Source organism: Pseudomonas sp. ACN5 (genome assembly GCF_002303975.1).
Taxonomy (GTDB): Bacteria; Pseudomonadota; Gammaproteobacteria; order Pseudomonadales; family Pseudomonadaceae; genus Aquipseudomonas; species Aquipseudomonas laurylsulfatiphila.
The window spans coordinates 55267-144547 of sequence record NZ_MRCP01000016.1 but is presented as its reverse complement, the minus strand read 5'-3'; the positions used below and the strand labels follow the sequence as shown (position 1 = coordinate 144547).

General features: G+C 59.4%; 81 protein-coding genes (1 of these 81 cut by a window edge). 62 read left to right on the top strand and 19 right to left on the bottom strand.

Features of this window, described 5'->3' with window-relative positions; all coding sequences use genetic code 11:
• Positions 1-381 precede the first annotated feature (381 nt).
• Entirely contained in the window at positions 382-2034 is a 1653-nt protein-coding gene (locus BSF40_RS25725; RefSeq protein ID WP_095967366.1) for a methyl-accepting chemotaxis protein, read from the top strand.
• A gap of 15 nt (positions 2035-2049) precedes the next feature.
• Here BSF40_RS25725 and BSF40_RS25720 read toward each other — a convergent pair whose 3' ends face one another.
• From BSF40_RS25720 to BSF40_RS25710, 3 genes are all read right to left on the bottom strand, one after another.
• A complete protein-coding gene (locus BSF40_RS25720; RefSeq protein ID WP_095967365.1) occupies positions 2050-3576 on the bottom strand; it encodes a DHA2 family efflux MFS transporter permease subunit in 1527 nt (508 codons plus the stop codon).
• Positions 3569-4528, bottom strand: a complete 960-nt coding sequence (locus tag BSF40_RS25715; RefSeq protein WP_256589600.1) for an HlyD family secretion protein — start codon at positions 4526-4528, stop codon at positions 3569-3571. Before BSF40_RS25715 ends, BSF40_RS25720 begins: the two co-directional genes overlap by 8 nt.
• A gap of 211 nt (positions 4529-4739) precedes the next feature.
• Entirely contained in the window at positions 4740-5216 is a 477-nt protein-coding gene (locus BSF40_RS25710; protein ID WP_095967363.1) for a MarR family winged helix-turn-helix transcriptional regulator, read from the bottom strand.
• Positions 5217-5541: 325 nt separating this feature from the next.
• Between BSF40_RS25710 and BSF40_RS25705 the strand changes: the two genes are divergently transcribed.
• From BSF40_RS25705 to BSF40_RS25695, 3 genes are read left to right on the top strand one after another with little or no spacing between them, the layout of a single operon-like run.
• Positions 5542-6483: a Rieske 2Fe-2S domain-containing protein gene (locus tag BSF40_RS25705; RefSeq protein ID WP_095967362.1), complete on the top strand. Its 942-nt coding sequence runs from the start codon at positions 5542-5544 to the stop codon at positions 6481-6483.
• Positions 6484-6500: 17 nt separating this feature from the next.
• Positions 6501-7529 (top strand): aromatic ring-hydroxylating dioxygenase subunit alpha, encoded by a 1029-nt coding sequence (locus BSF40_RS25700; protein ID WP_095967361.1) that lies wholly within the window; start codon positions 6501-6503, stop codon positions 7527-7529.
• A 23-nt stretch (positions 7530-7552) separates the two neighbouring features.
• Positions 7553-8332 (top strand): SDR family oxidoreductase, encoded by a 780-nt coding sequence (locus BSF40_RS25695; RefSeq protein WP_095967360.1) that lies wholly within the window; start codon positions 7553-7555, stop codon positions 8330-8332.
• Here the strand turns inward: BSF40_RS25695 and BSF40_RS25690 are convergent.
• Positions 8314-8736, bottom strand: coding sequence for a VOC family protein (locus BSF40_RS25690; protein WP_095967359.1), 423 nt, complete (start codon positions 8734-8736; stop codon positions 8314-8316). The genes BSF40_RS25695 and BSF40_RS25690 overlap by 19 nt on opposite strands.
• Positions 8737-8933: 197 nt before the next feature.
• Between BSF40_RS25690 and BSF40_RS33390 the strand changes: the two genes are divergently transcribed.
• Genes BSF40_RS33390 through BSF40_RS25665 form a run of 5 tightly spaced genes read left to right on the top strand, consistent with a single transcriptional unit; the run spans position 8934 to position 15111 of the window.
• A complete protein-coding gene (locus BSF40_RS33390; RefSeq protein WP_095967358.1) occupies positions 8934-11171 on the top strand; it encodes a CoA transferase in 2238 nt (745 codons plus the stop codon).
• 51 nt (positions 11172-11222) lie between these two features.
• Entirely contained in the window at positions 11223-11960 is a 738-nt protein-coding gene (locus tag BSF40_RS25680) for an SDR family NAD(P)-dependent oxidoreductase (RefSeq protein ID WP_095967357.1), read from the top strand.
• A 24-nt stretch (positions 11961-11984) separates the two neighbouring features.
• A complete protein-coding gene (locus BSF40_RS25675) occupies positions 11985-13280 on the top strand; it encodes an acyl-CoA dehydrogenase family protein (protein ID WP_095967356.1) in 1296 nt (431 codons plus the stop codon).
• A complete protein-coding gene (locus BSF40_RS25670; RefSeq protein WP_095967355.1) occupies positions 13277-14329 on the top strand; it encodes a phosphotransferase family protein in 1053 nt (350 codons plus the stop codon). The genes BSF40_RS25675 and BSF40_RS25670 overlap by 4 nt, the downstream gene beginning before the upstream one ends.
• A gap of 26 nt (positions 14330-14355) precedes the next feature.
• The gene (locus BSF40_RS25665) at positions 14356-15111 is read left to right on the top strand and encodes an SDR family NAD(P)-dependent oxidoreductase (RefSeq protein WP_095967354.1); all 756 of its coding nucleotides are present in this window, start codon (positions 14356-14358) and stop codon (positions 15109-15111) included.
• A 39-nt stretch (positions 15112-15150) separates the two neighbouring features.
• Here BSF40_RS25665 and folE read toward each other — a convergent pair whose 3' ends face one another.
• Both folE and BSF40_RS25655 read right to left on the bottom strand, forming a co-directional pair.
• Positions 15151-15708 (bottom strand): GTP cyclohydrolase I FolE, encoded by a 558-nt coding sequence (gene folE / locus BSF40_RS25660; RefSeq protein ID WP_095967353.1) that lies wholly within the window; start codon positions 15706-15708, stop codon positions 15151-15153.
• 61 nt (positions 15709-15769) lie between these two features.
• Positions 15770-19333 (bottom strand): indolepyruvate ferredoxin oxidoreductase family protein, encoded by a 3564-nt coding sequence (locus BSF40_RS25655; protein WP_095967352.1) that lies wholly within the window; start codon positions 19331-19333, stop codon positions 15770-15772.
• 385 nt (positions 19334-19718) lie between these two features.
• Between BSF40_RS25655 and BSF40_RS25650 the strand changes: the two genes are divergently transcribed.
• The 8 genes from BSF40_RS25650 to BSF40_RS25615 all read left to right on the top strand — a co-directional run bounded on the left by BSF40_RS25650 (position 19719) and on the right by BSF40_RS25615 (position 28734).
• Positions 19719-21389: a DUF1302 domain-containing protein gene (locus tag BSF40_RS25650; RefSeq protein WP_095967351.1), complete on the top strand. Its 1671-nt coding sequence runs from the start codon at positions 19719-19721 to the stop codon at positions 21387-21389.
• A gap of 66 nt (positions 21390-21455) precedes the next feature.
• Positions 21456-22808 carry a DUF1329 domain-containing protein gene (locus tag BSF40_RS25645; RefSeq protein ID WP_095967350.1) on the top strand — a complete coding sequence of 451 codons (1353 nt, stop codon included), beginning with the start codon at positions 21456-21458 and terminating at the stop codon, positions 22806-22808.
• Positions 22809-22874: 66 nt separating this feature from the next.
• A complete protein-coding gene (locus BSF40_RS25640; protein ID WP_095967349.1) occupies positions 22875-23693 on the top strand; it encodes an SDR family NAD(P)-dependent oxidoreductase in 819 nt (272 codons plus the stop codon).
• A gap of 33 nt (positions 23694-23726) precedes the next feature.
• On the top strand, positions 23727-24176 hold the full coding sequence (locus tag BSF40_RS25635; RefSeq protein WP_095967348.1) for a nuclear transport factor 2 family protein: 450 nt from the start codon (positions 23727-23729) through the stop codon (positions 24174-24176).
• Positions 24177-24213: 37 nt separating this feature from the next.
• Positions 24214-25575 carry a phosphotransferase family protein gene (locus BSF40_RS25630; RefSeq protein WP_095967347.1) on the top strand — a complete coding sequence of 454 codons (1362 nt, stop codon included), beginning with the start codon at positions 24214-24216 and terminating at the stop codon, positions 25573-25575.
• 56 nt (positions 25576-25631) lie between these two features.
• Positions 25632-26453 (top strand): SDR family oxidoreductase, encoded by an 822-nt coding sequence (locus BSF40_RS25625; protein ID WP_095967346.1) that lies wholly within the window; start codon positions 25632-25634, stop codon positions 26451-26453.
• Between the two features lie 11 nt (positions 26454-26464).
• Entirely contained in the window at positions 26465-27712 is a 1248-nt protein-coding gene (locus BSF40_RS25620) for an MFS transporter (RefSeq protein ID WP_095967345.1), read from the top strand.
• Positions 27713-27807: 95 nt separating this feature from the next.
• Positions 27808-28734 (top strand): zinc-binding dehydrogenase, encoded by a 927-nt coding sequence (locus tag BSF40_RS25615; protein ID WP_095967344.1) that lies wholly within the window; start codon positions 27808-27810, stop codon positions 28732-28734.
• 37 nt (positions 28735-28771) lie between these two features.
• On the opposite strand, the gene BSF40_RS25610 is transcribed toward BSF40_RS25615, so the two are convergent.
• The gene (locus BSF40_RS25610; RefSeq protein WP_095967343.1) at positions 28772-29677 is read right to left on the bottom strand and encodes an AraC family transcriptional regulator; all 906 of its coding nucleotides are present in this window, start codon (positions 29675-29677) and stop codon (positions 28772-28774) included.
• A 141-nt stretch (positions 29678-29818) separates the two neighbouring features.
• Here BSF40_RS25610 and BSF40_RS25605 point away from each other — a divergent pair, with 141 nt between their 5' ends.
• Positions 29819-30730 (top strand): LysR family transcriptional regulator, encoded by a 912-nt coding sequence (locus BSF40_RS25605; RefSeq protein ID WP_095967342.1) that lies wholly within the window; start codon positions 29819-29821, stop codon positions 30728-30730.
• Positions 30731-30901: 171 nt separating this feature from the next.
• Here BSF40_RS25605 and BSF40_RS25600 read toward each other — a convergent pair whose 3' ends face one another.
• Positions 30902-31351: a hypothetical protein gene (locus BSF40_RS25600; protein WP_095967375.1), complete on the bottom strand. Its 450-nt coding sequence runs from the start codon at positions 31349-31351 to the stop codon at positions 30902-30904.
• A 402-nt stretch (positions 31352-31753) separates the two neighbouring features.
• On the opposite strand from BSF40_RS25600, the gene BSF40_RS25595 reads away from it, so the two are divergent.
• Genes BSF40_RS25595 through BSF40_RS25585 form a run of 3 tightly spaced genes read left to right on the top strand, consistent with a single transcriptional unit; the run spans position 31754 to position 34775 of the window.
• A complete protein-coding gene (locus tag BSF40_RS25595) occupies positions 31754-32791 on the top strand; it encodes an amidohydrolase family protein (protein WP_095967341.1) in 1038 nt (345 codons plus the stop codon).
• Positions 32788-33987, top strand: coding sequence for a phosphotransferase (locus tag BSF40_RS25590; protein WP_095967340.1), 1200 nt, complete (start codon positions 32788-32790; stop codon positions 33985-33987). The genes BSF40_RS25595 and BSF40_RS25590 overlap by 4 nt, the downstream gene beginning before the upstream one ends.
• Positions 33988-33989: 2 nt before the next feature.
• Positions 33990-34775 (top strand): tyrosine-protein phosphatase, encoded by a 786-nt coding sequence (locus tag BSF40_RS25585; protein WP_095967339.1) that lies wholly within the window; start codon positions 33990-33992, stop codon positions 34773-34775.
• Here BSF40_RS25585 and BSF40_RS25580 read toward each other — a convergent pair.
• Both BSF40_RS25580 and BSF40_RS25575 read right to left on the bottom strand, forming a co-directional pair.
• Positions 34742-35656, bottom strand: a complete 915-nt coding sequence (locus BSF40_RS25580; protein WP_095967338.1) for a DMT family transporter — start codon at positions 35654-35656, stop codon at positions 34742-34744. The genes BSF40_RS25585 and BSF40_RS25580 overlap by 34 nt on opposite strands.
• A 92-nt stretch (positions 35657-35748) precedes the next feature.
• Positions 35749-36594 carry an SDR family oxidoreductase gene (locus tag BSF40_RS25575; RefSeq protein ID WP_095967337.1) on the bottom strand — a complete coding sequence of 282 codons (846 nt, stop codon included), beginning with the start codon at positions 36592-36594 and terminating at the stop codon, positions 35749-35751.
• Positions 36595-37015: 421 nt separating this feature from the next.
• On the opposite strand from BSF40_RS25575, the gene BSF40_RS25570 reads away from it, so the two are divergent.
• The 8 genes from BSF40_RS25570 (at position 37016) to BSF40_RS25535 (ending at position 48243) form a co-directional block, all read left to right on the top strand.
• Positions 37016-38677, top strand: a complete 1662-nt coding sequence (locus tag BSF40_RS25570) for a DUF1302 domain-containing protein (protein ID WP_095967336.1) — start codon at positions 37016-37018, stop codon at positions 38675-38677.
• Between the two features lie 30 nt (positions 38678-38707).
• Complete coding sequence (locus BSF40_RS25565; protein WP_095967335.1) at positions 38708-40066, top strand: DUF1329 domain-containing protein; 1359 nt, start codon at positions 38708-38710, stop codon at positions 40064-40066.
• A gap of 95 nt (positions 40067-40161) precedes the next feature.
• Complete coding sequence (locus tag BSF40_RS25560; protein WP_095967334.1) at positions 40162-41295, top strand: YCF48-related protein; 1134 nt, start codon at positions 40162-40164, stop codon at positions 41293-41295.
• A gap of 35 nt (positions 41296-41330) precedes the next feature.
• Complete coding sequence (locus BSF40_RS25555) at positions 41331-43862, top strand: RND family transporter (protein WP_095967333.1); 2532 nt, start codon at positions 41331-41333, stop codon at positions 43860-43862.
• Between the two features lie 51 nt (positions 43863-43913).
• Entirely contained in the window at positions 43914-44885 is a 972-nt protein-coding gene (locus BSF40_RS25550; RefSeq protein ID WP_095967332.1) for a lactoylglutathione lyase, read from the top strand.
• Positions 44882-45700: an enoyl-CoA hydratase/isomerase family protein gene (locus tag BSF40_RS25545; protein ID WP_095967331.1), complete on the top strand. Its 819-nt coding sequence runs from the start codon at positions 44882-44884 to the stop codon at positions 45698-45700. Before BSF40_RS25550 ends, BSF40_RS25545 begins: the two co-directional genes overlap by 4 nt.
• Positions 45701-45731: 31 nt before the next feature.
• Positions 45732-46553: an SDR family NAD(P)-dependent oxidoreductase gene (locus tag BSF40_RS25540; RefSeq protein ID WP_095967330.1), complete on the top strand. Its 822-nt coding sequence runs from the start codon at positions 45732-45734 to the stop codon at positions 46551-46553.
• Between the two features lie 85 nt (positions 46554-46638).
• Positions 46639-48243: an NAD(P)/FAD-dependent oxidoreductase gene (locus BSF40_RS25535; RefSeq protein WP_095967329.1), complete on the top strand. Its 1605-nt coding sequence runs from the start codon at positions 46639-46641 to the stop codon at positions 48241-48243.
• Between the two features lie 135 nt (positions 48244-48378).
• On the opposite strand, the gene BSF40_RS25530 is transcribed toward BSF40_RS25535, so the two are convergent.
• Positions 48379-49212, bottom strand: coding sequence for a TetR/AcrR family transcriptional regulator (locus BSF40_RS25530; protein ID WP_256589597.1), 834 nt, complete (start codon positions 49210-49212; stop codon positions 48379-48381).
• Positions 49213-49226: 14 nt separating this feature from the next.
• Here BSF40_RS25530 and BSF40_RS25525 point away from each other — a divergent pair, with 14 nt between their 5' ends.
• The 5 genes from BSF40_RS25525 to BSF40_RS25505 all read left to right on the top strand — a co-directional run bounded on the left by BSF40_RS25525 (position 49227) and on the right by BSF40_RS25505 (position 54258).
• The gene (locus BSF40_RS25525) at positions 49227-50504 is read left to right on the top strand and encodes a cytochrome P450 (protein ID WP_172435752.1); all 1278 of its coding nucleotides are present in this window, start codon (positions 49227-49229) and stop codon (positions 50502-50504) included.
• A gap of 51 nt (positions 50505-50555) precedes the next feature.
• On the top strand, positions 50556-51587 hold the full coding sequence (locus tag BSF40_RS25520) for a hypothetical protein (RefSeq protein ID WP_095967328.1): 1032 nt from the start codon (positions 50556-50558) through the stop codon (positions 51585-51587).
• 163 nt (positions 51588-51750) lie between these two features.
• Positions 51751-52539 (top strand): SDR family NAD(P)-dependent oxidoreductase, encoded by a 789-nt coding sequence (locus BSF40_RS25515; protein ID WP_095967327.1) that lies wholly within the window; start codon positions 51751-51753, stop codon positions 52537-52539.
• A gap of 44 nt (positions 52540-52583) precedes the next feature.
• Positions 52584-53885: an MFS transporter gene (locus BSF40_RS25510; protein ID WP_095967326.1), complete on the top strand. Its 1302-nt coding sequence runs from the start codon at positions 52584-52586 to the stop codon at positions 53883-53885.
• A gap of 22 nt (positions 53886-53907) precedes the next feature.
• The gene (locus BSF40_RS25505; RefSeq protein ID WP_093224106.1) at positions 53908-54258 is read left to right on the top strand and encodes a nuclear transport factor 2 family protein; all 351 of its coding nucleotides are present in this window, start codon (positions 53908-53910) and stop codon (positions 54256-54258) included.
• Positions 54259-54316: 58 nt separating this feature from the next.
• On the opposite strand, the gene BSF40_RS25500 is transcribed toward BSF40_RS25505, so the two are convergent.
• The 4 genes from BSF40_RS25500 to BSF40_RS25485 form a co-directional block, all read right to left on the bottom strand.
• A complete protein-coding gene (locus BSF40_RS25500; protein WP_095967325.1) occupies positions 54317-55150 on the bottom strand; it encodes an oxidoreductase in 834 nt (277 codons plus the stop codon).
• Between the two features lie 74 nt (positions 55151-55224).
• The gene (locus BSF40_RS25495) at positions 55225-56460 is read right to left on the bottom strand and encodes an NAD(P)/FAD-dependent oxidoreductase (protein WP_095967324.1); all 1236 of its coding nucleotides are present in this window, start codon (positions 56458-56460) and stop codon (positions 55225-55227) included.
• A gap of 20 nt (positions 56461-56480) precedes the next feature.
• Positions 56481-56801 carry a 2Fe-2S iron-sulfur cluster-binding protein gene (locus BSF40_RS25490; RefSeq protein ID WP_095967323.1) on the bottom strand — a complete coding sequence of 107 codons (321 nt, stop codon included), beginning with the start codon at positions 56799-56801 and terminating at the stop codon, positions 56481-56483.
• 27 nt (positions 56802-56828) lie between these two features.
• Complete coding sequence (locus BSF40_RS25485) at positions 56829-58091, bottom strand: MFS transporter (protein WP_095967322.1); 1263 nt, start codon at positions 58089-58091, stop codon at positions 56829-56831.
• Between the two features lie 337 nt (positions 58092-58428).
• Here BSF40_RS25485 and BSF40_RS25480 point away from each other — a divergent pair, with 337 nt between their 5' ends.
• From BSF40_RS25480 to BSF40_RS25455, 6 genes are all read left to right on the top strand, one after another.
• Positions 58429-58665 (top strand): ferredoxin, encoded by a 237-nt coding sequence (locus tag BSF40_RS25480; RefSeq protein WP_007942510.1) that lies wholly within the window; start codon positions 58429-58431, stop codon positions 58663-58665.
• A 50-nt stretch (positions 58666-58715) separates the two neighbouring features.
• Positions 58716-59474 carry an SDR family NAD(P)-dependent oxidoreductase gene (locus BSF40_RS25475; protein WP_095967321.1) on the top strand — a complete coding sequence of 253 codons (759 nt, stop codon included), beginning with the start codon at positions 58716-58718 and terminating at the stop codon, positions 59472-59474.
• A gap of 67 nt (positions 59475-59541) precedes the next feature.
• Complete coding sequence (locus BSF40_RS25470) at positions 59542-60492, top strand: VOC family protein (RefSeq protein WP_095967320.1); 951 nt, start codon at positions 59542-59544, stop codon at positions 60490-60492.
• 1 nt (position 60493) lies between these two features.
• Positions 60494-61378, top strand: coding sequence for a fumarylacetoacetate hydrolase family protein (locus BSF40_RS25465; RefSeq protein WP_095967319.1), 885 nt, complete (start codon positions 60494-60496; stop codon positions 61376-61378).
• 38 nt (positions 61379-61416) lie between these two features.
• Positions 61417-63003, top strand: a complete 1587-nt coding sequence (locus tag BSF40_RS25460) for an MFS transporter (protein ID WP_095967318.1) — start codon at positions 61417-61419, stop codon at positions 63001-63003.
• A gap of 88 nt (positions 63004-63091) precedes the next feature.
• Positions 63092-63877, top strand: a complete 786-nt coding sequence (locus BSF40_RS25455; protein ID WP_095967317.1) for an IclR family transcriptional regulator — start codon at positions 63092-63094, stop codon at positions 63875-63877.
• 9 nt (positions 63878-63886) lie between these two features.
• Here BSF40_RS25455 and BSF40_RS25450 read toward each other — a convergent pair whose 3' ends face one another.
• Positions 63887-65077, bottom strand: a complete 1191-nt coding sequence (locus BSF40_RS25450) for a thiolase family protein (RefSeq protein ID WP_095967316.1) — start codon at positions 65075-65077, stop codon at positions 63887-63889.
• Positions 65077-65475 (bottom strand): Zn-ribbon domain-containing OB-fold protein, encoded by a 399-nt coding sequence (locus BSF40_RS25445; protein WP_095967372.1) that lies wholly within the window; start codon positions 65473-65475, stop codon positions 65077-65079. The genes BSF40_RS25450 and BSF40_RS25445 overlap by 1 nt, the downstream gene beginning before the upstream one ends.
• A gap of 139 nt (positions 65476-65614) precedes the next feature.
• On the opposite strand from BSF40_RS25445, the gene BSF40_RS25440 reads away from it, so the two are divergent.
• The 4 genes from BSF40_RS25440 to BSF40_RS25425 all read left to right on the top strand — a co-directional run bounded on the left by BSF40_RS25440 (position 65615) and on the right by BSF40_RS25425 (position 69491).
• Entirely contained in the window at positions 65615-66316 is a 702-nt protein-coding gene (locus BSF40_RS25440) for an SDR family NAD(P)-dependent oxidoreductase (protein WP_095967371.1), read from the top strand.
• The gene (locus BSF40_RS25435; RefSeq protein ID WP_095967315.1) at positions 66313-67311 is read left to right on the top strand and encodes a fumarylacetoacetate hydrolase family protein; all 999 of its coding nucleotides are present in this window, start codon (positions 66313-66315) and stop codon (positions 67309-67311) included. The genes BSF40_RS25440 and BSF40_RS25435 overlap by 4 nt, the downstream gene beginning before the upstream one ends.
• 121 nt (positions 67312-67432) lie before the next feature.
• Positions 67433-68833 carry a Rieske 2Fe-2S domain-containing protein gene (locus BSF40_RS25430; protein ID WP_095967314.1) on the top strand — a complete coding sequence of 467 codons (1401 nt, stop codon included), beginning with the start codon at positions 67433-67435 and terminating at the stop codon, positions 68831-68833.
• A gap of 82 nt (positions 68834-68915) precedes the next feature.
• A complete protein-coding gene (locus BSF40_RS25425) occupies positions 68916-69491 on the top strand; it encodes an aromatic-ring-hydroxylating dioxygenase subunit beta (protein ID WP_095967313.1) in 576 nt (191 codons plus the stop codon).
• Positions 69492-69574: 83 nt separating this feature from the next.
• Here BSF40_RS25425 and BSF40_RS25420 read toward each other — a convergent pair whose 3' ends face one another.
• Positions 69575-70315 (bottom strand): DUF2889 domain-containing protein, encoded by a 741-nt coding sequence (locus BSF40_RS25420; protein ID WP_095967312.1) that lies wholly within the window; start codon positions 70313-70315, stop codon positions 69575-69577.
• Between the two features lie 102 nt (positions 70316-70417).
• Between BSF40_RS25420 and BSF40_RS25415 the strand changes: the two genes are divergently transcribed.
• The gene (locus BSF40_RS25415; RefSeq protein ID WP_095967311.1) at positions 70418-71218 is read left to right on the top strand and encodes an SDR family NAD(P)-dependent oxidoreductase; all 801 of its coding nucleotides are present in this window, start codon (positions 70418-70420) and stop codon (positions 71216-71218) included.
• 186 nt (positions 71219-71404) lie between these two features.
• Here BSF40_RS25415 and BSF40_RS25410 read toward each other — a convergent pair whose 3' ends face one another.
• Positions 71405-73036, bottom strand: a complete 1632-nt coding sequence (locus BSF40_RS25410) for an ATP-dependent acyl-CoA ligase (RefSeq protein WP_095967310.1) — start codon at positions 73034-73036, stop codon at positions 71405-71407.
• Positions 73037-73219: 183 nt separating this feature from the next.
• On the opposite strand from BSF40_RS25410, the gene BSF40_RS25405 reads away from it, so the two are divergent.
• The 17 genes from BSF40_RS25405 to BSF40_RS25325 form a co-directional block, all read left to right on the top strand.
• A complete protein-coding gene (locus BSF40_RS25405; RefSeq protein ID WP_095967309.1) occupies positions 73220-73951 on the top strand; it encodes a TetR/AcrR family transcriptional regulator in 732 nt (243 codons plus the stop codon).
• A gap of 348 nt (positions 73952-74299) precedes the next feature.
• On the top strand, positions 74300-75364 hold the full coding sequence (locus tag BSF40_RS25400; protein WP_095967308.1) for an amidohydrolase family protein: 1065 nt from the start codon (positions 74300-74302) through the stop codon (positions 75362-75364).
• On the top strand, positions 75364-76215 hold the full coding sequence (locus BSF40_RS25395) for a fumarylacetoacetate hydrolase family protein (protein ID WP_095967307.1): 852 nt from the start codon (positions 75364-75366) through the stop codon (positions 76213-76215). The genes BSF40_RS25400 and BSF40_RS25395 overlap by 1 nt, the downstream gene beginning before the upstream one ends.
• 13 nt (positions 76216-76228) lie before the next feature.
• Positions 76229-77131: a 3-hydroxyacyl-CoA dehydrogenase gene (locus BSF40_RS25390; protein ID WP_095967306.1), complete on the top strand. Its 903-nt coding sequence runs from the start codon at positions 76229-76231 to the stop codon at positions 77129-77131.
• A complete protein-coding gene (locus BSF40_RS25385) occupies positions 77128-78315 on the top strand; it encodes a thiolase family protein (protein ID WP_095967305.1) in 1188 nt (395 codons plus the stop codon). The genes BSF40_RS25390 and BSF40_RS25385 overlap by 4 nt, the downstream gene beginning before the upstream one ends.
• Position 78316: 1 nt before the next feature.
• On the top strand, positions 78317-78820 hold the full coding sequence (locus BSF40_RS25380) for a carboxymuconolactone decarboxylase family protein (protein ID WP_172435751.1): 504 nt from the start codon (positions 78317-78319) through the stop codon (positions 78818-78820).
• A 140-nt stretch (positions 78821-78960) separates the two neighbouring features.
• Positions 78961-80238 carry a cytochrome P450 gene (locus BSF40_RS25375; RefSeq protein ID WP_095967304.1) on the top strand — a complete coding sequence of 426 codons (1278 nt, stop codon included), beginning with the start codon at positions 78961-78963 and terminating at the stop codon, positions 80236-80238.
• 199 nt (positions 80239-80437) lie between these two features.
• Entirely contained in the window at positions 80438-81745 is a 1308-nt protein-coding gene (locus BSF40_RS25370) for an amidohydrolase family protein (protein ID WP_095967303.1), read from the top strand.
• A 113-nt stretch (positions 81746-81858) separates the two neighbouring features.
• Positions 81859-83007: an acyl-CoA dehydrogenase family protein gene (locus BSF40_RS25365; RefSeq protein ID WP_095967302.1), complete on the top strand. Its 1149-nt coding sequence runs from the start codon at positions 81859-81861 to the stop codon at positions 83005-83007.
• The gene (locus BSF40_RS25360) at positions 83007-84080 is read left to right on the top strand and encodes an acyl-CoA dehydrogenase family protein (RefSeq protein ID WP_095967301.1); all 1074 of its coding nucleotides are present in this window, start codon (positions 83007-83009) and stop codon (positions 84078-84080) included. Before BSF40_RS25365 ends, BSF40_RS25360 begins: the two co-directional genes overlap by 1 nt.
• Positions 84077-84877 carry a crotonase/enoyl-CoA hydratase family protein gene (locus BSF40_RS25355; protein WP_095967300.1) on the top strand — a complete coding sequence of 267 codons (801 nt, stop codon included), beginning with the start codon at positions 84077-84079 and terminating at the stop codon, positions 84875-84877. The genes BSF40_RS25360 and BSF40_RS25355 overlap by 4 nt, the downstream gene beginning before the upstream one ends.
• A 42-nt stretch (positions 84878-84919) precedes the next feature.
• Positions 84920-86044, top strand: a complete 1125-nt coding sequence (locus BSF40_RS25350) for an acyl-CoA dehydrogenase family protein (protein WP_033040994.1) — start codon at positions 84920-84922, stop codon at positions 86042-86044.
• A gap of 24 nt (positions 86045-86068) precedes the next feature.
• Positions 86069-86620: a glutathione peroxidase gene (locus tag BSF40_RS25345; RefSeq protein ID WP_095967299.1), complete on the top strand. Its 552-nt coding sequence runs from the start codon at positions 86069-86071 to the stop codon at positions 86618-86620.
• 3 nt (positions 86621-86623) lie between these two features.
• Positions 86624-87484, top strand: coding sequence for a pantoate--beta-alanine ligase (gene panC, locus BSF40_RS25340; RefSeq protein WP_095967298.1), 861 nt, complete (start codon positions 86624-86626; stop codon positions 87482-87484).
• A gap of 87 nt (positions 87485-87571) precedes the next feature.
• Positions 87572-88429 carry a cache domain-containing protein gene (locus BSF40_RS25335; protein WP_095967297.1) on the top strand — a complete coding sequence of 286 codons (858 nt, stop codon included), beginning with the start codon at positions 87572-87574 and terminating at the stop codon, positions 88427-88429.
• 32 nt (positions 88430-88461) lie between these two features.
• Positions 88462-89202, top strand: a complete 741-nt coding sequence (locus BSF40_RS25330) for an alpha/beta fold hydrolase (RefSeq protein ID WP_095967296.1) — start codon at positions 88462-88464, stop codon at positions 89200-89202.
• Positions 89202-89281: the 5' portion of an MFS transporter gene (locus BSF40_RS25325; protein WP_095967295.1), read on the top strand. Its footprint extends 1126 nt past the window's final position; 80 of the gene's 1206 nt are visible here — the first part of the coding sequence; it begins with the start codon at positions 89202-89204; the stop codon falls past the right edge of the window. Before BSF40_RS25330 ends, BSF40_RS25325 begins: the two co-directional genes overlap by 1 nt.

The window sequence follows — 89281 nt, the reverse complement described above, 5'->3', positions numbered from 1 at the left end:
CCCCCCCCCCCCCGGAGAACCTTTACACCAGATCCTGTTTTTTCTCTCGAAATGGACTGCGTTCGACTCGAAATTAATTGTCCCTTCCAAGCTCCCCAATGCGATTTGCCGTTGGGAGGTGGCAGGGAGTGGGCGCGGCACGCATCAGCAAGCCACGAATTGGCAGGTCCATGACTTCCACCGTTCAAATTTCGAGACCCTAAATGTGGCTGCTCTCGACATTAGGTTTTTCGGAAGCTAATCGAGCACCTCCTCAATAAGTAGTGGACTAATTTTTATAGTTGTAATTCTCAACAGAGAATCACATGCTGTATAAAGAATACCTAAAGCGAATCGGCTGCTAAGTCGCGCCCTATAAATACAACAAAATCGGTAACCGCCATGTCATTCCTGAAAGGCTTCTCAATCGGAGCCAAGCTCCTCGTGCTGCCTGCTTTATTTGTGCTTTCTCTGCTCGTGGTCTCGGGCCTGGCCTATCAGGGGCTGGCCAAGCAGCAAGCGGTGATCGAAGAGATTGACCAGCTGCGGTTCCAGCAGTATCGCCAGGTACTCGAAACCTCAGCGGCCTCGCAGGCCGCAATGGTCGGTGCCTATGCCATCGGCTCGCGCATTCTCGAATCTAATGGGCAGGCGACCGCTGAGGAGCTGGAATCCTATCTGGAGGATATGCAAGCCAGTGTCGATGACATGAGGGCCGGGTTGGATAAAGTGGCCCGCGAGACGCGCTTGGGGGAGGAGGAGAAGGAGCTTTACCGTGCCGTGCAAGACCAGGCCGTAGTGGTCGGTGAGGGGCTGGCCGAGTTCAAGCGCACAGCCTTGAGCGACCAGATCCAGGCTGCTTCGTTGCTTGGGCGAGTGCGTGCCGATAACAATGGTTTGCAAGGTCAATTCAATCGACTGCTGGGGCTTCAGGCAGAGCTTACCTCCGGCGCCTTTGCAGAAGCCGGCGCAACACAACGACAGGTGTCAAAGATGCTGGTCGTGGTGCTGCTGACCGCAACGGTACTGGCGGTGTTGGTCAGCCTGCTGTTGCGCGCACAGATCATCCGACCGATCCGGGAAATCGAGCAGGCGTCTATCGAGTTGCGCGACGGTGACCTGACCCGGCGCGTACGGGTGATGGGGCGAGATGAAGTTGCCCGCACCGCTCAAGCGTTCAACGAACTGATTGATAGCTTCCAACAGGCAATGCGCCAAGTGGCCGGCGTTGCGGCCTCGGTCGGTGTCTCGGCCGAAGAACTGGTGGCGACCTCGGCACGTGTTGCCGAGAGTTCCACCGCACAATCCGGCGCGGTGGGCGCTGTTTCAATGACCATCGAGCAGATGAGCAACGGGATGACCGCGATTTCCAACCATGCGCAAACCCTTCGCAGTTGTGCCGAAGCCAGTTTGCGCGGTACGGAGGACGGACATTTGGCGCTGTCTCGACTGCTCGAGAAAATCAAAAGCGTGCGCCATGCCTTTACTGCTATTCGCGGTTCGGTGGGCGACTTCGTCGAAAGCACGACCGCCATCACGGCCAGTATCGGTCAGGTCAAGGACCTTTCCGCGCAGACCAGTATGCTGGCGCTCAATGCCGCGATTGAGGCGGCGCGTGCCGGGGAGAGCGGGCGCGGTTTCAGCGTGGTGGCTGACGAGGTGCGTAATTTGGCGCAACGCTCAGCGACGGCAGCCAATTCGATCAACCAATTGACCTTGAAACTGGAGAGCCAGTCCGAAACTGTCGATGACGCGTTGAACGCAGGTACAGTGGCACTGGACGACAGTGGCCGGCTGTTGAGCGAGTTGGAAAACACTTTGCAACAGGCGAGCGAACTGGTGGGTGACTCAACGCGCGGGGTGGATCGGATTGCCGATGCCGTGAGTGTGCAGAGCGAAGGCGGGCGGGGCATCGTCGCCAATGTCGAGCGCATCGCGCGCATGGCCGGGGAAGGCGATGCGATTACCCATCAGGTGTCCGGAGCCGTGGTGTCTTTGCGCGAGCTGTCCCACGAACTCAATCTGGCGGTGGGACGTTTCCGCTTCGAGGTTTGACCTGATCGTCGGTGATCAGGTCGTTGTGCCCGTCTGTTTTTTCGCTGTCTTGAAGATCAGCAGCAACGGCACGACGCCAATGGATAACCACATCAACAGCTTGAAGTCATTCAAATAGGCCACCCAACTGGCTTGCACGGTGATCATGCCGTCCAGCGCTGCACGCCCGGCGGCGGTGAGTGGATTGAGCTGGTGGCTGACAGGCCAGGCATCGAACAGGCGGTTGAACGGCGTCACGTAGGCGCCGATTTCGGCATGATTGATCTGAGTGTTTTGCGCCAACAGCACGGTCACGATCGAAATGCCGACACTGGAGCCGACGTTACGCGACAGGTTGTACAGGCCAGTCGCATCGCCACGCAGATGTGGAGGCAGCGTGGTGAAGGCTATGGTGGTCAACGGCACGAACAGCAAGCCCAGGCTGGCGCCCTGGACGAAGCCGACGTAGACAATCGTGTCGATGGAAACTGCCGGCGTCCAGCCCGTCATCATGTACATCGACCAGGCCGACAGCATCAAGCCGCAGAACAGTATCCAGCGGATATCGACTTTGCCGATGATCTTCCCGGCAACGAACATGCTGAGCATCGTACCCAGGCCACGCGGCCCCATGACCATGCCGGCGGTGAGCACCGGATAGCCCATGAGGGTTTGCAGGTAGGGGGTCATCAGCGCCAGCGAGGCCAGGTACGTGATACCGATGATGAAGATAAACACGACGGCTACCGAGTAGTTGCGGTCCTTGAACAGCTTCAGGCTGATAAAGGGTTTGTCGTGGGTGAAGGTGTGCACAAGGAAAATGTAGGTGGCCACGGTCGCGACCAGCGCTTCAAGGATGATTTCCCCGGAGTCGAACCAGCCCAGTTGTTCGCCGCGGTCGAGAAACAGTTGAATTGCCATGATCGCCACGCTGAGCGAGCCAAACCCCAGCCAGTCCAGGCGTGCCGTTCTGTCGGCCGGTGTTTCCCGAACGAAGCGCGTCATGCCGATAAAGGCCAGCAGGCCGATGGGCAAATTGATAAAGAATACCCAGCGCCAGCTGAGGTGTTCCGTCAGCCAGCCGCCGAGCATCGGCCCCAGCACAGGGCCGACCATGACCGAAACCCCAAACAGCGCCACGGCCGAGCCCCTGTCTTTCAGCGGGTAGATATCCAGCAAGATGCCTTGCGACAACGGCACCAATGCCGCCCCAGCCAGCCCCTGCAGCAGGCGGAACAGGATGATTTCTTCCAGGGAGCGAGCGATGCCGCAGAGCACGGATGCCAGCACAAAACCGAAGATCGACCACAGCAAGACACGCTTGCGACCGAAGCGTCGGGCAAGGAATGCCGAAGGCGGCGTCATTATGGCTGTTGCCACGATGTAGGACGTCAGGACCCAGTTGATCTGGTCGGCACTGGCCGACACGCTGCCTTGCATGTAGGGCAGGGCGACGTTGGCAATGGTGGTGTCCAGCGCTTGCATGACCACGGCCAGCACCACGCAGAACGTAATCAATACCCGCAGTGGCGAAGGCGGCAGTGGTCCGGTCACTTCATTCATGATGGAGGGCGAACAGGGCGGCCAGCGGTTTCGGCAGGCCACGGGCTTTGCCGGTATCGATGTCGACCACGGCGCTCATGCCATGGCGCAATGCTGGTTTGCCGGCGGTGTCGTCGATCCGGATGTGTACAGGAATGCGCTGCACGACCTTCACCCAATTGCCCGTCGTGTTCTGCGCCGGCAGCAACGAGAAACTGGCGCTGGAAGCCGGGCTGATACTGTCGACGGTGCCATGCCAGGTCACACCGGGGTAAGTGTCCACCTCGATGGTGACCCCTTGGCCGACCCGGGCGTTGGTCAGTTCTGTCTCTTTTGGCGAGGCGGCCACCCACAAGTGTTCGCTGGAGATCAGGCTGAAAGCTGATTGAGGTGGTTGCAGGAAGGCGCCCACTTGCAATGCGTCAACGTTGGTCACGATGCCGTCGAAGGGCGCAGTCACTACTGAGTTGCGCAGATTGCGCTTGGCCTCATTCAGCGCCGCCAGCGCTTGCAGGTACGACGGGTGTTGTTCGAGAGGGCGGTCCAGCCGGCCGCCCAATTGGGCCAACGCTGCGGCGGCCTGGGCTTTGGCGACGGCAATCTGCTGGCGGATATTGTCGAGGTCACGATGAGCGTCGTCGTAGAGGGTCTTTGACACCGCGGCAACGCTGACCAGTTTTTCCAGCCGTTGGAAATTAGTCTGGAAGTACGGTAGCCGGGCTTCCGCCTGGGTGATCTCGGCCAACGATTGGTTGTAGCTGGCCTTGAGATAAAGGATCTGGTTGCGCGCGTTTTCCAGTTGCGCCTGGGCGCTGGCCACGGCGATTTCAAAGGGTTCGGGCTTCAGGCGGAATAAAACCTGGCCCTTGCTCACGGTTTGGTTATCAGTCACTTCAATCGCCGCGATGATCCCGGACACATCGGTGGAAACCCCCACCCGGTCAGCCTGGATATAAGCATTGTCTGTGCTCACCGTCTGACCGCCAAACACATACCAGGCGGCACACGCCACAACGGCAATCGGGCCCAACGCAAACAGGCCGATACGCCAGCGTTGCCGTGTCGGCTCGATTGGTTCTTGTGCATGTCCATCAGGAGCTGGGGATTCGGGTGTCTGCGGCGGCTTTTCCAAGGGGGCGAGCGGGCGGGCCTCGGCGTGAACGGTTGGGAGCTGGAGTGTGGGCTCAGCCATGTTTCACCTCGCCTGCACAACGTGGAGTTTCGTCCACCGGCTGGCCACAGGCCATCAGCAGGTGTTCACGCATGCGTTCGAGGTAGTGCAGCAATTGGTCGTGCTCCTGAGGGGAGAAATCCGCCATGGTTTCCCGTCGGGTCTGCTCGCCGATGATGCGCATGAATTGCAACAGCGGATGCGCCGCGGGGGTGAGAAACAACAGGGAACAACGACGATCGGTGGGGTGGTTGCGGCGCTCGACCAGGCCGCGCTCTTGCATTTTGTCCAGCAAGCGCACCAAGGTGACCGACTCGATTTCCAGCAGGTCGGCCAGGCCTTTCTGATGAATGCCTTCATGGATGGAAAGCTTCGCCAGGACTTGCCATTGCGAACGCGTGAGGTCGGCTGCGCGTGCCCATTGTTCAAAGCGTTTGCGCATCAAGCGGGCGACGTCATGGAGGACAAAGCCAAGGGTGGATTGGGACATTGTTCAGCGCACCTTGAAGTCAATGAGCAAGCTCATGGTAATCAGGCTTATGGATTGTCCGCTAGCGGTTTTTCATAAAAATATGATCAGTAATAAAAAAACAGTTCATATAAATCCTATTAAATGGTCTTTTTTTCCAATATTTAGGGCTTTTACTTCGGGTTTATGAGTTGGTGCATGCTTTTTATTGGGCTGAATACAAGTGAACAAAAAGTAGATAAATGTCTATTTTTGTTTGATCTATCACCCTCGGGGCGCTACCGTTAGCGCTGACTGCGTTCAACGCATTTGCCCAAAAACACAACAACAACAATGAGGCAGTTCGATGATGACTCCAGGCTGGTGGGCCATGGCGCTTTCCGAAGCTGTGAACGATCAAGCGCCCCTGGCCGTGGCCTTCGCTGGCGAAGAACTGGTCCTGTTCCGGAATGCCGCGGGCCAGGCCTTTGCTTTGGAAGACCGTTGCCCGCACAGGCGCGTACCGCTGGCCCTGGGGCGGGTGGTGGCGTCCGGCTTGCAATGCGGCTACCACGGCTGGACCTTCGACGGCGCCACGGGCAGCTGTACGCAGATTCCTAACCTGCACGCCGGTGAGCGCGTCCCGGCTCGTTATGGGGCGCGAGCCTTTGCAGTCAGCGAGGCGAATGGTTTTGTCCATGTGTGGTTGGGCGAGGGCACGCCGCACGGTGAATTGCCCAGCAGCGACTACAAGCCAAGCGGGCGCGAATTCACTGGCGCCACGATCGTCAACATGAACCATGACCAATACCTGGCGGCGATGCTCGACGGTCCGCAGTGCTTGCTGGGTTTTTCCCATGTGCGCATGACTGACTTCTTCCTTGGCGATCTGCGCAGTGAGCAGGGGCGCATGGTGTTGGAGCGAGGCGCGGTATGGAGCACGCAATTTCTGCCGTCGCAATTTGTGGTGGATTACCCCTTGATTGTGCGCACTGGTGTGGCATTGCAGGGCGGCATGATTCGGGTGGATCTGCTCAGTGAAGATGAGTTGCCACTGATTACGTTGATGATCTCGACGGGCGCCAATCGGCGCGGCACCACCAGCCTGTGTTGGCGTGGGTACATGCATCAACAGGTACCGGCCAAAGCACCCTTGCGCTGGCGGCTGGCACGCCTGCGCAAAAAGCCACCGTTGAGCCTCAACAGCCTGATTGACGGTGCGGCCATCGCAGCCTTGCTTGAAGCGCCGTCCCGCGAACTACGCACCCTGCGCCAGCCGCGCCTAATTCCCGTCAGCGCTGTCGTCTGAGTCCAGGAGAACCGACCATGCATGCCGTGCCTTCTTCCAATGACACCCAGCCAGCCAAAGTGCGGGGCGACTGGACGCCGATCAACTACGACCTGCGTGACACCTGGTTCCCGGTGGCCCATAGCCGTGACCTGAGCGCGCGGCCGATCCGGCGGATTATCCACGCACAGCCCTACTACCTGTGGCGGGACAACGGGCAGCCGGTGGCGGCTGAATTCCACCCCCATCGGCCTGAGAAGGCGCCGCAATTGACGGCGTTTACCGGAGGGCGGGGGTTTTACCCATTGGTCGAGCGTTATGGCTACATCTGGGTCTGGTACGGCAACCCGGACGCGGCCGATGTGTTGTTGCTGCCGCACATTCCGTTTCTGCCGCTCGATGGCAGTCTTCCCGGCTATACGCAGCGTACCGTGCGCTTTGACGCGACGTCGGCGCTGTCCGTGGAAAACCTGATTGACCTGACCCATGCCGATTTCCTGCACGCCAATACCATTGGCGACGGCATCAGTGAGTCGGATGTGGTGGAGGTGCAATGGACCTCCGAAACGGTGACCCGTACGCGTATCGTCGCGCAAAAATCAGTCGCGCCGATCATGCGCTGGGTGGGCGGTGTGCGCGCCAAATACCAGGACTTTCGCGCCGTGCTGCACATTCATTTGCGCAGCAACGTGTGCATCTCCTATCCGCGCTTTCGACCTGGCTATGACGTGCCCAACTTGCAACCATTCCTGCCGGTGGGCAAGCATCGTTCGCGCTGTGACGTCACCTTCAATACCACCGCTGCACCCGCACCGTTCCGCTATGTGATGCCACGCATCAACTACATCATCCAGCCCCAGGACAACTCGGTGGTGCGTCCGCAGAACCAGCGTTACTTCGAGGCCGGCGAGCGTCGTGACCTGCATTCGCGTTTCGATACGCCAGGTACGCGTTATCGCTTCCAGATGGAGCAACTGGCCGAGCGCCAACGCGCGGGTCAGTTCGCCTACGGCAGCGATGCCGAACCGGGTCGCAATATCAGTGCCTTGCTGGGCATGGATGACTGACGCACAAACACGAGGAATAACGAATGGATCTGGGTATAACCGGGCGCACGGCAGTGGTGTGTGCATCTTCCCGAGGGCTGGGCAAAGCGTGTGCGCTGGCCTTGGCGCAGGAGGGTTGTGACGTGCTGATCAATGGTCGCGATGCAGCGACCCTGGCGCAAGCCGCCCAGGACATCCTGCGCAGCACCGGTCGCCTGCCGCGCACGGTGGTGGCCGATCTGTCGACGGCTGAGGGGCGGGCGGCGCTGCTGGCTGCGTGCCCGCAAGTCGATATTCTGGTGACCAACAACGGCGGGCCCGAGCCTGGGCGTTTTGAAGACTGGGATCATGCAGCCTGGCAGGCCGCCATCGAGGCCAACATGCTCTCGGGCATTTTGCTGATCCAGGCGGTGGTGGGCGGTATGCGTGCGCGAGGTTTTGGCCGCATCGTCAACATCACCTCGGCCATGGTCAAGTCGCCACGTTTGCCCTTGGGGTTGTCCACTGCAGCGCGAGCCGGGTTGACGGCCTTTAGCAAAGCCCTGTCGGTGGAGGTGGTGCGCGACAACGTGACCCTCAACAACCTGCTACCCGAGCGCATCGAAACCGACCGCCTGCGCTACATGACCGAGCAGGTGGCCAAGCACCGCCAACTCAGCATGGAGCAGGCGAAGGCAGAAATGTTGAGGCCTATAGCGGCCCGACGATTCGGGCAACCGAGCGAGTTGGCCGCCGCTTGCGCTTTTCTCTGTTCGGCGCAGGCCGGCTATATCACCGGGCAAAATTTGCAGGTCGACGGCGGCAGTTACGCCGGTTTGATGTAACCGCCTGCACGGGCCTTCCAATCGGCGGGCGGCACTTCGCTGGCGTCGAAATCCAGCTCGACTTCAACCCCGTTGGGGTCCTGCATGAACAACTGCCAAGTGCGCTGGTCGCCGGGTGCCCGAATCACCTTGAAGTGCACGCCATGTTGTTCGAGGTGTTCCCACATCGTCAGCAAGCCTTCTGTATGGAACGCCATGTGGTCGAGCACACCCCGTCGCGGCTCTGGCATCTGTGTGACGCCCACCACGTGCAGTACAGGTTGATTGCCCGCGTATAGCCAGAAACCGGGGACAGGAAACGGCGGCCGTGGCCCCTCGACCAAGCCCAGCATGTGAACATAGAAATCACGTGTGGCGTCCAGTCGGTCGGTGACGATGGTGAAGTGGTCCATGCGCAGGATCATCTCGAGGTCCTCGGTGGGTGGTGATGCGCATATATGAACATATTATTAGTAAGTGTTTAATTTAACTTATGGTTCTATATTCGGAATACTAATCTAACTATGGAATTTATCCGTCATGGCTTAGGGTGAACCCATGGATGCGTTCTGCAGCTCTGCTGCAGAACGCGATGGGCAGAACAGACACTCGAAGGTGCTGCATGAGCCAGGCAATCCTTGAAGGTATCCGCGTCATCAGCCTGTGTTCCGGCATTGCCGGTTCTGCTGCCGGGCTACAGCTGAGTGAAGCTGGCGCTGAAGTGGTGATGGTCGAGCCACTGAACAACCCTGCCAGGGATCACCAGGCATTGTTTGCGGTGCTCAACCGCGGCAAGCGCAGCGTTACGCTCAATCTGGAAAACGTTGCTGACCGCCAACGGTTGCAGAATCTGCTGGCCAGCGCCGATGTGCTGCTGCACGACTTCACGCCTGCGCAGGCGCAAGTCCATGGATTGGCGGACGAGCAGCTCGCGGCGGACTTTCCTCGCCTGGTCATTTCCGCCATCGGTGGCTGGCCGCAACGTCATGCGCTGGCCAATTCGATTCCCCACGAGACATTGATCCTGGCGCGCCTGGGTCTGCTGGACGAGCAACCGGCGCATCGTTCCGGTCCGGCCTTCGTACGCATGCCGTTTGCCAATTGGCTGGCCTGCTGGCTGTGTGTGATCGGGGTGATGGCGCGATTGCTGGCGCGTCAGCGTGATGGCCGGGGTGGCATTGCCCATACGAGCCTGGCCCAGGCCGCTCTGGTGCCCATGACCATGCATTGGAACCGCGCCCAAACGCCGACACCAGCCTTCGCCAAGGGCCTGGATAAACACATTCCGATTCCGTTGCACCAATGCGCCGATGGGCGCTGGTTGCATGTGCACTACTCGCCGGACAAATCACCCTGGATGGCCGCAGCGCTGAGTGAACTCGGAGAAACCGAAGTCGCCCGCCTGAACGCGTTATGGCCCCCCAGCCATGTGGCGCCCAACTTCGGCGCCAATAAGGCAATCATTGCCACTCGGCCTGCGCAGGAGTGGGTCGAGCATTTCTGGCAGCACGATGTTGCCGCACAGATAGCGGCGCCGTTTGGCGAGATCTACTTTGACGAACAAGCCCGCGTGAATAGCTATGTGGTCGAAGTCGACGACGTGCAGATGGGCAAGACCCTTCAGCCAGGGGCGGCCTGGAAGGTCCAGCCACCTGCGCGAACCGGCGCCAGTGCGCCGCTGATGGGAGAAGGGAACGCCGAACTGTTCGATGCAGTTGTTGAGCATCAGGCGCCGCAGTCGGGGGCGAGTCCCGCCCCCTTGCCACCCTTGCATGGCCTCAAGGTGCTGGACCTCGGCGCGTACCTGGCCGGCCCGTTTGCTTGCATGTTGCTGGCAGACCTGGGGGCTGAAGTGATCAAGGTCGAGGCGCCCAAAGGTGATGCGATGCGACGCCTGGAACGGATTTTCAGCGGCACCCAGCGCGGCAAGCTGGGCGTGGCGTTGCAGTTGGGTGATCGGCAAACCGAGCCCGCTGTGGAAGCGTTGGTGCGTTGGGCCGATGTAGTGCACCACAACATGCGTCTGCCGGCTGCGCGAAAACTCAAGGTCGATTACGACAGCCTCAAAGCGCTTAACCCGCAACTGCTTTATTGCCATGTCAGTGCTTATGGGCCGACCGGCCCGCGTGCCGATTGGCCCGGCTTTGACCAACTGATGCAAGCCGCCTGCGGGTGGGAAGTGGAGCAGGGTGGTGAGGGCCAGGCGCCGATGTGGCTGCGCTTTGGTGTGGGTGATTTTTTTGCCGGCCTATCCTCGCTCTATGCCTTGCTGCTGGGCTTGTACGAGCGCAACCACAGTGGCGTCGGGCAAATGGTCAGCTCGTCATTATTGGGCGCCACGCTGCTGTCGATGAGCGAGGCCGTGGTGCTGGAGGACGGCAGCCTCACGCCGGTCGCCCACATGGATGCCCGTCAGACCGGGTTGAGTGACACCCACCGCCTGTACCGATGCAGCGATGCCTGGCTGGTGGTGGTCGCGCTGCAACTGGACGAAGTGCAGCGTTTCCGGGCGCTGACGAGTGGCCAGCCTCAAGCCTACTTTGCAGGCCTCACCCGGGAGGCGGCGCTCGCAGCGTTAGCCACCGAGAGGGTCCTGGCGCAGCCGGTGCTTGAAGCGCAAATGGATGCCTTTCTCGACAGCCCGGAAAATGCCGCCGCCGGCCTGCATGCCCATTACAACCACGCCGTCTACGGCGACTTGCAGCAGATCGGCGTGTTCTGGGATTTCGGCAATTTGCCGTTGTCGCTGCGTCGTCCACCGCCCGCCCTCGGCCAACATACAAGGCAAGTGTTGGAAAGCCTCGGCTTTGCCGGCAGCGAGCTTGAGCGCCTGGCCGCGGCAGGATTGGTGGCGCTGTAGCCGCCGATTTTTTTGATGGGCAGCCTTCATTGATACGCACAAGGAACACCTATGAACGAGTTGGATTTCAGCGGCAAGACCGTACTGGTCATCGGCGGTTCCAGCGGTATCGGCAACGGCATCGCACAGAGCTTCCGCCAACGCGGCGCCGAGGTTTACGTGTGGGGCACGCGTGCCACTGCAGCGGCGTACGAGGACTCGGCCGACTCTGACCTTGAGGGGTTACATTACGCTCAGGTCGATGTCGCAGACGCGGCGCAGATCGAGGCTGTCAGCGTGCCTTTCACGCGACTGGATGTGTTGGTGCAGGCGCAGGGCACGGTGCTCTACGACCGGCAGGAATTTCTCACCGAAGGCTTCAAGCGCGTGCTCGACGTTAACCTCACCAGCCTGATGGTGTGTGCGCAGAAGTTTCATCCGCTGCTGATGCAGGCGAAGGGTTCGATGATCACGGTCAGCTCGGCAGCCGCGTTCCACTCGACGCGTGGCAACCCCGCCTATAACGCTTCAAAAACCGGTGCGTTCGGGCTGACTCGCACCCTGGCCGAAGCCTGGGCCCGGGACGGTATCCGGGTGAACGGCATTGCCCCGGGACTGGTGGAAACCAAGCTCACACGGGTGACCACCAGCAACCCCAAGCGCCTGGAGGGGGCGCTGCGCGCCATCCCGCAAGGGCGTCTGGGAACGCCCCGGGACATGGCAAACGTTGCCTTGTTTCTCGCCTCGCCGCTGGCCAGCTATGTGCTCGGCCAAACCCTGTTGGTCGACGGCGGCATGCTGCTGGCCTGATCGCTATTTGTTAGGAGTACCACCATGGCCTGGGACTTTCAGACCGACCCTGAATTTCAAGTGGAGCTGGACTGGATCGATCGGTTCGTCCGCACCGAAGTCGAACCCCTCGATCATGTGCTGGGCAGCCCGTGGAACATCCATGATCCGCTGTTCAAGCAGTTGGTCAAACCGCTGCAGGCGCAGGTCAAGGCGCGCAAATTGTGGGCGTGTCATTTGGGGCCGGAACTTGGGGGCGCCGGTTATGGCCAGGTGCGCCTGGCCTTGATCAATGAGATTCTCGGGCGCTCGCTGTTCGGTCCGATTGTATTTGGCTGCCAGGCGCCGGACTCGGGTAACGGCGAAATCCTTGCGCACTACGGCACCCCGGCGCAGAAGCAGCGTTACCTGCAACCCTTGCTCGACGGTGACATCGTGTCCTGCTTCGCCATGACCGAACCCCAGGGAGGTGCGGACCCGGCCGTTTTTACCACTCAAGCGGTGCGCGATGGGGATGACTGGGTGCTCAGCGGCGAAAAATGGTTTGCCTCCAATGCCCGCTATGCCGCGTTTTTCATCGTGATGGCGGTCACGGATAAGTCGGTCTCGGTCTACGAAGGCATGTCGATGTTTATCGTTCCCGCCGACGCCCCCGGGGTTCACATTATCCGCAACGTGGGTATCGCCGATGATCCGGCGGCAACCCACGCCTACCTGTCATTCGATAACGTGCGAGTACCTGCAACCGACATGCTCGGTGCGCCGGGACAGGCGTTTGTTGTGGCCCAGGTACGTCTGGGCGGCGGTCGCGTGCACCATGCCATGCGGGTGATCGGGCAGGCACAGAAAGCCCTGGATGCGCTGTGCGAGCGGTCCCTGTCGCGCAGTACCCAGGGCAGCCGCTTGGCGGACAAGCAAATGGTCCAGGAAAAAATTGCCGACTCATGGATCGAGCTGGAGCAGTTTCGCTTGTTGGTGATGCGTACAGCCTGGCGTATCGACCACTATCAGGATTACAAGCGGGTGCGCAAAGACATCGCTGCGGTGAAGTCCATCATGCCCAAGGTGCTGCATGACATCGCCGCCCGCGCCCTGCACGTGCACGGCTCGTTGGGGGTCAGTGAAGAAATGCCGTTTACCGGGTACATCGTCCGCTCCTTCCAGATGGGCCTGGCCGACGGACCGACCGAGGTGCACAAAGTCACGGTGGCGAAGCAGCTGCTTCGCGACTATCTGCCCTGCGACGAACTCTTCCCCGATTATCACCGACCCACTGCTGCGGCCCGTGCCCGGGAAAAGTACGCCGAGGTGTTGGCCAGCCTGAGTGATCTGGAGCCATGAGCGACTGGCAGCCACTGGTAGACCTTGAGCGTCTGGCGCAGTGGATGGACACGATGGGCCTGGAAAGCGGACCCATCGAGGCGCCCCGGCGCTTGACAGGAGGCACGCAAAATTTGCTGCTGCGCTTTCGCCGGGGGGAGCGTGACTTTGTGCTGCGTCGGCCTTCTGCGGAACTGCGCGAAGTCGGCAGCAAAACCATTGCCCGCGAAGCACGTTTGCTCAAGGCGTTGGCCGGTTCCCGAGTGCCCCATGCCGGACTGATTGGCGATTGTTCCGACCAGAGCGTTTTGGGGGCAAGTTTCTACCTGATGGAGCCGGTGCAGGGCTTCAATCCCAATGATGCCGCTGGTTTGCCAGCGCCCCATGCCGAACAACCCGCACTGCGCCGGCGTATGGGCCTGGCCATGGTGGATGCGCTGTTACGACTGGGTGAGATTGATTACGAGGCGGTGGGGCTGGCGGACTTCGGGCGACCGGAGGGTTTTCATCAGCGCCAGGTTTCACGTTGGCTGGCTCAGCTGGACAGCGTCAAAGACTACCCGGGTTGGCCTGGTGCGGGTGGTCTGCCGGGCCTCGAACGCTTGGCCAACTGGTTGAACGAGCATTGCCCGCAACAGTTTCAGGCCGGCATCCAGCACGGTGACTTTCACCTCTCGAACGTGATGTTCCAATCCGGCAGTGGGGAGCTGGCGGCAATCGTCGATTGGGAACTGGCGACCATCGGCGACCCTTTGCTCGACCTGGCCTGGCTGGTGGTCACCTGGCCCGGTGCCGATGGTCGAGGCGCCGGCACAATCGAAGTGCACCCGTGGGACGGCTTTTGCAGCAGCGAAGAACTGATCGCCCACTATCGCGCCGGTAGTTCGCGTTCGTTGGCTGACTTCAACTGGTACCTGGTATTGGCCGGCTTCAAGCTCGGCATCTTCCTTGAAGTCAGCTATGCCCGTGCCTGTGCGGGCAAAGCCCCGAAGATCACCGGTGAAAAGCATCATGCCTCGGCGCTACTCCTTTTCGAGGCAGCGTTGCAGCGCATTGATCAAACAGCCTGACAAAACCCAAACAAAAGGAACAGCACATGCAACTGACCGGTAAGCGGATCATCGTCACGGGGGGCGCCCGCGGTATTGGCGCGGCAGTGGTCAAGGCCTTTGTGGAGGAGGGTGCCTATGTTGTCAGTCTCGACTTGGGCGAGACAGCCTCGATAACGGGTGACGGTGGTGGCTGGGCGCACACGCGAGTCTGCGACATCGCTGACAGCCAATCGGTGGACGCTGCCTTTGCCTGGGCCAACGAACAGCTCAACGGACTGGATGTGCTGGTGCATGCCGCGGGCATCGCACCCAATGCCAGCGCCGACAGCATCACGCTGGACGAGTGGGAAAAGGTCTTTGCGGTCAATACCCGTGGCACCTTCCTGACCAACCGAGCGGCCTATGAACTGCTCAAGGGCAGCGGCGGACGGATCATCAATTTCGCCTCTGCCGCAGGCGTACTTGGACAGCCGGGCAAAGCCCATTACGCCGCCAGCAAGGGCGCGGTGCTGGCCTGGACGCGTACGGTGGCGCGGGAATGGGGCCCATTGGGCATTACCGTCAACGCGATCGCTCCGGCGATGTGGACGCCAATGTACGACGCCACCCGCGCGAGTATGAGCGCCGAGCAATTGCAGCAACACGATGCGTACATGGCCGGCCAAGTGCCAATCGGCGGAAAGCTGGGTGAACCGGCCCGGGACCTGGCGCCCGTGCTGGTGTTTCTTGCCGGCGATGGTTCGCGGTTTGTCACCGGTCAGACGTTGGTGATTGACGGCGGGATGATGATGCTCAGTTGAATGACAAGCGGTGTGCCTGGGTGAACCCGGCACACTTGCCTAGCGACCGCGGATCAGCTGCAAAAACTCCTGGCGGGTGTTGTACGATTCGCGGAACGCCCCGAGCATCACCGAGGTGCTCATCACCGAATTCTGCTTTTCCACACCGCGCATCATCATGCACATGTGTTTTGCCTCGATCACCACCGCCACCCCGGCGGCATCGGTCACCTGGGCAATGGCGTCGGCAATCTGGCGTGTCAGGTTTTCCTGAATCTGCAAACGGCGGGCGAACATATCGACAATCCGCGCGATTTTCGATAGCCCCAGGACTTTGCCCGTCGGTATATAGGCGACATGGGCCTTGCCAATAAACGGCAGCAAATGGTGTTCGCACAGGGAGTAAAGTTCGATGTCCCGGACGATGACCATCTCATCGTTGTCCGATTCAAACAGTGCGCCATTGACGATCTGTTCGAGGCTTTGCTGGTAGCCATGACACAGGTACTGCATGGCTTTTGCCGCACGCTTTGGTGTGTCCAGCAAACCTTCACGTTCTGGATTTTCACCTACGCCGTGGAGAATCTCACGGTAATTTCTGGCCAGTTCTTCGTTCATGGTTTGACCTTGTTGAATTAACCAACATCCCGGGCTGCACAATGTGCAGCCCGGGCAAGGCTTACAGTTGAGTGACGGCGATTTTGCTGTTGCTCTGGCTGGCATCATGGAACTGAGCGGTGTTGCCATTACGCCACTGCACCAGCAACTGCGCCTGACGCTGTTGCGCGTGGTCGAGGAACCGCTCTTTCACCGGACCATACCCGCGAACGCTTTCAGGCAGCTCTACCAATTCTTGAGCCAGGGCCTGCTTTTCGACACTCAAACCCGTCAGCACTAAGTCGAGGATGCATTCGTAGTTCGCCAACCAGTTGCGTTCCACCTTGCGCTCATGGGTATGGCCGAACGGATCGAGCCAGGTGTTGCGCAGGAACTTGAGCTTGGCCAGCAGCTTGAAGCCTTGCAGCATCCACGGACCGAAACTGCGTTTTTTCGGTTCGCGGCCGGAGCCGTTATCGTTCAGCAGCGGTGGCGCCAGATGGAAGCGCAGGCGGTAATCGCCCTCGAAGCTGGCCTGGATTTTTTCCAGAAACTGTCCGTCGGTAAACAGACGGGCTACTTCATATTCATCCTTGATGGCCAGCACTTTGAAGTAGTAACGGGCAACACTCGCCGACAGCTTGCCGGGTTGTCCGAACAGTGCGGTTTCCGCCTTGATGAATTGCTCGACACGATACCGGTAGCGTTGGGCATAGGCGTAGTTCTGGTACGCAGTGAGAAACTCCATGCGCCGTTCCAGCGTTTCTTCCAGGCTTTGTGACAGTAAGCGGTCCGGGCTTTGCACCTTGCCGGCTTCCAGATTGCGTAATACCCGCGGCAGGTCATGGGCGCTGCACCGGCCCCAGTCAAAGGCAGAGAGGTTGAAGGGCACTGCCGTGCCGTTCAGTTCTATGGCCTGTAGCAGCGCTGCTTTACCCACCGGTAACCAACCTTTCTGGTAGGCATAGCCAAGCATGAAGGTGTTGGTGGCAATCGAGTCGCCCATCAACGCAGTGGCAATTTTGCTTGCGTCGATAAAGTTCGCCTGGTCCGAGCCCACCGCTTCGGCAATTTGTGCCGACATGCTTTGGGTCTGGAATTTCGGATCTGGGTGCTTCAGCAAATCACCGCTTTCCGCTTGCTGAGCGAAGGTGCGCACAAAGGCGCTGGTGATGCTTTCCTCGCTGTTGATCAATGCATGGGTAACACCGTGACGCAGCTTGGACAGGGTTTCGGTGTTGGCGCTGACCACCAGGTCGCAGCCCAGTAGCAAGGCCGCTTCACCTTCGGCAATCCGGGGTGCAAACAACTGTTCCTGGTGCGCGGCAATGCGAATGTGCGACCACACCGCACCGCCTTTTTGTGCCATGCCGGCCATGTCCAGATTGAGCGTGCCTTTGCCTTCGATGAACGCCGCCATCCCCAGCAGTGCGCCGATGGTCACCACGCCCGTACCACCCACGCCAGTGACCAAGATGCTGTAAGGCTCATCCAGCGCTACGGTCGCGGGCGTCGGCAAATCCCACGCGTCATCCTTCGCGGCCGCCAGGGCTTTGGGTTTGCGCAAGGAGCCACCTTCGACCGTGACAAAACTCGGGCAAAAACCGTTGAGGCAGGTGAAGTCTTTGTTGCAAGAGGACTGGTCAATTTCACGCTTGCGGCCGTACTCGGTTTCCACCGCCACGACCGACATGCAGTTGGACTTGCTGCTGCAATCGCCACAGCCTTCACACACTGCCTCGTTGATCACCACCCGGCGTGCCGGGTCCGGGAATTTGCCGCGTTTACGACGCCGACGTTTTTCCGCAGCACAGGTCTGGTCATAGATGATTGCCGACACGCCCTTGAACTGGCGCAACTGTTCCTGCACTTCGTCCATCTTGTCGCGACGCAGCACCGGCACGCCGTCTGCCAGATCACGGATGTGCTGGTATTTCTCGACATCGTCACTGACCACCACCAGACGCTGCACGCCTTCGGCCGCAAGCTGTCGACTGATTTGCGCCACGCTGAGGCTGCCGTCCACCGGTTGTCCACCGGTCATGGCCACGGCATCGTTGTAGAGAATCTTGTAGGTGATTTGCACCTTGGCCGCGATGGCGGCCCGGATCGCGAGAATGCCGGAATGGAAATAGGTGCCATCGCCGAGGTTGGCAAAAACATGCTCGGTCTTGGTAAACGGCGCCTGTCCGATCCACGCCACGCCTTCGCCGCCCATTTGGCTGAACGTCTGGGTCTCTGGATAGATCCATGCCGCCATGTAGTGGCAGCCAATACCGGCCAACGCACGGCTGCCCGCCGGGACTTTGGTCGAGGTGTTGTGTGGGCAACCGGAGCAGTAGTGGGGCACGCGCTCCATCAGGTTACTGAACTGGCCTTTACTGGCCAGTTGTGCGTCCAGCACCGCCAGGCTCACTTGCAGCGGACCGTTCTGATGCAGGCGCAAAATACGCTTGGCCAAAGCACGGGCGATCATTGCCGGCGTCAGGTCGTTTACCGCTGGCAGCAGCCAACCGGTGTGCGGCAGGCTCCACTCGCCCTTGTCGTCAAACTTGCCGACGATGCGCGGACGCACGTCTTCACGCCAGTTGTAGAGTTCTTCCTTCAGCTGGTACTCGATCATGTGGCGTTTTTCTTCCACCACCACAATCTCTTCCAGGCCTTCGGCGAACTGCCGAACGCCTTCAGCCTCCAGCGGCCAGACCATACCGACCTTGTACACGCGCAGGCCGATTTGCTGTGCCAGGGCTTCGTCGATGCCCAAGATTTTCAGCGCCTGACACACGTCGAGGTAGGATTTTCCGGATGTGATAATGCCGATTCGCGCTTTCGGTGAATCCATCACGATGCGGTCGATGCGGTTGGCTCGGGCGTAGGCGAGGGCGGCGTACAGCTTGTGCTCCAGCAGCCTCTGTTCCTGCGCGAGGGGCGGATCCGGCCAACGAATATTCAGGCCGCCTTCCGGCAATGGGATGTCCGGGATAATGGGCTGAACGCGATGGATGTCGATATCGACAACGGCCGCGCTTTCCACAGTATCCGCCACGGCCTTGAGTGCGACCCAGCAGCCTGAGTAACGCGACATGGCCCAGCCGTGCATGCCGTAGTCGAGGTATTCCTGAACGCCGGACGGTGCCAGTACCGGCATCATCACCGCTTTGAAAATATGCTCGGTCTGGTGCGGCAGCGAGGAGGAACGAGCGCCGTGGTCATCACCGGCAATCGCCAATACACCGCCGAATTGCGACGTACCGGCAGCGTTGGCGTGACGGAACACATCGCCGCAACGGTCGACGCCAGGACCTTTGCCGTACCACATGCCGAACACGCCGTCATAGGTGGCGCCTTCAAAGATGTTGACCTGCTGTGTGCCCCAGATCGACGTGGCGGCAAGGTCTTCGTTCATGCCTGGATGGAACACCGTGTGGTGCTCCTTGAGATAGTCCCGGGCCTTCCACAATGCCTGGTCGAAACCACCCAACGGCGAGCCGCGGTAGCCGGAAATGAACCCGGCGGTGTTCAAGCCATTGGCCAAATCGCGTTGGCGCTGCATCAGGGGCAGACGCACCAGCGCCTGAATCCCGGTGAGTAAAACTTTTCCGCTGTGCTGGATGTATTTGTCATCCAGGGACGGGGACGCACTCATGCTCATCCTCCAGGCTTTATTGTCGTGGCGGCGCCGGGAGAGTGGCGTTGCCTAGTTATTGAGCCGAGTCTAGGGAGCGGTTTTGTCATCGTAAAATCACAAAAACTGCGTTTCGGTATTGGTTATTCAAATAGCGTTTCAATCGCCGATCAGCCCCTGATGGTGCCCCGTTTTTTTGCTTAGCATTTTCTGTTCCTCACGGCTTCCGAGCATTTCGCCAATAGCGAAATGCATTTCAGCAATGTTCTCAGGCGTTGTGTCCAAACCACCCCGTCCCGTCTACTTCAGTCCATACCGAAAGCCCTCCAGCCAGTGCTCATAGACGCAGTTAACACGGCCCGGCGCTTCGGCAGCCAATAACAACAAGAAAGGAATGGGAGTGTTGATGATCGACGCAAAACTAAAGCCGTTAAGCCTGGCTGTCTGGCTCAGCGTGACTGGATGTGCTTTGTCTGTTGGCAACAGTCAGGCTGCCGAGTTTGATACTGGCAATCCGGACCTGACCGCGCGCTGGGACAACACCGTTCGCTACAACCTCGGCGTGCGAGCTGAGGGGCGTGACAATGCCTTGGCCAACAACGCCACCTACGACGAATCTGATTCCAAGTTTGATAAAGGCGATGTGGTGACCAATCGCGTCGACCTGATGAGCGAAATGGAGGTGGCCTATAAGAAGTACAACGGCTTTCGCATCAGTGGCGCTGCCTGGTACGACCAGGCGTACGAAGACACCGATGTCGAAACCAGCGATGGCAATGTCTTCTACCCCGGCGCATTTCCGGGTAAGAGTACGCCGAGCTATACCAACGGCCATTACTCCAACTTTACCAAGCGCTACCACCGCGGACCCAGCGGCGAGTTGCTGGACGCCTTTGCGTTTACCCGCTTTGATCTCGGGGAAATCCCGGTTAGCGTGCGTGCCGGTCGGCATACGGTGTATTGGGGCAATGGCCTGTTGATTGCCGGGCATGCCATTTCCTACTCACAAGCGCCGCTGGACGGGCGTAAGGCCGTGAGTAACCCCGGCACCGAGACGCGCGAAATCTTCCTGCCGTTGACGCAGATTTCCACCCAGGCGCAAGTCACCGACAAGTTGTCGCTGGCGGCGCAATATTTCTTCGAATGGGACACCACTCGCGCGCCTGAAGGCGGCACGTATCTGGCCTCCGCCGACATTGCCCTGCAAGGGCCGGACCGCTTGCCGTTGTTCAGCGGTGTCACACGGCCATTGATCGATCCGCTCAAGCCCAAGGACGAGGGCAACTGGGGCGTGATGGGTACCTACAGCTTCGACTATCTGCACTCGGAAGTCAGCCTGTACTACCGCGAGTTCGATGACTACAACCCGTGGGGCCTGCAAGTGGCGCCGACTTTCGCCCGCTACGTTTACGCCAACAACGTCAAGCTTTATGGCCTGGGTTACTCCGCAGGACCGGTACTGGGTGGCGGCTCCGTGGGGGTAGACCTGTCGTATCGCCAAAACACTTCCCTGATCTCCAGCAACATCAGCACCCTCGACAACGAGGGCGCCCGAGGTGATACCTGGCACCTAGTGGTCAACAGCCTTTGGTTGCTGCCGCGTACCAATTACTTCGACACCGGCAGCCTGATCACCGAAATGGCTTTCAGTCATGTGGAGCGGGTGACCAAACATGAAGAGCTGTTCAAGGGCGAAGGCTACGGTGGCTGCCCGACGGGGCAGGACAAGCACTTCGGCTGTGCCACCGACAATTATGTCGGCCTTGCCGTCAGCTTTGCGCCGCAGTGGCTAGGGGTGTTCCCCGGCTGGAACATTTCCACCCCCATGAGCGTGGATTACGGCGTCAGCGGCAATGCCGCCACAGGAGGAGGCAACGAAGGCAAATACACCTGGAAGGCCGGTGTGAAGGGCACCTACGACGAGCGCATGGACGTGACTCTGTCTTATATCGGCTACGGCAGCGAACGCCATTACGCAGATGTCAACGGCGTCGGCAAAACCGTCGTCGGCGGTTCCGGTGACGTGGGCCTGACCGATCGTAACTGGGTCTCCCTGACCGTCAGCACAGCGTTCTAAACCGCCCCTGAAATGCAATGCAGTGATCACCGGGCTCGGTGATCACCCATCTGAATGGAGAAGGTCATGAAGATTAATTCTTATGCGATAGGCCTGGTGGCCATCGCTTTGGCGGGGTCGGCGGTGGCCGATGAGAGCTTTACCGCAGCGGACCTGGGCAGCAAGCTCACGGAGTTTGGTTCGATTGTCGCCGGCAACGCGGCAGGCACTATTCCGGCGTACGACGGTGGTCTGAAAGTCCCTGCCGGTATGGTGCCTGGCGACGGGATATGGCCGAACCCGTTTGCCAATGAAAAACCACGCTTGCGCATTACTGCAAGCAATGCAGATCAGTACGCTGACCAGATGACGGCAGGGCAGTTGAAGCTGCTCAAAAAATATCCCGACACTTATTACCTTGAGGTGTACCCCACCCACCGGACAGCTGCCTTTCCAGCAAATTTCCTGGCAGCCACCCAACGCAACGCCACCCGTAAAGACTGCAAAACCGAGAATGATGGTCTGTCGATCAGCGAAGCGTGCCGTGGCGGTCTGCCGTTCCCGCTGCCGCGCGATGGCCGCGAGGTGATGTGGAACTACATCCTCAATTACCAAGGCGTGAATGGCTGGGACTGGAACCACAGTGCCTATGTGGTCAATGAGGGTCATGTGACGTTGACCAACACAAACCGTTCCACCGGCGAAAAACCTTTCTATCAACTGGATGTACCGGGGCGCGATCCGAAAATTGCGCAGCGTATCTGGTCGCACGTTGTCGCACCGGCCCGAACCGCCGGGCAGGCATCCGGGTATTGGGATTACCTCGACCCGGTCACCGACTCCCGCTACGCCTGGAGCTACAGCACCGGCCAGCGGCGTGTGCGCAAGGCTCCGGAGTTCAACTACGACACCCCTAACTCGGCGTTCGGCGGGGTAGCGTTCTACGACGAAATCTTCCTGTTCTCCGGGAAGATGGACCGCTTTGACTGGAAGTTGGTGGGTAAGAAAGAAATGCTGATTCCCTACAGCAACTACACGCTGAAATGGGGTTGCGACATGGAGAAAAAACTCATGCCCAACCACATCAACCCCGCCTGTGAGCGCTGGGAGCTGCACCGTGTTTGGGTAGTGGAAGCGACCCGCAAGGACGGCGTGCGCCATGCGCAGAAAAAGCGTCGCTACTACATCGACGAAGACACCTTTGGTGCTGCTGTCTACGACGCCTGGGACGACAGCGGTGCGCTGTTCCGTACCGGCTCGCAGTACAACATCGAGGCTTACGGTATTCCAAACAATCCGCAACAGGATTCCTACTCGTTGTACGACTTCACCCGTGATCAGTACGGCATGTTCGGCAACGGCCCTACACGCTACCGCCAGGAGCCGGTCGCTGAGCGTGAAGCCAACCCACAGACCATCGCTGGTGGTCAAACCCGCTGACATCGTGCGCCCTTTTCGGCGTTCGCCTCGAACGCCGATTTTTTTCTTCGTTCCCGAGACATCTTTATGAGCGAGATTCTGAAACGCCTGGACGGCAAAGTCTGCGTGATCACTGGCGCGGGCAGCGGCATTGGTCGCGCTTCGGCACTGCGCTTTGGTATGGAAGGCGCCACCGTGGTGGTCACCGATCTTTTCGCCGAATCGGCGCAGGCCGTGGCGGCTGAGATCGGCGTCAATGCCCTGGCATTGCAAGTGGATGTCGGCCAGGAAGACGCCCTGCGGGAGATGGTTGAACAGACCGTCCAGACCTTCGGCCGTATCGACGTGCTGTTCAATAATGCGGTGTACCGAAACCCGGCCACCACCCGCGATATCGACTTCATCAACTTCAACACCGAACTGTTCCACAACTGCATGCGTGTCAACGTGCTGGGCGGTGTCTTGGCCTGCAAATACGCCTTGCCGCACATGCTCGCTCAAGGCAACGGTTCGATTCTGTTCACGTCGTCCACTAGCTCGATTGCCGGGGAAATCTCCCAGTTCAGCTACGGCGCCTCCAAGGCTGCGCTCAATTGGTACGTGCAAACCATTGCCGCCACCTTTGGTAAACGCGGCATTCGTTGCAACGGCATTTTGCCGGGGGTCATTCGAACACCGGCCATGGAAAGCTGGGCCAACGAGGCCATGAAGGCCGCTTTTCTCGACCTGCAAAACGTACCGCAACTGGGCGAGCCAGAAGACATCGCCGCCATGGCCGCATTCCTCGCCAGCGACGATGCCGCCTACGTGAACGGTACGCTGATGCGCGTCGATGGCGGCATGAGTTGCGGCACGCCGATGGTGCCGGTGGTGCGTAACTTCCTGCTACCCCAGGCCTCGGCCTGATTCCGCCCCTTTCACTGCTGTGGAGCCCTTTTTATGGCACTCGAACAGGAACGTTTCATTCTTGACATGCTAGCTGCCTGGGGCGATGGCAGCGACGGCAGCCGCCCGGATATCGAACGCATCATGGCCACGTTCGCCGATGACGCCGTCTGGCAACTGTGGGTGCCCGGAGGACCGCTGATCCGCGGGCGCGAGGCGTTGCGCAAAGAGATAGAACGGCAGATGAGTTATGTCACCCATAACCGATGCACCACGCGGCACATCGTCTCTTCGGAGCGGGTGGTGATGACTGAGCGCGACGATTATTGCGTAAACAACGGTGTTCCCATGCCGCACTCGATGGTGGCGGTGTATGAGCTGGACGAGCACGGGCTTATCTGTGCCTGGCGCGAGTACCTGGACACTGCCGACCTGGCGAAGAAAAAGGGCGTGTCGCTAGAACATGTGGGCGGGCCGAACGCTGGTGTTATCAGTAGCCATTGATAGCGGCGCTGGACAGCAGCGCCTGGAGGAGAGACCTATGCCAACTACAAATACGACCTGTGATCCGGTAGAAGAAAAATTGCGTACCTTCGTCGAAGGGCTGTTGGGCGGGAAGGTCATGGCCATGCATCGCCTGCTGCGCTGGCGTCCTGCCTGGAACCTTGAGCTGCAACGCGATGGCGAAACCCTTCAGTTGCATATTCGTGGCGAGCGCGGTGGGGATGTCAGCCCATTCCCGGATTTGCGCCGGGAGGCGGATATTCTCTCTTTGCTCGGTCAGCAAGGCGTGCCCGTACCGCATATCTACGGCTTTTGCGAAGACCCGCAAGCGATCTTGATGCAGTTGGTGCCGGGTAGCCGTGACGTCCGCACAGCGAAGAATGATGTTGAACGTCATGGGGTTGCACGCCAGTGGGTCGACGCCATGGCGCGAATGCACCAACTGCCATTGCAACCCTTTATTGATCAGGGTATTAGCCTGCCGAAAAGTGCCGAGGACATCACTTTGGCTGGGCTGGAAGCCTATTACCCGCTGTATGCGCGCAATAAAACTAGGCCTCAGCCTCTGGCCGAATTCGCTCTCGGTTGGCTACGGCGCAATGTGCCACAACACCGTACCCGACCTTCTTTCGTTCAGTACGATTCGGGGCAGTTTCTGTTCGAGAACGGCCAGGTGCATGGCCTCTACGATTTTGAGTTCGCCATGATCGGCGATCCTCTGGCCGACCTGGCTTCGGCGCGCATGCGCGACAATTACGAACCGCTCGGGGACAGTTTTGCGGCCCTGTATAGCTACTATCAGCAAGTGACTGGCGAACCGGCGGAGCCTGATGTGGTGCGTTACCACACCGCGCTCTTCGCCACGGTCAGCACTATGCAGTTCTCGGCATCGGTGGCGACGCCACAGCCGGGTGACCCCCATGACACCTACACCGAATTTGATATCGCGCTGCGCCGGGTGGTGGTGCATGCGCTGGCCGAAGCCATGGGTATTGCCCTGGAAGTGCCGACGCTGGACATCGTCACCAACGGCCCGAATGCACAGCTGTTGACCATGCTGAGCGACGCCCTGGCGCAGGTGGAGGTCGGCAACGAATTTCAGCAAACCAAACTGCGTGCAGTGAGCAAACTGGTGGAATACCTGGGGCGCGGCGATGCCATGGAGTTGCACCTGCGCGCGCTGGAGCAACAAGAGGCGCAAGCCCTGCTGGATCGCACGTTCAGTGACTACGACGAGATCGAAGCGGCACTGGAAGCCTTTGTCAAAAGTGCCGGGCCGGAATACGACGAGCCTTTGCTGCGCCTGTTCATGGTGCAAATCGAGCGGCGCGTCCTGGTCTATGGCAGCACCGCCATTGGCGCCTCTGCCAGCCACATCGACCTGCCACCGGTCGATTGACGCGGTGCCATTTTCGCCCGGTGGCTGGCTACCGGGCCTTTGTATCCGGAGTGTTTATGTCAGTTCCTGATAGTGCCTTCCAGCATCGATATGGCCCGTGGGCAGTGATTGCCGGTGCCTCCCATGGCGTCGGTGCGGCCTTTGCCCACGCACTGGCCGAACGTGGCCTCAACTGCGTGCTGGTGGCACGCCGTGGCGACGTCCTGATGCGATTGAAAAGTGAGTTGGAGCAACGCTACGCCGTTGAAGTGCAGGTGGTGATCCAGGACCTGTCCCATCCCGATGCCTGCGAGCAATTGCTGGCGGCGGTCGGTGAGCGGCAAGTCGGCCTGTTTATCTACAACGCCGGTGGCGACCCTTTCATCACACGCTTTCTGGATACCTCGGCCGAGGGCTGGGGCGCCTTGTTGCGACTCAATAGCTTGACCGTCATGCAGTGCAGCCACGCGTTTGGTGCGGCCATGCTGGAGCGCGGTCGGGGTGGCTTGCTGTTGGTGGGTTCCCAGGCCGCCCTGGGCGGAATTCGCAAACTGGCGATGTACACCGCCACCAAGGGGTTCGCGCTCAACCTGGGTGAGTCGCTGTGGGCGGAATGGAAGGACCGGGGCGTGGATGTGCTCAATTTGCTCATCGGCACCGTCGATACACCGACCATGCGCGATGCCATGGTCAAGCTGAACATCCCCGATGCCTTGACCATGACCTTGCCCAAGGCTGATGACCTGGCACTGCTGGCGCTGTCGCAATTGGCCAACGGTCCGACGCTGATCCACCCGGAAGACACGCTCGTCCAGGACGCGATTGCACCGGGCGCGGCACGTCGCGTCCATGTGCTGAGCAAAAGTGCGGAAGCGGCTGTGTTTATCGGCAACGACTGAGGGCACCCACCATGAAAGGCTTTGACAACACAGAGTTTAAACGCGGCTGGCGGGTGCTGATCCTGGCGCTGGTCGGCGTTGCAACCAGTTCCAGTTCGTTGCTGCTGTACAGCTTCAGCTCCATGGTCATTCCCCTGGAACATGCCATGGGCTGGGGCAGGGCGGAGCTGCAAGCGGCGATCACCGCGCTGTCGTTGGGCACCATTGTCGCCTCGCAGTTGGCGGGCTGGCTCAACTTGCGGTATGGCTTGCGCCGGGTCACGTTGCTGTCTTTGTTGGCGTTGTCCCTGAGCGTCTTCACCCTGAGCTGCATCAGCGGCTCGATCTGGACCCTCTACCTGGGCTTTTTCCTGGTGCCACTGGCCGGATTGGGTACATTGCAGGTGACTTGGTCGCACCTGATCAACCTGTGGTTCGAGGAAAACCGCGGCCTCGCATTGGCGATCATTCTCAGCGGCTCCGGGCTGGCGGCGATTATCCTGCCGCTGATCACCGCTTGGGCGATCGGACGCTGGCAGTGGCAGGCGGGTTTTATGGCATTGGCCGTATTGCCGGTCCTGTTGGCATTGCCCTTGGCCTTACGCTGGTTAATGCCGAGCGCCGGGTTCAGCCAGCACACGGCACAACAGCCGGCCGCCAGCGAAGACACCGGTGGGTTGATGCTGCGGGACGCGCTACGGTCGTGGCGGTTCTGGGTGTGCAACCTGTCGATGACCTTGGTGGTGTCTTGCGTGGTCGGCATGGTCACCAACATTGTTCCGTTATTGCAGGACCGGGGTCTGAGCGCCTTGCAGGCCAGCCAGATTTTCAGCAGCTTCGGCGTGTCGCTGATTCTCGGTCGATTGCTGGTGGGCTACCTGATCGACCGGTTATGGGCCCCGGGTGTCGCCTCGCTGGCGCTGCTGATGCCGGCATTCGCCTGCGGCATTTTTGCCTACGGCGAATCCAGCATCACCCTGTACACCCTCGCCACGTTGTTGGTGGGGGTTGGTGCGGGGGCTGAGTTCGACATCGCAGCCTTCCTGATCGCTCGCTACTTCGGCATGCGTGACTACGGTCGCTTGTTTGGCGCACATCTGGGCTTGATAACCGCTGGCGCCGCGATCTCGCCGTTGCTGTTTGCGGGGTTGTTCAAACTCACCGGTGGCTACTCGGCCATGCTGCTGTTCAGCTTCATCTGCTTTGTCGTCGGTCCCCTGCTGCTCCTGACATTGGGTGGGTATCCGCGTTATCAGGCGCACTCTCTGGCGACGCGCTAGGCGCCTGCACTTGTAAATATATGGACAAATAATCAAAATATGTTCAACTAACACTCAAAGTGCAGCCTTAAAATAAAACAGACAAGGAGAATGCCATGCGTGCCGCAATCATTTCCGAGCGCAATGCGCCGCCGGTAGTTGGCGAGTTTCGTGAGCCGCAGCCGCAAGACGGCGCGGTACTGATCGATGTTGATACCGCTGGCCTGGGGGGATGGGATGTCCTTGGCGCCTACCGTCTCGGTGTTGAATACCCCTGTGTCATTCGCGGCGAAGGCGTGGGCCGTGCGCCGGATGGTCGACGGGTGTATTTCGGTGAACGCTCTGTCTTGCCGTTTGGTGCCTTCGCAGAACGAACCCTGGTGCCGCAAGCTGAAGTCTGGAATGTACCGGACGACGTAGACGATAAAACCGCAATCAGCATGGGCATCGCCGCGACCGGCGCCATCGTTCCCTTGGAAAAAGCAGCGATTCAGAAGGGTGAAAAGGTCCTGATTCTGGGCGCCACCGGCACGCTCGGCCAGATCGCCCTGCAACTGGCCCGCGGCATGGGGGCGGGCAAGGTGGTGGGTGCGGCGCGGTCGGCTGACGCGCTCGGGCGACTGAAGTCACGGGGCCTGGCCGACGCTGTAGTGACGCTGGGCGGCAGCGATGATGTCGCCGCGCTCAAGGACGCCGCCGATGGTGGATTTGATGTGGTGCTGGACCTGGTGTGCGGTCAGCCCATGTTGACTTCCCTGAAGGCAACCAACTGGGGCGCGCGCATCATGACCATTGGCACCGGGGCCGGTCGCCAGCTCAACTTGGACATTGCCGATCTTCTGTTTCGCAACTTGTCGTGCATCGGAACAGGCCAGCGTCCGCCTGCCGATCGTGAGCAGATCTGGCTGCGTTTGCTGAAGATAGCCAAGGAGCAGCAGATCCAGGTGGATTACCTCGATTTCACCCTCGACCAGGCGGCTGAAGCCTGGGCCGCTCAGGTCAATGGGCCCCACGCAAAAATTACCGCCACGATTCGTCGTTAAGGACTGAAACGCTGAAAGTTCCCTCGTCGGGGCGCTTTCAGCGCTGGCGCTGGTGACGAAACTCCTCCGGGGTAATGCCCATTTCCTTGCGGAATGCAGCACTGAAAGCGGCGGCATTGGTGAAGCCGGCCTCATAGGCAACCTGTTTGATCATCAACCGAGGGTCGGCCAGCAGGGCCATGGCTTTTTGCAGGCGATGTTGCGCTGCGTACTGGCGCAGGGTCATGCCCGTAGTGTTTTTGCAGCGGCTGGACAATGTCCGCAACGGCAAATCGCAGGCCAGTGCCAGGTCACGCAGTGAGCGGCCTTCGTCGCTCGTGGTATCGAGCAGCTCACGCAGAATGTTGAATTGCCGTGGGCTGAGTTTTTCAGCGTTGATCGGGGGACTGACGGACGTTTCGGGCGCGTCGATAAATTCGCGGCGCAGGTCCAGGGCAATGCTGGTGAGCAGGCATTCAGTCTGCAGTTCGCTGGCGAAGCCGGGGTTGGTCACCTCTTCGGCCAGGCGTTGCAAGTAAGTCTGCAGGTAGCCGCTTTGCAGGTTGAGCATGGCTTCGCTGACATTGTCCTGCCAGTTCCAGCGATAACTGCCTAGGACACCGAGCGAATTGGGATCGAACAAGCACACCAGTGCCTTTTGATCGCAAGCATCGTGACGCAGGTGAAAGGCGGTGCCATGGGGGATGAACAGCAACTTGCCCAAGGGCTGGAAGTGACGGGTGTCGTGGCTGGAAAAGCTGCCGCAATTGGGTTTGCTCTGAACCCCGGCTGGAAGCATCAGCCGCAGCAGGCAACTGTTGCCGGTTTCAATCAAGGCCGTGCCGGAGCCGGACCATTGCGCCTTTTCCACACGGATCTCGAACCCTTGCCTGGCCAGTGAAGCTTCAGTCAGGAAATTGCCTGACGCTTCACAGTCGTACTCGCTGTAGTGGATTGCGCTCATTTTTCAACCTTCAGCCATTTTTATTGTTGGTGCTGAAATTCGAAGGGTAACGATAGGTAGAACAGCTCCCTGGTCTTGAGTGTACCCAGCACGCGGACTGAGCTGTTTCATATATTCAGACGCCAGGTATCAGAAAATCAGATGACAAAAGGCAAAGATATTTCAATGCGCCAGCTGCGTTATTTTGTGGCCGCCGCCGATGCCGGGCAGTTTTCCCAGGCGGCATTGAAGGCGCATGTATCGCAGTCGGCAATCACCGCGGCGGTGCTGCATCTGGAACACTCCATGGGTGTCAGCCTGTTCGATCGCCTGCCCCACGGCGTGACCCTGACCGCTGAAGGCAACAAGTTTTCCCAGCATGCGCGGCACATCCTCGACACCCTGCAGGACGCGCTCAGCGAGCCGCTGTTTCTTGGCCATGCCATGCAGGGAACCGTGCGCGTGGGTGCCTCCTACACCGTACTCGGTTATTTTCTGCCGGCACTGCTGGCCCGTTTCAAACGCAGTTACCCGCAGGTCGAGATCGACCTCGTCGACATGGACCGCCAGAGCATTGAAGAAGCCTTGGGCAATGGCGACCTTGACCTGGGCCTGACGATTGTCTCCAACACACCGAACCTGGAGGGGCTGGCCCATCAGGTCCTGATTCGCTCCCGCCGCCAGCTCTGGCTGGCCAGTCAGCACCCGCTGATGTCGGCGCCTTCGATCAATCTCGAAGACGTCGCCGAGCATGCCTATATCCTCGCCACGGTAGATGAGGGGGAAATTTCAACGTCGCGCTATTGGGAGTCCCGTGGCCTGGCACCCAAAGTGGCCTTTCGCACCTCTTCCATGGAGGCATTGCGCGGCCTGGTGGGCCATGGTTTTGGGGTGACCATTCTCTCGGACATGCTTTACCGGGCCTGGTCCCTGGAAGGCAAGAAAATTGAAATCCGCCCGCTGGTAGACGTGATCCCGCCCATGGAACTCGGACTGATCTGGTTGCCCGATACCCGCTTGTCAGCACCGGCCCAGGCATTTCGGCAGTTCATGATCATGGCTTGCGCTTCGTAGTCTTGACCGTCGGCCAGGCGCACGGCGTTGCCTGGTTATTGACCGGAATCGAGGGAGGAGGGGATCGTTAAATCAAGCGAACTTCACGGTGGTATTGGATATTCAGATACTGGAAGACATGTTGGTTTTTGCGACTTTGCAGAGGGGCTGTTTACGCGTGGTAGATCAATTTCAATTCGCCGCTTGCTTGATATCTCCGCAGAAAATATCGACGTTGCCATCGGCCGGCGTAGTGGTGACGACCACCGAGTACCCAGCGGAAAACAGCTCTGACAAAGCCACAGGCGCACTTCGCGAATAGGTCCATCCACGAGTATCGGAAATGCGGCTGGTATTGATCCGTTCATTCATCGTGTAGGCCACGGGTCCGGACTGTTTGCAGCTGCCTTTATGGATCGACGTGTAGAGATTCAAGGGACTGAGGGTGCCGCTTGGAACCCCACTGATGATGAAGGTAAAGGCGGTCTCATGGCCTTGGCTGGCCAACGTCACATTGGCAATCTCGCCAGTGTTGCGTGGCGTAGCAAGCAGAGGAATGGTCACTGTCTGGCTTGATGAATGTGTACAGCCAAACATCATCACAGTGACCATCAGCGCCGCCGACCGGTTTCTCATGTTCATGATCAACCTCCTGCTCAATAAATGTAGTACGGGGGGATTTTGGTATAGCGCATCGAGCGCTATTGGGGGGGAGATGCTGACGGGAGGGTGATGCCGTTTTTGCGGTTGTTGCTTGAACTGCCGGATCACCGTTCGAGCGTTCCGGCCGTTCCGATCATGGCTCGCGACCCTTTCCAGGGCCAGGCGATACATGTGGTCCAACAGAAGTTCATGCGTGCGCTGGGGGGGAGTAGGGCACGGCGTTGACTGGATCATTTGAAATCGTGGATTCGCTCCTTAAATAACTGAACAGTAATTAAAAATATGTTTATATTTGCACTGAGGCATTCCTACCTCAATTCAAGCCAATCACCCGCCAATCGGTGATTCGGCGCGCTGGCTAATGACAATAAGGAGAACGCCATGCTGATTGATGTCCACGCTCATTTGCTGACCGAAGGCATGCTGAACCGTCACGAGTTCTGGGGACCTTTCATGAAGGTGCAGGGGCTGACCGTGGGGCACTTTTCCCTCGGCACCAAGCAACCGGCCAAGGCCGCGACAGATGCCGAAGCGCAGGCCAACATCCTGGCGCGCATGAGCCACGCCAGCCGTCGCAAGCTGATGGCCGAACGGGGCGTCGATAAATTGGTGATGTCCACACCATCCCACTGCTTTATGTATTGGGCGGGCGATTTCGCCAATGAATATGCACGCATCTGCAACGACGAGTTGTCGGCATTCTGCCGGGCCGATCCCGACCACTTCGACTTCTGGTGCCACGCCAACCTGGCGGATCCGCTGAACGCCGCCAAGGAAATCGAACGTGCCGTGACCCAACTGGGCGCCAAGGGTGTGTGCGTGGGTGGGGCCAATTTTAATGGTCTGGAAGCGCATGATGAGCGTTTGTTCCCCGTCTGGGAAAAGCTCACTCAACTCGACGTACCGATCATGGTGCACGGCTTCAACCAGTCGATTTACTGGGGTGAAAAACACACCGACGACAAGTTCGAAACCACCTCGATCGTGGGGGATTGCGTCGATGAAACGTTGTTCTTCTGGTACCTGATCTGCGGCGGTGCGCTGGATGTTTTCCCGACCCTGAAAACCTACATCACCCATGCCGGCGGCATGGCGGTGTTCCAGTTGGGACGCTTGAGCGAACTCAACCGAGCCATGGCACCGGACTCGCGTAACAAACGGCCACTGATGGAATACATGCAGAACTTCTACTTCGACCTCGACGTGCATGCGCCTGGCTTGCGTCGTGGCGTGGCGGAGGTGGTGGGGGCAGATCGCTTGTTGTACGGCACCAACTTCGGTGGTGCCTATGACCATGGCGATCTGACAGAAGGATTGGGCCTATCCACCCATGACCGCGAGCGGATTCGCAGCGGTAACGCCATCGAACTACTCAAATTGAAAGTGCCGGCCAACGCCAATGCGGTGTTGACGCCGTGACGGGCAGCCTGCTGACTGTGCCCACCGGGCGGCCCTATCCGCAGCGTGACGGCCGCCTGCCGCGGCACCTCAGCGAGGTCACCGCGTCGTGGCTAACGCAGCTATTGCAGCCACGCTACCCCGGCATCGAAGTGCTGGCGTTGACAGCGGTGGAGGTGCGAAACGGGCACACCACCAAGTATCGCGTCAGACTGGAACTGAACGAGATCGGAAAGCGCACGGGTATACCCGCGCATGTTTGCCTGAAGTCGAACTGGTCCGAGGGCTTCGAAAGTGGCGATATCTGTGAGCTCGAATCACGCTTCTATCATTTGGCGAACGGCTGGTCCGGCGCGCCATTGCCAAACACCTGGTTCACTGACTGGGATGCCGATGGCGGTGGCCGGGGTGTGGTGATGATGGAAGACCTGGGGCTTGCCGCCGGGCAGTTCGGCCATAGCACCGATCACATCGGTGTGGACGGGGTGGCCCGGGGGCTGGAGTCATTGGCCCTGCTGCATGCGGCGACCTGGGGCCTGCGTGGTTTGCAGGCTCAGGGCTGGTTGCCGGTGTCGATGGCCAACCCGGTGGACAGCGACGGCCTGCTGCGCATGTACAACTACATCAAGGTCAATCTGCGCAAACCGGATTACCAGCGACTTCTGCCGAAATGGATGTACGAGACGCCGGAATTGTTCAGTCATGCCTTCGATGAACTGGCAGCCTTCGAACGGGAACAGATGTCGCCCGGTTGTGTGATTCATGGCGACTCGCATCAGGGCAACAGCTTCCTGCGCAGCGATGGCCAGCGTATCTGGCTGGACTGGCAACTGGCCCGGCGCGGCCGGCCATGGCGTGATGTCGCGTATTTCATGATCGGCGCACTGACCGTTGCGCAGCGCCAGGCCGACGCCCAGCACCTGCTTCGGGTGTACCGGGAGAAGTTGATCAGCCTGGGTGCCGAAGGCGTACTCGATCAAGACGCTGCGTGGGCGCAACTGCGCCGTTGGCCGGTGTGGGGCATGCAGACGTGGATGTCGAACATGGATGACTGGGGGCAAGCAGGGTTGCCGATGGTGGAGCGTTTTTTTGCCGCCGCCGAAGATTTTGATACGGTGCGTTTGCTCACTCACGGTCGCAAGCCGCGTCGAACGCCGATACTGGGGCAGGGGGCACGGCCGTTGACGCAAGCCTATCAACATCTATTGGAGGATTGAGCGTGGTCCATCAGCAAACATTGCGGCTGCAGGGTGCCGACAACTTTCGCAGCCTCAAAGGCACGGTTGCCCGCTGTGGCCGTCGAATTGGCGGCGACGCGCTATTACGGGCAGACCAGTTGCACAGTTTGACGGCTGAAGACTGGCAGGCGCTGCAACGTCTGGGGTTGCGCACGGTCTGCGATTTGCGCAGCGTCGGCGAGCGCGACCGGTATCCAAATCTCGTGCCCGACCCTACCATCGAGCAACTTCACCTTGAGGTGCTTGGCGATGTGCGCGCCGACCCGCGTGTCGCGGCCATGCTGGCAGACGATCCGCAGGCGGAGGACGCACAGGGCATGATGCTGGAGGTCTACCGACAGTTGCCGGGCTTGCTGGCGCCGCTGTTGCCGACGTTGTTCACACTGTTCACCCAAGGCAACGGCTCGGTGCTGATTCACTGCACGGCCGGCAAGGACCGCACGGGTGTGGCGGTCATGCTGCTGTTGCAGGCCCTGGGTGTCTCTGCTGAACACATCATGGATGACTATTTGCGTTCGGCCCGACGTTTCAGTGAGCTGAACGCCGGGCGCCAGGAAGCGATCAGTCACGCGGTGAGCCGGATGGCTGGCCGCTCGGTCAGCGAAGCCGCATTGGACGCGGTATTGGATGCCCGACCTGAGTATCTGAATGCCGCCTATGCGGTCATCGAGTCCGAGTACGGCGGGCTGGATCGATATCTGCAACGCTTCAGCGGTTTGAATACAGCGGGCCTTCAAACGTTGCGCGATACCTTGCTGGTGGCCTGAGTCACTGCGCGGGCCTTGGCCCGCGTGGGTTTCCACTGCGCCAAGGCAATCCCCAGCAAAATCAACCCGCCACCCACCGCGTGATACAGGTGCAGTGTTTCCCCCAGCAGGCCGATGGCCAGGATGGCGGTAAACAGTGGCACCAGGTTCATCAACACCGCGGTTTTTTCTGCTCCGAGGTTTTGCAGGCCGCGCATCCACAGGCCAGGTGCCAGTGCCGAAGCGAACAGGCCGGCGAACAGGACCAGCGGGATGTTCCTGGTCGTCAGGGCAATCGATGGCGCCAGCAGGAAGGGCGGAACCAGCAACAGCGTGCCGCAGAGAATCTGCACATACAGGCTTTCCCAGGTCGGCAGGGGAATCTGCCAGCGTTTCACCAGCACGCAGTACAGCGCATACGACAGCGACGCCAGCAACATCATCAGCTCACCTTGGCCCACGCCCTGCTGCCAGAGCGACGGCAGGTCGCCGGCTGCCAGTAACCAGGCCAGCCCGGCAAACGAGATCAGGGCGCCGATCAGCAACATCGGCGTCGGGCGCGCGTTGAGGACCGGAAAGGCCAACAGCACGGTGAGCAGCGGCATGGTTGCCAGAATCAAGCCCATGGAGGTGGCGGTGACGGTGTGCGCGGCAAAATACGCCAGTGACTGGTACAGCGACATGCCAAGCAGACCCAGCAGTAACAGCTTGGGCAGATGAGGACGAATCTGGCGCCGTAAACGCCAAACCTTGGGTAATAACACCGGTGACAGGACCAGCAGGGCGGTCAGCCAGCGGTAGAAGGAAATCGCCGCGGGGTCGATAACTCCCACCGACAAGCGATTGACCACCGTGCTGGCGGCCCAGATCAGTGTGGCAAGAATAGGTAGCAGCAGGTTCATCGCAAGGCGCCGACGTGAAGGGTGCGCCGGGCGCACCGGGACCGGCAGCCGCTCACGCGGCCGTCGGGTGAATACCGCGAAGGGTGCGCAGGTTATTTGTCAGCCGCGTTGCGCGCCGCTATGGCTGCCGCAAAGTCACGCTTGAGCGTTGGGAAATAAGCAATCTGCCCGCCCATGCCACCGGCGATGTCGATCGAGGCGGCGCTGATGAAACTGGCGTATTCGCTGGCGAGGAACAGCGCCATGCCGGCGACGTCTTCCGGTTTGCCGTAACGCCCCAAAGGCACGACTTTCATCACCATTGCGTCAAATTCTTCTCGACTGACACCCGGTCCCATTTCCTTGTAGTGACGGTCCCACTGACCCGTATCGATCCAGCCCATATTCAGGCTGTTGACCAGGATATTGTCCTTGGGCAATGACATGCCCAACGAGCGGGAGAGGGCGATACACGAGGCGCGGTTGATCACCGAGGGGATGCCGTCAGGCGTCGGAATCGCCCCGGCCAGCGCGTTGATTTCGATGATTCGCCCCCAGCGTTGTTCACGCATGTGCGGCACCACGGCCTGGACGAAGCGGAAATGCCCCATCTGCAGAATGTTGGCATGTTCGAGAATCGCTTCCGGGGTCAGGGTATCGATGTTACCGCTGCGGCCCTGGCCTGCGTTGTTCACCAGAACATCAACGCCACCCCAAGTGGCCGCCACTTCCGCCACGAACGCCTTGACGCCTTCGCTGTCGGTCACGTCCACAGCCCGGGCAATGACTGCCTGGGCGTGTTCGGCAAGCAGTTCACCCGCTTCGCGGACGGCTGTCTCGCTGCGGGCGCAGATCGCGACCCGTGCCCCTTCAGCGGCGAATGCCCGAGCAATGGCCAGGCCGATGCCCCGCGAAGCGCCCGTGACGATGATGCGTTTGGCGCTCAAATCAATGTTCATGGTGGCTCCTCTTGTTTTTTTTCTAAGGATTTTTAGCGCGTTTTTCCTGCTGAACACCGCGTATTGCGTGGGTGTATGAGGGGCATTGAAAGCCTAAAGGTGAAAATCGTCAAAGTTTATTTGAACAATTATGAGTTATGTGTGCAGTATTAGGCCTGCCGTAACCCCTGATAGGACCTGAAGGGTACAGTTTTAAGGTTTTAATTCTGAATAGAGAATGAAAATCTTTATGTGGAATTTTGATCGATGATCCGCTAGGGTAGCTTTCAGCTGAAGAGGAAGGGGGTCCTGAGAGGGTGTCAGTCCTCGTGAGCGGAGTGTTTGGGCGGGTTTGCAACGATCCTGTGGGATTTCGCAGATCGCTGGAATGGATGTTTGTGTGCACTTAGCGACTGAAAATAAAAATAAAAGGGTAGTGTGTATGAAAAAGAAGACCAAACAGGGCCAGCGGGTACTGACTCAAGGTGCGCTCACACTGTTGATGGTTGGCAGTGCGCAAGGCTTGATGGCAGCCTCGTTCGACATGTCAAACCCAGACTACCGCGTGCGTTGGGACAATACGGTCCGTTACAACCTGGGTATGCGGACCGACAAGCAAGACAACAACATCATGAGAACGACGAACTTCGACGAGTCCGACGGGAAGTTCAACAGAAACGATATTGTGACAAATCGACTCGATGTGTTGAGTGAGTTCGATTTTTCTTACCTGAACGACTGGGGTGCACGCCTCAGTGCTGCTGGCTGGTTTGACCAGGCTTATGCTGACGACGACGTCCGCAGTAATGTCCCAGGCTTCGCGACCAGCTACCACAACAACAAGTACAGCGATGAAGTGGATCGCTACATGCACGGCCCATCGGGTGAAATCCTCGATGCGTTTCTCTGGCGCAACTTCAATATCGGTGACATACCGGTCAACGTGAAGGCCGGCCGACACACCAACTATTGGGGCGAGAGCTTGCTCTTTGGTGCGCATGCCGTGTCTTACTCCCAGGCTCCCAGTGATGGCGTAAAGGCCTCCACCAGCCCGGGTATCGAAACCAAGGAAGTGTTCCTGCCGGTCGGACAAATTTCGGCCAAGGCGCAGGTCACCGATAGCCTTTCGCTTGCTGCTCAATACTTCTATGAATGGGAGCCCACTCGAATTCCTTACGGGGGCACCTATTTCGGTGCGGCGGATCCGTTGTTCGAAGGCCCGGATCAATTGCCACTGGCCGCCAACGGGGCAACTTTGCAGCGTCAGGACTCCAAATTCGGCCGTGATGGCAAGAACTGGGGGGTAATGGGCAAGCTCAACGTCGAGGCAATCGAATCGACTTTCGGTGTTTACTACCGTCAGTTCGACGACTACCAGCCCTGGTTGGCTCCGGAGGTCAAAGCGGCGCTGGGCTCTTATCGGGTCGTCTACCCACGTGGTGTGAAGCTGGCGGGCCTGAGCTTTGCCCGGGTATTCAATACCGTGGCAGTCGGTTCCGAGTTGTCCTATCGCATGAACGGCGCGTTGAACGCCACTGGTGTCAGTGCTCTGGATGATGAAGGTCCTCGTGGCGACACGATCCACTTTATCGCCAACGCTGTGTACGGTGTGCCGCGTAACTTCATTTCGAACAACGCCACACTGGTTGGTGAATTCGCGTATAGCCATCTGGACCGAGTAACCGAGCACGAAGAGTTGTACAAAGGCGTGGGCGAGGCCGGTTGCGTCAATGGCAACACACCACGCATCGCCGGTTCCGGCAATGAGTCCGACGGTTGCTCGACGAGAAATTACTCCGCTGTCGCTGTCAACTACACCCCGCAGTACATTTCAATCTTCCCATCCTGGGATATGGACGTTCCCCTGACAGTTAACTACGGTCTGGACGGTAATGCGGCGACGGCCGGTGGCGGCAGCGAGGGCGCATTGTCGTACTCTGTCGGCGTCAAACTCACCTACGCCCAGCTGTATGAGTTCGGCCTGCGTTATGCCGATACCGATGCGCAAACCAAAACCCTGAATAATGGCACCGTTTCCGGCAACGGCAACGTCGGTGGCACTGACCGTGGCTGGCTGACATTTACCTTCAAGACCTCCTTCTGACAAATCCAATAAGAATCGGAGAACGTGTTCATGAAACGACAACTTGCCTTATCCATTGCCCTGATGAGCATGGCGACCTACACCCTGGCGGCAGGCGGTGATGTCTCTGACCTTGGTAAAACCCTCACCCCGTTCGGGGCAACCAAGGCGGGTAACGCCGACGGCAGCATTCCTGCCTATGAAGGTGGTCTGACCAAGGCGCCGGCCGGCTTCGTACCCGATAGCGGATTTTGGGTCGACCCGTTCAAGGAAGAAAAACCGCTGTTTCGTATCGATGCCAAGAACGTTGATCAATACGCGGACAAGCTCAGTGAAGGGCAGAAAACCCTGATCAAGAAATACCCGACCTATTACATTGACATTTACCCAAGCCACCGTACGGCCGCGTACCCACAGGCCGTACTCGACGCCACCGTGCGCAATGCCAGCAGTTGCCAGATTCAGAAGGACGGCCTGGCGGTCGATCCATCCTGCCGTGGCGGCTTGCCGTTCCCGATTCCAAAGACCGGCAACGAAGTCATGTGGAACCAGCAGGTGCGCTACAAGATCGGCACCGGCTACTCGACCACCTCGTCTTCCAACAGCTGGGTGGTCGATGCCAACGGCTCGATCACCAAGACTGCAGAGCAGGCGACGTTCGAAGAGACGCCGTACTACCAGGTGACCCAGCCGGATCGTGATTCGCTGATGTACGCCCGGGTGTTTTCGCGCAACGACTACCCGGCGCGTCGCTCCGGCGAGGTGGTGGTGCTGACCGACTTCCTCGACCCACTGGCCAAGGCGCGTCGCTCCTTCAGCTACTCCCCGGGTCAGCGTCGGGTCAAGTTAGCGCCGGAATTCGCCTTCGATACCCCGGTGGCCAGCCAGGGTGGCGTCACCCTGTTCGACGAACTGCAAATGTTCTCCGGCAGCCAGGACCGCTTCGACTACAAGCTGGTCGGCAAAAAAGAGATGTACATCCCGTACAACGCCTACAAGTTCTACTTCGGGACCAAGCAAGAAGACCAGTTCATGCCGCACCACGCCAACCCGGCGAACGAGCGTTGGGAACTGCACCGCGTGTGGGTCGTGGAAGCAACGTTGAAGCCGGGCATGCGCCACGTCTACAGCAAGCGCACCTACTACCTGGATGAGGACACCTTCGGCGTTGGCCTGTATGACGCCTGGGACAAGAGCGGCGCCCTGTACCGCTCGATCTTCCTCAGTGGTGTGCAGCTCTACGACAAGAACATTCCCTACAACGTGAAGAACGTCGTCTACGACTTCAACAAGGGCATGTATGCGTTGCTCAACGATGCGCTCAAGGGTGGTTACAAGTTCAACGACAAGCCGCTCAGCGAGCGCGATATGAACCCCGAAGCCATCGTAGCCCGGGTCACCCAGCGCTGACGTTTGCCGCCTGTCCTGCCCGCCGGTTTGCGCATCAAGCCAGGCGGGCCGGGCAGGGCGGTTTTATGCCGCGGGACGGATAAGGAATAAAAAAAATGACTAGCCCTTGCCCTGATTCTGTTTTTTTCTCTGCTTCGCGTCTGATGCTGGCGATCGCCTTGAGCGTTGGTGTGAGTGCATTGGTCACCACGACACCAGCCTTGAGTGCAATCAGCACGCCTGCTGATTCACTGGACGTGGCGGCACCACGGGTTGACGAGCACTTGCCCGCGCCCTTGTTGTCGGTCGCCAGGGCCGGTGAGGCACTGGTCAGTGTCGGGTTGCACGGCTTGATCCAGCGCTCCACCGATGCGGGTAAAACCTGGCAACAGGTCAACAGCCCGGTCTCCAGTGATCTGGTTCAGGTGCGTTTTCGCGATGAGCGCAATGGCTGGATCGTCGGTCACGACGCGATGATTCTGCACACCACCGACGGTGGTCTGAGCTGGCAAGTGCAACTCGATGGGCGCCGTCTGTTGACACTGCTCAACGCCTACTACGGAGCACACGCTGAAAAAGGCGATGAGTCTGCGGTAGCGTTACTCAAGGAAGTCGCCACGGCCGTCAGCACCTCGGCGACCCCTGGCGTGATGGCAGCCCCCTTTCTCGATGTGATGTTCGATGCCCAAGGCAACGGCTATGCCGTGGGTGCCTTTGGCTTGCTGATGCACAGCACCGACGACGGCCAGCACTGGGAACCGTGGATCGAGCGCAGTGACAACGATCGGCGCATGCACCTGTACGGTCTGGCCGAGCGCGCGGGCACTTTTTATATCAGCGGTGAACAGGGCCTATTGCTGCGCCTCGATGCCCAGCAGCAACGCTTCGTGAAAATCGACACGCCCTATACCGGCACCTACTTCGGTGTTCGAGCCTTCGATCACCTGCTGCTGGCCTACGGGCTGCGCGGCAACCTGTTTGCCAGCCGTGATGACGGTCAGCAATGGCAACCGGTGGAAACCCACCTCAATAGCAGCCTGGTCAGCATTGTCGAGCTGGGCAAGGCGTTGGTCATCGTGAGCCAGGGAGGGCAGTTGGCCAGTTTGGATCGACAGGGTTTACAGGTCACCCCGCTGGCCGATGCGCGAGTGGGTGAGATCTACGCGGCCAGTGCCACCGAACAGGCTGGGAGCCTGGTTGTCACGCGCTTTACCGGCGCCAAGGTCATCGATATTGCCCTGGCCAAATAACGCCGTCGGTACGACTCCTCTACGAGAAAGAAAAAATGGTCGAGCAAAAATTCAACAGCGGGATGCCAGTGATTGCCAACCTTGAGGACTTCGACAAGAACTCCGGGGGCTGGTTTGAACGGGTGATTTTCCGGCATCGCATGTTGGTCGTCATTGCCTGCCTGCTCGCGACCGTGGTGTTGGGCTGTTTTGCGACAAGGCTGCAGGTCAACGCCAGTTTCGAAAAAATGATCCCCAGCTCCAGCCCTTACATCAAGAACTACCTGGCCTACAAAGACCAGCTACCGGGCCTGGGCAACAGCATTCGCGTTGTGGTGGAAAACAAGACCGGCGATATCTACGACGCCGACTACCTGCTGGCGTTGCAGAAGGTCAATGACACGCTGTACCTGATTCCGGGTGTCGACCGTTCCTGGATGAAGTCGCTGTGGATGCCCATCGTCCGCTGGAAAGAGGTGACGGAGGAGGGCATTGATGGCGGTGCGGTGATGCCTTCGGATTACGACGGCAGCGAGAAGTCGATCTCGGCCCTGCGTCGCAATATTATGCGCGCTGGCATTGTCGGCAACCTGGTGGCCAACGACAACAAGTCGAGCATGATTGTCGCGCCACTGCTCGATACCAATCCGCAAACCGGCAAGCCGCTGGACTACGGTGATTTCTCCCGGCAGCTGGAGAACCAGATCCGTTCGCTGGAAAGCGACAAGGTCGGCATTCATATCGTCGGCTTCAGCAAGCTGGTCGGTGACCTGATCGACGGCCTGTATTCGGTGATGCTGTTCTTCGGCGCCTCGGTGGTGATTGCCGGTCTGTTTGTCTACTTCTATACCCGATGCCTGCGCAGCACATTGCTGCTGGTGAGTGTGGCGGTGGCCGGGGTGGTGTGGCTGCTGGGCTTGATGCAAATTCTGGGCTACGACCTAGACCCTTACTCGATCCTCGTGCCGTTCCTGATTTTCGCCATCGGTATTTCCCATGGCACCCAGAAGATGAACGGCATCCTGCAGGACATCGGCCGCGGCACCCACAAGTACGTGGCGGCGCGCTACACCTTCCGCCGCTTGTTCCTCACCGGGCTGACCGCGCTGCTGACCAACATCGTGGGCTTTGCGGTATTGGTGATCATTGATATCCCTGTGATCCGCGACCTGGCCCTGACCACCAGCATCGGCGTGGCCGTGCTGATTTTCACCAAGCTCCTGCTGATTCCCGTCTCGCTGTCGTACCTGGGCGTCAGTAAAAAAGCCGCGCGAATTGCCATTGCCAAGGATCAGGCCGGTGAAGCCAACCGCGGTGTGCTCGGGCGTATCTGGCACAGCCTCGACCGTTTCACCGAGCGTCCAATGGCCACGGCGGTGATTGGTTTGTCGCTGTTGGTTACGCTGGCGGGCAGCGTGGTGATGATGCACCTCAAGGTGGGCGACCTCGACCCCGGTGCCCCTGAGTTGCGCGCAGACTCACGCTACAACCGTGACAACGCCTATATCACCGCCAACTATGGGCTCTCCAGCGACCAGTTCGTGGTCATCATGAAGACCAACGAAGACAGCTGCCGCCTGTACCAGTCCCTGCAAAGCATGGACAAACTGGCCTGGCGTCTGCGTCAGACTCCAGGTGTTCAAACGACCCAGTCGTTGGCCGAAACCGTGCGCATGATCAGCTCCGGCATGGCCGAAGGCAGCCCGAAATGGTTGAGCATCAGCCGTGACCAGGCCATCACCAACTCGGCGGTGGACGCGGCGATGATCTCCGCTCCGGGGATCACCAACCAGCAATGCTCGGTGACGCCGATCATTGCCTACCTGGCAGACCACAAGGCCGATACGTTGAGCCGGGTGCTGAAAGTCTCCGAAGACTTTGCCAAAGACAACAGCACGGCCGCGAATGCCGAGCAGCCGATGGAGTTCCTGCTGGCAGCGGGCAACGCCGGCATCGAGGCGGCGACCAACATCGAAGTAGAGAAGGGCATCATCACCATGTACCTGGCGGTGTATGGCGCTACGGCGTTGCTCTGCCTCCTGACCTTCCGCAGCTGGCGCGCGACCCTGGTGGCACTGATTCCGCTGTTGATGACCACCATTATCTGCAAGGCGCTGATGGTCTGGCTGGGGATCGGCCTGAAAGTGGCCACTTTGCCGGTGATCGCTGTCGGCGTCGGCGTCGGCGTGGACTACGCGTTGTACCTGCTCAGTGTGCAACTGGCGGTGCAGGAACGCGGTGGCAGCCTGGCCGTTGCGTATCGCCGCTCGCTGGACTTCACCGGTCGCGTCGTCGCGCTGGTCGGCCTGACCATGGCCGCGGGTGTGATTACCTGGGCCTGGTCGCCGATCAAGTTCCAGGCCGACATGGGCATCCTGCTGACCTTCATGTTCCTCTGGAACATGCTCGGCGCGCTCGTACTGATCCCGGCGTTGTCGCATTACCTGCTCAATCCAAAGGGCAACTCCAAGGAAGGGCTGACCCTCGATCTGGAAGACGCCCGCGCGCAGCAAGAGTCGCGCAAGCCGGCCGCCGACACCCCCCATCACGCATTGACTGAGTTTGCCTTACCCCGGCGCGCTCGCTGACTAACGCATAGCCGGGCACAGACCCGGGCTGACAACTGCAAGGAGAGGACGATGTTCGAGTTATTGATGAGTGCCGACATGATGGTTCCGGACCCGGACGGCATGACGGAAATGTTGGTCGACAAGCTCGGGATCTACAAACACGAACGCTGGCGCCAGGCGTTCGACAATCACCCATATATCGCGCACTTTCTGCGCGTACACAAATCCCTCGCGGTGTCGCCAACGCGCATCGAGCCGCAGTGGCACCTGGATCGTCCCAACCCTGGCGACCCGCTGTTCCATGACTTTCTGGAAAGCCTGAAAACCTTCCAGGGTCACCATCGGCCGATGATTACCCATTCCATCGTCCTGGCGCTGCACGGCGACAAGTTCAACGCGCTGGTAGACAAACTGATGCGTCGGCGCTTGCCGTTCCGCATGGCGCAACGCACGCCGGAGATGCCGTTCGACCGCCTGTGGCTGGGCGCGACTCCGGAGAAACCGTACTACCAACCTGACGTGGATGGCGGCCTGTGCATTGAAATCATGCCGACCGAGCCGCTGCAAATGCCGCCGGAAACCTACCAGTTGCCACCGATGCAACCGCGCGATCTCAAACCGGGCGACATGGTCCGCGTGACGGCACGTGGCTTTCTGGTTCGCAACCTCGACGAAACCCTGCGCAAAGTGTCGACCAACCTGGACTGGGAGCCGAGCGGTCCGGTCGAGCACATCCGCAGCGAAGGTTACCGTCGTGCGCGGATGGGTTTCACCGTGCCCAACAGCGCTACCCTGGATGTCATCGAGGCCACTTACTGGAATACCGACGCCGGCCATTACGTCAATAACTGGGGCCCGGGTCCGTACTACATCCGTATCGGCGTCAACGACCTGGCGGCCAAGGCAGAAGACTTGCGTGCCCGCGGTACCCGCTTCCAGTGGATCGAGTCCTCGGAGGCGGTGGGCGGTCGCGCATTGATCAAGATCGACCCGCAGGAACTCAATGGCCAGGTCTTCGAGTTCGAGGAGTGCCCTGCATGAGCACAGCGCAAAACCCGCAACTCCCTGTGGTGATCAACGAGGCCGTGCGCCTGGAGCGCGATGCCAAGGTGGGCTGGGTGGTTCTGACCCGACCCGGGCAGATCAACGCCATCAACGATGATATTCGCCAGGGCGTTCCGCAGGCCCTGGCCCTCTTGCAGAAAGACCCCGAGATTCGCGTAATCGTGATTCGCGGGGAGGGCGAGCGAGGCTTTTGCGCGGGTGCCGATATCAAGGAACGCCGTGGCCCGGAGTCCAGCTTGCAAGTGCGCCAGCGCATGGAAAACGTGCGCTGGATCGAATCGCTGGACCGCATCAGCAAACCGGTGATCGCCGCCATCCACGGCTATTGCATGGGCGGTGGGCTGGAACTGGTACTGGCGTGTGACATTCGTTTCGCCGCCCCTGACGCCGTGTTTGCCTTGCCGGAAACCGGTCTGGGGCTGATCCCCGGGGGGGGCGGTACGCAGCGTCTATCCCGAGTGGTGGCGCCGGGTCAGGCATTGGACATGTTGCTCACCGGTGACCGCATGGGCGCGGAACAAGCGCAACGCATCGGTCTGGTCAGCCGACTGGCCAGTGACAGCGCCAAGTTGCTGGAAGAAGTGCGGGCCTTTGCCCAACGCATCGCCAGCAAACCACCGACCGCATCGGCGTATGTCAAACAGGCGGCTCGCGCGGCACTGGAAATGGACCTGAAAAGAGGCCTGGACCTGGAGCTGGATCTGTTCGCCTTGCTGGCTCCGACCAAGGACGCCCGCGAAGCGGCGCAGGCCTTCAGCGAGCGGCGCGAACCACGTTTTACCGGCGAGTAACACGTCCCCCAAAAAACAATAAGGAACGGACATGAGTACAGGAAAACTGGCAGGACGGGTGGCCATTATTACCGGCTCCGGCGGCGGTCTGGGTGCCGAGTGCGCCCGGGTGTTGGCGTCCCATGGCGCGAGCATTGCGGTGGTCGACATCAATTTCGAGGGCGCCACAGCTGTTGCTCAAGCGCTGATTGCCGAGGGCCATCAGGCCTTGGCGATTGCCACGGACGTGTCTTCGGAAGACGCAGTGCGGGCGATGGTTGCGCAAGTGAAGGAGCGCTTCGGTCGTATCGACATCCTGCACAACAACGCGGCGATCCTGAATGCCGAGCAACGTCAGCTCGATCGTGATTTCGTCAACCTCGACATGCAGGCCTGGGACCGCGCCATCGCCGTCAACCTGCGTGGCGCCGTGCTGTGCACCAAGCATGTCATTCCGGTCATGCTGGAGCACGGCAAGGGCTCGATCATTTACGCCACCTCGGGCCTGGGGATGCAGGGCGATATGTCGCTGACCGGCTACGCCACGTCGAAAGCGGGCCTGATGATGTTGCCGCGCATGGTGGCCTCGCAATACGGCAAGCAAGGTATTCGGGGCAACGCGGTGCAAATCGGTCTGGCGCCTTCAGAGCATGCCATGCCCGAACCTTTGCTCGACATCCTGCGCGATAACCACTGTACCGCCGAGCTCGGTACGCCTCGGCAGATTGCCGATGTGGTGGCGTTCTTGGCGTGCGATGAATCCTCCTTTGTCACCGGCACCACGTTGGTGGCCGACGGTGGTTTCAGCAGCCACACCCCCTCCCTGGTCGCGATGCGCGCGTTGTTCGCGCAGATGGGCCGCACCGGCATGTAACGCTTGCCCCGGTTCGCCGGGGCGTATCTTCGCCACCACAGCCGCTGCGTGCCGCCGTGGTTGAATGACGTCATGGAAGCAAGTGATGAATCAGAACCAAACAGCGGGAAACACTGATTTCGATGTGATCGTGGTCGGTGGTGGCACCAATGGTTTGTCGGCGGCCTGCTACCTGGGCATGGAAGGCAAGAAAGTGTTGGTCGTGGAGGCGCTGGATAAAGTCGGCGGCATGGCGTCATCGGGGTATCTGATACCCGAAGCACCGCAGCATCTGGTTCATCCCTGTGCACTGGACATGATGTCGATGCGTGTCCATTCCCATGTGCCAGCAGAACTGGGGCTGGAGCGTCACGGCTTCAAGTCGGTAGAGCTGGCACCTGGCTACGTGTACCTGCACCCGGACGGTCAGTCGCTGGTGTTCTGGCGTGATCGCGAGAAGACAGCCGCCGAGATCCGCCGCTTCAGCAGCAAGGACGCCGAGGCGTTTCTGGCGTTCATGAAAGTCATCGACATGTTCCTCGACATCGCGTTGCCGATGATGCGCGTTGACCCGGCCAAGACAAACCTGGGCGTCAAGCTGAAAATGCTCGGGACCGCGATCAAGCACAAAGCCTTGAAACCTGAGTTGATGGCGCTGATGACCGGTTCCGCATTGCAGGCGGCGCGTGAGCGCTTCGAGCATCCGGTGACCATTTCCGCGATGTGCGCGCTGACCGGTCTGGCCGGCGACATCAGCGCCGACGGCGGTGGCATCTATTACGCTTTGTTGGGGTTCCTCCACCGTTTTGGCGTGGGCCGTGTAATCGGTGGCATGCAGCAATTGAGCAATGCCATGCAGGCGCGTCTGGAGGAACTCGGCGGCAAGGTGCTGGTGTCCGCCAGCGTCGGTGAAATCGTCGCCAAAGGCGGCCAGATTAAAGGCGTCAAGTTGACTGACGGCCGTGAATTTACCGCCCGGGCCGTGATCGCCGGGTGCCATCCAAAACCTGCGCTGGACATGGTGACTCGCGGCGAGATTCCCCAGCATTTGCTGACGCGCATCGCCATGGCACCGGCCAATGGCAGGGGCTCGGGCCCGCTCAAGATAGATGTTGCCTTGCGCGGGCAGATTTCCCTGCCACGTTTCGCCGCCGCACGGGGCGACGGTGTGGACCTGCGTAAAACCGTGGTGTTGATCGGCACCGAAGAAGCCGTACTGGAAAACTTCGCCGCCTGCGCCCGTGGCGAAGTACCGAAGCTGCCCTACATTACCGTGGCCGCACCGAGCGCCGCCGACCCCTCACAAGCACCGGCCGGCCAGGACGTGTTGTACATCTATCCGCCGGTGATGCCGGTAAACCCCAATGAGGGCTGGGATGCACTGCGCGAGCAGGTGGCTGATCAGGTGCAGGCGCAGTTGTACGACTATATCGACGGGATCGAAGGGCAAGTGATTGGGCGCCGTATCGAGGCTGCTCCGGACTTTACTGCGCGTTTGAACACCGTCAATGGCTGCGTAGTGCACATCGACACCACCTCGATGCGCTCCAGCACCATGCGCCCTGCGTATGGTTTGGGTGGTGATACCTTGCCGGTGGCGGGGTTGTACCTGGGCAGCGCCGGCATTCATCCGGGTGGAGGGGTCAACGGCATGGCCGGTCGTTTGGCGGCCAAGCGTGTGAGCAAATACTTGGGTAAAAAGGGTAACTGAGCGGTTCTGTAGGAGCTGGCTTGCCAGAGATGGCGGTAGATCGCTCAACATCGATGTCGTCGATCTGATTGCTATCGCCAGCAAGCCGGCTCCTACAGGTCTGTGGACCGAACCGAAGGAAAACGCCGGCAGCCGTCAAAGGCTGTCGGCGTTTTTTTCTGCACCCAGTGAAATGCTAGCCAAAACAAAATCCGCCGAATACTGGCGCCAGGTGGCCATGCCTTCCGCGGAGTCAGTATCGAGCCCTGCGAGCGCCGACATCGAGTAGCGATTGGTGAACCAGCCCGTGGTGACCAGCGATGCGCTGGCCAGCAACAGGCGCGGGTTGATACCCGCACGAAAATCGCCGCTGGCCGCCCCCCGCAGCAGGATCGCATCGAGTTTGTTGATCAGCGCGGGTGCCATTTCCAGAAAATGGTTGCGGGGTGTCTGGTGCGCGTCGTGATAACGAATGCCTTCCAGCGCCAGGCTGCCGAGAAAAGGGTCAAAGCGGTATTGGTCGAAGAAATGGTTGAGCACGGTCCGCATCGCCAGCGGCGGGGCCAGTTCCTCGACCTTGAGGTTGACCAGCTCCGACATGATATTGCTCGACGACTCATCCAGCACCGCCACGAACAAGCCTTCCTTCGAGCCATAGTAGTGGTAGACCAACTGCTTGGTGACCCCGGCCTCGCGGGCAATTTCTTCCACTCGCGCCCCGGCCAGGCCTTTTTTGGCGAACTCCACGCGCGCAGCCGCGAGCAGGCGATTCATGGTATTGCGCTTGCCCTGTTCGCCACCTTCTCCAGCCTTTACCGCCACCACGTACTCCTCATGCCTGAATGGTTCTGGCAATTCACACCTTGAAGCATTTTCCTGGAAGCCTTCGTTTGACCCCGAGTCAAACGAAGCGGACCACCCGTGCCGACACAACCGCATACCATGGTTTGGCCGCCGGGCAATCTTGGTGTGCAAGCAGAAGAAAAACAAGACTGGAGATCCTGATGAGCAACGAAAGCGCAGCACTGGACCTGGCAACCGCGTATTCCGCCGTATCGGAAATGTACCGTGGTACTGACCTTGATATTCACGCGGTCTGCCGCGAACAGCGCTTGAAATCGCCGATCTATGAGGGCGACTTCATCACCCAGTTCGGCGTTCCGACTAATGCCGGTACCCAGCAGGGCACTCGCCCGACCTACGCCTTGTTCAAATATCAGGACGTGATGACGGTACTGCGTGATGGCGCGACCTACACCAGCGGTTTTATTGCCGAAGGTCTCGGCGCGTTTTTCGATGGCTTGATCATTCTGGCCATGGACGGCGACGAGCACCGCAAGGTGCGTGCCTTGCTGCAACCGGCGTTCATGCCCGAGACCGTGAATAAATGGCGCCCGCAGATCGACCAGGTGATTCGCCAGGAGTACATCCAGCCGATGTTGTCGGCGAAGAAAGCCGACCTGATGAAGTTCGGCCTCGAATTGCCGATTCGCGTCATGTATGCCTTGATGGGTTTCCCTTCGGATGAACCGTCCAAGTACAAGCAATACGCCGCCTGGGCACTGGCCATTGTCGGTGGCAATCAGATTGATCCGGACAAAATGGTCGAGGCACGGCGTCAGGCCGGTATCGCCGTCAAAGGTTTGTACGACGCTCTGGAAGAAGTCGTGGTGCAACGACGCGCCGAAGGCAGCCAGGGTGACGACGTGATCGGCCGCTTGCTGCGCGCCGAATACGAAGGGCGCACGCTGGACGATCACGAAGTCATCACCTTCACCCGCTCGTTGCTGCCGGCCGCAGGCGAAACCACCACGCGCATGTTCGGTTCGGTCATGACCTTGCTGCTCACCACTCCTGGATTGCTGGAGCGAGTGAAGGCTGATCGTTCGCTGATCGGCAAGCTGATGGACGAAACCACGCGCTTTGAACCGGTGGCCACTTTCAAGGTGCGCGAGACCGCCAAGGAAGTGGAGTTTCATGGTGTGAAAATCCCCAAGGGGTCTTTCGTCCAGTGCATGGTGGTGTCTGCCAACCGCGACGAAGACGCCTTCGAAAACCCGGATGTCTTCGACATTGATCGCAAGCCAAAACCGTCCTTCGGTTTCGGTTTCGGTCCGCACATGTGCATTGGCCAGTTTGTGGCCAAGGTAGAAATCAGCTGCGCGGTCAACGCGATTCTCGACCTGTTCCCCAACTTGCGCCTCGACCCGAGCGAGCCCGTGCCGCAGATCGCCGGTGCACAGTTGCGCGGGGTTTCCAGGTTGCCGGTGATCTGGGACTGAGCAGGATTACCACTTCGTTTCCAAGCCTTAACAAAAACAACAGAGGGCACTATGAGAACGTTCAAAACCATTCCAGAACGCGGTGATTTCGGCTTTCAACAACTGGTCGGGCCGCACAAGGTGACCGGCGCTTCGATGTCGGCCGAACGCGGGTTCTTCGGCTTGCACTTGAGCAAAAGTTCGCCGTTCGGATCGGTGCGCGATGAGCAGGGCAACATCTATTCGTTCGTCCGGTCGCTAATGGCGCCCAATGGCACGCCCAACCCGACCAAATTCTTCTACCTGAACAACCACGTCGACAACGTCAATCTGCGCATGGACCATGAAAAAATGGCCAGGCAAGCGCTGACACCGTTGCCCGTGCACAGCCTGGAAGGCGATACCGCGCGTTGGGCGAGCCAACCGGGTGAGGTCGGAAACGCCTGGGAGATCACCGCCAGCAGCGAACGCCTGACCTGGAAAGAAGAAGGCCTGTTCCACCTCGAAGGCCGCCTGCTCGGCCCGGGTTTGCAGTGGTACTTGCCGGGCGTGGAGTGGGGCACGTTCTATGTTTCACAATTGTGGGACATCGCCGGCGTGTGCGAGGGGCGCCCGGTAAAAGGCGCCATGGCGCTGGATCAGTTCTACATGGCTGAAGGCGGCGCCATCCACTTCAAGAAAGACCTGGTGGTGAACAACAACAAGCACGTGATCTGGTGGTCATTTGTCACCGTTTACAAGGATGGCACTTGGGATACCGGATCCTTCATGGTCGGCCACGATCACTTGGGCTACGCCATTTTCAACAATGAAAAAGGCGAAGTGCGGGTCACCACCGATATCGAGGGTCAAACCGAACACAAGGACGGCAGCTACTTCCTGAAGTCGGCAAAAATCGTGCTGGAAGGCAAGGAAGAGTGGGAGTTCTTGCCGGACGAGAAGGGCGAGATGATCGACTTTGTCGGCGGTTTCCCGATCACCGCGCAGCAAGAAGGGCGCTGGCGCCGTGTGGGCGATACCCGCGAGCCATCGCACTGGCTGGGTTGGGGCGAGTCGGACCGGCGTAACGGTTCGGCGCGGAATGTGCCGGGCAAGGATCTCTAAACCAGCCAGGTTTCCTTGTAGGAGCAGCCGGTCGACGCTCGATTGCTCGCGATGGACGTGAACGATAACGCGCCAGGCCTGATACCCAACGGTGCTCTCGGGTTTTTCGCGAGCAAGCTCGCTCCTACAACGACAAAAACAAAAATAACAATGAGGAACCGCGATGAAATTCCGTGACAAAGTTGTGCTGGTCACCGGTGCCGGCCGAGGCATGGGGCGTGCCATCGCTCTGGCCTATGCCCGAGAGGGCGCCAAGGTCGTGGTATCGGCACGCACCGCTCGATATGGCGAAGAAACCATCGAACAAATCAAGGCTCTGGGCGCGCAAGCCTGCCTGGTCGGCGGCGACATCGCCGATCGCGACGCCATCAAGTCAATGGTGCAGGGCGGCTTCAAGCACTTTGGTGGCCTGGACATCGTGGTGCATTGCGCCGCTGATACCAGCCACGGGCTGATCGCCGAAATGGCCGACGACACCTTCGACCATATTGTTCGCAGCAATATTCAATCGTTGTTCTGGCTGGCCAAGGACAGCGCACCGTACCTGTCTAAAGCCGTCGACAAAGGCCGGCTGATCTTCATTTCCTCGGGTGAAGCCAACCGCAAGTACACGCCGCGACTGATTGCCTATGGCTCAACCAAAGCCTTCATGAATGCGTTTGCTCGAGGGCTGGCGGTGGAGTTTGGTGCGATGAATATCCTGGTCAACGTCGTCGAGCCAGGACTCATCGGCACCGACCACATGCTGGAAACACTGGGTAACGAACTGCCGCATAAACTTGCTGAGCATTTCCCGGTCGGGCGTCTGGGTGAGTCCGCGGACATTGCCAATGCCGTGTTGTTTCTGAGCTCCAACGAGGCTTCGTACATCACCGGTACTTCGCTGCTGGTGGACGGTGGCGCCACCATGATCGCGTTGCCCAAGGTCGAAGAAATCCTCAAGGGCCAATAATCATGTCGCGCATCCGCGATGGCGGTTGCGCCGGGAGTTAGGTCATGACAATCGAAACACGCAATGGCAATGAAAGGTCCCACGGGGGCAGTGATTTCTCCGAGTTCAAGCGTGGCTGGCAGGTGGTGCTTCTGGGGTTGTTCGGCATTTGCACTAGCATTACCGCTGCCTTGCTGTATGCCTTCGGCACCCTGGTCATTCCGCTGGAACAAGCCTTTGGCTGGAGCCGAGGCGACTTGCAGGCATCGATCACGTTTCTGTTCGCCGGCGTGGCGATTTCCACGCAACTGGTGGGGCCGCTCTATCGTCGCTACGGCCTGCGCCGGGTGGCGATTGTGTCGATCGTGCTGCAGATCATCGGCTACTTCGCCATTACCCGCATTCAGGGCTCGATTGGCTGGTTGTACCTGGCGTTTTTCAGCATGCCGATTGTCTGTGCAGGCACTATTGCGATTACCTGGACGCAACTGGTCAACCTCTGGTTCGAGCGCAATCGGGGCTTGGCGTTGGCGGTGATCCTGTGTGGCACCGGGCTGATGGCGATGATTCTGCCGCCACTGTTGTCGCGACTGATTGCAGCCTACGGTTGGCAAGCCGGTTTCATTGCCTTGGGCGCGATGCCTTTGCTGTTCACGCTGCCGCTGTCGATGATGTGGCTGCGCATGCCGGCACAGCGCGTCAACACTGACTCGACCGTGCCCAAGGCGCTCCCGGAACTGACCGGCATGTCTTACAGGCAGGCGTTACGTTCTGGCGTGTACTGGGGATTCAACATCGCCTTGATTCTGTCAGTGTCGTTGACCGTGGGCATGGTCACCAACATGGTGCCGATGCTGCAAAGCAAGGGTTTGAGCGCTCAGGAAGCCGCCCAGATCTTCAGCACCTTCGGCATTTCCATCATCGGTGGGCGTTTGCTGGTGGGGTACCTGCTGGACCGCTATTCGCCCTCAGTGGTGGCGTCGGTCAGCCTGGCGCTACCGGCGTTAGGCTGTGCGATTTTTCTGTTCGGTGGCGCGCAGAACACGCCGTTACTGGTGCTCGCCACCTTGTGCATCGGCGCCAGTGCCGGGGCTGAGTTCGATCTGGCAGCCTTCCTGATGGCACGCTACTTCGGCCTGAAAGACTACGCGCGGATCTTCGGTTTGCACCTGTGCCTGATCACCGTTGTTTCCGGTCTGGTGCCCATGCTGTTCGGTCATCTTTACGATGTGTACGGCAGCTACTCGGCGGTACTGGTGTGCTGTTTCTGCTGCGCAATTATCGGCCCGAGCATTCTGTTGTGGTTGAAGATGGAACCGGCCTTTCTGGCACGTCAACAATCCCTGCAACCCCAACAACACGCCTGACTTATCCGAGGATGAATGTGCAATGAGCATGGACAAACACGCAATCGAACACTTCCTGCACGGTCAGATCGACTGCTGGAACCGCGGTGACAAAGAAGGGTTTTTTGCTCACTACCGCAGCGTATCGAGCAATGGCTTGAGCATCGAATACGTCGGCAAACCACAGCACGACGCCTGGCAGGTTCTGGAAGGCATGTGGGCGCAGCAGCAACCGAAGATTCGCGTCGAGGTGCGCCAATGCATCGTCAATGGCAATGAAGCGGCGTGCCATCACCTCAATGCCTTTCGCGAGCAGGAAGGCGGCATCGAGACGATTGAGTTGTATCGGTTCGAAGAGGGGAAGTTGTTCGTTCGCTACTTCATCAATCTGTAAGCATCGAAACTTTACATACACAAAGCGCAACCTCCTGGTTGCGCTTTTTTATGAGTCGCTACACACCATCGGTGGAGAAGGACAGATGTCGCCAGAGTTCGATTTCTGCGAGCATCTTGTTGAGCTTGTCGCTGACCTGCTGGTAGGCGTCGGAGCCCGCCAGGTAGCGCAACGGTGGATGTTCACTGTTGGCCAGCTCCACCAGCGCTTGACCCAGCTTCGCCGGATTGCCGGTTTGCTGGTGGTTGTAGGCGGCCGATGCACTTTTGATCTTGGCGGTGAACGCCACGTAATCCTCTAGCTCACGGGTGCCAAAGATCGCAGAGCTGGGGTCGAGGAAGTCGGTACGGAACACGCCGGGCTCCACCAGCGTTACCTTGATGCCGAACTGTGCCACTTCCTGGGCCAGTGACTCGGAAAAACCTTCCACGGCAAATTTCGACGCACAGTACAACGCCGCGCCGCCCATCCCCACCACGCCGCCCATCGACGACACGTTGAACACCTGGCCGCTGCGTTGCTCCCGCATCACGGGCAGTACGGCGCGGCAGACGTTGAATACACCAAACACGTTGGTTGCAAATTGCTGGTCGGCTTCACTGGCGAGATTGTCTTCGAAGGGCGCCAATTGGCCGTAGCCGGCATTGTTGACCAGCACATCGATGCGGCCAAAACGTGCCACCGCGGCCTCTACGGCATTCAGTGCCATGGCTTCGTCGGTCACGTCGAGCGCCACGGCCATGACACGGTCGCCGTATTCGGCGAAAACGTTTTCCAGTGGCTCGATGCGCCGTCCACTGACCACGACCTTGTCTCCGTCGTCAAGGGCGGCTTTGGCAATAGCGGCGCCCAAGCCTCGGGCCGCACCGGTGACAAACCAGACTTTATTCATTGCGTTGCTCCAGTCATTGCAAGAAAAAGCCGCACTCAGTGCTGGTGCGGCTGGCTTGGAGGATTCGTGCAGGGTCAGTCGCGGTTGGCCGCTTCCCAGGCTTTGAGATCGAAGCCTTCCGCTGAGGCTTCGGCTGCGGTCAGCCTGGGCGCGCGGGAGAGAATCTTGCGCGCGGCCATGTGGTCACCCATGCGATTACAGGACTCCACCGCCACCAGTCGATCATTGCGAAAGCACAGGACCGACAGTTGTTTGTCCTGGGCGGAACCCAGGACTACGGTGCTGTCGTAACCGCTGGAGAGTCCGGCAATTTGCAGCTTGAGGTCGCCCTGATCGGTCCAGAACCAGGGCAGCGCACCGTACGGCGCCGGTTTGCCCATCAAACGTGCAGCCACGGCGCGGGCCTGGTCAACGGCGTTCTGCACAGATTCAAGGCGGGTATGTTTTTCATCGTTTTGCAGGCAAGGGAAATTCGCGACATCGCCCAGAGCGGAAATCCGTGGGTCAGAGGTGAGCAGGTTGGCATCCACCTTGATGCCGTTCTCGATGGCCAGGCCTGCTTCTGTCGCCAGTTGCGCATTGGGGATCACGCCGATGCCAAACACCACCAGGTCGGCGGGCAGGGCGCGGCCGTCGGCGGTTTGCACCGCGCAGACTTTGCCGTTGTCGCCATCGATGCGGCTCAATCCCTCGCGGAAGTCAAAGTGCACGCCCCATTGTTCATGTGCTTGGCGGAACAGTTCTGACATCTCCCGGGACACCGCACGCGCCATCGGCCGCTCGGCCAGTTCCAGCACATGTACGTTCGCCCCTAGCGCCGCCGCTACCGCTGCGAACTCCAGGCCAATGAAGCCGGCACCGATCACCACGACATTGCGCGCTGCTTTTGCCAGCGGTGCCAGTGCATCGGCATCGGCTTTGGTCTTGATGCCGAATACTTGCGGCAATTCGGCCCCCGGCACCGGCAAAGGGCGATTGTGTGCGCCGGTGGCCAGGACCAGGTGGTCATAGTGGATGGCATCACCCGAGGCCAGGACCACGCGACGGTTCTGGCGGTCAATCGCGGTTACCTGGTCGTGCAACAAATCAATGCGCTGGGTGGCATAAAAGTCGGCAGGACGGAACAACAGGTTGGTGTCTTGGATTTTTCCGAGCAGGTACGCCTTCGACAGCGGCGGGCGTTGATAGGGCAGGCCGGGCTCATCACCGATCAGGGTGATTTGGCCTTCGTAACCTTCCTGGCGCAGTGAGCTGGCGACCTGGAAACCGGCTTGGCCAGCACCGACAATAACGACTGAGGCGAGGTTCATGACAACTCCTTGGGGCGTATTCAGAATTGCGATGAAGGCAGGTGCAACACCATGCCGTCCATCTCTTCGCTGATGATCAATTGGCAGCTCAATCGACTGTTGTCACGACGCTCGAAGGCGTACTCGAGCATGTCGTTTTCCATGCTCTCTGCGGCTTGTACTTTGCCCAGCCAGGCTTCGTCGACATAGGTGTGGCAAGTGGCGCAACTGCAGGCGCCGCCGCAGTCGGCGGGAATGCCCGGCACCGAGGCAAAGGTAGCGGCTTGCATGACCGATTGGCCGATGTCGCCTTTGACCTGATGGGCGGTGCCGTTGTGTTCGATAAACGTCAGTGTGGGCATGTTCTGCTCCGGTATTGTTGGCGTGGTTCAGGAATGACTGGGCAGCGCCTGCGCGTCGAAGCGCGGGACTCGGCCAAGAGTCAGTAAAAGCAGGGGGCCGATCAGGCAGCAAATAGCGCTGTACACCAGCATCGCGGTGTAGGAACCGGTAGTTGAAAGCAGGTAGGCGAAGAGCAGCGGCGCGAGTGCCGAGGCAACGGTGTTAAGGCCCTGATGCACACCAAACAGACGGCCGTATTCGCGCAGGCCGAAGTAGCGGGCGATCAGGAACGCGGCGATGTCGAACTCCGCCCCGGCACCAAAGCCGACCAGTATGGCTGCGAGCATGAGAGGCGCGAACTCGACGGTTCCGCTGAGGTAGACCAGGCATCCGACGGCCGGCAGTACCAGGCTAATTGCAGACACCGCCGGTGGCCACAGACGGTCCAGCAGATAGCCGATCAGCATTCGCCCAAAGATCAGCGACACGCCAAAGCAGCTGAAAATCGTAGTGGCATCGGCCGCTGAAAGCCCCTTGGCCTGCAGCATGGGAACGGTGCTGGTGACCATGCCGACAATCGACGAAATCACCAGGCCCAATGCCAGGTTGCAGGTCCAGAATTTCAGTGAGCCCATGCCTTCGCGAAAACTCACCCCCGGCAATTCCGTCAGAGCCTTGTCATCGTAGCTGTTGCCGGCTGCGGTGGGCAGTTTGAACCACAGCAGAATCAGCGGTAGCAGCACCAACAGGTTGAGCAACGCGAGGATCACAAAGGCTGCGCGCCAATCCCATTGTTCGATGCCCCAGGCCATCAGCCGTGGAATGGTGGCGGCGGTCACCCCGGTCCCGGACAGACCGATGGCCAGTGCCAGGCCACGATTGCGGTCGAACCACAGACTCAACAGTTGTGTCCAGGTGACGGCCAATGCACCCATGCCGACGATGGGCAGTAAGGTAAAGGCAATGTACATCGACCAAATCGAGTGGGTCAGTTGGGTGGTCGCCAGGTAGCCGAGGGACAGTAGCAGAAGGGAAATGACCGTCACGCGCTTGATGCCGTAGCGCAGGTTGAACCAGCCCACGAGCTGCAATGACACGACCGCACCACCAAACAGGAAGGTAATGCAGGCCTGCAGTTCGCTTTTGCTCCAGCCAAACGCATCGCCCAACGGTACGACCAATGTGCCGAAGCCATAGAGCAGGGCGGCGTTGATGCTGATGGCAACACCGGCGACCGCGAGGATGAGGATCTTCCAGCCCTGTCGGAACTCGTGAAGATCAATGGCCGCTTCGTTTTTTGAAGGGTGCATGGGGTTGGCTTCCTTATAGGTTTTGTTGAGCCAAGCACTGCTGCAAGGGAGGGGAGAGCACCACTTGCAGATTCTTTAAACAGAATCAGATCTTTTATTCAGAATAAAAATAGGATTTTCGCTTTGTCCAGAACAGCTATCTGACTCATAGACAAACGAATTTCCTGCGTCGAACACACCTTTGAATCAATCTGTTCAACATCCCGTCGCCTCAAGCTCACCAGGGTGTTTTGCAAGCGCCGATGACTGCCAGCATATCCGCGCTAAAAATTAATTGCACATAAAATAAATAAGTGTTCATAATTTGCTGTGACTGGACCTGATAAGGAGAAAAAAAGTGAGTTCAGAAAAAGCGCAATTCAAAGCCGTGGCCGACCGTAGCCGCTGCTGTGGTTATGGCTTGTGTGCCGCGATCTGCCCCAGCCTTTACAAACTTGATGCCGATGGCCTGGTGTACATGGACGATGCCCGTGTACCGCCCGAGTTGGAGGAGGAGGCCCGTGAAGGTGCCGCCGCCTGTCCGGCGGAAGCCATCTGGCTTGAGCCCATTACCCCCGAAGACGAAGCTGTTTGAGGGTGTGAGCACCAGTCGTCACTGATAACCACAGAGTTGAGGATGTGTGGATGGGACGTTTACGTAATAAAGTCGCGTTGATCACCGGTACCGGTGGTGGCCAGGGCCGGGCCGCGGCACTGCGTTTTGCCCGCGAAGGGGCGATTGTGGTCGGTTGCGACTTTAACGCCGAAGGCCATGAAGAGACGGCCGCTTTGATGCGAGCCGAGGGCTTTACCCTGTATGGCTCGGCCCCCGTCGACCTGGGCGATCACGAACAGGCCAAGGCCTGGATCGATGCCGCCGTCGTCGAGCACGGGCGCATCGACATTCTGTACAACAATGCTTCCGCTGCACGTTTCGGGCTGGTCAGCGAACTCTCGATCGAAGACTGGCAGTTCACCATGCGCAATGAAATCGACCTGCTGTTCTACACCACCAAATATGCCTGGAACCATTTGGCCGAGCAGCGCGGGGTGATCATCAACGTGTCCTCCACCGCTGCATGGGGTGGCTCAAAAGTGGCGGGCATCTCCGCGCATTCGGCCGCCAAGGGCGCCGTGGTGTCGTTCACCCGGCAAGTGGCCGTAGAAGGCGCGCCGTTCGGCATTCGAGCGGTCAGCTTGAGTCCCGGGTTTGTCGCCACGCCGGGCACTCGACCGTTTCTGGAAGACCCGAAAATGCGTGCCATGTTGCTGGACGGTGTCTTGATGGACCGTCCGGGCGAGCCTGAAGAAGTGGTGGCGATGGCCGTTTTTATTGCTTCCGACGAAGCGTCATTCATAACCGGTTCGGACATCGTCATCGACGGCGGATTACTGGCGATTTAATACACACGACGTCAGGGCAGGTGCCATTGGCACCTTTTCATCTCGAACAATAACAAGGTGAAATTACGTGGACATCATTGGTATCGGTTACATGGGGTTCGAGACCCCCAACCTCGACGCGTGGCGTGAGTATGGCCCGCAGGTGATGGGCTTCGGCATTGGCAAGAACCCTGAAAGTGACCCTGAGTCGCTGTACTTCAGAATCGACGATCGCCGCCATCGTTTTGCGTTCCATCCAGGCAAAGTGGACAGAATTGCCTACATTGGCTGGGAAGCAGTAGGGCGCATGGCCTTCGAGGACGGTATCAAGAAGCTGGCGGCGGCCAATGTTGAATACACCCGTGGCGACGCGCAATTGTGTGAAAAGCGTGGTGTGCGCGAGTTGGTACGTTTTCGCGATCCGGTGGGCTACCAGCACGAATTGTTCTACGGGCAAAAGTGGTTGCCGCGTTCCTTCCAGCCCGGTCGCCCGCACAGTGGTTTTCTCGCCGATGAACGTGGCGCCGGCCACGTGGTGCTGATTACCCCGGACTACACCCCGGAACTGGAAGACTTCCTGCTCAATGTCATGGGCTTCAGCTGGTATGGCGCTGGCGCAGGCAAGGGTCGCACCGGTTTCTTCCGCTCAAAGCTCAACCATCACACCAGTCATGACATTGCCTATGGTCACGGCCCGGGCCGCATGGGCGTGCAGCATGTCGGACTGTTTGTGCGCAATGTGCGCGACGTCGGTGAAACCTACGACATTGTGCGTCAGCGCCAACTGCCGATGATGATGACCCTCGGTCAGCATGCCCAGGACCCGCACCTGTCCTTCTACCATTTCAACCCGTCCGGATTTGCCTTCGAGACCATTGCTGAAATTGAGCCGTGGCAGGGCGACCCCTACGAGTTGAACCCGGAGAAACTCAGCCTATGGGGGCACGAAATGGTGGGCCCGATTCTCGGTACCAGTGTCAAAACACCGGAAGAAGTGCTCGACCCTGAGTACCTGCCCATCTACCTGGCCAAGCACTGACATGCGCCTGGCACGGGTCGAGGTGACGGGGCAGGCGTTTTGGGCGTTACTCGACGCGCAAACTGATCGCCTGCGCCGGATCAATGCGCCGTTCGCACACTGGGCCGGGCTGGGCACGCGGCTGGTGGTGGACGTGCTTGATCTGGACGACGAGTGGTTGCCGCTGTCCGCGGCACGGCTGCTTGCGCCGCTGGAGCCGGGTGCCAGGGTGTTTGGCGTGGGGCTCAATTACCTCAGTCATCTCAAGCGCCTGGGCAGCGATGTGCCAGCGCATCCACTGGCTTACATCAAGCCTGAATCTGCGCTGGTCGGTGCAGAGGACGAGATCGAGTTTCCGCCATTGACCCGTCAGCTTGATTACGAAGTGGAGCTGGTGGCCGTGGTCGGTCGGCCATTGCTCGCAGAGCCTAACGCCAGCGATTGTCTGCTGGGGTACACGGTGGGCAATGACATCAGTGCGCGCGACGCCGGTAAACAGATTGGACGCCTGGACCTGTTGACCCAAAAAGCCATGGACCGCACCACCCCGGTGGGCCCGTGGATCGTGACGGCGGATGAGTTGGACGTAGCGGGGCAGCCGGCACTGGATATGCACCTGAGCGTCAATGATGAATTACGTCAGCAGGACAATACCCGCCAGATGATTTTCGGTCTGGATGAGTTGCTCAATTATCTGGATGCACGCATCAGCCTGCGTCCCGGTGATCTGGTGTTTACCGGTTCCACCCACGGTGTGGGCCTGGAAAGCGGGCGCTTTTTGCAACCTGGGGATCGAGTCGAGGCTGAGATTCAAGGCATCGGTCGACTGCGCAATACCATTGCGCTGCCACGTCAGCTCAACCCGGCGCGTGCCGCAGGGCGGTTGGGCCAGCCGCTGGAAAACTAACCACTGATTTCAACCGACTGAAACGCTGAGGAGTGATGATGAGCGAGGGATCGGCGTGGGCGCCATTTCGCAACAAGGCGTTCCGCGGCTTATGGCTGGCAGGCGCAGTGGTCAATATGGCGATCTGGATGCAGACGGTCGCTGCAGCGTGGATCATGACCACGCTGACTCCATCAGCGGCCATGGTCTCTCTGGTGCAAACCGCCGTGACCGTGCCGGTGTTCCTGTTTGCTTTCCCCGGCGGCGTGATAGCCGATCGGGTCGAGCGTCGTCGGTGGCTGATCATTACGCAGTGCATGATGCTGTTCGCCGCGCTGGTGCTTTGTGCACTGGCGTATAGCGCGCATCTGGAAACCTGGGGATTGCTGGCGTTTACCTTTGTGCTGGGCACCGGCAGTGCCTTGGGGATGTCGGCGTGGATGGTGACCATGGTCAGCGTGATTTCACGGGATCAGGTGCCGGCAGCGGTGTCATTGAACGGTATCGCCATCAATGCAACTCGCGCCTTGGGGCCGGCGCTCGCGGGTGCCCTGATTGCCTGGTGGAGCACCGCCTCGGTATTCCTGGTGATCGCGCTGTGCTTGCTCGCCGTATTGCTCTTCCTGTTCAGGCTTACGCCAAATCCGCCGGCCGTGGGCTTGCCGCCGGAAACCCTGACCGGCGGCATGCGCAGTGGCCTGCGCTATATCCGGCATTCAGCGGTGCTGTTCAACGCGCTCAAGCAGGTCTTGGTGTTCACCAGCAGCGCCAGTGCCTTGTGGGCCTTGATGCCATTGGTGGCCAAGCAGCAATTGGGCATGGAAGCGGGCGGCTACGGTTTGCTCATGGCATTTCTGGGGGCGGGTGCCGTGCTGGCCGCATTGATCTTGCCGCGTTTGTATCGCTCGGTGAGCATGCGTCATTTACTGATCTGCGGCGCCGTTGCTTTTGCGGCCGCCAGCCTGACCGCTGCGCTTTCGCGTAATCGCTATGGGGTCTGCGTGATGATGTTGCTGGCAGGGTTTGGCTGGATGGCGGTCAACGCGACCATTTCCACTGTGGTGCAAACGTACGCCGCCAACTGGGTGCGGGCACGAGTGGCGTCGGTCTACGTATTGATCCTGATGGGGGCCATGGCAGCGGGCGGCGCGCTATGGGGCGCGCTGGCACAGGCGTTGGGCGTCAGTGAAAGCCTGCTTCTGGCGACACTGTTATTGTTGGCCGGGATCTTGCTGACGCGTAATGGCCGGATCGAACTGGGGCAGGAAGCGGATTTTGCCGAAGTGCAGGTGGCCGACAATCCGCAACTGGGCAGCCCGGTGTGTCATTCCGAAGGACCGGTTTCGGTCGAGATCGTGTATCAGGTAAGCCCGCCTGACCGTGACGATTTCCTGAAAGTCGTGTACGCCGTAGGCAAGGCGCGGCGGCGCAACGGCGCGCAGAACTGGCGCCTGTACCGCGACATGGCGGACCCGCAGCTTTTCAGCGAGCGTTTCATTGTCGAGTCATGGCTGGATTACCTGCGCCAGCAAGTGCGGGTGACCCAGGCAGACCATTCCCAGGAATGCCTGCTTGAGCGTTTTCGTCGCGAAGACCTGCAGACCCGCCGGCTGATTTATCAGCCGCTGGAGAAACAAACTCACTAATTCGTTCGAATTATTCCCAGTTAAAACTTTTACGTTGCCGTTCATTCTCAGGTTAGAATGCTGGCACCTCAAAGTTACTGGATCGGGCATGGACTTCACTGACCTCAACGACACCACCAAATCGGCCGGCGCCACCCTCGTCAAGCCCGTTTCCAACGCCATACGCATCCTGCGCTACCTCAGTCAGGTGGGGACACCGGAACGCTCGGTGGACATCGCACGTCAGCTGAAAATCAACCCCAGCACCTGCTTCAATATCCTGCGCACACTCGTACAGGAGGACGTCGTCGACTTCAGCGCATTGTCCAAACGCTATTCGGTTGGCTTGGGCCTGGCACGACTTGTCGAACAGGTGGTGACCCAAGGGCACCGCGTGCAAATGGCCAAACCCTTGTTGCAAAACCTGGCTGCACGCCAGCGCGTGACTATTACCCTGTGGCGAAAAATGAGCCCCGACCGGATTGTCATAGTCGCCTCCGCTGCCAGCCCGACCGATGTGCGTATCGATATGGCCGAAGGTCAGCGCTTGCCGATTCTGATGGGGGCCAGTGGGCGCTTGTTCGCGACTCAGATCGACCTCGACGACCCGGAAGTGCAGAGCAGTTTCGACACGATTCGCTGGGCCCAGCCTTTACCACTGGAAGTCTACCGCGAAGAGGTGAGGCAAGCGGCCGAGCGCGGTTGGGCGCTAGACGACGGGCATTTTTCCGGAGGGATCCTGGCCATTGCCGCGCCGGTCTACTCGCCGAGCAACAGCATCGACTTCACGGTGTCAGCGGTGATGTTCCGTGGACAACGGGATGAAGAGGGCCTTGCCGACCTGGGCAAGGCACTGATCGAGTTCTGTAACGAAGTGGCCGGCGTTCTCTACTGAGACGCTGCGTTACTCGCGCACCAGCAGCAGGCTGCCACCCAGCGGGCCGCCACCGGCTGCCACCGTACTGACGCTGTGTTCACGGGTTTGCCGGCCTTCGGCACGCCCCCACAGTTGCAAGCAAGCCTCATGCACATAACCCAGCCCATGGGTTCGACCACCCGAAAGCTGACCGCCGTTGGTATTGAGCGGCAGGCTGCCATCAAGTGCGATGCGGGTACCGCCTTCAACGAAGGCGCCGCTGCCCCCGGTAGGGCATAAGCCCAGGGCTTCCAGCCAGATCATGGTCAGAATCGAAAAGCCGTCATACAACTGCGCGGAGCCGACGTCCTGCGGGCTGTAGTCGGTGCGCGCCCACATCATCTGGCCGACGTCGAAAGCCGCCATTTTGGTCAGCGAGATCTGGTCCCATGACCACGGCTGATTCAACGCTGCGCCCATCGCCTCGATGCGGATGGGTTTGTTCGGCAGGTCCTGAGCGATATCACGGCGCGACAGCACAATCGCGGTGGAGCCATCGCAATGCACGTCGCAGTCGAACAGACGCAAAGGCGAAGAGATCACCCGCGAGGCCATGTAATCGTCCATGCTCATCGGCGTGCGAAACACCGCCTTGGGGTTGCGCATGGCGTTCTGGCGACACGTCAGGGCGATTTGTGCCAGCTGCTCCGGGCGAGTGCCGTATTCATGGAAGTGACGTTGGGCATACAGCGCCATCAGATTGGTCGCCGACAGCACATTGAAGGGCGTGAACCACTGCCAGGCGTAGCTGCTGTCGCGCCCCTTGGTTTTGTTGGTCAAGGCGCTCGCCTGTTTGTTGACCATCCGGGCTGACGCTTCGGTGATGGTGCGAAACACCAGTACGTGTTTGCACAGGCCCGCTGCAATCGCCATGGCACCGTTGATCACACCGGTGAGCGGGCCGGGCCCTTCATATCCGCCACCGAACCAGTTGACGTTGAGCCCCAGTGCGCTTTTCAGGGCGCTGGGGCCGACCGGCGAAAACGGGTCGCCATTGTTGTTATCGCCCGGCCAGCAAGCCACGCCGTCGATGTCGCTGCGCTGCAGGCCGGCGTCAGCAATGGCTTCGAGGCAGGCATCGAGGGTCAGGCGCATGGCGGATTTGCTTGACGGTCGTCCGATTTCCGATTGGCCGATGCCGGTGATGGCGACGTCTTTTTCATAACGATGATCGAACATCACTGATCCTTCTCGAACAGAGGCAACCAGACATCCTCGACATTGAGGAAGCTGACCCGTACCGGCATGTCGATGTGCACATCCTCGACCGGCATCCCCACCACGTTGCTCACGAATTGCAAGCCGGGTTGTTCCACCAGCTCGATGATCGCGACCACATAGGGCACCTCAAGGGCGGGGTTCCAGGCCTGGTAGTTGATGGTGTAGCTGAGCACTTTGCCCTTGCCCGACACCGCCTTCGGCGCCACCTCGAAGCTGGCGCAATGCGGGCACAGCGGGGCGGGCGGATGGAAATACCGGCTGCAGGCCGCGCAGCGATGAATGAGCAATTCGCCCTGTTCGCCACCCTGCCAGAAGGCGCGGTTGTCGGCGTTGAGTGCAGGAAGTTTTCTAGGCATCAGCGGTCCGCAGGTGAATGTTTGACTTGAGGTCATACGGTATCATTTGTACATATTTTAAAAAAGTGTCATATATTTACCCCGACAAAGGCACGGATCGACCGTTCGCGCCGCAAAACAACAACAAGAGGATTTCATGATGTCCCAGTTATTGCTGGACAAGAGGGTAGTCGTCACCGGTGGCTTTGGTGCCCTCGGCAGTACCCTTGGTAAATGCCTGCTGGCATGCGGCGCCCGGGTGGCCTTGCTGGATCGCGCCGAGGTCCCGGCTTCCTTGCTCGATACGGAGAATCTGTTGTGTCTGGGCGGTGTCGACCTGACGTCCACCGAGTCGGCCAGCGCGGCATTTGCTCAGGTCGCGGCGCAATTGGGCGGTATTGATGGTTTGGTCAACGTGGCGGGCGGCTTTGCCTGGGAAACCGTTGAAGGTGGCACCCTGGAGACCTGGGATCGCCTTTACCAGATGAACGTACGCACCGCCGTGGTCAGTTCACAGTCGGCGCTGCCGCAATTACTGGCTTCCAAGGCGGGACGCATCGTCAATATCGGCGCGCTGGCCTCTGTCAAGGCGGCAACGGGGATGGGCGCCTATGCGGCCTCCAAGGCCGGTGTTGCCCGCTTGACCGAGGCATTGGCCGAAGAGCTGAAGGATCGTGGCGTCACGGTCAATGCCGTGTTGCCAAGCATTATCGACACCCCGGCCAACCGCGCCGACATGCCCGATGCCGACAGTAGCCGATGGGTAACGCCGCAGGCACTGGCGGCCGTGGTTGCGTTCTTGCTGTCGGACGACGCCGCCGCCGTGACCGGCGCGTTGCTACCAGTGAGTGGCCGCGTATGAGACTGGTGACCTATACCGACGCCGACGGTTTTGATCGAGCGGGTGCACTGTTGAACCAGGATCAGCAAGTCCTGGACCTGCAAACTGCCTATCGCTTGCTGGAAAGCCGCGACAGTGTGGCGTTGAGCAGCATTCTGGCCCTGGTGGAAGCCGGTGAACCGGCGCTGGAACTGGCGCGTTCGCTGGTGGCCAAGGCGCCATCGGCGGCGGTGCTGGAGCGTTCCAGTGTGAAACTGCGAGCACCGATTCAGCCCCCGCCGCAAATGCGCGACTGTTCCTGTTTCGAACTTCACCTGCGCCAAAGCTTCGCGGCGGCCCGCCGTGCGCGTGCATTGCGCACCGAAGACCCGGAAGCCACCTTGAAGGCGATGAACACTCGCGCCGACGACAGGGTGATCGACACCTTCAATAAGCAACCCATCTATTACAAAGGCAACCGCTTTGCCGTGATTGGCATCGACGATGAGTTCCAGTGGCCGAGTTTCAGTCGGGCGATGGACTTCGAACTGGAGTTCGGTTGCTACATCGGCAAGCGTGGCAAGGACATCAGTCGCGAGGCCGCCCGTGCCCATATCGTCGGTTACACCATCTTCAACGACATGAGTGCCCGCGACGCCCAGGCCCTGGAAATGCCCGGCATGCTCGGCCCGGCCAAGAGCAAGGATTTCGATACCGCCAACATCATGGGCCCTTGCCTGGTCACCGCTGATGAGCTGGGGGACCCCTATGACCTGAACATGATTGCCCGGGTCAACGGAGAAGAATGGGGGCGCGGTAACACCCGTGACATGCGTTGGAGCTTTGAAGACGTCATTGCCCATGTTTCCCGTTCGGAAACCTTGTACCCCGGTGAATTCCTGGGCTCAGGCACGGTGGGTAACGGCTGTGGGCTGGAACAACTGCGTTACTTGAAACCCGGCGATGTGGTTGAGCTGGAGATCGATGGCATCGGTGTGCTGCGCACGCAAGTGGGCACGGCGCCGGCCAAGGGCTGAGGGTCAGTCCATGACGGAAGGATTTGCTTACATCTTATGGTGAATTCTATGTACAGAAACACGAAAAGTGTCTTATATTTCGTCGCGACTACCGTTGTGACGCTCTGATCAGGAGGCAATCATGCGAACAAGAACAAGCCCCGTATTGTCTGATGGAACCAAAGTTTCAGATCTCATCTATACCTCCAGCCGGGAAGTGCAGATGCGTGTGTTGTCTGACCACGAAATCTACGACCTGGAGATGGAAAAGATCTTCGGCAAGATCTGGGTGCTCCTGGGGCACGAATCGGAAATCCCGAACTCCGGCGATTTCATGGTCCGTGACATGGGGTCCGACTCGGTCATTGTTGCCCGCGGCAAAGAAGGTGAGGTATTCGTAAACCTCAACGTCTGCCCGCACCGGGGCATGCGCATCAGCACCGCCGATTGCGGTAATACGCAAATTCACAAATGCATCTATCACGGCTGGGCCTTCCGTCCCAATGGTGACTTCATCGGCTCGCCGGTTGAGCGCGAGTGCATGCATGGCAAGATGCTGCCCAAATCGGAGCTGGGCCTGAAAAAGGCACGCGTCACCCTGTATGGCGGCCTGGTATTCGCCACCTGGAACGTTGATGGCCCGTCATTTGAAGAGTTTCTCGGCGATGCCAAATGGTACTACGACATGCTGTTCTGTCGTTCCGACAAGGGCATGGAAGTGCTCGGTCCGCCGCAACGTTTTATCGTCAATGCCAACTGGAAAACCGCTGGCGAGCAATCGGCGGCCGACGGTTTCCACACCCTGACCTTGCACCGCTGGCTGGGCGAAGTGGGCAACTACGCGAAGAAAGGCGAGGGCGAAACCGCTGATCTCAGCCCGGAAATGATCGGCGTCGAAATCAGCTCGCCCCACGGCCATGCGCTGCGCTGCATTGACCTGGCCCGCAAGATCAAGCGTTTGACCGGCCTCGACCCGGCGGAGCTGACAGTTCAACAGAAGCTCGAGGCATTGCCTCCGGCCGGCATGACCGCCGACATGGTGGAGCAATTGGCGCGCAACCTGACTGAAGATCAGTTGAAAGTGCTGACCAGCATGCCGCCACAAGTCGGCGGGATGTTCCCCAACATTCTCTTTGGCTTTGTCTACATCCCGCAGCCGGACGGCAGCGTCGTCGGCTCGATGACCCTGCACGCCTACGTGCCGCGTGGTCCCGACAAGCTGGAGTTCGTCAACTGGGTGTTTGCCGAGAAAGACGCGTCCCCTGAACTGCGCGACAAGATGCTCAAGCAGACCATCCAGTTGTTCGGCACCTCCGGCATGGTCGAGCAGGATGACTCCGATACCTGGCCGCACATGACCCTGGCCGCCAAAGGCGCGATGGGCCGCAAGAGCACGCTGAAATACCAGGCCTGCTTTGAAACCGGCGCCCCTGAGGGCTGGCCTGGCCCCGGTATCGTCAACGAAGGTTTCACCAAGGACGATACCCAGTGGCACTGGTGGTTGTACTGGCACGAGCTGATGACCGCACCGAACGAGCAATAATCGCCCGTTGGCCCTGGTTCGATTGCGGTCCTCGCAGGCCGCAATCGCAGCATTAACAAGAATAAAAGTGAGGAAATGACTCATGGCTCAGGTTCAACAACGCGGTGTGGAGGATATCCAGCCGGGTTCTCCAGTCGGTACCAAACGGGTGCCGGTGGGCTCGCCGATCTACAACGACGTGGTGACCTTTCTCTACGAGGAAGCCACGCTGCTCGACCAGATTCGCCTGCAAGAGTGGGCCGAACGTCTGGACACCGACCTGGTGTACACCGTACCGCTACGCCAGACTCGCGTGGCGTCCGAGCTGAGAACCACCATTGTGCGCAGTGTTCAGCACTACCATGATGACTACCGTTCGATCATGGGGCGCATTTTGCGCCTGTCCGGCAAAAGCGCCTGGGCGGAAGATCCTCCCTCGCGTACCCGGCGTCTGGTGACCAACGTGTTTGTCGAAGAAACCGACAAGCGCGATGAGTTTGTGGTGACCAGTTATCTGCTGCTGACCCGCAGCCGTTTCAACGATCACCATGTCGATATCATCAGCGGTGAGCGACGTGATGTGCTGCGTCTCGGTGAGACGGGGTTCAAGCTGGCACGACGCGAGGTCATCCTTGATCAGGCTGTACTGGGCACTCCCAATCTGGCCGTCTTTCTCTAGTTTGCATCGGCGCTCGGGTTTAAACCCCGATCGCCGTGCATGCGGGCACTGGCCGCGCTGCTCTTGAACAAGGGGTAGCGCGACTAATCGTGCTGTCTTAGCCACTCTTGATCCTGGGCACACAGTTGCAGCGGTTTGTCGCTGAAGTCCAGGGTCGAACCCTTCATTCTTAGTGCCTGTTCGGCACGTTCCGATTGTTGGCTGTAGCACAGGCCCGTGCTCATCGCGTGGACCTGTTCGTCGAGGTTGTAGGCGCGTCCCATCGAAATCAGCGTGCAACGGCGGAGCAACAGCGCGGCTTCGGCCATTTCCTCAGTCAGGGTACTCAAGGCCCAGCGCGCCATGCCTTCGCGAAGGTTGATGCCCGTGTAGGGCGGTGGCCCTTCGAGCCGGGTGCCGTTGACCGCCCAGCTCAGTAATTCGTCGTGATCGCGGAGCAAGATGGCACGTGTGTGATTGTCGATGCGCTGGGCCACTTCAATGTCGTAGCGACGCTGGCGGGTGTCTCGCGCTGCAGCGGCGATGGCGAGGCCCGCGAGGTCGAGCAAGTGCGTGCATTGATGACTGGCATCGGTTTGCCGGGTGACTGAATGGGCAACACGGTTCAGCTTCATGCCCAGCAACTGCTGTAATTGATCACAGGCTTGCGGACACAGGGAGTAGGGATGACGCAGCGCTTCACCGCCGATGGCACTCACCACGCCTGCGCGATGGCGAACCCATACACGGAAGTGGTGAAAGTCATCTTCTAGGGCCGCGCGGACTTCACCTGCATCACTGGCACGGGTGGCCATAATCTCCACGCGGCGGCGAAATACACTCATCCTCAATATCCTTGTTTCAGTGCTGTTCAGGCGGTAAGAATCGGGTATATTTGAACACTATATCCAATAATGTTTACTAAAAAACAAGAAAAAGGGGTGGCTATGGCACTGTTAAACGAACAGGTTGCGTTGATCACTGGCGCCGGAGGCGGCATTGGACGCGGCATTGCGTTGAACTTTGCCAAGGAAGGCGCAGCCGTGGTGGTTGCCGAACTGGACGTGGTCAGCGGAGAAGCCGTTGTCGCTGAATTGAAAGCCCTGGGTGGCAAGGCTGTATTCATCAAGACCGACGTGTGCAACAAGGCGGACATCGAAGCGGCGGTGCAATTGGCCGTGGATCAATTTGGTGGCCTGGACATCCTGGTCAACAACGCCTTCGCCCCGACGCCCAATGTGCTACTGGAAGAAAAAACCGATGCTATGCTGGAGCAAACCTTGGGCTCCACCGTGTGGGCTGCCTGGTGGGCGATGAAAGCTGCACTGCCGCATATGAAAGCGCGTGGCGGTGGCAAGATCATCAACTTCTACTCCATCGATATCGAGATCGGCGCCTGGCTGCATGGCGACTACAACACGGCGAAATCGGCGATTGTCGGGCTGACTCGTAGCGCTGCCTCCGAGTGGGGACGCTTCAACATTCGCACCAATGCCATTGCGCCGACCGCAATGGGCGCGACCTTCCACAAGCTTGCTGCAGAAAACCCGGGTTTTGCGGAAATGTCCGCTTCGATGCGCCCGTTGGGTCGCTGCGGCGAACCCGAAGCGGATATCGGGCCGGTGGTGGTGTTCCTGGCGTCCGAGATGTCGCGTTTCATCACGGGCGAGACGATCCACGTTGACGGGGGCCTGCACCTGCCTGGTTACAACTCCCGTCCGAAAGGCGTTCCCGTTCGCGAGTATTGATTCGCCCCGTTCAATGTAGGAGCGAGCCTGCTCGCGATGGGCGTCAACGATAACGCGTAGGCTCTGGTTGAACGCGTTGTCCTTGAGTTCATCGCGAGCAGGCTCGCTCCTACAAAAAGGCAGGTCAGTCAGACCTTGGAAACAAGAAAGCCCGCTTTAAGCGGGCTTGTTTCGTTGGAGGGGCGATTACTTTTTGGAGACCACGATAGAGGTGGTTTCCAGATCCCAGGTGGTCTGGGTTTTACCTTCATCGCGCAGCAGGTATTTCAACACCCGACCCTGCGGGTTTTTCGGCAAACTGCTGCGAAACTCGATGTAGCGGGGCAGGGCATAGTACGGGACCGAATCGGTGGCCCATTGGAACAGTTCCTCTGGCGCAAGTGTCGCGCCCTCATGCAGTACCGCCGTGACCTTCACATCGTCCTCGCCTTTGTCCGATGGCACGGCATGCACCGCCACTTCGGCCAGCGCCGGGTGAACAGCGAACGCGGCTTCCATTTCAAAGCTGGAGATGTTTTCACCGCGGCGGCGCAGGTAGTCCTTCTTGCGATCGACGAAATAGAAGAACCCGTCGTCGTCGAACTTGCCGATGTCGCCGGTGTGGAACCACATGTTGCGCATCAGTTTCTGGGTGTCTTCCGGCCGGCGCCAATAGCCTTGGAACATGATGTCCGGGCGCAGCGGGCGTACCACGATTTCGCCGGCACTGTTGGGTGCTACTTCTTGATCGAGGTCGTCGACAATGCGTACATCAAAGTCCGCGATGCGTTTGCCCGAGGAACCCGGTGCCGCGTATTCACCGGCGGCCAGCGAGGTAATAACGCAGGCCTCGGTCAGCCCATAGCCGTTGCCGCCCACCAGCTTAGTGCCGAAACGCTCACGCCAGATTTTTTTGGTTTCTTCAGTGTAGGGGTTACCGCGCGCGGTATGGATCTGCCCGACACAACGCAACATGGCTTCGTTATCCGGAGCCTGGGCGAGCAGGCCACCCATGCCGCCCAGAATCGATGCGATGGTGGCGCCCGAACGCTCCACTTCCTGCCAGAAGTTGGAAACAGAAAAGCGCGGAAGAATAGCGGCCCGGGCACCCACCAGAATGCTGGCTATGATGGATACGCAAAGCGCGTTCATGTGGAACAACGGTAATGGCGTGATGGTGACGTCATCGGCGCTGGCCGGGCCGGCACGCAGCTGCAGGCGCGCAAGGTTGCACATGAAGTTGTAGCTGATCATGCAGCCCTTGGAAGGGCCTGTGGTGCCTGAGGTGTAAATCAGGCAGGCGAGATCCGAAGGCTGCGGTTTATTGGGGAGTGGCGTGGTGTCATGACCCCGGAATTCATCCAGTGGCGCCACGCGAATCCGGCAATCGGCCAAGGTTTCAGGTGTGCCGCGATAAAGAATATGGTGCACATCCTGTAACTGCTCAGCCAACGAGCTCACGCGTGGCAGGTAAGCCGACTCGCAGATCACCACCGAAGTACCGGTGTCGGCGATCTGGTGACGCAGGAACTCACCTTTCAGGGCGGTATTGATCGGCACACTCACTGCGCAGAGCTTGTTGATCGCCAGCCAGGTGGTGACGGCATCGATATTGTTATCGAGCATGGTCAGCACGGTTTCACCGGCCTTGACGCCGAGGGTGGCAAGGGCGTTGGCCATTTTGGTCGAGAGTGAGTCAACCTGAGCGTATGTGTATAACTCGCCACTGAAATCTAGCAATATTTTGTCTGGATGCCTTGCTACCGCACGATCTAGCGCTTCGATGACAGTGTCTCGTTCTCCCACTGCCCAGGTCTCTGGATTGCCGCTGCTGCCCATGAATATTCTCCGTTTTAGGGACCAACAGCTGTTGGTGCGCCTGATTTTATTTTGAAGAGAGAATTGGATTCTAAATAGAAATTTTGCAAATGTCTTTAGGGATAAGTTGAACATATAACGTTATTTATGCACAGATCCTGTGCTAGTGTTGCTTATCTTTACTCTCAATGAGCCCATTAACCCATGCCAAAAGCCGCATCCCAGAAAGCTGAAGCGCCAATGCCAGCCCCTAAAACGAAAAAAAACGTGGTGCCGGACGCGGGTGCAGAAGCGGGTAAGTCAGTGGAACGACGCACCGGCCCCAAAGCAGTCGCAGGCGCCAAGGTCAAACCCAACCGACGTTCCGAAGAAACCATCGCCAATATCCTGAAGGCCACCGAAGAGGTGGTATTGATGTCGGGTGCAGACCGCATTTCGATCCTGGATGTGTGCCAGGTCGCTGGCGTTTCGCGCGGCACGTTTTACCGCTACTTCGCTTCGCAAGAAGACCTTCTGGACACCTTTTCGCGGCATAAACGCGAAAGTTTCCACAGCTCCCTGTCGCAGGAGCTGGGCCATATCAGTGACCCGGAAGCGCGCCTCAATGCGCTGTTTGCCTACCTCGACAACTATCTCGAGCAAAGTCGTGCGCGACGCTTGCTGGTCGTCGCCCCTGACTATGCGCTGGGTTTTTTCCGGCGGATCTTCCACGATTCGATCGTGCGTTTTCAGGACGGCCTGGGGATCGTTTTCGACGATTGGGACGATCGCCTCGGCGTACGCCTTGATCGGGAGCTGATCTGCGAAATGATCATTCGTTACGTGTTGAGTGAAATCCTGGTGCCGGAGGCGGCGGGTCGTCGCTTGTTCCCGGTGCGGGTGAAAAAGCTCCTCGGTGCGCTGATCATGGGTTCAACGTCACGCACTCGACGCTGACCTTCAAAAGTCCCCCTCGCGCTGCAAGAAAACCCCCGATTCTCGGGGGTTTTTCGTTTCTGGCGGCGTCTATGTTTTCCCCCTCGTTGTGCAACCCATCCCCCGCAGCAGGCTGTTTTTGCCGTCGTACAGGGTGTTTTCGACTTGGCTCGAAGGCTCTGGCGTAGGCTTTTGCGCGACGATTAAAAATAAATTGAACAGAATTTTGATTTCTGCTCAATTTGAATTTAATCTCTGGTCTTAGCAGCGAGCCTTTCGGCTTCCCTTTGCGCGACAGCTTGCGTCTGGTCACGGGAAGGAACCGCGCTAACAAACCAACAAAAAGTGCCAACTTCGAGGTACCTAGACATGCTTATCGATCTCCATGCTCACGCTCCCCATCCGGGCTACTACAACCAACACCCTCATTGGGGGCCGTTTTTCGAGCAACACGCTGACGGTGACATCAAGCTGCGTGTAGGTGATTGGATTCTGGGTCTGGGATCGCCAGAACGTAAGGCCGCCGTCCGCTCCGGTAACGGCCCCAAGCTGGAAGAATATTTTGCTCGCTGGGCTGACCCGAAAGTGCGCCTGGCCGGCATGAATGCCGCCGGTCAAAACCTGCAGGTCGTGTCTGTTCCTTCGCACTGCTACATGTATTGGACCGAAGCCGAATTCGCCGTGCCGTTCGCCCGTACGGTCAACAGAACCCTGGCTGAATACTGCTCCGCAGCGCCAGACCGCCTGATGTTCTGGGCCCATGCGCCGCTCAATGTCCCGGAAGCGGCCGCCGCTGAAATTCGCTACGCCTGCACAGAGCTGGGTGCCAAAGGTCTGGTCGCGGGGGGCGCCAACTTCGGTGGCCTGGAATTCGATTCGCCGGAACTCGATGTGGTATGGCGCACCCTCTGCGACCTGGATTTGCCGATTTTCGTGCACGGCTACAACCAGTCGGTTACCTGGGGCAAGAACGCCAACGACGACCGTTACGAAACCACCGCGATCGTCGGCATGCAGTACGACGAAACCCGTTGCTTCTGGAACCTGATCTGCGGCGGTGTGCTCGATCGCTTCCCGGACCTCAAGGTCTACATCACCCACGGTGGTGGTTATGTGCCGTACCAGCTTGGTCGCTTGGCCAAGACCAACGAAAACCTCGACGTCAAATACAACAAGAAACCACTGCTCGAATACATGAAGAACTTCTACTTCGACGTGGAGCTGCATGAAGTACCGATGCGCCAGGCGTTGATCGACATCATCGGTGCTGACCATGTGCTGTACGGCAGTAACTTTGGTGGCAGCGATGCGGTACGCCACGACCTGACGCATGGCCTGCAGTTGTCCGATGCCGATATGCGCAAGATCCGTTATGAAAACGCCTGCCGTTTGCTGCACCTGGACCCGACCAAGTTGGGCAAGGTAGGTGCCTGATGAAACTGGCGCGATGTGAATACTTGGGCACGGGCATTTTTTGGGCTGTTGTCGATGTCGCCCAAGACCAGGTAACGCCAATTTCCGGTGAGTTCAACGACTGGGCGCCAGCGGTGGCGGCCGGTCGAGGCATCAGCTCGGTGCGGCTCTCGGGTTCTTCCTTGCCGTTATCAAAAGTACGCCTGCTGCCACCGATTGAACCCGTCAATCGAGTGGTCGTGGCGGGTGCGAATTACGCCAAGCACCTGGTGGAATTCGGCTTGAGTGCGCCGGCGCAGCCCGTCGCTTTTCTCAAGGCCTATGGGGCATTGATTGGTGCGAATGACCCGATTCGTTTCCCGCCGTTGACGGAGGAACTGGATCACGAAGTGGAACTGGTCGTCGTCATCGGCACTCCCGAGATCGATCTGGAAAACCCGTTGGCTTGCGTACTCGGCTACACCGTCGGCAACGACGTCAGTGCACGAGATCTGCAACGCAGTGGGCCTGCGGGTATCGGCATGGACTTGTTCGCGGCGAAAAGCCAGGACCAGACCACAGGCCTTGGCCCCTGGATCGTCACCAAGGACGAGTTCCCGCAAGGTTCACCACGGTTGCGACTGACCTTGAAAGTGAATGGCGAAGTGCGCCAGGACGGCTCCACCGGCGAAATGACCTGGGATGTGGGGCAGTTGATCAGCTTCGTGCAGCAGCGTTCGAGTTTCGCCGCGGGCGATGTGTTGTTTACCGGGTCTCCGGCGGGCGTGGGAATGGGTACCGGTCTGTTCCTCAAGGAGGGCGATGTCGTCGAAGCCAGCGTTGAGGGTATTGGCACGTTGCGCAATGTGGTCAGCAAAAAGAACCGAGCCTAAAAGAGAGCCGAACATGAGCGCTAATCAAGAAAAAGTAGTCGTCGTCGGTGCCGGCCTGATGGGTACCGGCATTGCACATGCGTTCGCCAGCTCCGGGTTTATTACGTTGCTGGTGGACACCAACACTGCGGCACTGGCGCAGGCCCGGGCGAGTATCGAGAAAATCCTTGCCGATGGCGTGCGCCTGGGCAAGGTCAGCGAGCAGCAAGCACAGCAATCCCTGGCGAATCTGCTGACCTGTGGCGACTTGAGTGAAGCCGCCATCGGCGCCAACGTGCTGATCGAGACGGTTTCGGAGCAGTTGGCAATCAAGAAGGCGGTCATTGGCCAGGCGGCACCGCTGCTGGCAGAAGACGCCATCATCGCCACCAACACCTCTGCCCTCAGTGTCACCGAGATTGCGGCGTCGGTGGACTGTGCCGATCGTGTAGTCGGCATGCACTTCTTCAATCCAGTGCACAAGATGAAGTTGGTGGAGCTTGTGCGCGGCCTCGCGACCAGTGATGAAGTGGTCGCGCGTACCCGCACCCTCTGCGAGCAAATCGGCAAGACCTCGATCGTCGTCAATGAATCGCCGGGACTGACCACCAGCCGTATGTCGGCGTTGTTGGGTAACGAGGCGATGTGGATGCTGCAGGAAGGCACCGCGACAGCTGAAGACATCGACACCGCGCTGCGCCTTGGCTTCAACCACCCGATGGGACCGTTGGAACTGGGTGACCTGACCGGTTGGGACACTCGGCTGTCGGTGCTGCGCTACCTGCACCAGACCCTCGGTGAAAAGTTTCGACCTTGCCCGCTGATCATCAAGATGGTTGCGGCCGGCCGGTTGGGGCGCAAATCCGGACATGGCGTTTACCGCTATGAAGAAGGCAAGCAAGTGCCGGGCTCGGGGCTCAAGGCCAGTGCACTATGAAAAACGATAAGAAAGACATCGTCATAGTTGATGCGGTACGCACGCCGGTAGGCAAGTTTCGCGGCAGCCTTGCCGGCGTGCGTGCGGACCATCTCGGGTCACTGGTGATCAGTCGTTTGCTGGAGCGCGTCGACGTATCGCCGGCCTCTGTGGACGACGTGATCTTTGGCTGCGTAACGCAAATCGGTGAACAATCCGCCAACATCGCCCGTACGGCGTTGTTGGGGGCCGGCTGGCCGGTCACCGTTGCCGGGCTGACCATCGACCGTAAATGCGGTTCGGGTGAAGTCGCGGTCCACCTGGCCGCCGGTGCAATTGCCGCGGGTGCCGCCGACATCGTGGTGGCGGGCGGTGCTGAAAACATGAGCCGTGTACCCATGGGTAGCAACCGTGAAATCCATGGGCAAGCGTTTGGCTGGATGGCCGCGCAACGCTACGAGTTGACCAGTCAAGGTGAGGCCGCCGAGCGGATCGCCGATAAGTGGGGACTCAGTCGCGAGGCCCTGGATGACTTCGCGTTTGCCAGTCACCAGCGCGCTGCTGCCGCTTGCGATGCAGGTTATTTTGAGAATGAAATCGTTCCAGTGGCGGTCGAGCGACTGCGAGAACTGGAGTTGACGGAACCTGCAAGCACGCTGCTTCGCGATGAAACCATTCGCCGTGATACCTCGCGGGACAAGCTCTCGACACTGAAAACCAGCTTTCGCCCGGATACCGGGCGCATCACGGCTGGCAACTCGTCGCAGATCTCTGACGGGGCAGCGGCATTGCTATTGATGAGTGGCGAAACCGCGAAAAACCTAGGGTTGCGGGCGAGGGCGCGCGTCGTTGCCTTCACCACCGTTGGCTCCGATCCGACACTGATGCTTACCGGGCCCATTGAAGCGACCCGCAAGGTCTTGGCCAAGGCCGGGCTGAGTATCGGTGACATCGACCTGTTCGAAGTCAACGAAGCCTTCGCTTCGGTGCCGTTGGCCTGGATGGCGGAAACTGGCGTGCCGCACAGCAAGTTGAACGTCAATGGTGGCGCCATCGCGCTTGGCCATCCATTGGGGGCGAGCGGTGCACGGCTGATGACGACCTTGCTCAATGAGCTCGAGCGCCGCGGCGGGCGTTATGGCTTGCAAGCCATTTGCTGCGCCGGCGGGATGGGCACGGCCACGATCATTGAGCGGCTCGATTGAGATGGCGCGCTTACCGCTGATACCACTGGAAACCATGCCGGCTGCGTTGCAAGACGCCGTCGAGCGTGGCCAGCGCAACCGCATGCTCAGTTCCACCACGCCAGTGCAGGTCTGGGCACATCGTCCGCAAGTGGCACTGGCCTGGCTCGGCTTGATGGAAAGCCTGCATACCGACAGTTTGCTCAATGAGCGTTTGCGCGAGTTGGTGCGGCTGAAGATCGCCAGCATCACCACCTGCCAGGCCTGCCAACTGGCGCGAAAATCCGACACCGTTACTGAGCAGGACATCGCCTGCATGGCGACGGACAGCGAGCTCTTCACGCCGGCCGAACGGGCAGCGTTGCACTATGCAGAAGCATTTGCGAGCGATTACCTGGCCATCGACGACGCGTATTTCTCCCGGCTCGCGGGTTTTTTCTCCACTGAACAAGTGGTGGAACTGGGGCTGTACTGCGCGCTGATGCTGGCGGGTGGTCGCATGACACTGGTGCAGCAAGCTTATTGAACCTAGCCTGTGGCAATGACAGTTGATCTGATTTTAAATAAGTGTCAAGTATTGTTCAGGCAAGGCCTATTATCAGGCAATCATCCGAGCCTTTCGTCAGGCTCACACCAAAAATAATGACAATAAAGGCGGAGACGATCATGTCAACAGCGGAACAGAGCGACCTGGCCAAGGTTTTTACCGACGTAGCCAGCAATTATCGCGGCACCAGTGACATCGACCTGCACGCGACCTACCGCGAAATGCGCGCCAACTCTCCCGTACTTGAAGACAATTTCATGACTCGCCTGGGTGTGCCTTCGATTGCCGGGCTGGATGCCAATCGACCGACGTTCACGTTGTTCAAGTACGACGATGTCATGGCAGTGATGCGTGATGCGAGCACCTTCACCAGCGGTTTTATCGCCGAGGGGTTGGGGGCGTTTTTCGATGGCTTGATTCTTACGGCCATGGACGGTGACGCCCACAAGAACATCCGCAGCCTGTTGCAACCGGTGTTTATGCCGGAAACGGTCAATCGCTGGAAAGAAACCCGGATCGACCGGGTGATTCGCGAGGAATACATCCAGCCGATGGTGCCGGCCAAGGGCGCCGACCTGATGGACTTCGCCCTGTATTTCCCTATCCGGGTGATCTATTCGCTGATAGGGTTCCCTGAAGACCGCCCTGAACAGATCGAGCAGTACGCGGCGTGGGCACTGGCGATCCTGGCGGGGCCGCAAGTCGATCCGGAAAAAGCCGCCGCTGCTCGTGGCGCCGCCATGCAGGCTGCTCAGGCGCTGTACGATGTGGTCAAGGACGTGGTGACCGAGCGCCGGGCCGCAGGTGCCTCAGGGGATGACTTGATCAGCCGGTTGATCCGCGTCGAGTACCAGGGGCGCTCGCTGGACGATCATGAAATCGCCACCTTTGTGCGTTCGCTGTTGCCGGCTGCCAGTGAAACGACGACTCGTACGTTTGGCACCTTGATGTCGTTACTGCTGCAGAACCCCGATGTGCTGGAGCGGGTGCGCAACGATCGCAGCCTGGTGAACAAGGCGATTGATGAGGCGGTGCGCTTTGAGCCGGTGGCGACCTTCAAGGTGCGCCAGGCGGCCAAAGACCTGGAGATTCGTGGTGTACCGATTCCGAAAGGGGCGATGGTGCAATGCATCGTGACGTCCGCCAACCGCGATGAAGAGGCGTTCGAAAACGCCGACAAATTCGACATCGACCGCAAGCCAAAACCGTCGTTTGGCTTCGGCTTTGGTCCTCATATGTGCATCGGTCAGTTCGTCGCCAAGACCGAGATCAATTGCGCGCTGAATGCGATCCTCGACTTGATGCCCAATATTCGACTCGACCCAAGCAAGCCGGGGCCGCAGATCGTTGGCGCTCAGCTGCGTGGCCCGCACTACCTGCACGTGTTGTGGGACTGAACAACCTCGTAACTCCCCTCTGAAGCCTCTGATTAGCCCGCGACAGGTCTGGTACCTGTCGCGGGCTAGTGCGTTATCGCTCGCGCTTTTTCCCTAGGCCTGAATTAATATGAACACAAACAAAAAATGTGTTTAATAAAATAAAGATGTGCTCTATGATTCAGGCACAACAACAAGCCCGAATGCGAAGGGGAAAACAATGAAAGTTGAAGATCTGATTCTCGTCAGTGTCGATGACCACGCGATCGAGCCGCCAAATGCCTTTGCTCGTCACATGCCTGCACGCTTCAAGGGGCGTGAGCCGCACGTGGTCAAGAAAGGTGACCGCGATGTGTGGGTGTTCGAAGAGCAAGCCACTGGCTACATGGGCCTCAACTCCGTGGTGGGTCGACCGAAAGAGGAATACGGCATGGAGCCGTTGGGCTACGACCAGATGCGTCGTGGCACCTGGAACATCAAGGACCGCGTCGACGACATGAACGCCAACGGCGTGCTCGGTTCATTGTGCTTTCCAACCTTTCCTGGCTTCGCCGGGCAACGTTTCCAGGTGCATGCCGACCGCGACGTGTCGATGGCCGCGATCCAGGCCTACAACGACTGGCATTTGCACGATTGGTGCAATGCGGCGCCAGGTCGCTTCATTCCGCTGATGATCGTGCCGTGGTGGGACATGAAAGCCGCGGCAGCCGAAGTCGAGCGTCTGGCCAAGCAGGGCGTGCACGCATTGTCGCTGTCGGACAACCCGGCCATTCACGGTTACCCGTCGATCCACAGTGATTACTGGGACCCGTTGTGGAAAGCCTGCAGCGATAACAAGGTCGTGATCTGCTGCCATATCGGTACCGGTGTCAAAGCCAACCACGCTTCCGATATGTCGCCTATCGACGCCTGGATTACTTCCATGCCGATTTCCATCGCCAACTCCGCGGCCGACTGGATCTGGGCACCGATGTGGAAGAAGTTCCCGGACCTGCGCATGGCGCTGTCCGAGGGCGGCATCGGCTGGATTCCTTATCTGCTGGAGCGTGCTGATTTCACCCACCGCCACCACAATGCGTGGACCAACTCCAACTTCGGCGGGAAGATGCCCAGCGACATCTTCAACAAGCACTTCATCACCTGCTTCATCGAAGACAATTTCGGGCTGAAAAACCTCGACTACCTGAACGCCGAGATGGTGACCTGGGAAAGCGATTACCCGCACTCCGACTGCACTTGGCCGAACTCGCCGGAAACCGCGTGGGAAGGCTTGAAGCACCTGCCCAAAGAGATGATCGACAAGGTCACGCACTTGAACGCGATGCGCGAGTTTTCCTTTGATCCGTTCTCCATCCACGGTCGGGAAAATTGCACCGTCGGTGCGCTGCGCGCTCAGGCGACACACGTCAGCATCGAACCGGCCCTGGGCCTGGGCGGCGCCGACCACGGTCGTCACGACAATAAACCGGTGACCTCCGGCGACATCAACGCGATGTTCGCCCAGGCTGACGCGCAAACCGCGTTGTAAGTTGCCGCTGTTCTCTGCAGTCGTCGGTCCACGGCGACTGCGGGGGGCGGTTGCCGTTCTGTGGTCGCTTCATTCGAAGCGATTGCGCCTGTGTTCAGCGTTAGAGAGCGCATATGGCCATCAGTCAATTTACCTACAGCAATATTCCTGCCGAGGCACAAGCGCTTCGTGCACAAGTTCGGGAGTTTATCCAGACCAATCTGGCCGATTACCCGCCCAGCTTGAGCGCACAGTCCTGGATGGGATTCGACGCCGAATTCAGCGGGAAACTCGGTGCCCGGGGTTGGGTTGGCATGGCACTGCCCAAAGCCTACGGCGGTTCGGAGGCGGGCCCCTTTGCGCGCTATGTGATTATTGAGGAATTGCTGGCTGCCGGTGCACCGGTATCGGCCCACTGGATTGCCGACCGCCAAAGCGGGCCATTGATCAATCGCTTCGGGACCGAAGCACAAAAGCAGCAGTACTTGCCGGCTATTTGCCGCGGTGAAAGTTTTTTCTGCATCGGCATGAGCGAGCCTAACTCGGGCTCCGACCTGGCCTCGATCAAAAGCAATGCCGTGCGTGACGGTGACAGCTGGCTGCTCAATGGCCAGAAGGTCTGGACCACCAACGCACACCATTCGAACTACATGATTGCCCTGGTGCGTACCGGTGAAAAACCGGAGGCCCGGCATGACGGAATGTCGCAATTCATCGTCGATCTGAGCTTGCCTGGCATCACCATTCGCCCCATACGCGACCTGGCTGGTGGCGAGCACTTCAACGAAGTGTTTTTCGACAATGTACGACTGCCCGCCGATGCCTTGATCGGTACCGAAGGCAAAGGCTGGGATCAGGTCACCGCCGAGCTGGCGTTCGAGCGCAGCGGGCCTGAGCGATTCCTCAGTTGCATGGCATTGCTCAAAACCCTGATTGACGCGGTGGGTAAATCTCCTGATGCGCTACAGGCGCGGGAAATTGGACGCCTTTCGGCCAAATTGCTAACGCTGCGCAACATGTCGTTGTCTGTCACTGCGCAATTGGCGGCGGGTGAACATCCGGCCTGGGCGGCTTCCTGCGTCAAGGATCTCGGCAATGCCTTTGAGCAGGAGATTCCCGAAGTTGCCCAGTTGCTGCTGGAAACCGAGCCACGGCAGGACGGAGGCAGCGAGCATGCTCGCGTGCTGGCCTACCTGACGCAAATGGCGCCCTCATTCTCACTGCGCGGGGGAACCCGCGAAATTCTGCGCGGCATCATTGCCCGCGGTATGGGGTTGCGATAATGCGCGAGATATTTGAAACGACGATAGAACGCCTGTTTGCCGATCTGGCGACGCCGGCTTATGTGATGGGCTGTGAGGGCGGTGAATGGCCGGCCGATTTATGGGCTGCGCTGGACGAGTTGGGTTTCACCCTGGCCGGTGTCTGCGAGGCACTCGGAGGCGCCGAGGCTAGCTGGGCCGACATGTATGTCCTGGTCCGCGCTGCAGGACGTTACTCAGTACCGGCTCCAGTGGGCGAAGCGCTGCTGGCCAACTGGCTGTTGAGCAAGGCGGGGCTGGAGGGACGGGAAGGGGCGTTGAGCGTGGCGGCCCGTGCCGATCTGCTGCTTGATGGCGAGCGTGTGTACGGCTCGGCGTACGCTGTGCCATGGGGACGCAATGTCGACGCATTGGTCGCTATCGCCCGTTCGGCTTCCGGTGTCCCGAGCGTTGTATTGCTGGCGCGCAGCACGGCCAGTGAACTGACCTTGAGTCTCAATGTGGCTGGCGAACCCCGTGATGACCTGGGTTTCACCAGTGCCCAGGTACTGGCACAAGCGCTGCTGCCTAACGGTTTCGACGCCAATGTTCTGGAGCTGGGCGGCGCCATGTTGCGCGCGGCGCAGTCCGCCGGGGCATTGCATGCGCTATTGGACATGACGGCCAACTATGCCGGTGAGCGCAAGCAGTTCGGTAAAGCGATCGGCTCGTTTCAGGCCATTCAGCAGCAACTGGCGGTCTTTGCCGAGCAGGCTGCCGCCGCTGGTATTGCTGCTGAGGCAGCCTTTGCGGAGTCCCGCGACGGCCTGGCAGCGCTGACCATTGCCGCGGCAAAAATCAGCACCTCAGAAGCCGCCAGCGTGGGTGCCGGCATTGCCCATTCGGTGCATGGCGCCATCGGTTTTACCGAGGAATACCCGCTGCATTTGCTCACCCGCCGGTTGTGGGCGTGGCGCAGCGAGTTCGGCTCGGCCAGCCTGTGGAGCCAGCGTCTTGGCACCATGATCTGTCAGGGTGGCAGCGAGCAGTACTGGCCATTGCTGACCCAGCATGGAACGCAACCTTTAACCACTTTTGCGAGTAATCCGGCATGAGCCCGTTTCTTCAGATTGAACGCGAGGGCGGCATCGTTACGGTGCGCATGAACCACCCGGACACGCGCAATGCCCTGACCACGCCCGAGCAGATCCAGGAATTCGTCGACCTCTGCGCTGAACTGCGCCGCGACCGTACTGTGCGGGTCTTGGTGCTGACCGGCAATGGCAGTGCGTTCTGTGCCGGTGGCAACGTCAAGGATATGCATGAGCGTGACGGTATCTTTGCCGGCTCGCCCTATGAACTACGCAATACCTATCGAGATGGCATTCAGCGGATTCCGCTGGCGATCTATGAGTTGGATATTCCGGTGATCGCCGCGGTAAACGGGCCGGCGATTGGCGCCGGTCTGGATCTGGCGTGCATGTGCGACATACGTCTGGCGGCGCCCAAGGCAATTTTTGCGGAAAGTTTTGTACGCCTGGGCATCGTTCCGGGTGACGGCGGTGCCTGGTTGTTGCCCCGCATCATCGGCATTCCGAGGGCCAGTCTGATGGCGTTTACCGGCGATGCAATCGACGCAGCCAAAGCGCTTGAGTGGGGCCTGGTGGAGCAGGTGTGCACCCACGAAACGCTGCAGTCGGAGGCGCAAGCGCTGGCGCGCAGAATTGCCAGCAATCCGGGGCACGCATTACGCCTGACCAAGCGGCTGTTGCGTGAGGGGCAGCACATGCGCCTGGACTCATTGCTTGAGTTGTCTGCTGCGTACCAGGCACTGGCCCATCACACCGAAGACCATCAAGAGGCGGTGTCTGCATTTGTCGACAAGCGCGATCCGATTTACCAGGACCGCTGATTCCCCATTGCCAACAACAAGAATCGATCTGGAGTAAGCAAGATGCGCGGCGTATTTCGAGAAGACCACAACATGTTCCGTGATCAGGCCCGCCGTTTCGTCGACCGCGAAATCGTGCCCTACCTGCATGAGTGGGAAAAAAACGGCATCGTGCCCAAGGAGGTCTGGCTGAAGGCCGGTGAGAATGGCTTGTTGTGCTCGACCGTGCCGGAAGAATACGGCGGACCGGGCGGTGACTTCGGCCACTCGGCAGTGATGATCGAGGAGCTGGCTCGCGCCAATGCCACTGCCGTGGGGTTCACCACTCATTCGGAAATCGTCACGCCTTACATCGTTGCCTATGGCAGCGAAGAGCAGAAGCAGCAATGGTTGCCGCGCATGGTCAGTGGTGAATTGATCGGTGTGATCGCCATGAGTGAACCGGGCATCGGCAGTGATCTGCGCTCCATGCGTACCTCGGCGCGGCGCGACGGTGATGATTACATCGTCAACGGCCAGAAGACCTTTATCACCAACGGCGGCAACGCCGGCCTGGTGGTCACTGCGACCAAGATCGACCCTGCGGCCAAAGAGTTGACCTTGATCTGCGTCGAAGAATCTCGTGCCGGTTTCGCCAAGGGGCGCCTGCTGGAAAAGATCGGCCTGAAAGGTCAGGACACCGCTGAACTGTTTTTCGATGAAGTCAGGGTGCCGGTTGGCAATCGGTTGGGCGAGGAGGGGATGGGGTTCAAGTACCTGACCCATCAACTGGCCTGGGAACGCTTGATCATCGCCATTCGCGCCGCGCAATCGATCGACACGCTGCTGGAAGAAACCATCGGCTACACCCGTGAACGCAAGGTCTTCGGCAAACCGGTGCTCGACTTCCAGAACACCCGCTTCAAATTGGCGGAAGCCAAGGCCCAGGCCACCATGTTGCGGGTGTTTGTCGATGATTGCCTGGCCAAGGTGATGCGCGGCGAGCTGACCCCGGAAATCGCTGCGATGGCCAAACTGCTGGGTTCGGAAATGCAGGGCAAGCTGCTCGACGAGTTCCTGCAATTGCATGGCGGCTACGGTTTCATGAGCGAATACAAGATTAGCCGCGCCTGGGTCGATGCCCGAGTTGCCCGCATCTATGGCGGCACCTCGGAAATCATGAAAGAAATTATCGGCCGTACCCTTTGAATGACCACCGAGTGAGGCAGCCAGATGAGTAACGCCCTTTACGACATTCCCTTGAAGCAGATCGATGGCAGCGCCAGCCGCCTTGGCGACTATCGGGGCAAAGTCCTTTTGCTGGTCAACGTCGCTTCCAAGTGCGGCCTGACCCCACAATACGAAGGGCTGGAAAAACTGTACCAAGGCAAAAAGTCCCAAGGCCTCGAAGTGCTGGGGTTTCCGGCGAATAACTTCAGGGAGCAGGAACCAGGGAGCGACGCAGAAATCGTTGAGTTCTGTTCGACGACCTACGACGTTCACTTTCCATTGTTCTCGAAGATTTCGGTGGTGGGCGCCGATCAGCACGCGCTGTACCGCGAACTGACGACCTCGCAGCCTGAGGCCATCGGTGACGGTCCGTTTCGTGAGCGGTTGAAGGGCTATGGCATCGAGTCTGCCAACACAACGGACGTGCTGTGGAACTTCGAAAAGTTTCTGATCGATCGTCAAGGCCAGGTTGTCGCGCGTTTCGCGCCAGACGTTGCGGCCGACGACCCACGGCTGCTGGCTGCCCTGGATGCGCAGTTGGCCAAAGAGGCATAAACGGTGCAGACAGTCGATACGGTGAATGCATTGCGCGCGTTGGTAAGCCGTGCGCGTAGTGAGAACAAAAAGGTCGCCCTGGTGGCGACCATGGGCAATTTGCATGAAGGGCATATTGCCCTGGTCCACTGGGCGAAGCAGCGGGCTGACTATGTGGTCGCCAGTATCTTCGTCAATCCTTTGCAGTTTGGCGCCAACGAGGACCTCGCCAGTTACCCTCGAACGCCAGAAGCGGATCGGGAAAAACTGGTCGGCGCAGGCTGCGATGTACTGTTTGCGCCTACGGTGGAGCAGGTTTATCCGCAAGGCATGCACAGTCAGACGCTCGTAAGTGTGCCGAAGGTCTCTGAAGGTCTTTGCGGTGCGGCGCGGCCCGGTCACTTTGACGGTATGGCAACCGTCGTTATCAAGTTGCTGAACATTGTGCAGCCGCACGTGGCGGTGTTCGGGCAAAAGGATTATCAGCAACTGGCGGTCATTCGAACGATGGTTCGGGATCTCAACATGACGGTCGACATCGTCGCTGCACCGACGATCCGGGCTGCGGACGGCTTGGCCCTATCGTCGCGTAACGGCTACCTGACCGATCACGAACGGGCAGCGGCCCCGGTGCTGTATGCGTGCCTCCAGCAGATGGCGGCGTCGATACGCAATGAGCGGCGCGTGAATGAGCGCCAGTTGATCGAGTGTCATCAACGGATCAGCGACGCTGGATTCCAACTGGAATACTTTGAAGTCAGGAATGCACAGACCCTGCAGTCGGTGACGGGCATCGATACCCATTTTGTAATTCTGGTGGCGGCGCGCCTCGGGAGAACGCGGCTCATCGATAACCTGACCCTGGATCTTCGCCAGAGTGAGTGAATCAACCATCAACGGCCAGTATTGGCGGCGACGCATGCTGACGCTGTCAGTCGGGGCAGCGCAACGATCACCCGAGGAAAAATACCCATGAACCTTTATCGAGCGTTCGCTGCCCTTTGCCTGTATTTTTTCTCCGTGGCCGGCTTTGCCCAACAAGTGCCTGCGGATGCCTATGGTGCAGACACGGAACATGCCAAAGCCTTACTGGTAAAGGCAGTTGCCGAATACAAGGCCAAGGGCGATGCCGCGCTTGCCGAGTTCAGCCGGCAAGGCGCCTACGTCGATGGTGATCTGTACATTTACGTGGTGGACACCTCCGGTGTGATGCTGGCCAGCGGTGGTCCCTCCGTTTCACTGGTCGGCAAACCGGTGATTGGCTTTCTGGACGACGACCTCAAGGCGATGTTCCAGCAAGCCATTTCGCAACCGGACGACGGTGTCGTGCGCAGCGCCGAATACCGCTGGTGGAACTGGCAGCACGCCAAGGTCGAGCGCAAGCGCGTGTTCTATCAGCGCGTGCATGATCGGATCATTTCGGTGGGTTACTACATGCCACGGTCCAGCCCGGAACAGGCGCAACAGCTGCTGGGCGAGATTTCGGGGCACGTGGTCAGCGACGCAAATGCCACCTTCGAGCAGATCAACCAGCACGCCAAGCAATTCAGCCAAGAAGACCTGTATGCCTTTGTGGTGGACTTGAAAACCCAACGGTTCGTCGCTCATGGTTTTTCACCGCGCTTGATCGGTACTGATTTCAAGTCGCTGCGTTCAGTCAACGGCAAGCCTATTGGCGAGGACATCCTCAAGCAAATGAGCACCCATGAGAAAGGTGAAATTGCCTACCAGTGGCGTAACCCCATTACCGGGCAGAACGAATTCAAACGGACTTTCTTACAGCGGGTGAACGGCTACGTTGTCGCGGTAGGCTGCTATGCGATCAAGTAATCAAGACCGGGGCCACGGCAAGGAGTACGCGCATGACTGATTTGGTATTGCTGCATGGCGGCAATCACGGTTCGTGGTGCTGGGGACCATTTGTGGAGGCATTGAACCAGCAACCCGGCGGCTTCGAGCGCGTGATCACGCTGGATATGCCCGGGTGCGGCAAGAAGCGCGGTCGCGATGTTGTATCCCTGCGACTAGATGACGTGGTCGAAGAGCTGAATCAGGACTTGCGTGTGCTGGGGGTGAACCAGGCTGTATTGCTCGGGCACTCCATCGCCGGGGCCGTTCTGCCGAGGATGGTGCTCGCCGCGCCGCCATTGTTTTCGCACCTGGTGTTCCTGGCCTGTGCGTTGCCCGATGAAGGCCAGTCCATCCTGCAGTTGCTCGGTTCAACCCTGCACGGCAAGAGCCCGGGCCACGTTGGCTGGCCGCTTGACCCTGTGCATTCAACGCCACAGGCAATGGCCGTGGCCATGTTCGGTCAGGATCTGAGCCCGGCAACTCTGGAGTGGCTGCTAGGCGAAGTCAGCCAAGACACAACGCCACTCTGTGTCGCCACAGAGTCGATCAGTCGCGAGGGATACGCTGGAATGATTCCCGCGAGCTACATCCTCACGCAGCGCGACAACATCTTGCCCGTCGACTGGCAGCGCCGATTTGCGCAACGTGCTGGTGCAGGGGAGGTGATCGAGATCAATACCGCCCACGAGCCCTTCGTATCGCATCCGCAGCTTTTGGCGGAAGTCGTACGGGGTATCGAGCGGGCCCGGTGATGGGGGACATCAGCGTTTCAAGCCAGGGCAATGGCAAGGCTATCGGCAGCCATTGGCTGATTCTGTCCATTGTCGGCTT

Excerpts from the sequence above, each read along its gene's own strand:
- BSF40_RS25455 (WP_095967317.1), top strand. The coding sequence starts at position 63,092 with ATGGACTTCACTGACCTCAACGACACCACCAAATCGGCCGGCGCCACC.
- BSF40_RS25425 (WP_095967313.1), top strand. The coding sequence starts at position 68,916 with ATGGCTCAGGTTCAACAACGCGGTGTGGAGGATATCCAGCCGGGTTCT.
- BSF40_RS25580 (WP_095967338.1), bottom strand. The coding sequence starts at position 35,656 with ATGAACCTGCTGCTACCTATTCTTGCCACACTGATCTGGGCCGCCAGC.
- BSF40_RS25655 (WP_095967352.1), bottom strand. The coding sequence starts at position 19,333 with ATGAGTGCGTCCCCGTCCCTGGATGACAAATACATCCAGCACAGCGGA.
- BSF40_RS25505 (WP_093224106.1), top strand. The coding sequence starts at position 53,908 with ATGAGCATGGACAAACACGCAATCGAACACTTCCTGCACGGTCAGATC.
- BSF40_RS25705 (WP_095967362.1), top strand. The coding sequence starts at position 5,542 with ATGATGACTCCAGGCTGGTGGGCCATGGCGCTTTCCGAAGCTGTGAAC.
- BSF40_RS25415 (WP_095967311.1), top strand. The coding sequence starts at position 70,418 with ATGGCACTGTTAAACGAACAGGTTGCGTTGATCACTGGCGCCGGAGGC.
- BSF40_RS25665 (WP_095967354.1), top strand. The coding sequence starts at position 14,356 with ATGCAACTGACCGGTAAGCGGATCATCGTCACGGGGGGCGCCCGCGGT.
- BSF40_RS25330 (WP_095967296.1), top strand. The coding sequence starts at position 88,462 with ATGACTGATTTGGTATTGCTGCATGGCGGCAATCACGGTTCGTGGTGC.
- BSF40_RS25460 (WP_095967318.1), top strand. The coding sequence starts at position 61,417 with ATGAGCGAGGGATCGGCGTGGGCGCCATTTCGCAACAAGGCGTTCCGC.
- BSF40_RS25390 (WP_095967306.1), top strand. The coding sequence starts at position 76,229 with ATGAGCGCTAATCAAGAAAAAGTAGTCGTCGTCGGTGCCGGCCTGATG.
- BSF40_RS25600 (WP_095967375.1), bottom strand. The coding sequence starts at position 31,351 with ATGAACATGAGAAACCGGTCGGCGGCGCTGATGGTCACTGTGATGATG.
- BSF40_RS25510 (WP_095967326.1), top strand. The coding sequence starts at position 52,584 with ATGACAATCGAAACACGCAATGGCAATGAAAGGTCCCACGGGGGCAGT.
- BSF40_RS25640 (WP_095967349.1), top strand. The coding sequence starts at position 22,875 with ATGAGCGAGATTCTGAAACGCCTGGACGGCAAAGTCTGCGTGATCACT.
- BSF40_RS25520 (WP_095967328.1), top strand. The coding sequence starts at position 50,556 with ATGAGAACGTTCAAAACCATTCCAGAACGCGGTGATTTCGGCTTTCAA.
- BSF40_RS25430 (WP_095967314.1), top strand. The coding sequence starts at position 67,433 with ATGCGAACAAGAACAAGCCCCGTATTGTCTGATGGAACCAAAGTTTCA.
- BSF40_RS25570 (WP_095967336.1), top strand. The coding sequence starts at position 37,016 with ATGAAAAAGAAGACCAAACAGGGCCAGCGGGTACTGACTCAAGGTGCG.
- BSF40_RS25650 (WP_095967351.1), top strand. The coding sequence starts at position 19,719 with ATGATCGACGCAAAACTAAAGCCGTTAAGCCTGGCTGTCTGGCTCAGC.
- BSF40_RS25575 (WP_095967337.1), bottom strand. The coding sequence starts at position 36,594 with ATGAACATTGATTTGAGCGCCAAACGCATCATCGTCACGGGCGCTTCG.
- BSF40_RS25620 (WP_095967345.1), top strand. The coding sequence starts at position 26,465 with ATGAAAGGCTTTGACAACACAGAGTTTAAACGCGGCTGGCGGGTGCTG.
- BSF40_RS25365 (WP_095967302.1), top strand. The coding sequence starts at position 81,859 with ATGGCCATCAGTCAATTTACCTACAGCAATATTCCTGCCGAGGCACAA.
- BSF40_RS25630 (WP_095967347.1), top strand. The coding sequence starts at position 24,214 with ATGCCAACTACAAATACGACCTGTGATCCGGTAGAAGAAAAATTGCGT.
- BSF40_RS25560 (WP_095967334.1), top strand. The coding sequence starts at position 40,162 with ATGACTAGCCCTTGCCCTGATTCTGTTTTTTTCTCTGCTTCGCGTCTG.
- BSF40_RS25540 (WP_095967330.1), top strand. The coding sequence starts at position 45,732 with ATGAGTACAGGAAAACTGGCAGGACGGGTGGCCATTATTACCGGCTCC.
- BSF40_RS25680 (WP_095967357.1), top strand. The coding sequence starts at position 11,223 with ATGAACGAGTTGGATTTCAGCGGCAAGACCGTACTGGTCATCGGCGGT.
- BSF40_RS25405 (WP_095967309.1), top strand. The coding sequence starts at position 73,220 with ATGCCAAAAGCCGCATCCCAGAAAGCTGAAGCGCCAATGCCAGCCCCT.
- BSF40_RS25370 (WP_095967303.1), top strand. The coding sequence starts at position 80,438 with ATGAAAGTTGAAGATCTGATTCTCGTCAGTGTCGATGACCACGCGATC.
- BSF40_RS25465 (WP_095967319.1), top strand. The coding sequence starts at position 60,494 with ATGCGCCTGGCACGGGTCGAGGTGACGGGGCAGGCGTTTTGGGCGTTA.
- BSF40_RS25550 (WP_095967332.1), top strand. The coding sequence starts at position 43,914 with ATGTTCGAGTTATTGATGAGTGCCGACATGATGGTTCCGGACCCGGAC.
- BSF40_RS25515 (WP_095967327.1), top strand. The coding sequence starts at position 51,751 with ATGAAATTCCGTGACAAAGTTGTGCTGGTCACCGGTGCCGGCCGAGGC.
- BSF40_RS25420 (WP_095967312.1), bottom strand. The coding sequence starts at position 70,315 with ATGAGTGTATTTCGCCGCCGCGTGGAGATTATGGCCACCCGTGCCAGT.
- BSF40_RS25690 (WP_095967359.1), bottom strand. The coding sequence starts at position 8,736 with ATGATCCTGCGCATGGACCACTTCACCATCGTCACCGACCGACTGGAC.
- BSF40_RS25670 (WP_095967355.1), top strand. The coding sequence starts at position 13,277 with ATGAGCGACTGGCAGCCACTGGTAGACCTTGAGCGTCTGGCGCAGTGG.
- BSF40_RS25675 (WP_095967356.1), top strand. The coding sequence starts at position 11,985 with ATGGCCTGGGACTTTCAGACCGACCCTGAATTTCAAGTGGAGCTGGAC.
- BSF40_RS25725 (WP_095967366.1), top strand. The coding sequence starts at position 382 with ATGTCATTCCTGAAAGGCTTCTCAATCGGAGCCAAGCTCCTCGTGCTG.
- BSF40_RS25535 (WP_095967329.1), top strand. The coding sequence starts at position 46,639 with ATGAATCAGAACCAAACAGCGGGAAACACTGATTTCGATGTGATCGTG.
- BSF40_RS25635 (WP_095967348.1), top strand. The coding sequence starts at position 23,727 with ATGGCACTCGAACAGGAACGTTTCATTCTTGACATGCTAGCTGCCTGG.
- BSF40_RS25495 (WP_095967324.1), bottom strand. The coding sequence starts at position 56,460 with ATGAACCTCGCCTCAGTCGTTATTGTCGGTGCTGGCCAAGCCGGTTTC.
- BSF40_RS25350 (WP_033040994.1), top strand. The coding sequence starts at position 84,920 with ATGCGCGGCGTATTTCGAGAAGACCACAACATGTTCCGTGATCAGGCC.
- BSF40_RS25710 (WP_095967363.1), bottom strand. The coding sequence starts at position 5,216 with ATGTCCCAATCCACCCTTGGCTTTGTCCTCCATGACGTCGCCCGCTTG.
- BSF40_RS25475 (WP_095967321.1), top strand. The coding sequence starts at position 58,716 with ATGGGACGTTTACGTAATAAAGTCGCGTTGATCACCGGTACCGGTGGT.
- BSF40_RS25395 (WP_095967307.1), top strand. The coding sequence starts at position 75,364 with ATGAAACTGGCGCGATGTGAATACTTGGGCACGGGCATTTTTTGGGCT.
- BSF40_RS25525 (WP_172435752.1), top strand. The coding sequence starts at position 49,227 with ATGAGCAACGAAAGCGCAGCACTGGACCTGGCAACCGCGTATTCCGCC.
- BSF40_RS25700 (WP_095967361.1), top strand. The coding sequence starts at position 6,501 with ATGCATGCCGTGCCTTCTTCCAATGACACCCAGCCAGCCAAAGTGCGG.
- BSF40_RS25450 (WP_095967316.1), bottom strand. The coding sequence starts at position 65,077 with ATGTTCGATCATCGTTATGAAAAAGACGTCGCCATCACCGGCATCGGC.
- BSF40_RS25695 (WP_095967360.1), top strand. The coding sequence starts at position 7,553 with ATGGATCTGGGTATAACCGGGCGCACGGCAGTGGTGTGTGCATCTTCC.
- BSF40_RS25545 (WP_095967331.1), top strand. The coding sequence starts at position 44,882 with ATGAGCACAGCGCAAAACCCGCAACTCCCTGTGGTGATCAACGAGGCC.
- BSF40_RS25410 (WP_095967310.1), bottom strand. The coding sequence starts at position 73,036 with ATGGGCAGCAGCGGCAATCCAGAGACCTGGGCAGTGGGAGAACGAGAC.
- folE (WP_095967353.1), bottom strand. The coding sequence starts at position 15,708 with ATGAACGAAGAACTGGCCAGAAATTACCGTGAGATTCTCCACGGCGTA.
- BSF40_RS25380 (WP_172435751.1), top strand. The coding sequence starts at position 78,317 with ATGGCGCGCTTACCGCTGATACCACTGGAAACCATGCCGGCTGCGTTG.
- BSF40_RS25500 (WP_095967325.1), bottom strand. The coding sequence starts at position 55,150 with ATGAATAAAGTCTGGTTTGTCACCGGTGCGGCCCGAGGCTTGGGCGCC.
- BSF40_RS33390 (WP_095967358.1), top strand. The coding sequence starts at position 8,934 with ATGAGCCAGGCAATCCTTGAAGGTATCCGCGTCATCAGCCTGTGTTCC.
- BSF40_RS25345 (WP_095967299.1), top strand. The coding sequence starts at position 86,069 with ATGAGTAACGCCCTTTACGACATTCCCTTGAAGCAGATCGATGGCAGC.
- BSF40_RS25435 (WP_095967315.1), top strand. The coding sequence starts at position 66,313 with ATGAGACTGGTGACCTATACCGACGCCGACGGTTTTGATCGAGCGGGT.
- BSF40_RS25445 (WP_095967372.1), bottom strand. The coding sequence starts at position 65,475 with ATGCCTAGAAAACTTCCTGCACTCAACGCCGACAACCGCGCCTTCTGG.
- BSF40_RS25720 (WP_095967365.1), bottom strand. The coding sequence starts at position 3,576 with ATGAATGAAGTGACCGGACCACTGCCGCCTTCGCCACTGCGGGTATTG.
- BSF40_RS25335 (WP_095967297.1), top strand. The coding sequence starts at position 87,572 with ATGAACCTTTATCGAGCGTTCGCTGCCCTTTGCCTGTATTTTTTCTCC.
- BSF40_RS25555 (WP_095967333.1), top strand. The coding sequence starts at position 41,331 with ATGGTCGAGCAAAAATTCAACAGCGGGATGCCAGTGATTGCCAACCTT.
- BSF40_RS25375 (WP_095967304.1), top strand. The coding sequence starts at position 78,961 with ATGTCAACAGCGGAACAGAGCGACCTGGCCAAGGTTTTTACCGACGTA.
- BSF40_RS25645 (WP_095967350.1), top strand. The coding sequence starts at position 21,456 with ATGAAGATTAATTCTTATGCGATAGGCCTGGTGGCCATCGCTTTGGCG.
- BSF40_RS25565 (WP_095967335.1), top strand. The coding sequence starts at position 38,708 with ATGAAACGACAACTTGCCTTATCCATTGCCCTGATGAGCATGGCGACC.
- BSF40_RS25610 (WP_095967343.1), bottom strand. The coding sequence starts at position 29,677 with ATGAGCGCAATCCACTACAGCGAGTACGACTGTGAAGCGTCAGGCAAT.
- BSF40_RS25625 (WP_095967346.1), top strand. The coding sequence starts at position 25,632 with ATGTCAGTTCCTGATAGTGCCTTCCAGCATCGATATGGCCCGTGGGCA.
- BSF40_RS25385 (WP_095967305.1), top strand. The coding sequence starts at position 77,128 with ATGAAAAACGATAAGAAAGACATCGTCATAGTTGATGCGGTACGCACG.
- BSF40_RS25440 (WP_095967371.1), top strand. The coding sequence starts at position 65,615 with ATGTCCCAGTTATTGCTGGACAAGAGGGTAGTCGTCACCGGTGGCTTT.
- BSF40_RS25360 (WP_095967301.1), top strand. The coding sequence starts at position 83,007 with ATGCGCGAGATATTTGAAACGACGATAGAACGCCTGTTTGCCGATCTG.
- BSF40_RS25605 (WP_095967342.1), top strand. The coding sequence starts at position 29,819 with ATGACAAAAGGCAAAGATATTTCAATGCGCCAGCTGCGTTATTTTGTG.
- BSF40_RS25595 (WP_095967341.1), top strand. The coding sequence starts at position 31,754 with ATGCTGATTGATGTCCACGCTCATTTGCTGACCGAAGGCATGCTGAAC.
- BSF40_RS25490 (WP_095967323.1), bottom strand. The coding sequence starts at position 56,801 with ATGCCCACACTGACGTTTATCGAACACAACGGCACCGCCCATCAGGTC.
- BSF40_RS25355 (WP_095967300.1), top strand. The coding sequence starts at position 84,077 with ATGAGCCCGTTTCTTCAGATTGAACGCGAGGGCGGCATCGTTACGGTG.
- BSF40_RS25400 (WP_095967308.1), top strand. The coding sequence starts at position 74,300 with ATGCTTATCGATCTCCATGCTCACGCTCCCCATCCGGGCTACTACAAC.
- BSF40_RS25485 (WP_095967322.1), bottom strand. The coding sequence starts at position 58,091 with ATGCACCCTTCAAAAAACGAAGCGGCCATTGATCTTCACGAGTTCCGA.
- BSF40_RS25615 (WP_095967344.1), top strand. The coding sequence starts at position 27,808 with ATGCGTGCCGCAATCATTTCCGAGCGCAATGCGCCGCCGGTAGTTGGC.